Genomic DNA, 113221 nt, shown 5'->3' on the forward strand with positions numbered 1-113221 from the left:
CCCTCACCCTAACCCTCTCCCCAAAGGGGCGAGGGAACTGCTCCGTGCACACATTATCTCGCATGGAGGGGGCTCCAGATTACGACTGTAAATAGACTACCTGCGTCTGCAAATACTCATTCAGCCCGTGTTTGCCATCCGCCCCGCCGATCCCGGATTTCCGCCAGCCCGCATGGAAGCCCTGCATCGCTTCAAAGTTTTCACGGTTAATGTAGGTCTCGCCGAACTTAAGCCCTTTAATGGCTTTCATGGCGACATTCAGATCCTGCGTATATACAGACGAGGTTAAACCGTAGTCGCTGTCGTTGGCCATTTTCAGGGCCTCTTCCAGGGTGTCGAAAGCCACCACCGGCAACACCGGGCCAAAGGTCTCTTCGTGCATGATGGCCATGTCCTGATGTACGTCCAGCAGCAGCGTTGGGGGATAAAAATACCCTTTGCCCTCTGCCGCTTTACCGCCAAGGACCACTTTAGCCCCTTCCTGCACCGCGCGCGCCACCTTCTGCTCCACACGCTCCAGCGCGGCGGCGTTGATCAGTGGCCCCATGCCGATATCCGTTCGTTCAGCCGGATTGCCAAACTGGACGGCTTTCATTGCCTCGCCCAGACGATTCACAAAGCGGTCGTAGATCCCCTTCTGAACATAGACACGTTCCGCGCAGTTACACACCTGTCCGGTATTGATGACGCGTGAATCCACAATGGCCTTCACGGCCAGCTCGAGGTCGGCATCGTCCATCACGATGGCCGGGGCTTTACCACCCAGCTCCAGCCCCACTTTGGTGATGTTTTTCGCAGCCGCAGCCATGATCTTTTCACCCGCCCCGACGCTGCCGGTCATGCTGACCATCGCCACTTTCGGGTTCCCGGCCAGCTCCTGTCCGACGGTTTCACCGCGGCCCAGCACCAGGTTGAAGACGCCTTTCGGCAGGCCAATCTCGTCGACGATTTTGGCAAACGCAATGGCGTTGTTTGGGGTAAATTCGCTCGGTTTGATAACGATGGTGTTGCCGGTGATTAGCGCAGGAGCGAGCTTACGGGCAATCAGGAAGAAGGGAAAGTTCCACGGCAGAATGCCGGTGGTGACGCCAAGGGCGCGCTTAAACACCAGAATATTCTCGCCCGGACGGTCGCTCTGAATGATTTCCCCTTCATAACGGCGCGCCCACTCGGCCATATAGTCGATGTAGTCAGCTGTAAAGTTAACTTCCACTTCCGCCAGCTGCTGGATCTTGCCCCCTTCGGCCACAATCAGCGCGCTGATTTCGCTGACGCGCTCGCGGATCCCGGCGGAAATTTTGCGTAGCCAGCTGGCGCGTTCAATGGCAGGCAGCGCCTCCCAGCCAGCCTGCGCGCGCTCTGCCGCGTCAATGGCCTTGCGGGCGTCCTCGGCGGTGCCGTCGGGAATACGGGAAATGACCTCTTCCGTGGCCGGATTGATCACGTCAATCCAGGCATCACCCTGCCAGGCAACAAACTGTCCATCAATATACATAGGATGTTGTACGGGTACTGTCATAACCTGCTCCTGTAATCACACTGTTTTTAACAAGTAAACTTAATGTTAAAAACTATAATTACCGGGGCAATTGCCTACTCTATGAGTCTGTTTTTGTGAGATATCTCATAAAAGAAACGGGTCAGCCCGTTTCAAAAATCACAAATCGGCAACAAAGGCTGCCCGTTTGGGTAAAAGATGGCGCAAACGGGCAAGAGCATTACAGCAGAGAACGGCTCACCAGCGCGTCGGTGAGAATGACGTCGTTTCGCAGGATCTGCCACGCGGCGTCCACGTCGGCAGGGATATCGACATGGGCAATGAAATCACGTCCCGCCGGACCGTAGCCGTTGATGTCGTCCCTGAGTCGCGGAAATTCACCCAGCACCAGCGACAGGTAACGTTCTACCGGCCATAACCCCTCGACCGGGCCGCTGAACGCCAGACCGTCGTCACTGTTTTGCAGCACGGGCGTCAGGCCGGGATGACTCATCCATGCGGGCGATGCAGCCTCGTCGCGGCAAACGCGGGCAAACGTAGCCATTGTGCGACGCTGCATCGTCGGGTCCTGCACTACCAGCACCCGGGCGGCGTTCAGTCCGGACTGTTTCATCAACGCCCGGCTGAAGCGGGCGTTTTCGCCACAGTTGGTCGACTGATCCTCAACGTGAAGATGCTCAGCGGGAATGTTCCAGAATTCACGGGCGATGTCGGCCAGAATAGCCGCCTCAGCCCGCCCGGTGGTGGGTATCCTGTTATAGCGGGGGTGTTTCGCAATCGCGGCGTAGAGGAAGGTCGTCGAGTGACCGATCCCGCCGCTGATGATCAGAGGAACCCCCTGTTCAGCCGCGATTTTACAGGCAGCATCAATCGCGGGGATCACCGCGTTACCCGCCAGAATCACCAGATCAACGGGCTGGTTGTCCTGATAGTCGTCCTGAGCAAGCCACGCCCCAACGGTATTCACGGCGTCGAGGGTGGTGCCAGGCAGACAGGGGAAAAGTGCCATTGTCATCGTTACCTCCTTACAGCATTAATCTTTAGAGTACTTCACACAACGGGGATGAAAAGGAGATCACTCTGAAAGCCGAGGTGCTCATTACGCTGCATATTTGTCATTTTGATGAAATAACCAGAAACATCCAAAAACAATTGGGTTGCACCCTGAGTTTGTGCTTTTGATTATCTGCCCTTCAACACATCCTGCCACAACAGCGTGCTGAAAAAGCACCAGTTGCTGCTTAATCCATCGTGATCTGACCCGTTTTAGTTCTGGCTGACTTGCCAAACGTAACATCCAAACCTAAGTTGCTTAACAATTTCACAACCATTACACACCGACAGGTTGCACCTGAAGCGCGCCAGGTAACACCTCTATTATCATCCACGTGGCGGAGTTTTGAGTCATGACACAACATGAGAGCACGGCAACGGTATTGCGGAAAAACAAAAAGGTATTAATTGCCAGTCTTACGGGAAGTTCTATTGAATGGTTTGATTATTTTCTCTATGGCACCGCTGCCGCGCTGGTGTTTAACAAGATTTTCTTTCCGATGGTCGACCCGGTAATCGGGCTGATCCTCTCCTATCTCTCCTTCTCGTTGACCTTTTTTATTCGCCCCATTGGCGGCGTTCTCTTTGCACATATCGGGGATCGTATCGGTCGCAAAAAAACGCTTGTACTCACCCTTTCATTGATGGGAGGTGCAACCGTGATGATTGGCCTGTTGCCCACCTACGACATGATCGGGATGTGGGCGCCCGCGTTGCTGATCCTGATGCGTATTATTCAGGGGATGGGTATCGGCGGTGAATGGGGTGGCGCGCTGCTGCTGGCTTATGAGTATGCGCCAGAAAAACGCAAAGGCTTCTTCGGCAGTATTCCGCAGGCGGGCGTAACCATCGGCATGTTGATGGCGACATTTATCGTCTCGCTAATGACGCTGTTCAGCGAAGAGGATTTTCTCTCCTGGGGCTGGCGCATTCCGTTCCTGCTCAGTTCCGTGCTGGTAATATTGGGGCTTTGGATCCGGAAAGATATTGACGAAACGCCTGATTTCCAGAAAGTGAAAAAATCCGGCCAGGTTGCGAAAGCTCCGCTGCGCGACACCATAAAACACCACTGGCGTGAAGTGCTAATTGCCGCCGGGCTTAAGGTTGTGGAGACAGCACCGTTCTATATTTTCTCCACGTTTGTGGTGAGCTACGCCACTACCACCCTGACCTATCAGAAATCCCAGGCGCTGGAGGCAGTAACTCTTGGCGCACTGGTCGCCACTATCATGATCCCGCTGATGGGGCTGCTCTCCGACAGGGTTGGCCGCCAGCGTATGTACGCCGTCAGTGTCTTCGTGCTCGGCCTGTTTATCGTGCCCTGGTTTATGCTGCTGAATACCGGTACCACCTGGGGAATTGTGCTCGCGACCGTTATCGCTTTTGGCGTACTGTGGGCACCGGTAACGGCGGTTCTCGGCACGCTCTGCTCTGAAATTTTCAGTGCCAACGTTCGCTACACCGGTATCACGCTGGGTTATCAACTTGGGGCCGCGCTGGCGGGCGGAACGGCACCGCTAATAGCTACCGGACTGCTGGCGAAATACGACGGCGACTGGGTACCCGTGGCCTGGTATCTGGGCGTGACGGTCGCTATCTCCCTCATTGCAATTTTTTGTGCCAGCCGCATCAACCGTGAACGCCACCTTCAGGCGCAGCCGGAACAGCGATAATATTATTGCGGCTCCGTTCGCGAGCCGCACTTTTTCTTCATCATTCCCTCTACATTTGATTAACATACAATATTCGTATTCACTTGAATTATGATTTGCGTCAGCCGTAGAATCATTAGCCCGCTCACAATTCAACATTTTGAAAGGTAAACCCCGTTATGCGCCTGCCCCAACGCGATCCTTATGCTCCTCGCGAGTGGCAGCCACATGAGAAACCCGCTCTGCTGGGTTCCCCTTCCACCCCGGAACATCCGACGTCGAAACGGATCGCCTATGGCGTGGTCGGCCTGCTGGTGTGTCTGACCGGGGCGCTGGGTAACGCGGTCGTCACCGCCAATCTGCAAAATCTGCAAGGCACCTTCGGCGCCTGGTCGACTGAAATCGCCTGGCTGCCTGCCGTCTATGTCATGACCAACGTCTCAATCAACCTGCTGCTGGTGAAGTTTCGCCAGCAGTACGGTTTGCGCGCGTTTACGGAAGGCTTCCTGGTGCTGTATGTGCTGGTCACCTTTTTCCACCTGTTTGTGAACGATCTCAGCTCGGCGCTGATGGTAAGGGCGGCACACGGGATGGTCGCCGCCGCGCTCAGCTCGCTCGGCATTTATTACCAGATACAGGCCTGGCCCGCGAAGCACCGACTGAAGGCGCTGACCATCGGCATTACCGGTTCGTCGCTGGCGATACCGCTGGCGCGGCTGTTCTCCACCGAGCTGTTGCAGCTTGATGACTGGCGTGGGCTGTACTTCTTCGAGCTGGGTTTGGCCCTGATCTCACTGGCCTGCGTGATGGTGCTGAAACTGCCCCCGGGCGATCGACGCAAAGTTTTCGAGAAGAAAGATTTCATCACCTTCTTTTTGCTTGCGCCCGGTATGGCGCTGTTGTGCGCGGTTCTGTCGCTAGGGCGTCTGGAATGGTGGTTTGAAACACCGTGGATCGGCTGGGCGTTGGCTCTCTCGCTGGTGCTAATTGTCTGTGCAATCGTCTTTGAACATAACCGCAGCAACCCGCTGCTCAATACCCGCTGGCTGTCCAGCGGCAGCATCGTACGCCTGGGGTTGATTATGCTGCTGATCCGCATCGTACTGGCGGAACAGAACACCGGCGTCATCGGCTGGCTGCAATATGCGGGCCTACAGAATGAACAGATGACCCATCTGGCGTGGTCTATTTTCGCCGGAATCGTCTGCGGTATCGTCACCAGCTGTCTGACGATCAAACCCACTAAGCTGGCCTGGCCGATTATCACCTCGCTGGCGCTGATGATTGTTGCTTCGCTGCTGGACAGCCAATCCAACAACCTGACCCGGCCGGATCAACTGATGTTCAGCCAGTTCCTGCTTGGTTTCGGCAGCGCTTTCTTCCTCGCCCCTGCGATGCTGGCCGCCATTGGCGGGGTGATCGCCGATCCACGCAATCTGGTCAGCTTTTCCGTGATGTTTGGCATGAGTCAGAACCTTGGTGGCCTGCTGGGTTCTGCAATCCTTGGTACCTTCCAGACCTGGCGCGAGAAGTACCATTCCAGCCTGCTGGCTGACCAGCTCACCACCCTCAACCCGCTGGTGAACGAACGCATTCAGCTTTACACCCAGATGTATAAAAGCCTGGTTGGCGACAGTTCCCTGTTGGGAACCCAGGCCATTATTCAGCTACAGACGGTGACGACGCTTGAGGCAAACATTCTGGCTTACAACGATACTTATCTCCTGACGGCGAGCATTGCCACAGCCACGCTGGTCTGGATTTTATGGCGCTTGCTGCGCCTGCGCATCACCGCCCGTATGGCCCTTAAGAACGCCACTGGCAATAAGTAATGACTATTTTTCAGGAGAAGTTATGAGTCAGCAGGATGCCGCCAAAGAGCAGGCCAACACCCGCAAAAATGTACGCGTCGTTTCCATTTTCACCGCCGCGGCTATCGGCATTGTCGGGGTGCTGGTGATCCTTTATGCCTGGCAGTTGCCCCCGTTCACGCGTCATACCCAGTTTACTGATAACGCCTACGTGCGCGGCCAGACCACGTTCATCAGTCCGCAAGTCAACGGCTACATTACTGAGGTCCATGTTCAGGATTTTGTGCAGGTTAAAAAAGGCGACCTGCTGTTGCAGATTGATGACCGGATCTATCGCCAGCGCGTCCATCAGGCCGAGGCGCAGCTGGCAATGAAAATTGCTGCGCTGAACAACAACCTGCAACAGCGTAAAAGCGCGGAAGCGGTGATTGCCAAAAACGAAGCGGCACTGAAAAACGCCCGTGCCCAAAGTCTGAAAACCCAGGCGGATCTGAAACGCGTGAAGGATCTGACCGCAGACGGCTCCCTGTCCATTCGCGAGCGCGATGCGGCGCTGGCCAGTGCCGCCCAGGGGAGCGCCGATATCGACCAGGCGAAAGCAACGCTTGAGATGTCGCGCCAGGATCTACAAACGGTTATCGTCAATCGCGCTTCGCTGGAAGCGGACGTTCAAAATGCGAAAGCCGCGCTGGAGCTTGCGCAGATCGATCTGCAAAACACCCGCATTGTCGCGCCGCGTGACGGTCAGCTCGGGCAAATTGCGGTGCGTCTTGGAGCGTACGTCACCGCCGGGACGCACCTTACCACGCTGGTCCCGCCGCAGCACTGGGTGATCGCCAATATCAAAGAGACGCAGCTGGCGAATTTACGCGTCGGACAGCCAGTGAAATTCACCGTCGATGCCTTAAACGATAAAGCCTATCAGGGCCGCGTGGAGAGCATATCCCCGGCCACAGGCGTCGAGTTCAGCGCTATCACCCCGGATAACGCCACGGGCAACTTTGTTAAAATCGCCCAGCGCATCCCGGTACGCATTGAGGTACTCGGTGAGCCGGAGGCGTACCGGCTGCTGCGCCCTGGCATGTCGGTGCAGGTCACCATCGACACGCGGGAGGCGAAACAATGACGCTTCGCCCGATAGCCGGCCTGCTGATGATGGCTATCCTTGCGGGTTGCCAGTCGGTTGACGTTGAGCCCGCCAAATCGTCCCTGCACATCCCGGCCCAGTGGCGCGCGACGTCGGGGCCAACCAGCCCGACAGAGCAGCTCTGGTGGCGTAATTTCCACGACAGCAATCTGAATCACTATGTGGATCAGGCGCTGAAGAATAACAGCGACGTGCTGATTGCCCGCGAGCGGATTAACGAGTATCAGGCCCGGGTGTACGCTGCCGACGGCAGCCTGTTCCCGTCGCTTGACGCGGGCGTGACCGGGACGCGCGCGCGCTCGCAGTCCGCCGCAACAGGCCTTCCGGTATACGGTACGTTGTACAAAGGCAGCCTGACCGCCAGCTACGACGTGGATATCTGGGGGGTAAACCGCAGCACCTCCCGTGCCGCCGAAGCGTCGCTGGAGGCACAAAAGGCGGCGGCCGCGGCGGCAGATCTCACGGTCGCATCGTCGGTGGCCTCCGGGTACGTCACCCAGCTGTCGCTGGATGAACAGCTTCGCGTTACCCAGTCCACGCTGAAATCGCGTGAAGAGGCGTTCAATCTTGCTAAACGACAGTTTGAGACGGGATACAGCTCTCGCCTTGAGCTGATGCAATCGGATTCTGAGCTGCGCGCCACCCGCGCTCAGGTTCCACTGCTTCAGCACCAGATTGCGCAGCAGGAGAATGCGCTTAGCCTGCTGCTGGGCAGCAACCCGGGTAACGTTGCGCGCGGTGAAAGCTTTGATGCCCTGACGCCGCTGAAACTGCCCTCCCAGCTGCCGTCGACGTTACTGAACCGGCGTCCGGATATCGTCCAGGCTGAACGTCAGCTGATTGCGGCGGACGCGACGCTGGCGGCATCGCGCGCCAGCCTGCTGCCGTCGATCAACCTCACGGCCACAGGATCGGTGCAGGATCGCACGCTGTCGGGATTGCTGGATAACCCCCTCCAGCTCTGGAGCGTGGGCGGCAGTATTCTTGCGCCGCTGCTGAACCGACAGGCGCTGAATGCACAGGTGGATATCTCTCAGTCTCAGCGTAATCAGGCGTTGTACAGCTACGAAAAAACCGTACGTAATGCGTTTGCTGAGGTGAATGACAGCCTTGATGCCATCACCCGTTATCAGGAACAGCTTACCGAGCTGCTCGCTCAGCAGGCGGTCGCGCAGGAGACGCTGCGGATAGCGCAAAACCGCTACCGCAACGGGTACTCTTCTTATCTGGATGTGCTCGATGCACAGCGCACGCTGTTCTCGGTGCAGACCAGCGTGGTACAGGTGAAAAACAACCTGCTGCTGGCGCAAATTGATTTGTATAAAGCGCTGGGCGGCGGTTGGGTCAGTGCGTGAAAACATGCCGGGTGGCGGCTACGCTTTACCCGGCCTACATTTCGCCTCTGGCGATACCCCCAAGGAGTCAATCTATGCAACAGCAGTGGTGTTCAGTAGATAATTACATGATTTCGTCGCTTATTCCTGAAGATGAAATTCTCCAGAACGTCCTTGAAAACAACAAACGCGCCGGTTTACCCGAGCACGACGTTGCTGCAAATCAGGGGCAACTGCTGGCGCTGTTTGTCCGCATGACGCAGGCGCGTCGAATACTGGAAATCGGTACGCTGGGCGCGTATAGCTCAATCTGGATGGCGCGCGCCCTGCCGCCGGATGGAAAGCTGATTACGCTTGAAGCGGACCCGAAACATGCCGCTGTTGCACGCCAGAACATTCACCTTGCGGGACTCAGCGATCGTATCGAACTGATTACAGGCCCGGCGCTAAAGTCGCTCGAGAATTTCGGTGACGTCCCGCCCTTTGACCTGATCTTTATTGATGCCGATAAGCCAAACAATCCCGGCTACCTGGAGTGGGCGCTGCACTACTCTCGTCCCGGCACGGTAATAATCGGCGATAACGTGGTGCGCGACGGCGAGGTGGTTAACGGGCAAAGCGACGATGCACGCGTGCATGGGGTACGGAAATTTATCGAGATGACTGGAGATAACCCACGCTTAACCGCCACCGCGCTGCAAACGGTGGGTGTTAAGGGGTGGGATGGGTTTACGCTAGCGATGGTGGAACGATAAAAAAGCCGGGTGGCGGCTACGCCTTACCCGGCCTGCATGTTCTCCCGTAGGCCCGGTAAGCGCAGCGCCACCGGGCAATGGTTTTAGCCGGAGATCTGCTCCATCGCCTGCAAGATACGCTTATCCGAAATGGGATACGGCGTACCGAGCTGCTGGGCGAAGAAGCTGACGCGCAGCTCCTCGATCATCCAGCGGATCTCCCGCACATCGTCATCATCGCGACGCGCTGGCGGCAGTTTGTTGAGCCACTGCTGCCACGCCTGCTGCACGTTTTCGACTTTCAGCATCTGCGCTCGATCGCGATGCGGATCGACCGCCATTTTCTCCAGACGCTTCTCAATCGCCTGCAAATAACGCAGCGTATCACCCAGACGCTTAAAGCCGTTGCCGGTGACAAAGCCGCGATACACCAGCCCCGCCATCTGCGCCTTCACGTCCGACAGACCCAGGGCCATGGTCATATCCACCCGCCCCTTCAGGCGCTTGTTGATATTGAACACGGCGGTGAGGATCTGCTCGACCTGTTTGGCAATCTCCACCACGGTGTCGTTCAGCTCCGCGCGCACCTTTTCATGAAGCTGAGCAAAGCCCTCTTCCGTCCAGACCGGACCGCCCGCCTCGTGGATCAGTTTGTCCACACCGCAGGAGATGCAGTCGTCGATCAGATCCAGCACCTTACCGTACGGGTTAAAGTAGAGCCCCAGCTTGGCTTTGTTCGGCAGCTTCTCGTGCAGATACTTAATCGGCGACGGGATGTTAAGCAGCAGCAGGCGACGCAGCCCGCGCCACATCATCTGCTGTTGCTCCTGCGGATTGTCAAAGAGCTTAATCGCCACGCTGTCGCGCTCATCCACCAGCGCGGGCCAGGCTTTCACCTTGTAGTTCCCGCGCTTCTGCTCATAGCTTTCCGGAAGCTGACCAAAGCTCCAGATGTGCAGCCCGCTCTGCTCAATACCGTCATCGGCCACCGCAGAGAGCGTCTCCTGGACTTTACCTTTCAGCGCTTCTTTCAGCTCCGTCAGAGAACGGCCTTCGCGCAGCTTTTTGTTTTTATCGTCCACTACGCGGAATGTGATTTTCAGGTGATCGGGCACCTGATCCCAGTTCCAGTCGTCGCGGTCAATGGTGGTCCCGGTCATGCGTCGGAACTCACGCTCCAGTGCGTCCAGCAGCGGCAGTTCCAGCGGCGTGACGCGGCCTAAAAACGCTTCGGCGTAGTTCGGCGCCGGTACAAAGTTGCGCCGCACTGGTTTAGGCAGGGATTTGATTAATGCAATGACCAGTTCGCGGCGCAGGCCGGGAATTTGCCACTCAAACCCGCTCTCATCCACCTGGTTTAACAGCGGCAGCGGAATGTGCACCGTCACGCCATCGGCATCCGCGCCCGGCTCAAACTGATAGGTCAGACGCAGCTTCAGGTTGCCCTGATGCCAGAAGTTCGGGTAGTCGAGCTTGCTGACCGACTCCGCGCCCTCTTTGATCAGCATGCTCTTTTCAAAGTTGAGCAGGTCCGGGGTCTCTTTGCTGGCTTTCTTCCACCAGCTGTCGAAATGGCGCGCCGAGATCACATCGTGGCTGATGCGCTGGTCGTAAAACTCAAACAGCGTCTCGTCGTCCACCAGAATGTCGCGGCGGCGGGACTTGTGTTCAAGCTCTTCCACCTCGGCGCGCAGCTTCAGGTTTTCGCGGAAGAACGCATGGCGCGTCTGCCAGTCGCCTTCCACCAGCGCATGGCGGATAAACAGCTCGCGACTCAGCGCCGGGTCAATCTGGCTGTAGTTAACCTTACGCGCTGCAACCACCGGCAGGCCGTAAACGGTGACTTTTTCCGTCGCCATCACTGCGCCCTGCCCGCGCTCCCAGTGCGGCTCGCTGTACGAGCGTTTCAGCAGGTGCTGCGCCACCGGCTCAACCCACTCTGGATCGATACGCGCGGCGATACGCCCCCACAGACGGCTGGTTTCCACCAGCTCGGCGACCATGGTCCACTTCGGCGGCTTCTTGAACAAACCGGAGCCCGGGAAGATGGAGAAACGCGCGTTGCGTGCGCCGGTAAATTCCTGTTTATCCGCATCCTTCATCCCGATATGGGACAGCAGGCCGGTCAACAGGGCAATATGAATTTCGCGGTACTCCGCCGGTTCACTGTTCACCGGGATGCCCAGCTCTTTCACCACCTGGCGCAGTTGGGTGTAGATATCCTGCCATTCGCGCACGCGCAGGTAGTTGAGGAAATCCACCCGGCACTGACGGCGGAACTGATTCGAAGAGAGCGCTTTTTGCTGCTCGCCGAGGTAGTTCCACAGGTTGACGAATGCGAGGAAATCGGACTCTTTATCGTGGAAGCGACGGTGTTTTTCATCCGACGCCTGCTGTTTGTCCATCGGACGCTCGCGCGGATCCTGAATTGAGAGCGCCGAGGTGATGATCATCGCCTCGCGCACGCAGCCGTGTTTTTGCGCCTCCAGCACCATGCGCGCCAGCCGCGGGTCGACCGGCAGCTGGCTAAGCTGGCGGCCCAACGGCGTTAGCTTGTAGGCCGTCGCCTGCTCGTCGGTAGTAATGGCCCCCAGCTCTTCCAGCAGCCGCACCCCGTCCTGAATATTGCGCTTATCCGGCGCTTCCACAAACGGGAAGGCGGCGATATCGCCCAGCCCCAGCGCGGTCATTTGCAGGATAACGGATGCCAGGTTGGTTCGCAGGATCTCCGGATCGGTAAACTCCGGGCGCGAAAGGAAATCGTCTTCCGAATAGAGACGAATACAGATCCCTTCCGACACGCGGCCGCAGCGGCCCTTACGCTGATTAGCTGACGCCTGCGAAACCGGCTCGATCGGCAGACGCTGAACTTTGGTTCTGTAGCTGTAGCGGCTGATGCGCGCCGTACCCGGGTCGATCACGTATTTAATGCCCGGTACGGTCAGCGAGGTTTCGGCCACGTTGGTCGCCAGCACGATGCGGCGCCCGCTGTGCGGCTGGAACACGCGGTTCTGCTCGCTGTTGGACAGGCGCGCGTACAGCGGCAGGATCTCGGTATGGCGCAGATCGCGCTTGCTGAGCGCATCGGCGGTATCGCGGATCTCACGCTCGCCGCTCATGAAGATCAGAATGTCGCCAGAACTCTCGTTGCCCAGCTCGTCGACGGCATCGAAGATGGCCTGAAGCTGGTCGCGCTCGGTATCGTCCGCCTCTTCAACAATCGGGCGATAGCGCACTTCAACCGGGTAGGTTCGGCCTGAGACTTCAATGATCGGCGCATTGTTGAAATGTTTTGAGAAACGCTCCGGGTCGATGGTCGCGGAGGTGATGATGATTTTCAGATCCGGACGCCGGGGCAGCAGCTCTTTCAGGTAGCCGAGCAGGAAGTCGATGTTCAGGCTGCGCTCGTGCGCTTCATCGATGATGATGGTGTCGTACTGCATCAGCAGACGATCCTGCTGGATTTCCGCCAGCAGGATACCGTCGGTCATCAGCTTAACCATGGTGTTATCGCTGACGTGGTCGCTGAATCGCACCTTGTAGCCGATGCAACCGCCCGGCTCCGTTTGCAGCTCGTCGGCAATACGGTTCGCCACGGTGCGCGCCGCCAGACGACGCGGCTGGGTGTGACCGATCAACCCTTTCACCCCGCGGCCTAATTCCATGCAGATCTTCGGCAGCTGAGTGGTTTTACCTGAACCGGTTTCCCCCGCGACGATCACCACCTGGTGGTCGCGCACGGCCTCAAGAATGTCCTGTTTTTTCTGGCTGACGGGCAGGTTTTCCGGATAGGTAATCTCCGGGCGTGCGGCTTCACGCAGCACAACTTTCCCTGCCGCCTGTTCAATCTCTTTGGCCATCTCCTGGTAAATGGCCTGTTGTGCATCAGGATTTTTAACCTTCTTAACGCCGTGCAGACGGCGCGCAAACCGCTGTTTATCGCGCAGCATCAGCGAATCAAGCTGTTGCATCAGCACCGGGAAGGATAATTTCTGTTGTTCTGTCATAGCGTTAACGGGCAGTGCACTGCCGGATAAAATCTCTTTTTAATGATTGCTATAGAGTACCACATCAGTGCTTTTCGCGCCTTATTCAAAAAATTCGAACATAGGCTTCGATATATTGCGCTATCCCTGTGGCAGGATTGTGAATAAAGTGTCAACAAGCAACGGGGCAACCCCCTCAATCAAATACAAAACAGGAAATTCCCATGAGCAAAGTATTAGTGTTGAAATCCAGTATTCTGGCAGGGTATTCACAGTCTGGTCAGCTGGCAGACTATTTCGTTGAACAGTGGCGTGAACAGCACAGCGCGGATGAAATCACCGTGCGTGACCTGGCAGCAAACCCGATTCCTGTGCTGGACGGCGAGCTGGTTGGCGCGCTGCGTCCGAGCGATGCGCCTCTCACCCCACGTCAGCAGGAAGCCCTGGCGCTCTCCGACGAGCTGATTGCTGAGTTGCAGGCCCACGACGTTATCGTGATCAACGCCCCAATGTATAACTTCAACATTCCTACGCAGTTGAAGAACTACTTCGACCTGGTGGCGCGCGCTGGCGTAACCTTCCGTTACACCGAGAACGGCCCGGAAGGTCTGGTGAAAGGTAAACGCGCTATCGTCCTGACCAGCCGCGGCGGTATTCACAAAGATACCCCTACCGATCTGGTCGCACCGTACATGACGTTGTTCCTGGGCTTCATCGGCATTACCGACGTGAACTTCGTGTTCGCTGAAGGTATCGCTTACGGCCCGGAAGTGGCCACCAAAGCGCAGACCGACGCGAAAGCCGCTATCGACAGCCTGGTCGCAGCCTAAATTTTCCCCCTCTCACCGCCCGGTGGGAGGGTTTTTCTTTCCCCCGTATTTCGTTATCATCCGCACCCACTCTCCAGCCCGGCGGCCTGATGTCTGTCATAATCGATACGTTTATTGCACCACCCTGTCACGACTACATTGAGATCCTCTGGCAGGACGAGCATCTGCTGCTGATCAACAAACCCTCTGGTCTGCTCAGCCTGTCCGGGAAAAATCCGCAAAACCGCGATTCCGTCCACCACCGTCTGGTGCAAACCTTTCCCGGCTGCACGCTGGTGCATCGTCTTGATTTTGGCACTTCGGGCCTGATGGTGATTGCACGTAACAAAGCGATTAACGCCGCGCTTTGCCACCAGTTCAGCCAGCGCGCCGTGACCAAGGTTTACACCGCCCTGTTGTGCGGACATGTGGAACAGGACGAAGGGACCGTGGATGCCCCGATTGCCAAAGATCCGGCGCTGTTTCCGCTGATGACGATCTGTGCCCGCACCGGTAAGCCCGCTCGCTCCCGCTATCGGGTGATGGAACGTATTTACCAGGATACGACAATGCCGTTGACGCGGGTTGAGCTTACCCCGGAGACCGGGCGCACCCACCAGCTGCGCATTCACTGCCAGCAGTTAGGCCACCCTATTTTGGGGTGCGATCTGTATGGGGGTCTGGAATGGCCGGGGGCGGAAGAAACGCCCCGGCTGATGCTGCATGCAAGCGTTCTGAGTTTTATTCATCCGCTGAGCGGCGAGACCATGAATGCCCGTCACGCCGCGCCATTCTGAACGAGGTTTACCACATTAAATCGTCAGGGATTTTGAAGTCTGCGTACGGATCGTCTTCGTCCTGCTCTTCCTGACTCAGCGCGCTGTTTAGCACAATGCTGTCCGCATCGCGCTGGGCAATTTTATCCGCCACCACCGCCGGGATAATCGCGTAATCACAGTCGCCATTCGCGTTAATCACCAGTCGGGCAATCGCCAGACGACCGTTGATCAGCTGGGTTTGCGTCTGCTTATCGACGTCGATTTTTTTGATCAGGCTGCCATCGGTAAAGTTAAAGGTAATGTTGCCCTTCGCCACGGTGATGCGGTTCATCTCAATCAGCTGCTTCACCTGCGCTCTGAACTCTTTTGCCAGCACCGCCTGTTTTTGCTGTTCGCTCAGCTGCTTATCACGCTCCAGCTGGGCTTTCTTGTTCTCTTCAACAGCCTCTCTCGCCTCGCGAGCCTGTACGCGGGATTTTTTCGCCGTGCGCTGAACCTTCGCCATCTTTTTACTGCTGACTAAGCCCGCTTTCAGCATCTGCTCTTGTAGGGTGAGTTTTGTCATGATCGTTTAAACCGGTTGGAAATGTCGGGGGATTATACCTGAATCGCGCAGTTCATGAAGAACCCTCATGACGCAGTGAAATTAAGTCACTTCCCCTGCGCCAGTGGCTCAGGCATAAATTATGCATTGATAACGTTTAGGCAACATGAACTTAGGATGCATAACCAAATGAGTCAGGCTTTCATATTTACCCTTAAGCGCAGTTGCTTTGATGAAAATTATAACCCGTCAGAAAACACGCGTACCACCACCAACTTCGCCAACCTGGCGCGTGGCGAGAAGCGTCAGGAGAACCTGCGCAATACGCTGGTGATGATCAACAACCGCTTTAACGCGCTGGCGAGCTGGGATAACCCGAAAGCCGACCGCTATGCCGTCGAGCTGGAGATTATTTCAGTCGATATGAATATCGGCGGCGATTTTACTTTCCCGGCCATCGAAATTCTGCAAACGACGATCGTGGATAAAAAGACCCACGAGCGCATCGAAGGCATCGTCGGGAATAACTTCTCATCCTATGTTCGTGACTATGATTTCAGCGTCCTGCTGCTGGAGCATAATAAAGATCAGCCCCGTTTTACCCTCCCCGAGAATTTTGGCGAGCTGCACGGCAATATCTTTAAAAGCTTCATTCATTCTGCGGAATATCAGGCGAACTTTAAAAAAGCGCCGGTGATCTGCCTGAGCGTCTCCAGCAAAGACACCTATCGTTGTACCGGTAACCACCACCCGGTGCTGGGGTATGAGTACCAGCCGGACGGCGAGTCGCTAACGGAACAGTACTTCGCGAAGATGGGCCTCAAGGTTCGCTATTTCATGCCGGAAAACAGCGTCGCGCCATTTGCCTTCTTCTTCACCGGCGATTTACTGCGTGATTACACCAATCTGGAACTGATCGGCACCATCAGCACCATGGAGACGTTCCAGAAGATCTATCGACCAGAAATTTACAATGCCAATTCCGCTGCGGGACAGTGCTATCAGCCCGACCTGAATCAGCAGGATCACTCATTAACAAAAATCGTCTATGACCGTGAAGAGCGCAGCCGGCTGGCCATTGAACAGGGTAAATATACCGAAGAGCGGTTCATCAAACCCTATAAAACCCTTCTTGAGCAGTGGTCTCATCACTTCACGCTTTAATTTAATACGAATAAAAGGTTCTTCTTATGAAAACATTGCTCCCGACATCGACGGCTGGCAGCCTGCCGAAACCCACCTGGCTTGCGCAGCCGGAAACGCTCTGGTCGCCGTGGAAACTCCAGGACGAGGAATTACTGGCAGGGAAACAGGATGCGCTGCGTTTGTCTCTGGATGAACAGATTTGCGCCGGGATTGATATCGTCAGCGACGGGGAACAAACCCGCCAGCATTTCGTCACCACCTTTATTGAACATCTCAGCGGCGTGGATTTTGAAAATCGTCAGACGGTGCGGATCCGTAACCGTTACGATGCGAGCGTGCCGACCGTGGTAGACGCGGTGGCGCGCCAGAAACCGGTGTTTGTAGACGATGCGAAATACCTGCGCCAGCTGACGGACAAGCCGATCAAGTGGGCGCTGCCCGGCCCGATGACCATGATCGACACGCTATACGATGCTCACTATAAAAGCCGCGAAAAGCTGGCCTGGGAGTTCGCTAAAATTCTCAATCAGGAAGCCCGCGAGCTGGAAGCGGCCGGCGTTGACATTATTCAGTTCGACGAACCTGCTTTTAACGTCTTTTTCGACGAAGTGAATGACTGGGGCATCGCCGCGCTGGAGCGCGCCATTGAAGGGCTGAAATGCGAAACCGCAGTACATATCTGCTACGGGTACGGCATCAAAGCCAATACGGACTGGAAAAAAACGCTCGGCTCCGAGTGGCGCCAGTATGAAGAGGCGTTTCCAAAGTTGCAGACCTCAAAGATCGATATCATCTCGCTGGAGTGCCACAACTCGCGCGTGCCGATGGATCTGCTGGAGCTGATCCGCGGTAAAAAAGTGATGGTCGGGGCAATTGATGTTGCCACCCAGACCATCGAAACGCCGGAAGAGGTCGCCGATACGCTACGCAAGGCGTTGCAGTTTGTGGATGCAGACAAGCTCTATCCGTCCACCAACTGCGGCATGGCTCCCCTTTCCCGCCAGGTCGCCAACGGTAAGCTGAAGGCATTAAGCGCCGGGGCTAACATTATCCGTCGCGAGCTTGCCCGCTAACCTTCAGGTTTGCCAGTACAGCGGCGTACCGAACCGCTCAATATAGTAGTCAATCACCGCCCTGACGTTCAGGGGCGGATGACGCGCGTTCGGGTAAATCGCCGCAATCGTCAGTGGCTCCGTATTAATTGAACACTCCATTTCCGGCAGCAGTGCCACCAGCTCACCGCTTTTGAGCCGTTCGCTCACCATCCAGTCCGGGAAAAGCACAACGCCCATGCCGCCCAGCGCCGCAATCAGGAGCGTTTCCGCGTTATTGGAAGTCATCAGCGGTACGATGGGATAGTGAACCCACGCCTCGCCCGGCTGCCGGATCAGCCAGCGGTTAGGCCCGGACGAGCCGCGGTAAACCAGACAGTGGTGACGACTGAGATCGTCCGGCCCCTCGGGCGCGCCATGTTTTTGCAGATAGTCCGGCGAGGCCGCCAGATGGTAGAACTGCTGACCGAACACCCGGGCGTGAAACGAGGAGTCCGTCAGCGCGCCGATGCGGAAGATAACGTCCGCGGCGTCGCGGTGCGGATCGATAAAATCGTCGGTGAGGGTCAGTTCAATGGAGAGACGAGGATAACGCTCCAGAAGCCCCGGCAGGCCCGGCGCGATGTGCCGTTGTCCGAAAAAGACCGGGCCATTGATACGCAGCGTGCCCGACGGCTCGCGGGCGCGTTCATCCAGCTCGCGTCGCGCATCCTCCAGATTTCCGGCCATCGCCCGGGCATAGCGCACAAAAAGATGCCCGCTCTCTGTGGGCATAATCGCCCGCGTGTTGCGGTAGAAAAGCTGTTGCCCGAGGGCGTCCTCAAGCTGGTGGATCACGCGGGAAACCTGCGACGCAGAAATCCCTTCCCGCCTCGCCACCACGGAAAAATTCTGCGTTTCATAAACGTCGATGAAGATCAGCAGCGCGCGAACGCTGATATGTCCGGCATCCATCATTAATGCATTTCCTGCACAGGTGTTTCCTGCATTATGGCATTTTTCTCAATGATGTTCAGACGTAATCTTCTCCGCCTGGAAAAAGGAGAAAAAGCGTTATGCACATTATTTTAATTTTACTGGTGATTGCCGGCGGCATGGGGTTGTCCGTGGAAGCCGGGCTGCTGGGGCCGCTGGGCGCGGAGGTGGGCGACCTGTGGGCGGCGTTCAGCATATTTAGCGTGGGAACCGGGCTGACGTTTCTGCTGATGCTGTTTTTCAGCCCCCGCAACAGTCCCTCATTTTTTGCGCAGCCGTCATGGCACCTGCTGGGCGGCGTGCTCGGCCCGGTCTACGTCATCATTCTCACCATTGCCACGCCAGCGATCGGTATTGCTATGACGATGATCGGCATTCTGGCAGGCCAGGTCTTTAAAAGCCTGATTATTGACCACTATGGCCTGCTGGGTACGCCGCACCGCAGGATTGATACAAAACGCATTATTGCGCTGGGATTTATCATCGCCGCGCTCATTCTCGTGGCGCAGGGGTAACGTTATGACAGTGATTATGATTATTCTGGCGGTGATTGGCGGCGCGACGCTGAGCATTCAGGCTGCCATTAACGGGCAATTAGGCAGCAGCGTGGGGGTATTCAAAAGCGCGTTTCTGACCTTTTCCGTCGGCGCGCTGGTAACCGCCCTGCTCATTTTCTTTTTTGAGCCGAAACAGGCGGTCAGCCTGATGGATGTGCCCAAGTGGCAGCTTCTGGGCGCCCTGTGCGGCGTGCCCTATATAGTGATTATGGTGCTCGCGGTGCAGCGTATCGGCACCGCCGTTGCCACGGTAGCGGTGATCCTGGGTCAGCTGGCCATGAGCATGCTGATTGATAACTTTGGCTGGCTGAACAATGAAGCCATTCCGTTTTCAGCGAGCCGTTTCGGGGCCGTGGTCTGCCTGAGTATCGCGCTCTTCTTCATCTACTCAAGCAGTAAACCTCAGCCCGAAGAGGATTAACCGCCCTCTTTGCGGGTAAAGAACAGCGTCACCGTGGCGACGGTGACGCCAAATTTCTTCATCTCGGTTTTATTGAATAGGCGGGTGCTGTCCTGCAAATACATCCAGTCATCAAAGTGCAGCAGCCAGGTTTTACCGTCCGCCTTCACGTTCATGCTGTAGCGCCAGTTAAGGGCGTTGCCCGAAACCTGACCTGTCGCGACACCTTCTATGTCACCCGCCGTGCCTTCGTAACGATCGTGGCCAATGCGGCGGATATGCCAGACGCGCTTTTGCTTCTCGCCGTCGTCATAGACAAAATGCTCGTTCAGCGTCAGCGTATCGCCGATAACATCTCCGGCGATCTCGACGTGAAAACGGCGGATCTGCTTACCGCTGCGGTCCTGCACCATCCCCCACGCCTCGGTTTTGCCCTGGAAGTAGTGGAAAATATCAAGCCTTGGCTGCTGCTGACGATACTCGGTCACTTCTGTGCTGCACCCGGCCACCAGCATTGTCAGTGTAAGCGCCATTAACAGGAATCGTTTCATTGTGGTCCTCCGATTAACTGCTGACGCAGTTCAGGATACTCGGTGCGGGGATCGAGCCAGATCGCCAGAAAGCGCGAGCTAAACGCTGCCGACTGGCGCGGCCCGAGGGGCGTAAATTTTTTCTGCGACGCCGTGGGGCGATACCAGAATTGCCCCTGACCGTTATTAACCACAAACGCGAGCTGCGTGCCGGGCGTGACGTCGGGCCAGAGCGCTTTTAGCATCCGCAGCCAGGCTTCACTCTGCGGCTCCTGCTGCAAAATGCCCTGCGCCTGCCACTGGTCACGGGTCGCCTCGACCAGGTCGTCGCCATCGATGTCGCGGGCATAAGTGATAATCAGCGCGTTATCGCTGTCTGTTCCTGTATAGCTGCCGTCGGGCGTCAGCAGCTGAGAGGTATAAACGGTAAACGGCCCCCAGGTGAGGGTGGCATCGCCTACCTTGCGCCAGCTCAGCCAGTCAGTCGCCTGCGCGTTACAGGCCATAACGGTTAGCGCGAGCGCGAGTAACAGATGTCTCATTGTTGTCTCCCCATCAGCAGGTGGAAAAACAGCATCAGCACCAGCCAGCCCGGGATCATCCAGCTGACGACGATAAAAGTCGGCTCCAGGAACGTGATGGCCCCCAGATGCTCGCCAAACAGGTAGGCCAGCGGCCCGCCCAGGGTCGCCAGCGCCGTCAGCAGCCAGCCCGGCAAGGTGGTCGTGCGGGTCAGTTGCGTCCAGACGGTGGCAAACATCAGCCACAGCGCCACCATCCATAGCGGCATCAGAGACGTGCCAGTGAATGAAATCAGCCCCGTCAGCGCCCAGAGGGCGTCCAGCATCGCGCCCGACGCCGCCAGCACAAGGGCGTATACCCGGTGTGATGGCGGTAACAACAGCCAGGCAATCAGCGCCAGCGCGATCCAGATGACCAGCCCCTGCTCGCGAAACAGCACCACCAGCGTCCAGTAGAGATCAAACCCGATGGCCAGCAGAAAGACCTGCCCGTAGCGCTTCATACGCGTTCCGCAGTCAGTTGCACTACGCTGATGGTGCGGGCGTTAAACCCGGCTTCACAGTAGCCGAGGTAGTACAGCCACATCCTACGGAAACGGTCATCAAATCCGAGCTTTTCAATCTCCTGCCAGGCGTGAACGAAGCGCTGACGCCAGTGCGCCAGCGTGCGGGCGTAGTCCGGCCCCATATCGAAGAGGTTACGCACGACAAAATCGGTATGGCGGGTCATCAGTTCATTCATGGCGGTGATGCTGGGCAAAAAGCCGCCGGGGAAGATGTAGCGCTGAATAAAATCGACGCTTTTGCTGTAGTCGCGATAGCGCTGATCCTGAATGGTGATGGCCTGAATCGCCATCCGCCCGCCCGGACGCAGACGCGCCTGGCAGGTGCGGAAAAACGTTGGCAGGTAGCGTTGGCCGACGGCTTCAATCATCTCAACCGACACCAGCTTATCGTACACTCCGGTCAGATCGCGGTAGTCGCAGAGCAGCACCTCAACGCGATCATGTAAACCTGCCCGCGCGATCCGCGCGGTGGCCCACTGGTACTGCTCCTGCGATAGCGTGGTAGTTGTTACCCGGCAGCCATAATGACGGGCGGCATATTCCGCCATCGCCCCCCAGCCGGTACCAATCTCAAGCAGATGATCGTTTGCGGTGAGCGCCAGTTGGTCGCACAGCCTGGCCATTTTTGCCTGCTGAGCCGCTGCCAGATCCTGCTCTTCCCCGGTAAACAGCGCGCTGGAGTAAAGGAGTTGTTCATCAAGGAAATGGGCGTAAAAGGCGTTGCCCAAATCGTAATGGGCGGCAATATTTTCCCGTGCCTGCGCGCGGGAGTTGCGCCGCATCCAGTGCCGTAGCCGCTCTACCGGTTTCCCGAGCAGGCGAAACCCTTTTTCCAGTTGCCCGAGGATCTGGCTATTGCGCGCTATCAGCTCCAGCAGCGGCGTCAGGTGGGCCGTCTCCCAGTCGCCATCCATCCACGCTTGTGCCGCGGCGAGGCTGCCCCCGGTTAGAATGCGCCAGTAGACGCCCGGCGCGAGTACCTGCACCTCAGCGTGAAGCGCGGTGGAGGCGTCGCCGAACTGGAATGTCTGCGCGCCTTCACGCAGCGTCAGCGAGCCGCCGCGCAGCCCGTTCAGCAGGCGAAAAAGCAGCCATCGCGCGACGCGGACGTTGCGCGGGATATCGGGTTCAAGCGCAAAGACGGGATCGGTCATGAGCGTTCACTCCTGCTTAGGGGATGGTTATGCAGCGGCACGCGCTTCAGCCACAGCCTGAGCGCCTGCCAGTAAATGGCGAAAACGGTTTTGAGGGTCATCAACGGGATCCGCGCCAGCAGCGACCGCAGCGCTGCGCGCGTCAGCGGCTCCCGGCGCAGCGTCAGAGTGGCATCAAACACCTTCGTCTCCTGATGGTTTTCGATATGCATGCGCAGCGTGCTGGCCGGACTGTTGAAGCGCCAGTGGTAGACCATGTCCATCGGATTAAAGGGCGAGACGTGAAACGCTTTTTCCGTCGGCGGGGCGTCCCGCCCCGCTACCGCGTAGTAGTGTCGTTCATTCCACGGCGTGTTGCGGACTTCGGCGAGAACCCAGCGCAGGGTGTCTTCCCCGTCATAGCAGTAGTAAAAATTGACTGGGTTAAAATGAAAGCCGAAATAACGCAGTTGGGTTAGAAGCATGACCCGCCCCGCCGGGCGTTCGCCGGTCAGATTTTCCAGACGCTCAAGGACGCACTCTTTGAGCGGCGTGCCCAGCGGGTAGTCCGCATCATAAAATGCCGCGGGCGCAACGCGGTTACGGCGCACACCGACGGAGGGCAGCGCGTCCAGCTCATCGAGATCGAGCCAGGCCATAAAGACGCTGTAGGTAAAGTGGTGCGCTTTTGGCGAAAGACGGCGATGGCGCAATGTGCCGTGGTAAAGGCAGCTGTTCATCTCAGTTGCCCTCCCCGGCCGCGATAGCGTTTACCACATCCAGCGCACTGCGTACCCCATCTTCGTGGAAGCCGTTGTACCAGTACGCGCCGCAGAACCAGCTCCGCTGGCGACCGTTTATTTCGCCACGCCGGGCCTGGGCTTGCCAGCTTTGCGGGTTAAAAAGCGGATGCTCATAGACAAAGCGGCGCAGCACATAGCGTTCTTCCACCGGCGTTTCCGGGTTGAGGGTGACGCAAAACAGCGGGCTACCCGGCGGCAGTCCCTGCAAGATATTCATGTTGTAGGTGACGCAGGCGCTGGCCCGATCCTGCTCGCTGAGGCGGTAGTTCCAGCTCGCCCACGCGCGCTTGCGCACCGGCAGCCAGCGCGGATCGCTGTGAAGCACCACCTCGTTACGCTGCCAGCCGATATCACCCAGCACCTCACGTTCAGCCTGCGTTGGGCTGGCGAGCATCGCCAGCGCCTGAGCGGAGTGGCAGGCGAAGATCACCTGATCAAAGTTGTCTGTTACGCCCTCACGCGTTATATCAACCCCGCGATCGTGGCGAATAATCTGCTGCACCGGCGCATTGAGGTGCAGCGTCAGGCGATCGCCAAGCTTGTCCAGCATCGCGCGGATGTACTCCCGGGAGCCGCCCGGCACCACGTACCACTGCGGACGATGGGTAATGTCCAGCAGACCGTGGTTTTCAAAAAAGCGTAAAAAGAGCGGCAGCGGGAAGCGTTTCATCTCCTGTAGCGAGGATGACCAGATAGCCGCCCCCATTGGCAGAATGTAGTGACGCGCAAAAAAAGGCGTGAAGCGGTGCTGGTGCAGGAACGTCTCCAGCGTGGCGGACTCGCTGACGTCACCCCGGAGCGTCTGTTTCGCCAGCCGGTTAAAGCGCACGATCTCCTTCAGCAGCGTCCAGAAGGCAGGGTTTAACAGATTACGACGCTGGGCGAACAGCGACGTCAGCGTGTGGCCGTTGTACTCCAGCCCGCTCTGCGGGTTATGCACCGAAAAACTCATCTGCGTTTTTTGCCCGCTGATGCCCAGTTCGCTCAGCAGCCCCATGAAGCGCGGATAGGTGCGGTCGTTGTAGACAATAAAACCGGTGTCGATGGCAAAGTTGCCCTGCGGCGTGTCGACATCCACCGTTGCGGTATGACCGCCCGGCGTGGCCTGCGCTTCAAACAGCGTGACCTGATGATGTCCGGCGAGCCGCCAGGCACAGGTTAACCCGGCGATACCGCTGCCGATAATCGCGATCTTCATGGTCGCACCATCCTGCGCAGCAGTGCGCGCTGAAGTATATCGGGCAGACCGGAGAGCAGGCGCAGCGCCAGGCTAAACCCGGCGGGAAACGCGATATGATCCTTCCCTTTTGCCAGACCGCGACGAATGGCATGGACGGCGTCCTCCACGCTGACCCGGCCCGGCATCGGGAAATCATTTTTTCGGGTCAGCGGCGTGTCGACAAAACCAGGTGAAACGACCGTGACGGCGATCCCTTTCGGCTCCCAGTCGAGGCGCAGCGTCTCAGCAAACCAGGTTAACGCCGCTTTAGAGGCGCCATAGGCTTCGGCTCGCGGGAAGTGAAGCCAGTGCGCCATCGAACTGACCAGCACCACGCGGTTGCCGGATATCAGCTGCGGCTGCAACGCCGCAAGGCAGTTTACCGGCCCCATGAAATTGGTGGTCATGACCCGCGCCACCAACGCGGCATCCACCTCGCCGCGATCGAGATACTCGCAGGTTCCGGCGCAAAGAATCACCGTGTCGGCAGCACAGTCCGCCAGCGCCTGGCGACAGGCGTCCCTGTCTGTCATATCGAACAGGCGCACCGTAATGTTGGGGCTGTGCTGATGCACGGCTGCCAGACGTTGCGCATCGCGCCCGCAGGCAATCACCCGGTAGCCATCGTCGGCAAAAGATTTCGCCAGCCCGGCCCCTATGCCCGAGCTTGCGCCGGTGATCAGAACCGTTTTCATGATTTCACTCTCCGCTTCACGCCGCGTACGGCCCAGCCGAGCACCGGAAGATGTTCGTAAATCAGCTCTCCGGCATCGTAGTAATCCCGCTGGCGAACAATGCGATCGTCGCGCATGTCTACCACAGAGCAGCCCGGCAGCTGGCGCATTGCCCCCCGGGCAATACGCGGGTGCGACCAGTGCATCATCCAGGTAACAACAAAGCGATCGCCCTGCTGCAACGGTGCATCGACGGTAAAGCGGCACCGCTGGACGTTAGCCAGCAGGTGAGTGAAATAGCGCTGAATCGCGAACAACCCGCTGTGTTCGCCAAAGGGATCGATAAGCGTGGCATCGGCGCGATAAATCTTTGCCAGCGCCGAAGGTGGCTGGGTATCCAGCGTGGCGTAATAATCAACGAATCGACTGATGACGGACGGCAACGTGCTCATGGGTCACATCCTGGCTGTAAACAACGTAGCGAAATCGCATAATTAAAACTTACACAATTAGCGTTATTTGTCTAAGTTTTTGCAGATATATTTTTTATACCTCTTTTAATTCAGTATTTTAAAAACTTTCCCTGAGGTGCCAATTTGAGTCAAAAGCAGATTCTCACCGCCGTGCCGTTATTTTTTAGGGATAACCTTAAGGCAAAGGTGCCATTTATCTTCCAGACTTATCCTTTTAATTCATAAGGATGTCACGCGATGAAAAATTTACTGATGGCGCTCTTTTCCAGCCCGGAATCCTTGTTGCAGGTTATGAGTCACCAGGAAATTATCGAAGCCGTAGAGGATGGCGACCGCATCATCATCGATCAGGATGGAAACGCCTCGGTTAACTACAAAAGTAACGAGGTTCGGCAGGACTTTCTGCGCCATGTCAACGCGCTGAAGAGGGCCTGAAATGGGAACGGCAATATTCATGGTATTGATGGTATGCGGCTACTGGTACACCAGCCGCGATCTCTCAACCCGGTTCAAAATTAAGCGTTCATTCGGCTGGGATGTCTATTTCCTTGTGGCGCTGTATGGCTGCATTTTCGTTTTACAGGGCGTGATCGCCACCGGCCTGCTCTGGCTGCTGTTGTTCGCCCTCTCCGCCGCCGACAACACGTTCCATTTCACGTCCGCAAAATACGCCGACTGGCAAATTGATTTTATGAACTGGAGCTTTTTAGGGATTCAGGCTCCGGTCGTGGTGATGCTGGCCTTTGCGATCCTGTTTTGTCTCTATCGTTCTAACTGGGCCGGCAGCGCGCGGCTGGACGGCGAAGGCCGGAAAAAGCTCTACAAGCGGCTGGCGCAATCGAGCGGGATTGAACAACTGCTCTATCAGTGCATGGAGGAAGGTGAACTTGCGCACGTCACGCTGAAGTCGCGGCGAATTTATATTGGCATGATCCATACCGCCACGCTGGAGTATGAAAAAACCGCCAATATCGTGCTTATCCCGATGCTGAGCGGCTATCGCGACGGGGAGAACATGCAGCTGTGTATTGAGCACAACTACAGCAAATGGTACGCCGAGCATGAGGTTACGCTCGACTCAGAGCCAAAAAGCGCTATGGATTTCCGTAAGGTGATCATGCTTGATCAGATCGAGAGTATTTCGCTGTTCGATCCGGCAAGTGCCAGCGCGCTGGCGATGCGTGAATAAAAAAATGGCGCCTTATTTCTAAGGCGCCAGGATTATGTGGATGAAACCTGAACTTATGGCGTTACGATATTGAACCAGAAGTCAAATTTGTCCATGTAGCTCAGCATCTCTTCCAGCTTCGCCCCGTTTCCACTCACCTTCACGTCACCTTTATCCATCGCCTGCTTCAGCGTCTCTTTCTTAAGGATGATGTTGTTCAGCGTGGTGCGATCAAGCGCGATAGTTGCGTCGGCATCCTTCGCCTGCGCGTTGGCGGTATGGTTCAGCACGCCGTTTTCCAGCTCCAGCTTGTATTTGCCGCCATCCTTACCGAGATCGACATTGAAGACCGCCTTCGCGTTACCGGCACGCACCCCGTTGATGTGCACACCCAGGTAGTCGAAGAACATTTCCGGGGTCATCGCCCGCACGGTATCCGGGCTGGCGGTGTTCGGCGTCGGCAGCTTCTTCACGCCATTACGCAGTTCTTGCGCGCCGGTCAGGTAGAAGTTACGCCAGGTGCCCGCCTCCGCCTGGTAACCTAACTGCTCAAGCGCGTCGGCTTCCAGATTACGGGCAGCCTGGTTGTTAGGATCGGCAAAGACCACTTTGCTGACCACCTGAGCAACCCAACGGTAATTACCCTGCTGATAATCCGCTTTGGCTTTCTGCATGATGGCATCAGCGCCGCCCATGTACTGCACGAACTTCTTCGCAGCCTGTTCAGGCGGCAGCTCGTCGAGGGTTGCCGGGTTGCCGTCGAACCAGCCGAGATAAAACACGTAAGTGGCTTTGACGTCGTGGCTAACGGAGCCGTAGTAACCGCGGCTTGCCCACTGTTTCTCGAGCGATTCCGGCAGCTTAAATTCTGCGGCGATCTCATCGCGAGTCAGGCCTTTGTTGGCCATACGCAGGGTCTGGTCGTTGATGTAGCGGTACATATCGCGCTGGCCTTTCATCAGCTTGACGATATTCTCGTTACCCCAGGTCGGCCAGTGGTGCTGCGCAATAATCACTTCCGCGTCCGCGCCCCAGCGCTCAATGGCGGCGTTAATGTACTTAGACCAGGCCAGCGGGTCGCGGATTTTGGCGCCGCGCAGGGAGTAGGTGTTGTGCAGAGTATGCGTCACGTCCTCTGCGGCCTCGATCATTTTCTTCTCTTTGACGTACCACAGCATCTCCGACGGAGCTTCTGAACCCGGCGCCATCATAAAGTCGTAGGTCAAACCGTCGATCACTTCTTCCTGACCGGTATGGGTAATGTAGTCGGTCGGCGGGATGAGGGTGACAGTACCCGCAGAGGTGGTGGTGCCAAGGCCTGCACCCACCTGGCCTTTTGCATCCGGCTTCAGCAGGTTGCCGTACATATAGCTCGCACGGCGGCTCATCGCGTTTCCGGCCATAATGTTTTCGGAAACCGCCTCTTTCATAAAGCCATCCGGCGCGTAGATTTTCACTTTGCCAGACTTGACGTCAGCTTCGTCAACCACGCCGCGCAGGCCGCCATAGTGGTCAACGTGGCTGTGGGTGATCACCACAGCGACGACCGGTTTCTTGCCGCGGTTTGCATAGTAGAGATCCAGCGCTTCTTTCGCCGGTTCAGCGCTTAACAGCGGGTCGATAACGGTAATGCCCTTCTCGCCCTCAATGATGGTCATGTTGGAGAGATCGAGATTACGGATCTGATACACGCCGTCGGTGACCTTAAACAGCCCGCCAATGTTGATCAACTGTGACTGACGCCACAGACTCGGGTTTACCGTATCCGGGGCTTTTTCACCCTCTTTGACGAAATCATATTTCGCCGGGTTCCAGATAACGTTCCCCTGCTCGCCTTTGATCATGTTTTGCGGCAGCGGGGCGATAAAGCCTTTATGGGCATTTTCAAAGTCGGTTTTATCGGCAAACGGTAATTTGTTATGCAGGGCGTTATTAGCCTGCTGGGTTGTAGGAGTGGCATCCTGCGGCTGTACTTCCGCAAACGCGGAAAGCGACAGCGACGTCAACACACCGGCCAGCGCCAGATGTTTAGCGATTATCGTTAATTTCATTAAATGGCCTCATAGATTAATTGCGCCGCCAGCGATATTTAATTGTGGCGGATAATTTTAATGCGAACTCATTGAGGACCATTCTAACCAGAATACCTTCCCTTCATAGTCCCATATGGGACTGGTTATTTATCGATTCGTAATCCGTGGGCTATTGCTGCTATACTCGCTACCATAGCAGACGTTGCGGGGAGAGGCTTAGCGTGAATTTTCAGGATATCCATACCTATTATCAGCAACTCAATATTGGGCAATTTTTTCCGCAAATGCTTTGTGAAGGCGAGGTCTTAACCGTTGCCGCAAATAAAAAACTCACCGTTGAACCTGGCTATATTTATTTCTGTACTGAAGGGTCGCTGACGATATTAATGCCTGATGATGGGCTGAATATTGGCAATACTATTGAGTATATGCCGATCGGGTTAATGGAAAGGTATTGTCCACTGGCGAAGTATGAATATCGCAGCAGTGCCAGGGTGAAACTGGTGAGAATATCCTGGGCCGACTTCGACCAGATATTTTTCCAGGGTGGGCCTGAGCGTATGCAGGCGCTGGCCACCATACTGACCTACATGTCGATATTCACCATCGACCTGCACAACGAACGCAGGCAGGTCACCAGCTACCAGACCATTAAACCCATGCTCTATCGCTATCTTTATCGGCAGGAAACCCACACGGGAGAGAATGAGGGTCTGGCGCTGTTTATCATCAAGCGCACTAACCTGTCGCGAACGCATGTCTTTCGCGTGCTGGCGGATCTTAAAGCCGGGGGCTATATCACCATGAAGCGCGGAAAGCTGGTGTCGATAGACCGTCCGCTGCCGGAGGCGTATTAAATTACGCCCCTGAAGCGAATGCTTCAGGGGCTGGCTGATTAACGCACCAGGTGCAGGAAGTGCAGATGTTTTTCATACTGGTCCAGGATATCGTTAATTAACTGCTCCTGGTTCCAGCCCATCACATCGTAATTTTGCCCACCTTCCTTGAGGTAGATTTCTGCCCGATAGTATCGGTGCTGTTCTGCCTGATTCTCATCATTCTCCATGGCCGCTAGCGCGAAGGTCGGCGAGTTATAGCCACGCAGCCTGACTTCATAAATGAAATTCAGCTCATTGCCTAAATCCACCTCAAGGCGAATACGATCGTCCGACGCGTCGCTGATATGGCTCTGCGTTCCCTGCTTATTGAGTTCATCCTGCACCAGCACCATGGCCGGTTTGATCACCTCTTCCATAAAGCGTTTCACCAGGGAGCGTTTAGGTAAGTAGGCGATGTTACGCAGTCTGCGCTGCCACGGAATGGGGTTACGGGCCGCTGTCGGCGCGATCGTGGCCATACTCAGGCTCTCGCGTTTGGTCAAATCGCGTCGGAGCGCCTTCAGCAGGCCATAGATCGACACCAGCAGGATCATCGAGAACGGTAGCGCGCTGGCGATAGTCACGGTTTGCAGCGCACTCAGTCCGCCCGCGAGCAGCAGCGCGATAGCGACTACGCCCATCAGCGCGGCCCAGAAGATGCGCTGCCAGACGGGTGTATTGGCCTCGCCGCCGGACGCGAGGGTATCCACCACCATCGCCCCGGAGTCAGCGGAGGTTACAAAGAAGACAATAACCATCGCCATGGCGATAAATGACAGCACGGAAGAGAACGGGAAATGCTCAAGGAAATTAAACAGCGCCAGCGCCACGTCCTGCTGGACGGTATTCGCCAGATCGGACGCTCCCTTGTTCATGATGAGGTAAATGGCGCTATTGCCGAACACCGTCATCCACATCAGGGTAAAGCCCGCCGGGACAAACAGCACGCCAGTCACGAACTCGCGGATGGTTCTGCCGCGGGACACACGGGCAATGAACATCCCGACAAACGGCGACCAGGACAGCCACCAGCCCCAGTACAGCAGCGTCCAGCCTCCCAGCCAGTTGCTGGATTTCGGTTCATAAGCGTACAGGTTAAACGTCTTGCTCACCAGCTCGGACAGGTATCCGCCGGTATTTTCCACAAAGGATTTCAGCAGGAGTACGGTTGGCCCCAGGCACAACACCAGCACCAGCAGCAGTACCGCCAGCCCCAGATTGAGCTCTGATAAAATGCGAATGCCTTTATCCAGACCGGACACCACAGAAATGGTCGCCAGCCCGGTAATCAGGACGATAAGGATCACCTGCACGGTATCGTTGATGGGCACGCCAAAAAGGTGGTTCAGCCCGGCATTGACCTGTAAAACGCCGTAACCTAACGAGGTCGCCACGCCAAATACGGTGCCGATTACCGCGAAGATATCCACCGCATGACCTATCGGGCCGTAAATACGGTCGCCGATAATCGGATAAAGCGCCGAACGAAGCGTCAAAGGCAGGCCGTGGCGGTAGCTGAAGAACGCCAGAATCAACGCAACGATGGCGTAGATAGCCCAGGCGTGCAGCCCCCAGTGGAAGAATGTCAGCCGCATGGCCTCTTTGGCCGCAGCGACCGTTTCAGGTGTCCCCACCGGCGGGGAAAGGTAGTGCATGACCGGCTCCGCCACGCCGAAGAACATCAGGCCGATCCCCATCCCCGCCGAGAACAGCATGGCGAACCAGGAGTGGTAGCTGAAGTCAGGCTGGGAGTGGTCGGGCCCGAGTTTAATATCGCCGTAGCGGGACAAGCCGAGGAACGTCACACTCATTAAAATCAGCGCGACGGCAAGAATGTAAAACCAGCTGGCGTTGGTGAATATTTGCTGTTGCAGTAGCTTAAAGTTTTTATCGGCAACGTCAGGGAAAATCGCGGCAAAGGCGACAAGAAGGAAAATTAACAAAGCAGATGTGTAAAATACCGCTTTGTTAATCTGGCTTTTGGACTGCTTTGGGATAGTGTCGTTTTCACTCATATAGTGTCTTCCATAAACGCATTGACCGCTCTGAATGAGAGGCGTGATCTGCGTCAGGGTAACAAAATCCCTTTATGGATGCAGGTCTGAAACGTTCAATTATACACTATCCCCAAAGGGTATTTGTTGCGCGTTAACGCATCCCTATGCCATTGCATTATTTCGCAGGCAAGAAATGGTTAATTATCCCGGCCAGCCGACTTGGGCCGTAAGTTCTCATCGAATACCAGCCGTTTGCGGCCGGGCTCTTCTTCCCGCAGCGGCTCTACCTGATGCAGCGTCTGCTTACAGCGATCCACCAGCACCTGATACTCCCGCGTGCCCTGCTTTTTCCACTCTATTTCCTGCGCGCTTAGCTCACGAATCGCTTTCGCCGGACTGCCAAGAATTAAGTGATTCGCAGGCATTTCCGCTTTAGCCTTCACAAACGCCGCCGCCCCGACGATGCTGTTTTCGCCGATCGTCGCTCCGTCCATCACCACCGCATTCATCCCCACCAGCGCATTACGGCGGATAATGCAGCCGTGCAGGATCGCGCTGTGGCCGATATGCCCGTCCTCTTCCACCACCGTGTCCTGCTCCGGAAAACCGTGCATCACGCAGTTATCCTGAATGTTCGCGCCGTCTTTCACCACGATCCGGCCAAAATCACCGCGCAGGCTGGCGTTGGGGCCTACGTAAACACCTTTGCCGAGGATCACGTCGCCAATCAGCACCGCGGTCGGGTGAACATAGCTCTCTTCAGGCACGACCGGCGTCAGACCATCAATTTGATAAACAGGCATACCCTCTCCTTATGTGATATTCAGACCACCAAAACGCTGGTGATAAAGCGTGCCGGGCGCGGGCAGCTCGCCGACGGAGGTTTCCCCCTTCTCACTGACAAACGCCAGGGCTCCCGCTGCCACGCGCTGGTAGATGTTAATGCACAGCTGTCGCGCGCTCTGTCCCGCCCAGTGCGCCGGGAGTAACTCCTCCGGCAACAGCGGATCTTTCAGCACCACGCGACGATAAAAATGAATGAGTAACAGCTGGATCTGGAAGCAGCGTTCCGGGGTTAAATCCTCGGGCGACGCCTCTTTCAGCAGCGGCAGCAGCGGACGGAACGAGTTGATAAACGTTTCGTACATCGCGTTTTGTTCGGTCAGCTGCCAGCACTCTTCCACGCGGGATCGTAACGCCGCGCGTGACAAAGCCAGCGGCGAATGAGCTTCAAAGAAAATGACGTTTTCCGCCACGCCCGCGTCATGCAACAGAGACTGCACGTCCGCGAGGTTCTGCGACGGCGAGGCCATCAGGCTCGGCGCCAGCGTGCCGAACCCTTGCCAGATGAGCTGTTTTTTCACGTCCGCGAGCGTGGTTTTATCCAGCCCCTCGGAAAGCAGTAGCAGCCATTTACCATCCCATGCCGGCAGTTCTGCACGGTAGATTTTATTTTCCGCGCGTCGGGTCAAACGCAGCCCCTTGTCGCTGAGACGGTAAAAGCTGCGGCGGCCAATGCGGGACACGTCCAGCCAGCCCTCTTTGTTGAGGCGAAACAGCGCGGTGCGCACAAAGCGCTCCCCGAATCCCATCCCTTCCAGCAGGGCCGCCAGGCTGCCGAGCCAGATCTCTCCGCCGCGATGGGAAAGCGCGTCGCCATACAGCGAGGAGATAAGCGACGTTCCGCTGACGGGAACAGAGCTGACTGCGTGCTGGATAAAGGCATCAAGTTTATTCATGTGATTCATTCTGTTGTTATTTTTTTCCTGGATGAATCATAGCATACGAATCTGGGGTTTCCCCCTCACCCCAGCCCTCTCCCTCAAGGGAGAGGGGGCCGTCGATGCAGACATTATTTTGTGTAGATCCCTCATCCGTTAGCCGCAACCTTACGCAAATCAAACACCCGGCAGGCTTTACCCTCGGATCGCGGTATGCTTCCGCAGTTAACGATCATCACATCGGTTGAAATCCCCACCATCGATTTAATCCGATGACGCAGCTGATGGCAGACCTGACAACGCTGTTCATGCGTCAGCGTTAAGCTACTCTGTTTCAGCTCGACCTTCACCGAAAGTGAATCAAGATGCCCGCGGCGGTTCACCTCCAGCTGATAGTGCGGCGAAAGATGTTCGAACTTGACGATCTCCTCTTCCAGCTGTGACGGGAAGACGTTAACGCCGCGAATGATGAGCATGTCGTCGCTGCGCCCGCTGATGCGATCCATCCGGCGCATAGTGCGTGCGGTGCCCGGCAGCAGGCGCGTCAGGTCGCGGGTGCGGTAGCGGATCACCGGCAGCGCCTCTTTGGTCAGCGTGGTGAACAGCAGTTCGCCCTGCTCGCCGTCGGCCAGCGGTGAGCCGTCATTCGGGTTGACGATCTCCGGGTAGAAGTGATCTTCCCAGATGGTCGGACCGTCAGCGGTTTCAAGACACTCCATCGCCACGCCCGGCCCCATCACTTCGGAGAGACCATAGATATCCAGCGCGGTAATGCCCAGCCGTTTTTCAATTTCGCGGCGCATCGCCTGCGTCCACGGCTCGGCGCCAAACACGCCGACGCGCAGGGAACAGGCGCTGGCATCGCCGCCCATCTGACGCTCCAGCTCTTCAATGAGGTTCAGGCAGTAAGAGGGCGTCACCATGATCATATCCGGCTGGAAATCGCGGATCAGCTGCGCCTGCTTCTCCGTCTGGCCGCCGGACATCGGGATCACCGTCGCCCCCAGACGCTCTGCACCGTAGTGCGCCCCCAGCCCGCCGGTGAAGAGCCCGTAACCGTAGGCGACGTGAATTTTATCCTTCGCGCTGCCCCCGGCGGCGCGCAGGGAACGGGCGACGATATTGGCCCAGTTGTCGATATCATTCTGGGTATACCCCACCACGGTCGGCTTTCCGGTGGTGCCCGACGAGGCGTGAATACGCACCACCTGCTCCATCGGCACCGCAAAGGTATCGAACGGGTAGTTGTCGCGCAGATCCTGCTTGGTGGTGCACGGGAATTTTTGCAGGTCCGCCAGCTCGTTGAAATCGTCAGGGTGAACGCCCGCGGCATCAAACTTGCGTTTGTACATCGGAACGTTGTTGTAGGCGTGGTTCAGCGTCCACTTCAGGCGCGCGGTCTGCAACGCCTGCAATTCATCAATGGACGCGGTTTCGATCGGATCAAGCTTTTTTGTATTTATCATCGTAGGGTACTCACATTATTGTTCGCTCAAACACGCTCAAGGATCATGGCAATGCCCTGACCCACACCGATGCACATCGTACACAGCGCGTAGCGCCCGCCGCGTCGGTGCAATTCATTGCTCGCGGCCAGCGCCAGTCTGGCACCGCTCATTCCCAGCGGATGACCTAGCGCGATCGCTCCGCCGTTCGGGTTGACATGCTCCGCGTCATCCGGCAAGCCCAGCTGACGCAGCACCCCCAGCGCCTGTGCGGCGAAGGCTTCGTTAAGCTCAATGACGTCCATATCGGTGATACTGAGTCCGGCACGTTCCAGCACCTTACGGGTGGCGGGAACCGGGCCTAATCCCATCAGACGCGGCTCGACGCCCGCGGTCGACATGGCCACAATGCGGGTGCGCGGGGTTAACCCCTGGGCAAGCGCCATCGGCTCGCTGGCGATAATCAGCGCCGCCGCCCCGTCGTTGACGCCAGAGGCGTTCCCCGCCGTCACCACACCGTTCTTGCGAAACGGGGCTTTCAGCGCGGCAAGCTGTTCAAGGGTGGTTTCGGCGCGCGGATGCTCGTCTACGCTCACTTCCGTTACCGCGCCTTTTTTCCCCGTTACCTGTACCGGGATTATCTCATGCGCCAGAACGCCATTATGCTGCGCCAGCGCGGTGCGCTGCTGGCTGCGCAAGGCAAATGCGTCCTGATCGGCACGGCTTATATTTAACAATTCCGCTACATTCTCTGCCGTTTCCGGCATGCTGTCAGTTCCGTATTGCTGATGCATGAGCGGATTCACAAATCGCCAGCCGATGGTGGTGTCGAAGATCTCCGCCTGACGCTGAAACGCCGCGGTGGCTTTGCCCATCACGAACGGCGCACGGGACATGGATTCGACGCCACCGGCGATCAGCAGATCGCCATCCCCGGCCTTAATGGCGCGTGCCGCAAAGCCAAGGGCATCCAGACCGGAGCCGCACAGGCGGTTAATGGTGGTACCGGAAACGGTCTGAGGCAGCCCGGCCAGCAGCGACGACATGCGCGCTACGTTGCGGTTATCCTCTCCCGCCTGATTTGCGCAGCCGAAGATCACATCATCTATGCGCTCCAGATCGAGCTGCGGGTAACGCGCCAGCAGCGCACGCAGCGGAACGGCCCCTAAGTCATCGGCACGCAGGCTGGATAATCCTCCACCGTAGCGACCGACCGGGGTACGCACACCCTCACAAATAAATGCGTTACGCATCAGGCTTCTCCTGTCACACTGCCGCCGGTGCGGTGGGATTTCCCGCGAAAAAGAGCGACGGTTTTATGTTGTTGATTCTGAATTTCGATGTCGTAGACGCCGGTCAGTTTGCCCTGATGCTTCACCCGCGCGGTAGCGGTCAGCTTATCGCCAGCAAAGCCCGGACGCAGAAAATCGATGGCGCAGCCTGAGGCCACCGCCGCCAGCCCCTGACTGTTGCAGGCGTAGGCAAAGGCGGTATCGGCCAGCGAGAATAGCTGTCCGCCGTGGCAGGTTTTATGCCCGTTAAGCATCTGCGGGGTGATGGTCATGGTCACCACCGCGTAGCCCTCGCCCATCTCGATAATGTCCATCCCCATCGCCTGCGCGCAGGCGTCCCGTTCGTACATCGCGCGGGCGTTATGCCAGGCGTTATGACTCATAACTACTCTCCAGAAGCGCACGCTGGCGCAGCAGTGAACAGGGGCGATAACGTTCCTCGCCGTAGTGACGTTGCAGGTTCTCCAGCAGCGTTAACAGACGCTGCCAGCCAAGGCGCTCGCCCCAGGCGATGGGGCCGCAGGGATAGTTGACCCCTAAGCGCATGGCGGTATCGATGTCTTGCTCACTGGCGACCCCTTTTTGCAGGGCATCCAGCGCTTCGTTGGCAATCATCGCCACCGTGCGCCAGATCAGCAGGCCGGGGTAATCCGCAATCTGGACCACCCGTTTCTCCTGGTGCTGCAACCAGTAAATGGCTTTCTGCGTGGCGGCGTGCGGGTTGCCGGGCGCGGCGGCTATAACGGCCACATCCCGCTCGATGCGGTCGACCACCACCACCGGACAGCCGTGGCGCAGCGCCAGCGACTGCGCGGTTTCACCCTGCGTTTCGATCAACAACAGATCGTCAATTTCCGTGACACCGTCACTTCTTCGCTGTGCGCGCATCGGGCTGAAGCTGTGGCTGACCGGGGCGAGCCAGCTGACGGCGGGTTTGTCCTCCTGCCAGCGGTAAACGCCCTGCCCGCTTTTCTTACCCAGACGCCCCGCCAGCACCAGCTCCTGCTGCACCAGCGACGGCAAAAAACGACGCTCCTGCCAGAAGGCGTTAAATACGGAGCAGGTCACGGCAAAGTTGACGTCCTGACCAATCATGTCCGTCAGCTCAAGCGGCCCCATCGGGAAACCCCCGCCGTCTCGCAGGGCGGCGTCGATCACCTCGGGCGCTGCCACCTGCTCTTCCAGCGCGCGCCAGGCTTCCGAGTAGAAAGGACGCGCTACGCGGTTGACGATAAACCCCGGTGTGGACTGGCAGCGTACCGGCTGCTTTCCCCAGCTCAGCGCCAGCTCGCACAGCGCATCGGCCACTTCGGGTGAGGTCGCCAGCCCGCTGACCACCTCCACCAGCTTCATCACCGGGGCAGGATTGAAGAAGTGCAGCCCGGCGACGCGTTCAGGGTGGTTTATCTCCGCCGCAATCGCGGTAACGGAAATGGACGAGGTATTGCTGGCGAGTAGCGTCTGCGGCGGGCAAACCTCTGCCAGCTGGGTAAACAGCGCCTTTTTCACTTCAAGCCGCTCGGAGGCCGCCTCGATCACCAGATCGGCTTTCGCCAGAGCACCGATATTCGTCACCGGCGTCAGGCGGGCGAGGATCTGTTCCCCGGCGTCGGCAGAGAGTTTTCCGCGCGCAACGCGAGAGGACAGCCGCTGGCGAATGCCGTCGACGGCGCGGGAAATCGCCGCAGCGTCAATGTCGTACACCAGAACCGGATGACCGTGGCTGGCTGCCACTTCGGCAATCCCGGCGCCCATGGTGCCGCTGCCAATGACGGCGACCGTATGGATATTCACCATCTTATTTCCCCGTAAAGTTCGGCGCGCGTTTTGCCAGGAACGCGCTGACGCCTTCCCGGTAGTCGTCGCTGCGTCCGGCCAGACGTTGATAGTCGCGCTCCAGATCAAGCTGGGCGTCGAGGGTGTTGGTTTCGGCGGCGTTGATTGCCTGCTTGATCAAGCCCAGGCCATAGGTCGGCTGCGAGGCAAAATGCAGCGCCATCTGCTGTGCGGTGGCGGAGAGCTGCTCGTCGTCCACCACCTGCCAGATCATTCCCCAGGCCTGTGCCTGCTCGGCGCTGAGCTTGTCGCCCAGCAATGCCAGCCCCATGGCGCGGGCGCGTCCGGTCACGCGCGGCAGCAGCCAGGTTCCGCCGCAGTCCGGTACCAGCCCGAGCTTGCTGAAGGCCATCACAAAGCTGGCTGAACGGGCCGCAATCACCATGTCACAGCCGAGGGCCAGCGTGGCTCCTGCCCCCGCCGCCACGCCGTTAACCGCGCAAATCACCGGCTTCGGCAGTTTTGCCAGGCGGCGCACCAGCGGGTTGTAAAAAGTCTCAACGGACATGCCCAGATCCGGCGCAGGGCCGTTCGGGTCCACGTTACGGTCGTTGAGATCCTGCCCGGCGCAGAAACCGCGTCCTGCCCCGGTGATCAGCAGGCAGCGGATGGCGTCATCGCGCTCGGCCTGCTTCAGGCATTCGGAAAGCTGCTGGTGCATGACGTCGTTAAAGCTGTTCAGGCGCTCCGGGCGGTTCAGCGTAATGGTCATTACGCCCTGCTCAACATGGCTCAGAATAAATTCCACAATTAGCGTCCTTTAAAGTCTGGGGTGCGTTTTTGTAAAAAGGCGTAGATACCTTCCCGGCGATCGTCTGTGGCCGCGAGCAGCGCAAACAGCTGACGCTCCTGCGCCAGCCCGGCCTGAAGCGGCACTTCCTGCGACTGGCGAAGCGCCTGCTTCGCCGCCTGTAACGCCAGCGGCGAGTGGCGCGCCATCAGCCCCGCCTGCTTCAGGGCGTACTCCAGCGTCAGCGAGGCCGGGTAGACGTCGCTGACCAGCCCGGCGCTGTGCGCCTGAACCGCCGTGATGCTTTCGCCCGTCAGCACCATTTTGCTGGCCAGCGATTTGCCCACGCTACGGATCAGCCGCTGTGTGCCGCCTGCGCCCGGCATGATCCCGAGGGTGATTTCCGGCAGGCCAAAGCGGGCGTTATCACCGGCAATCACCACGTCGCAGAGCAGCGCCAGCTCACAGCCTGCCCCCAGCGCGTAGCCGTTCACGGCGGCAATCAGCGGTTTGGTGAAGGCGTTTATTCGCGCCCACAGCTGCGGGCGGATATCGTTCAGGGTTGCGGGCAGGTCTTTCTCCGCCATTTCGTTGAGATCGGCCCCGGCGGCAAAGCAGCGTTCGTTGCCGTAAATCACACAGACGGCGATCTCCGCATCCGCGGCGGCGGCTTCAAGCTGCTCCGCAATTTGCGTGAGCAGGGCATTGTTGAGCGCGTTGCGCGCCGCCGGACGGTTAAGCGTCAGCTGCAACACGCGGCCATGACGGGTGACAATCAGTTCGCTCATGCCATCCCCTTCGCATCAAAATCGACGATAACGTCAGCGGTTAACGGCAGCGCCTGACAGCTCAGCACATAGCCTGCGGCCAGCTCGTCCGGCTCCAGGCTGTAGTTGGTCGCCATGTCCACCTCCCCGCGAAGCACTTTGCATTTGCAGGTGGCGCACACGCCGCCCTTGCAGGCGTAAGGCAGATCCGCCCCCTGACGCAGGGCCGCGTCAAGAATGCTCTCGTCGTCCGCCGTCAGGGTGATCTCCCTGTCGCGCCCGTCCTGACGGACGGTGACCTTCTGCCCGTCGGCCTGCACGCTGACTGTCCGTTTAACGGGGGTTCCCGGCGTGTTAAAGCGTTCAAGATGGATCGCTTTTTCCGGCATACCCAGCGCTTTCAGCGCCGCCTCAGCCTCGTCCATCATCGCCGACGGGCCGCAGATGAAGGCTTCATCGTACTGGCGGAAATTCACCAGCGTTTTTGCCAGCGCCTGGAGCTTTTCCCCGTCAATACGGCCATGGAGCAGATCGCTGTCGAGCGTCTCCTGGCTGAAGATGGAGATCAGCTGCAAACGCTGCGGGTATTTATCTTTCAGGTCCGCCAGCGCCCGGCGGAACATCATGCTCTGGCTGCTGCGGTTACCGTAAATCAGGGTGAAGTGGCTGTGGGCTTCAGTGGCCAGCGTAGCGGACATAATCGCCAGCATCGGGGTGATCCCGGACCCGGCGGCAATCGCCAGATAGTGACCTTCGCGTTCGGCCTGCGGCTGGTAGCCAAAATGCCCCTGGGGAACCATCACCTCCAGCGCCATGCCCGGTTTGATTTCGTCCCGGGCATAGCGGGAAAAACGTCCGCCCTCGATGGCTTTGACCGCCACGCTGATCTCACCGCACGCGGTGCTCCGGCAGATGGAGTAGCAGCGGCGCAGTTCATCCCCGCCAGGACTGGCTTTCAGGGTCAAATGCTGACCGGGACGGAAGCGGTACGCCTCCTGTAACGCCTGCGGCACCGCGAAGGTAATGGTCACCGCGTCGCGGGTTTCAGGTTCCACTTTTGCCACTGTTAATGAATGAAACGTTGTCATGGCAGCCTCAAATACATTTGAAATAGTCGAAGGGCTCACGGCAGGTATTGCAGCGGTAGAGCGCTTTGCAGGCCGTGGAACCAAATTCACTGATGAGCGAGGTATCGGTGCTTGCACAGCGCGGGCAGCTCACCTCCGCGGGAACGTGGGCATGGCAGCTATGGCCGACAGGCGGGCTGATACCATATTCCCGCAGGCGCCTGCGGGCATCGTCGGTCATCCAGTCGGTGGTCCAGGCGGGCTCCAGTTGCAGCACAATATGTACCGGGGAAAAGCCGTTCCCGGTCAGAGTTTCGCGGATCGCCCCCAGCAGATGCTCCGTTGCCGGACAGCCCGAATAGGTTGGCGTGAAGCCTATAACCCAGCCTTCCCCCTGCGCCTTCACGCTGCGCACCATGCCTAAGTCGGTGATGGTCAGCACCGGCACTTCCGGGTCGGGGATCTGGCTTAACAGCGCCCAAATCTGCGGGATTTGGGCAGGCGCAATGTCGACGAGGCGTTGCATAGCGTTCTCCTTTACCACTGCTGGTCGGGGTAAACGCGCTGGAGATACTGCATCTCAGCCAGCATCGGTCCGAGGTGTTCAGTATGTAGCCCCTTCTTGCCGCCCGAGCGATACGCCGCTTCCTCGGGCACGCGGAGGGTAGCTTCCGCCAGCCCGGCAAACACTTCGCGCTCCCACGGTTCCCGCAGGGCGCGCGGATCAACCGCCACGTCGGTGTCAACCAGCGCCAGCTCGACGTCGTCGGCGTCGAACAATTCAGCCGTAAAGCGCCACAGGCTATCCACCGCCTGCTGCATTTTCTGTGAGGAGGTTTCTGTCCCGTCCCCCAGCCGCACCAGCCAGCCGCGGCTGAAGCGCAGGTGATAGCGCGCCTCTTTAATGGCTTTTGCCGCGATGGCGGCAAGCTGACTGTCGCTGCTGTGGATCAACCGTTCGTACAGCGCTACGTTCCACGCATCCATCAGATACTGACGGGCAATGGTGTCGGCGAAGCTGCCGTTTGGCTGTTCCACCAGCAGCAGATTGCGGAACTGACGCTCATCGCGGCCATAGGCCAGGGTGTCTTCATCACCCTTACCCTCCCGTTCAGCGGCGTAGGTCAGGAAATTGCGCGCCTGCCCGAGCAGATCAAGGCCGATATTGGCGAGCGCCAGGTCAATTTCCAGCTCCGGCGCATGGCCGCACCAGGCGCCCAGACGCTGTGAGAGCACCAGACCGTTGTCGCCCAGACGCAGGGCATAAGCAGATACGTTGTTCATCCCCAACCTCACATATGCTCAATGCCATCAGGGATGGTGTAAAACGTCGGATGGCGGTAGACCTTGCTTTCCGCCGGATCGAAAAACTCCCCGCTCTCTTCCGGCTGGGAAGCGACGATTTCACTCGCCTTCACCACCCAGATGGAACAGCCTTCGCTGCGGCGGGTATAGGCATCGCGCGCGTTTTCCAGCGCCATGCGGTCGTCGGCAGCGTGAAGGCTGCCCACATGGCGGTGCGACAGCCCCTGCTTCGAACGGACAAAAACTTCGTATAACGGCCAGTAAACATTGCTCATGGTTGATTCCTCTTATGCGGCCTGGCGGGCGCGTTGTTTTTCCGCGTGGGCCAGAGCGGCTTCACGCACCCATGCGCCGTCGTCCCAGGCTTTACGTTTTGCGGCCAGACGTTCGTGGTTGCAGATCCCGCGCCCGTTGATCACCTCGTCAAATTCGTGCCAGTCGATTTCGCCGAAGCGGTAGTGGCCGCTCTCTTCATCGAAACGCAGGTCGGGATCCGGCACGGTCATGCCGAGCATCTCCACCTGAGGCACCGTGTTGTCCACGAAGCGCTGGCGAAGCTCATCGTTGCCAAAGCGTTTGATCTTCCAGGCGAGACTGCGGGCGCTGTTTGGGGAGTTGTCGTCGTTGGGTCCGAACATCATCAGCGCGGGCCACCAGAAACGGTTGATGGCGTCCTGCAACATCTGCCGCTGTGCTTCGCTGCCCTGCGCCAGCGCCATACAGGCTTCAAAACCCTGACGCTGGTGGAAGCTCTCTTCTTTACAGATTTTCACCATCGCCCGGGCGTACGGGCCGTAAGACGTACGGCACAGCGCCACCTGGTTCACGATGGCCGCCCCGTCCACCAGCCAGCCAATGACGCCGATATCGGCCCAACTCAGGGTCGGATAGTTGAAGATGGAGGAGTATTTCATCTTGCCGTCGAGCATCTTTTGATAGATGTCCTCCCGGGCGCAGCCCAGCGTTTCCGCCGCGCTGTAGAGATACAGGCCGTGTCCGGCTTCGTCCTGAACCTTCGCCAGCAGAATGGCTTTCCGGCGCAGCGTCGGCGCGCGGGTGATCCAGTTTCCTTCCGGCAGCATGCCGACGATCTCAGAGTGGGCGTGCTGTCCAATCTGGCGGATCAGCGTCTTGCGATAGGCATCCGGCATCCAGTCCTGCGGCTCGATGGCCGTCTCCTGTCCGATGCGTTGCTCAAAGCGTTGTTCTTGCGTCACATAACCACCTTTGTGATTCGTTAAATCACCACAAACAGCAAAATGGTGAATCATTTGGTTTCTTAAAAGTTACACAAAGGTTAAATATAACCCCAAGAAGCGTTTGTTTATTTTGTGACGATGCTCGCAAGCCTTTTCATGAAAGGCCGATTATACAAGGCTTTCGGGTGGTCAGGCTAAGCAATAGAGATCACAACGTTAACAATTCATTAAAACTCAGCTTGCTTTTTATGATTCGCGATCAAACTATTTATAGTGAAATCACGAAACACCTGGAGAGAAGAAATGCAGCAGTTAGCCAGCTTCTTGTCCGGCACCTGGCAATCAGGCCGGGGCCGCGAGCGCACCATCACCCACGCCATCAGCGGGGAAACGCTATTTGAAGTCACCAGCGAAGGTCTGGATATGGCGGCCGCGCGCCGTTACGCCATTGAACACGGCGGAGAAGCGCTCCGCGCAATGAGCTTTATCGAGCGCGCCGCCATGCTGAAGGCGGTGGCCAAACATCTGCTGAGCCAGAAGGATCGGTTTTATGCCCTGTCAGCCCAGACCGGCGCGACGAAGGCCGACAGCTGGGTGGATATTGAAGGCGGTATCGGCACCCTCTTCACCTTCGCAAGTCTCGGCAGCCGTGAGCTGCCGGACGATACCCTGTGGCCGGAGGATGAGCTGATCCCGCTGTCGAAGGAAGGCGGCTTTGCGGCACGTCACGTGTTAACGTCGAAATCCGGCGTGGCGGTGCATATTAACGCGTTCAACTTCCCGTGCTGGGGGATGCTGGAAAAGCTCGCGCCCACCTGGCTTGCCGGGATGCCCGCCATCATCAAGCCCGCCACCGCCACCGCGCAGGTGACTCAGGCAATGGTGAAAGCGATCGTCGAGAGCGGACTGGTGCCGGACGGCGCCATCAGCCTGATCTGTGGTGGCGCGGGCGATCTGCTGAACCAGCTCGACAGCCAGGACGTGGTGACGTTTACCGGGTCGGCCAGCACCGGGCAGAGCCTGCGCGTACACCCGAATATCGTCGCGCATTCCATTCCGTTTACCATGGAAGCAGATTCCCTTAACTGCTGCGTGCTGGGTGAGGACGTGACGCCGGAGCAGCCGGAGTTTGCGCTGTTTATTCGCGAAGTGGTGCGCGAGATGACCGCCAAAGCCGGGCAAAAATGTACCGCCATCCGCCGCATCATCGTGCCGGAAGCGCAGGTTGAAGCCGTCAGCCAGGCGCTGATTGCGCGGCTGGAGAACGTGGTCGTCGGCGATCCGGCCCAGGAAGGGGTGAAGATGGGGGCTCTCGTCAACAGTGAGCAACGTGCTGACGTGCAGGAAAAAGTCGATCATCTGCTTGCCTCGGGCTGCCAGATCCGTCTGGGTGGTAAAGCCGATATGCAGGCGGCTGGCGCATTCTTCCCGCCCACCCTGCTGTTCTGCCCGCAGCCGGACGAAACTCCGGCCGTTCACGCCACCGAAGCCTTTGGCCCCGTCGCCACCCTGATGCCGTACCGCAACAGTGAACACGCCATGCAGCTGGCGCGGGCGGGCGGCGGCAGCCTGGCGGGAACGCTGGTCACGGCAGATTCAAACGTGGCGCGGCAATTTATTGCCGGTGCCGCGCGCGCCCACGGACGCATTCAGATCCTCAACCAGGAATCCTCGAAAGAATCCACCGGCCACGGTTCACCGCTGCCGCAGCTGGTGCACGGCGGCCCGGGACGTGCGGGCGGCGGCGAGGAGCTGGGCGGCCTGCGTGCGGTGAAGCACTATCTCCAGCGCACGGCCATTCAGGGCAGCCCGTCCATGCTCGCCGCCATCGGCAAACAGTGGGTCCGTGGCGCGGAGGTGCTGGAAGATCGCGTTCATCCGTTCCGTAAATACTTCGAGGAGTTACAGCCGGGCGACAGCCTGCTGACCCCGCGTCGTACCCTGACGGAAGCGGATATCGTGAATTTTGCCTGCCTGAGCGGGGATCATTTCTATGCCCATATGGACAAAATTGGCGCGGCGGAGTCGATTTTTGGCGAGCGCGTGGTACACGGTTATTTCCTGATTTCCGCCGCGGCGGGGCTGTTTGTCGATGCCGGGGTTGGGCCGGTCATTGCCAACTACGGCATGGAAAACCTGCGCTTTATCGAGCCGGTCAAGCCGGGCGATACCATTCAGGTGCGCCTGACCTGTAAACGTAAAACGCTGAAGAAACAGCGCACTGCCGAGGAAAAACCGACGGGCGTGGTGGAATGGGCGGTGGAGATCTTCAACCAGCATCAGCAGGCCGTGGCGCTTTACTCCATTCTGACGCTGGTGGCGCGCCAGCAGGGTGACTTTTAATCAAAGCAATGGCATTAACCTTGCTGCCTCGAGTGTTTGAGCGCATCAAAATAAACGGAAGGTAATACAGGGACTGGTTGGCTTTGATTAATCGAACCATCCAGTCTGCCTGGTTTGGATAAGTTACAACCGGAAACACTAAGCAAATTGACCGTATAGTTAGCATAGTTATTATTTATCTCCGGGAATATTCCCGCGTTAAATTACATGGATGATTAACAGACTATGGCAATTCCTGTTTACCTTTTCTTGACTGACGATGGTGGTACAAAAATTACAGGCTCGGTGGATGTTTGTTACCGTGAGGGAAGCATTGAAGTCACTGGCTTTACACACAATCTTCGCCTCCCAACCGATCCATTGACCGGGAAAATTACCAGTAAACGTAACCATGCCCCAGTCGTATTTCAAAAAGAAATCGATTCCTCCTCCCCTTACCTGATGAAAGCGGTTGCGACTGGCCAAACCCTTAAAACGGCCGAGTTCAGGTGGTATCGCATTAATGACGCCGGACAGGAAGTAGAATATTACAATATGCGTCTCGATAATATTCGCGTCGTTTCCGTTACGCCATTGATGCATGACATTAAAGACCCGACGAAAGAAAAACATAATCATCTTGAAGTCGTGGAACTACGCTATGATAAAATAACATGGACATATTGCGATGGTAATATACAGTTTGCAGACTGTTGGGCTGAGCGTTAAATATGCGAACTCCTTCCTATTCAACACCCTATAATATTGCATCCTTTGCACCACCTGGCGTGGACGTCGTTAGCCACATGATAATAGCGCGATTTCATGGTGGCCCCTCATTAATGACCTACATATGGTTTTATCAAATGGTCAGAAACCATGGTCCCTGGGATTATAAACAAGGCCGTGCAGAGTATGCCAATTTTGGCAATTTTCATTACGGTGCCGTTGGTGCGGCAGCAGGCATTCCTGAGGGAATTCTGCTCCGGGGGGCAGGCACTGCACAGATTCTTGCCGGGACAAGCGATCCTGCCGAATTTGCAAAATTCCAGAACAATAATAATTACGGTGATGATCCAGTCGATCAGTTATGGATAAGGGCAGGAATAGATTATGCGCGACGTTCGGGTTTTTAACTGGCGAGCTGGAATTATTATCTTTATTTTTCTCATATTCATTGCATACCCTTTCCGCGATCTTTTTACCGTGTATGAAAATTTGCAGGAAAAAATCAAGGTTAACGATCGTTTAACTCTTTACATCACCCAGGTTGAGACGGGCTCACTGTCTAAAAACAGGTATCATATTTATCTCTTTGATGCGAAAAAAAGTCCGGAAGAATTCATGTCTAATATTAAGAATATCAATCCAGTCATGATCACCGATGATGATAAAGCTTCAGTGGCAATTAAAAATGGAGACATTTATCTTCGCGTTCGCGGTACGGTTTATTCGTTCACAACGGTAGGTTTCGATGTCCGCATTCATCTCGACAGTTCACCTTACTGAAGCATACTTTCACTTTCACGGGGTGTGATGCACCCCCGGTCTTTTTTTAACCTGGCAAGACTGACAAACAACCTGGCAGATGCAGGCAAACGCTTTTCGCGCGCGCCTGTCAGGATAAGGCTGACACAACACAATAAACACAACAAGATGAGGTCTGCGATGGGAAGCAATTCTTCTTTTTCTGCCCGTAGAACGGCACTGGCCATGGCCGTTGCGCTCTGTTGCGCCTGGCAATCCCCTGTTTACGCTCACGGCAGCGAGGCGCATATGGTCCCGATGGACAAAACGCTTCAGGCGTTTGGCGCGGACGTGCAGTGGGATGATTACGCCCAGATGTTCACCATCGTTAAAGACGGTGCCTTTGTGAAGGTCAAACCCGGCGCCAACACCGCCATCGTTAACGGCAAACCGCTGACTCTCCAGGTGCCCGTGGTGATGAAGAACAATAAGGCCTATATCCCGGAGACTTTTATCAACGATGTCTTTCAGTCCGGTCTTGATCAGACATTCCAGGTTGAAAAACGCCCCCATCCGTTAAACGCGCTGACGGCTGATGAAATCAACCAGGCCGTAGCCATTGTGAAAGCCTCTGCGGATTTTAAACCCAATACCCGCTTTACCCAGATTGCGCTGGCGGAGCCAGAAAAAGCCAAAGTCTGGGACTTCGTGCTTAACGGCACGGCGGTGGATGCGCCCCGCCAGGCCAATATCATTATGCTTGACGGCAAACGCATCATCGAAAGCCGGGTGGATCTGAAGGACAAAAAGATCCTCCGCTGGGAGCCGATCAAAGACGCGCACGGCATGGTGCTGCTGGATGACTTCAATACCGTGCAGCAGATCATCAATGAAAGCCCGGAGTTTGCCGCCGTGCTGAAAAAGCGCGGCATTACCGATCCGAAGAAAGTGATCACCACCCCGCTTACCGTCGGCTTTTTTGACGGCAAGGATGGGCTGAAACAGGAAGACCGCCTGCTGAAAGTGATCAGCTATCTCGACGTGGGCGACGGTAACTACTGGGCGCACCCGATCGAAAACCTGGTTGCGGTGGTGGATCTCGAGCAGAAGAAAATCCAGAAGATTGAGGAGGGCCCGGTCGTGCCGGTGCCGCTCACCCCGCGTCCTTATGATGGCCGTGACCGCGTTGAAACGGTGGAAAAACCGCTGGAGATTATCGAGCCGGAAGGCAAGAACTACACCATTACCGGGGATATGGTGCACTGGCAGAACTGGGATTTTCATCTGAGCCTGGACTCGCGCGTCGGCCCGATGATCTCCACCGTGACCTATAACGACAACGGCAAAAAGCGACAGGTGATGTATCAGGGATCGCTCGGGGGCATGATTGTGCCGTACGGCGACCCGGATATCGGCTGGTACTTTAAGGCCTACCTGGACTCCGGTGATTACGGCATGGGTACCCTGACCTCCCCGCTGGTGCGCGGCAAGGATGTTCCGTCTAACGCCGTGATGCTCAACGAAACCATCCCGGACTATACCGGTGCGCCAATGGAGATCCCCCGGGCGATCGCCATTTTCGAGCGTTACGCCGGGCCGGAGTATAAGCATCAGGAGTTAGGTAAACCCAACGTCAGCACCGAGCGCCGCGAGCTGGTGGTGCGCTGGGTCAGCACCGTGGGTAACTACGATTATATCTTCGACTGGGTATTCCACGAAAACGGCACCATCGGCATTGATGCAGGGGCCACGGGCATTGAAGCGGTGAAAGGCGTGCAGACGAAAACCATGCATGATGCCACCGCGAAGGATGACACCCGATACGGTACGCTGATCGACCATAATATTGTCGGCACCACCCACCAGCACATCTACAACTTCCGTCTGGATATGGACGTGGACGGCATCAACAACAAGCTGGTGGCCATGGATCCGGACGTCAAACCGAACACCGCTGGCGGACCGCGCACCAGCACCATGCAGGTGAATCAGTATGATATTGATACTGAACAGCAGGCGGCGCAGAAGTTTGATCCGGGCACCATCCGCCTGCTGAGCAACACCAGCAAAGAGAACCGCATGGGCAACCCGGTCTCGTATCAGATCATCCCTTACGCGGGGGGCACACACCCGGTGGCGACGGGCGCGAAGTTTGCCCCGGACGAGTGGATTTATCACCGCCTGAGCTTTATGGATAAACAGCTGTGGGTGACGCGTTACCATCCCGACGAGATGTACCCGGAGGGAAAATACCCGAACCGTTCCACGCACGATACGGGCCTCGGCCAGTACAGCAAAGATAACGAGTCGCTGAACGACCAGGATAACGTCATCTGGATGACCACCGGCACCACCCATGTCGCCCGCGCCGAGGAGTGGCCGATAATGCCGACGGAATGGGTGCACACGTTACTCAAGCCGTGGAACTTCTTTGACGAGACGCCAACGCTCGGCAAGAAAAAAGAGCAGAAATAACACGTTGACCGGGCGCGATGCCCGGTTTTTCATTCGCTTTCTTGCTGAATACCACTCCCCGATTATAGTTAATGTTACTTCGCTTAATGCTTTTGCAACATCTGAAACATTTTGTAGATATCGAAGTGTCCATGAACAACGCTATACATAACCGAGAGGTTTTAGGATGAAAGTCAATGAGATAGCAAGAAGCCTTGCGCTGGCCGGTTTTTTCATTTCCGCCAGTTCAGCCTGGGCCGCAGAAGCCCCTAAGGATGCAACCGCAGCAACTCAGCAGGCCAACAACGCACTCTTCAACCAGCTTCCTTTCTCTGATAACACCGATTTTACCAATGCCCACAAAGGGTTTATCGCCCCGCTACCTCAGGAAATTATCAAAGGGGAGCAAGGCAACACCGTCTGGGATCCACAGCAGTACGCCTTTATCAAGGAAGGCGATAAAGCGCCCGATTCGGTTAACCCGAGCTTATGGCGTCAGTCCCAGCTGATTAACATCAGCGGCCTGTTTGAAGTCACCGAGGGCGTGTACCAGATCCGTAACCTCGACCTGTCAAACATGACCATTATTGAAGGCAAAGAAGGTATTACCGTGGTCGACCCGCTGGTGTCGGCGGAGACGGCCAAAGTCGGGATGGATCTTTACTATAAAAATCGCGGCAAGAAACCTGTCGTCGCTGTTATTTACACCCACAGCCACGTTGACCACTATGGCGGCGTGCGCGGCGTGGTGGACGAAGCCGACGTGAAGTCCGGCAAGGTTAAAGTCTACGCGCCAGCCGGATTTATGGAGGCCGCCGTCGCGGAAAATATCATGGCGGGTAACGTCATGAGCCGCCGCGCCAGCTATATGTACGGCAACCTGCTGAAGCCGGATGCGAAAGGCCAGGTGGGTGCGGGTCTCGGCACCACCACCTCCGCCGGGACGGTGACCCTGATTGCCCCGACCAATATCATCGAGAAAGATGGTCAGAAAGAGGTGATCGATGGCCTGACCTATGATTTTATGCTCGCGCCGGGCTCCGAAGCGCCTTCTGAGATGCTCTGGTATATCGAAGAGAAAAAGCTGATCGAATCTGCGGAAGATGTTACCCATACCCTGCACAACACCTACTCCCTGCGCGGTGCGAAAATTCGTGAACCGCTGCCATGGTCGAAATACATCAACCAGGCAATTGTACGCTGGGGTGATAAGGCCGAAGTTATCATGGCGCAGCACCACTGGCCGACCTGGGGCAACGAGAATGTGGTTAACCTGCTGAAAAGCCAGCGCGACCTCTACCGCTACATCAACGACCAGACCCTGCGCATGGCGAATGAAGGGCTGACGCGTGACGAGATCGCCGCCAACTTCAAGCTGCCGAACTCCCTGGCCAATACCTGGGCCAACCGAGGCTATTACGGTTCAGTCAGTCATGACGTCAAAGCCACCTACGTGCTCTATTTAGGCTGGTTTGACGGCAACCCCGCGACCCTGGATGAACTGCCGCCTGAAGAAGCCGCGAAGAAATTTGTGGAGTATATGGGAGGCGCGGATGCCATCCTGAGTAAAGCTAAAACCGATTTTGACCAGGGCAACTATCGCTGGGTGGCTCAGGTGGTCAGCAAAGTGGTATTCGCCGATCCAAACAACCAGGCCGCACGTAACCTTGAAGCGGATGCCCTGGAGCAGTTGGGTTATCAGGCTGAATCCGGCCCATGGCGTAACTTCTACCTGACCGGCGCGCAGGAGTTGCGTAACGGCGTGGTGAAAGGTCCGACCCCGAATACCGCCAGCCCGGATACCGTGCGCGCAATGACGCCAGAAATGTTCTTTGACTATCTGGCGGTGCATATCAACGGTGAAAAAGCAGCGGATGCAAAATCGGTGTTTAACATCGACCTCGGCAGCGACGGCGGCAAATACAAGCTGGAGCTGGAAAATGGCGTGCTGAACCACACGGCGAACGCCGAAGCGAAGGATGCTGACGCGACCGTGACCCTCAACCGCGATACGCTGAATAAAATCATCCTGAAAGAAGTGACGCTTAAACAGGCTCAGGATAATGGCGATATCAAAGTGACGGGCGATGCCGCAAAACTCGATGCCATGCTCGGTTACATGGATAAATTTGAATTCTGGTTTAACATTGTGACCCCGTAAAGGCATGCACTCGCGGGCGGTCTTTCCGCCCGCCACAGGGACATTCTCTCTCATGGAAAAAAGACACAACGCCACTCCGGAGCCCGCGACCTGGCCGACCCGTAACGCCATGGTTGTTCACGGGCTGGCCATGAACCTGCCGTGGCTCGCCTTCGTCAACGCGAGCTTTGCGCTAATGATCCTGCTGCGCAATTCCCTGTTCGGCCAAATTGATACCCTCTTACACGTCAGCCCACCTCTCACACAGATGATTGACGCTTCCATGCTGGGGGTAGTCATCCTTTCCGTGGCGTTGGTAATAATGGCCTGGCGCCACATCCGCGGCGTCAGCGCCGTGCTGTTAATGTGTAGCCTGCTATGGTCGATAAGTTGTTACTGGTTTATCAACGTGATACAGCTTCCTCATCCCTGGCCGATATTTGTTACCCTGCTGATGGCCGGTATGACCGCGCTCTATTTTCATCCGGTGGGACTGGTGTGCTTTATCGCGCCGCTGTGGATCACCATGCCCGTTGCCAGCATGCTGCTGAATCAGGAGATGAACCTTCGCTTTGCCGGGCTGTGGGTGGTGTTCACGTTCATTCTCGTTTGCGGACGCTACATCCTCTTAAGCTGGTTTGAAGAGGCCTGGCGTCGCAACCAGCAGAATCAGCGTTTAATTTCGCGGCTGGATGCGCTGGCCCATCAGGATCCGCTGACGAAAACGGCCAACCGCAGGGCGATGGAGCTGGTGCTGGAAAACGCGGTGGAGCAAGGCAAACGCTTCACGGTCCTGATGCTGGATGTGGACTACTTCAAACTGTATAACGACACCTATGGTCACCAGGCGGGAGACGCGTGTCTCGCGCGGGTCGCGGAGGTGCTGAACACCTCGGTGCGCACGCCAGAGGATGTGGTTTCGCGCTACGGTGGTGAGGAGTTCGTCGTGATCCTCTTTGACTGTGAAGAAAGCGTTGCGGAGAAAGTCGCCGCGCGGATCCAGGCTGGCCTTCGCACCGCAGCCATTGCGCACAGCGCGTCGAAGGTGAGTGAATGTGTGACGGTGAGTATGGGCATTGCCGGCTATACCCCAGGACTGGCCGGCCCGGAAATCATCGCCCGCGCCGATGCGGCGTTGTATCGGGCGAAGGAGTCCGGGCGGGATAGGTGGTCGCGTTAAATAATGCCGGGTGGCGGCTATGCCTTACCCGGCGTTTTATTAATACCGCACACACACCGACTTGGTTTCACACCAGCCATCCAGCCAGTCGGGGCCGAAATCGCGCCCGGTGCCAGACTGCTTCATGCCGCCGAACGGCAGGTTGGCATCTATCAGCGTGTGGCTGTTCACCCACACGGTTCCGGCCTGTAGCCTGTCGGTGTACTCCAGCGCTTTACTGATGTTCTGCGTCCAGACGCTGGCCGTTAAGCCGTATTCAGTGTCGTTCGCCAGCTGAAGCGCCTCTTCCCCGTCAGCTACACGGACCAGATTCACCACCGGCCCGAAGACCTCTTCACGCGTCAGTCGCAGATGATTATCCGGGTTGACCACCAGCGTTGGCGAAACGTAATAGCCTTTGCCGTCTGGCCCCCGGTTCCCGGCGATCAGCTCCGCATTGTGCGCCTTCGCCTCATCCAGAAACGCCTGGACCTTATCGCAGTGGGCGCGCGACACCAGCGGGTTGATAAACGCATCCGGCGACATGCCCGGCCCGACGCTCAGGGATTTCACGGCCTGTTCAAAGCCGCTGACCAGCGTGTCGAACAGCGGAGCTTCAATATATATACGTGAACTGGCCGCGCAGACCTGCCCCTGATTCAGGAAGCTGCCGGTCATCAGCCCTTCAATCACCCACGCCGGATCGGCATCTTTCAGCACGATGGCCGGGTTTTTGCCGCCCAGTTCCAGCGTCACGCCCGTTAGCGTATCCGCCGCCGCGCGGGCAATCTGCTTGCCCGTCGCCGTCGAACCGGTAAAGCTCACTTTGGCAATGCGCGGGTGCGAGGTCAGTGCCGCGCCACAGACGGCGCCACTGCCGGTCACCACGTTGAATACGCCATCCGGGATCCCCGCCTCGCTCGCCAGTTCCGCCACCCGTAACAGGGTGAGCGGCGTGGTTTCCGAGGGTTTGATCACGATGGAGCAACCTGCCGCCAGCGCGGGCATCACTTTCCACATGCCAATCATCAGCGGGAAGTTCCATGGCACAATCCCCGCCACGACCCCAACCGGCTCTTTACGCGTCCACGCCTGATAACGCGCGCCCTGCGGCAGTGGAATCGAGAGATCGAGGGTTTTACCGGCAATTTTGGTGGTCAGCCCTGCCGTGTAGCGCATCCAGTTCAGGGTGCAGCCCACCTCGAAGGCGCGGGAAATGTTAATCGATTTCCCCTGCTCCAGGGTTTCGAGCTGTGCCAGTTCTTCGCCATGCTGTTCCACCAGATCCGCAAACCGCAGCAGGATGCGTTCCCGCTCTGCCGGAAGCCGCCCGGCCCAGCTTCGGGCGACAAAGGCGCGCCAGCCAGACATCACCGCACGATCGACATCATCAACGCTGGCATCGGCGGTGGAGGCAATGACCTCTCCGGTCGCCGGGTTGTAGACGTTCAGACGCTTTTCGCTATCGGATGCCGCCTGACGCCCTTCGATCCACAGGCCGTGCTGGCGATCTAAAAACTGCTGCACGCCAGGCAGGACGGCGACGTGTGATTCGGACATAGGATACTCCTTCGTTATGCTTCGCAGGGTGTGTATGCAGTCTAAGAGGGGATTCGCATTCCTGCTTTTGTCTGTGTGACATTCGCTTTGCCAGCTGTGACAGGCTCCGCAAATCGTGATAATTCCCGCTTATATCGCTGTAACCGTTGAGTGTTCTTTCCTATAGTCAGCCTCGTAGCCCTGACAATATGCAACATAAATGCAACAATGCGAAAACAGTGACGGTGCAGCGAGAAAATCAATGGCATGTGCAAGCGAACAGGACAATTTTCAGCAGTGGCTGGCGCAAATTAACCAGGTTTGTGGGCGCTTTGCGGCACGTCCGTTAGAGGGGGCGTTTCTCGGCGAACTGGAAACCAGCTACACCCAAAGTCTGAAGCTGAGCACGGTGACCGCCGCAGGCGTTAACCTGTTTCGCACCCGTCAGGAGATCAAAAACGGCAACGATGCCTGGTTCTACACCGTGTTTCAGCTGGAAGGCAGCGCCGGAATCGAACAGGACGACCAGCGCGCGCTGCTGAAAGCCGGGGATATCACGCTGATTGATGCCTCCCGCCCGTGCTCCATTTACTGGCAGGAGCGTTCCCGCCAGATTTCTCTGTTGCTCCCGCGACAAATCATTGAGCAACACGCGCGTTTTCAGGAAGTGAGGTGCGCGTTGCCCCTCTCCCGCAGTCTGCCTACCGTACAGCTGAGCTACCGACTGTTACAGGAGAGCATGGGCAATGCCGATCTCAGCGCCAGTGAAAGCGAAGCGGCGCTGGAGGCGATGGTGTGTCTGCTGCGTCCGGCCTTCCAGCAGCATGACGAGGTGCTGCCGCGCAAGGAGCGTCAGTTCCGCCACGTTCTGTCCCTGATTGACGATCATATTCAGTCGGAGGCGTTAAGACCGGAGTGGATAGCCTCAGAGAGCGGCATGTCCGTGCGTAGCTTGTACCGCATGTTTGCCGGGAAAGGGCTGGTGGTGGCGCAGTATATTAAGAACCGTCGCCTCGATTTATGCGCTCAGGCGCTGCGTTCCATCGGCGATGACGAAAAGCTGGCGGGCATTGGCTACAGCTGGGGCTTTACCGACCATAGCCATTTTTCCACCGCCTTTAAGCAGCGTTTCGGGGTTTCGCCGGGCGAATACCGTAAGCGTTACCGCTAGTTACTTTTTCAGCCATTTGCCGTTAATCCCCTTCACGTACTCACCCGGCTGCGCGCGGGCCACCAGCTTTTGCCCCGCCATTTTCGCCACCTCGTCGACGGGCAAATTATTGCTGTCAGCAAGCTGCTGGTAACTTTCCGTGCGTGCGGCGTTGATACGGTTCACCAGCGCCAGGGTTTCAGCGTCGTGCTGAACGGGCGCAAGATAGCCGCTCAGGGTTTCCCCTACGCGCCCCTGGGTGCGCGCATCGTTGAGCGTAAGCGTGGCGGCGTGAACGTTCATCCCCAGCGCCAGTAACATCAGAGCTAATCGTTTCATGGCATCCTCAGAACAGATCGCTGCGGGATTTCAGCAGGGCTTCGACGTCTTTATCCACCTTGATATGGATTTCATGCTCGATTTTCACGTTCATGTTGATGGTGATCGGCTCTTTGGGCGCCGCCACTTCAATGCGCGGCGTGCAGCCTGACAGCAGCGCGACGACGGCCACGGTGAGTACACCAGCCCTCTTTTTCATTGTTGTTCCTCACTTTCCTTGCCTGTCGAACCGCGGAGAAGGGGTATCGCCGCATGTTGCTCAAACCATGTTTGCAGATTGTCCCCAAAGCGCAGGCTGCGCCAGAGGGTAAAAATGTTCTCTTCATGGGTGTAATTCAGGTTAACGAAACTGCTTTTGCCCTCGACGCGGCTGGTGCCTTTAATGGCCGCCTGCATGGTTAACACACCCAGATTATCCACATTGAGTTTTGTCCACGACTGCGAAATTTCCATATAGCGGAGCCAGTTGATCGCCGCCCCGGCAACCACGTTGTCTTTCACAATGGCATCCGCCGTGTCCTGGTCGATGCGCAGCGTCATCGGCCCCGGGTTGGTCAGCCAGCCATCTTTAATGATCCATTTCTCATTGTCCAGCCAGAACGGCAGCGCGCCGCTCACCGGGCCGGACATGGCAAACTGCTTCGGATTTACCGCGCTTATCAGTTCGCTGGAGGAAATATTATCCACGCGCAGTAAAGCCGGATCGTGCTGCGGCATTCTCAACTGCTGCATGGTGATTTTCCCGCCGAGCGCTTCCACCTTCACGTTGGTGAGCAGGAGCGGGTTCGCTTCGGTCCAGGGATAATCGCCCTGAAGATCCGCGGTGAGATTTCGGGCTGTGACCAGGTTTTTCACCTCGTCGATTCGTAACGTTACCGGTCCGCGCGTGCCCAGTGACCAGGTGCCCTGGCTTAAGCGGAACGGCAGAACAAAATCAACGCCGTTGATTTCGTTATCCGGCATCCACGCGCTGCCCGCTTTCAGCACGCCGTGCCCCCCGGCCTCAAACCCCTGGTCGGGGGCCGCCGAGAAAGCCACCTGCGCGTACATTTCGCCGCCGCGCAGGGTCATTTTCCAGTCTGGCGGGATCAGCGGCTGGAACACCGTAAGAGACTGTTTTGGCCACCAGGCCTGACCGCGGAGGCGTTCGCCGTCCCAGCGTCCATTCACCTGGACCGGGCCGATGTCATCCGCATGAAGGTTCCCTTTAAACTGGAACACCGTCGGGTCTGTCCCGTCAACGCTGAAGGTCAAAACGGACGGCGGCAGCACGCTTCCGCCTGAAAAGCTTGTTTGCCCGGCATTGAGCGCGAGCGCGCCGCTAAAGGTGGGGTTATCCGGGTCCCGCGACCAGCGCACCGGGTGATCCAGCACCAGGCGCGGTTTGCTGACCAGCATCGTGCCGTACTGCAATTTGTCGAACCCCGTGGAAAGATCGGTCAGTTCGATAACGTTGTCGCGCCACTCCCCGGTTCCCCGGACATCCCAGCGCGCGTTCATCGGCGTGAAGTTCCCTTTACCCCAGTAGCGCCACTGCCACAAACCGTTGTCCGGTAAAAAGTCGTTAGCCTGGCCGTCCAGATGCAGCTCAAAATTGCCCATCTCGTTTTCATGCGCCCGCAGAATGGCTTGCAGGCGGCCGTCCACGCCCTTTTGCGTGAGCTTCACGCCCGCCAGCGGCCAGCGGATCTCATCGATATCCAGCGAGTCAATGATGCGTCCGCGCGAGCGCAATAGTGCGCCGGGTTCAAACGTAAGCTGCGGATCGTAAAGGCTGCCGGTCAGCTTCGCCGGGAGTCTGGCATACAGGATCAGATCGTTTTGCTTGGCTTCCCCGCTCAGGTGCAGCGGCATAGCGCTGTTTTCCATACTGAGCGAGCCGGGACCGATATTCAGCACCGCGTTGCCCTTACCCGCATCTCCCTGGGTCAGCACGTTGAGCCGCCCCGTGAAGGTGGCTTTTTCCAGCCCCTGCTGCCAGTTATCCACCTTCAGGCCGATGCGACCGCTCATCGGCATACCGGAGGCTGACCAGTTCCAGCGCCCGTCGCTGATGGTCAACTGCTGAGCGGTGATCTGCCACGGTAAATCGAGCAGCGGATCGGGGTTGTCCCGCGCCATAACCACCAGCTGGCCCTGATTATCCTCCCAGTCCAGATCGGCATCGACCAACGAGGATAACTGTGGCACGTTAAAGGTCGCGACCGTATGCCCTTTCACCGGTACGCCGTCCGGCATCAGCGGCAGGGTAAATTCACCGACCAGCTTCACGGGCTGCGACTGGTCCGGCAGCTGCACATCGAACTGGCTGAAGGAGAGCGTCTGGCCGCGCAACTGCCCCTTAATGCTCACCTGCTCGCCTTTATAGGTGATGTCCTGGCGGGCTGGCGTGAGTGAGGCATGCAGCTCACCCTCCCACTGCTGCCAGGGAGAAAGGGTAAAACGGTGGATGGTCAGCCAGGTGTTGGGCAGGATGGCCTGCCACTGCGCCAGCGTTTTCGGCGCCACCGTAGACGGCGCCGATTGCGGTAATTTGCTCAGGCAGACAGAGTTAAGTTCAAGTGCGCCAATATCCAGATCCCAGCGGCTGGGGTGTGACAGGGTCACGTTTTCCACGCGGGCAATTTCGCACTCTTCTACCAGATAACGGAGATCGGGGATGATCAGGGCGTGGCGCGTGAGCCGTGGGCTTTTTTCAAACGCGATGCGTGTTCCAACGGGAAGCCAGATCCCGGCGAGCGTGGGCACCCACTGGGCGAGCGTCATCAGCAGCGTCAGCGGCACAAGAAATAGCAGCAGTAATAGCGCGATTGCGGCTTTGTATTTACCCTTCATGGGCAGTTAATATCCTGATTTTGCGAAATAAATAAGCCGTTCTTGCCGCTCATTGTCGCATGTTTAGCCAGTCAGTTGAAGGTAATGCCATTTTTAAGAGTAGATGCTCTACAATAATTCATAGAACTTATTGATTTCAATGAATTTTGAAAAATTGTAAGATAATTTTAAACATGCTAACGTGGTTCCAAAATCACTGGAGAAAGTCTTATGAAACTCGCGGTATATAGCACAAAGCAGTACGACAAAAAGTATCTGCAACATGTTAACGAGACGTACGGTTTCGATCTTGAATTTTTCGACTTTCTGCTGACTGAAAAGACGGCTAAAACCGCCCACGGCTGCGAAGGCGTGTGTATCTTCGTTAACGATGACGGTAGCCGACCGGTACTGGAAGAGTTGAAAAAACAGGGCGTGAAATACATTGCCCTGCGCTGCGCGGGCTTTAACAACGTCGATCTCGATGCCGCCAAAGAGCTGGGTCTGAAGGTTGTTCGCGTTCCGGCCTATTCTCCGGAAGCCGTGGCAGAACATGCCGTCGGGATGATGATGTCGCTCAACCGTCGTATTCACCGTGCCTATCAGCGTACCCGTGATGCCAATTTCTCTCTGGAAGGGCTGACTGGCTTTACCATGTACGGTAAAACCGCAGGCGTGATCGGTACCGGCAAAATTGGTGTGGCCGCCCTACGCATCCTGAAAGGATTTGGCATGCGCCTGCTGGCGTTTGATCCGTATCCAAGCGCCGCTGCGCTGGAGCTGGGCGTGGAGTATGTCGATCTGAAAACGCTCTTCTCGCAGTCTGATGTTATCTCCCTGCACTGTCCGTTGACCCCGGAAAACTATCACCTGCTTAACCAGTCGGCGTTCGACCAGATGAAAGACGGCGTGATGATCATTAATACCAGCCGCGGCGGACTGATCGACTCTCAGGCCGCTATCGAAGCGTTGAAAACGCAAAAAATCGGCGCGTTGGGTATGGACGTGTATGAGAACGAACGCGATCTGTTCTTTGAGGATAAATCTAACGACGTGATTCAGGACGACGTGTTCCGTCGCCTGTCGGCCTGCCACAACGTGTTGTTCACCGGCCACCAGGCGTTTCTGACCGCCGAAGCGCTGATCAGTATTTCGGAAACCACGCTGGGGAATTTACAGCAGCTTGAAAAGGGCGAAGCGTGCCCTAACGCGATCGTTTAAGACCGTCAGGCCGGGTGGCGGTAACCTCTGCCCGGCCAATAATAAGCCCATCAGAAAAATAAGCACAGGTTAACTATTACGATGGGTAACGTTCATCGTAAATATAACAATCAAGGATATGACTGTTCCGGTGTGACCATATCAGAATGAGGCTCTGCTGAAGGCTGCGTGATTTGCTGCACTATCGTAACCAGTTGTTCAAAAACAGCTCTCATTTGCGTCGGGTAGGTTAAAGACAACCAGGTTGCCAGCACTGCTCCAGCCAAAAAGCCCAACTTCATACACCATCCCTAATAAATTCAGCGAGATACAAGCTTTAACGTATGTGTGGTGCCGGGTGCCTCCCGGTGAGTCGTTGGTCAGCCACCTTGACCCGCTACTGATTGCCTAAGCTACACGTGCTGTTTAGCCCCTCCGCACAGGGGGATTCACCACGCGAGAAAAATAACACAGTGCCCCGGCTGGTTTAGGGGATATTTCGTTTAAAAATAAATAATGACCATACAAAATTAATCTATAACTGTTTTCAGGAACCCTTCTACACTTTAAGCGGATATATCAGTAATAAGATTAATATAAGTCAGTTTTATTACGTCCCTAAATGCTGGGCTATTTACTTAGCCTTCACACATGTTGCCATTAGCAGAGGAGTCTGAAATATGGCATTCGTAACAACGAAAGATGGTGTCAGTATTTATTACAAAGACTGGGGTCCGAAGGATGCGCAGCCGATCGTTTTCCATCACGGCTGGCCGCTGAGCGCCGATGACTGGGATAACCAGATGCTCTTTTTCCTTGCAGAAGGTTTCCGCGTCATCGCCCTCGACCGTCGTGGTCATGGTCGTTCCGATCAGGTAAGTGAAGGTCATGATATGGATCATTATGCCTCCGACGCATCAGCCGTGGTCGAAAGCCTTGATTTGCGTAATGCCGTGCACGTCGGCCACTCCACCGGCGGAGGCCAGGTCGCCAGATACGTTGCGAAGTACGGCCAGCCTCAGGGGCGGGTGGCCAAAGCGGTACTGGTCAGCGCCGTTCCTCCGCTGATGGTAAAATCAGACACGAACCCCGGCGGTACGCCCATTGAGGTGTTCGACGGCTTCCGCCAGGCGCTGGCCGCTAACCGCGCCCAGTTTTACCTCGACGTCGCCAGCGGTCCTTTCTATGGATTTAACCGAGACGGAGCAGAGGTTTCGCAGGGAACAATCCAGAACTGGTGGCGTCAGGGTATGATCGGTAGCGCCAAAGCCCACTATGATGGCATTAAGGCATTTTCAGAAACCGACCAGACGGACGATCTCAAAGCCATCACGGTTCCCGTCCTGGTGTTGCAGGGTGATGACGATCAGGTCGTCCCGTATAAAAATGCCTCCCTTCTTCAGGATAAGCTGCTCGCAAACAGCGAGCTAAAAATCTATCCAGGCTTCCCGCATGGGATGCATACCACGCATGCAGATACCATAAATGCCGATATCCTGACGTTTATTCGCTCATAAAGACGTTGATTATCCATAAAACAACCGGGCACCACGCCCGGTTCTCTTTTGCGGCAACAATTGAGCGACCATTTCAGGAAGAAACGCTTACAGGAGTTTGATTTTTACTTCATACCCCTCCAGGCCTGTCATGGCCTCACGAGCGATAAACTCAATTTCAGATACTTCCTGCCCTGTTTTTTTTCGTAATTCTGCAATTTTTTTGGCTATAAGCGCTGAAATTTCTTCCTCTGCCTTTTGCGTCATTGCGTCAACTTTCATATTTACCTCTTGCGGCCGTTTACTGTTTCCAGTATCTAACTGGTTTTAACCATAACCCTATGTAAAGCGTAGACTATCTGCGTTACGTATGCTGCCTTCACCTTGAGATGAGGGGCAGATGAGGCCATTGCATTTAAATATGCATTTAGATTGCATTATTTGAATAAGCTGTTATTGTGCCAACGCCTTAGAGCACATAAACATAAGAAAAGATTTGACTCAAACTCGCCCCGCACCAGGGGCATTTTTTTTGCTCCCTATAAGCAAAAAACCCGCCATGAGCGGGTTTCTGCGTTATTCGGAAAGATTATTTGAAGACTTCTGCTACGGCCTGGAAGTTAGGGCCATGCTCTCGAGCAGCGATGATGACATAGTATTTCCCGCCCTTCTCATCTGCCAGTTTCGAGAGTTTTTGATGAAGATCTGAAGGTGAAGAAATTTGTCCACCTGAAGCCCCTACAGATACATTGCCCAGGTATTCAAGTTTGAAGTGGTGCGCTTCATCTTTGGAAATCATATCTGCCGCAGATGCGCCAAAGCTTGCAACTGTTAAAGCCAATACACTCCCTAATAGTGCTTTTTTCATATCATTCCTCCTGTTAATAAATCTATCTATTTAACATTAGCATCAAATATGGGAATGATCCGTGCCAATGTCGTAGAGAGACTGAGCGATAAGCGTCGCCTGTTGAGCATTATTACCTGCCCTCTCTGACGCAACCTGCGATTACAGCAGGTTCATCTACTATACTGACCTGTGCAGTTAGCATTTATCTGCCCGGTTGCGCGTAAGGTAACCGAAACTTACCTGTACCATGACCATCAGGAGAACAATATGCACACGAGTAAAACCCTGAAAAGGCTGCTAGCCGTATCAGCAGTTGCAGCAATGTTCAGCACCGTTGGCGTACAAGCCCAGACGACAAGCGCCGCGCAAACTAACGCTGCGGGCCAGGCTCAACCGGACGCCAGACTCAGCTCCGGCGACGAGAAAGCGTTAAAGGACATGGCGCAGGCCAATATCAACGAAGTCGCCGCCGCCAGGCTCGCCCTGGACAAGGCCCAGACCAGTGAAGTGAAAACATTCGCCCAGAAAATGGTCGACGACCACGGCGCCGCCCTGACCAAAGTGCAGGCCGTTGCCCAGAAAAAGGGCGTAGAGCTGCCGACCGAGCCAGACGCCGCCCATAAAGCCCTGAACTCAAGGCTTGAAAACCAGCGCGGTGACGCTTTTGACAAAATGTATATGGAATATGCTGGCGTGAAGGACCACGAGAAGGTGCTGTCGAAGCTTAAGAGCGACGCCAGTAAAATCGACGATCCGGATGTGAAGGCTCTGGCCAACGAGCACACGCCAGTCGTTGAGCAGCATCTGAAGTCCGCCGAGCAGATGTCAACGCGTGCTGGCGCATCAGCCGATAAATAAGTGCGTCGGTGAAACGACTACTGCAAAATAAAGTGGGGCCCGCAGGCCCCACGCTTATTTCACCTTCCTGATGAATTATTCCGGCAACGCGTAGACAACCACCTGATCGCCTACCTGATCCTTCAGGATCGTGTTCCCGCCAGCCACGAAGGCCACATACTGCCGCCCCTTATATTCATACACGGACGGGTTCGCTACCGCTGGAGCTTCTGCCTGATCGGACCACAGCTCCTCACCGCTCTCTACCGAGTAGGCACGCACTTTGGCATCCATTGAAGCACCGATGAAGATCACGCCACCCGCCGTCACGGCCGGGCCACCAATGGTAGGCGAACCCCAGCTTTCCGGCATGAAGAAGCCATACTGCTGTGAGGCGCCAACCGGACGACGCCATTTCACATCGCCCGTGTGCATGTCTATCGCCACGATTTCACCAAACGGCGGTTGCCAGCACGGCATGCCCAGCCAGTTGCTCGCCACCAGCAGACGCATACCGTACGGGGCGCCTTCCTGTGGGGCAAAGCCGCTTTCGTTGCCGGAGTCTTTGTCCGCGTTATCGTAATCCTCACGGCTGTAGAGCTTCACGTACTGAACGATATGCGAGGTGTTGACGATGGCGATCTGTTTTTGCGGATCGAACGCCACCCCGCCCCACTGCACGCCGCCGGCGCTATCGGGATAGGTGAGCGTGCCTTCGCCTTTGGTGGTAGGCGGAGTATACATTCCCTCATAGGTCAGGTTATCCCACAGGCGAGAGCACTGGCCGCCACCGACGATATCCGCCAGCTTCCAGATTTCCGGCTTTTTCGACTGGTCGAGCAGCGGCGCAGGTTTGGTCGGGAACGGCTGTGTAGGCGAGAGAACTTCGCCCTGGACCGAACCATCACCCTGCGGAACCGGACGCTCTTCGATTGGCCATACGTCCTCCCCGGTCAGGCGGTTAACCACAAACAGGAAGCCCTGCTTGGTGGCCTGAACCAGCGCCGGGATCTGCTTGCCGTCTACGGTGATATCCATCAGCGTCGGGGCAGAGTTGATGTCGTAATCCCAGACGTCGTGGTGTACCCACTGACGGGACCAGACCACTTTACCGGTGTTGATGTCCAGCGCGGTGGTGGAGGTGCCAAGCGGAATTGCGTCGACGCGGTTGCCGCCCCAATAGTTGGGAGACGGCGATGAGACCGGGAGATAGACCAGCCCATTGGCCTCATCGGCGGACATGTGCGTCCAGACGTTGGCGGTACCGGTACGCTTGCGGATCTCTGCCGGTATCGCCTCAAAGGTCCATTCAAGCTTGCCGGTCTGGGCGTTGACAGAAAATACGGTACCCGGAGGCGCTTCGGCATAGGCCCAGTCTTTCCCGGCCCAACCCACCAGCAGATGGTTGCCGACGACGGTTGGCGGTTGCAGGACAGAGAGCGGATACTTGGCGTTAACGGTGTTCCACTGGTTCAGATCCAGCACCCCGTTGTCCGCAAAGCCGCTGCACGGTTTGCCTGAATCGGCGTCCAGCGCAAAGAGCTTGCCGTCAACGGTGCCCATATAGACCATCTTCTGGCACGCCTCTCCCTTCACCGGATTTTTGGTCTGCCAGTAGGAAACGCCGCGGTTTTTCAGCACCGGCTGGGTCAGTGCCTTGCGCGACGATTTGGTGTCATAGTGCCACTTCTCTTTACCCGTGCCCGGATCCAGCGCAATCAGGCGATCGAAAGGGGTGCCGATGTAGAGCGTGTCGTTAGCGAAAATGGGCGTTGCGGACCACACGGTCGCTGGCGTATCACCTTTACCATCCGAGACGTCGCCGGTATGGAACTCCCAGACTTTCGTTAATTTACTGACGTTATCCGCCGTGATCTGGGTAAGCGGGCTGTATTTCTGCGCGTTAAGCTGGCCGTGGAAGCTGTCCCAGGTTGGCGTGCCGGGCACCAGCGGCGTCGCTGGCTGGCTGGCCGAGGCGACTTTCTTTCCGTCACCGCTACCGGTTGAGGCATCGTCTGTGGTTTTTGTGGTTCCAGGCGCCTGCTGATCGGCCGCATCAATATTCAGTGATTCCTGGGTCCCCTGAGAGGCCTCAGCGGCTTTATCCTGCGCCTGCAGCGCGAACGGGGTGACCAGCAGCGCCAGCGCCGTCATGCTGACTTTTATGAAGGGATAATGCTTATCGTTATGCACGGGCGGCTCCTCAGGTTCTGACGGAATGGTTGTAACGGGCGGAATGGCTGCTCAGCATAATCAGACCAATCAGGCCGACCACCATGGCTGCCGTTATGATGTACTGGTGCAGCAGCGCGGCGGCAAAACCAATACCCGCCAACACCACCAGGGTGACAATAATCAGGAAAACACGCGCCCCGCGCCCCGATGCCGCACGTAACACAAAGATCAGTATCGCCAGCACCGCGCTGGCAATGGCCACGCCCAGTGCGCCAATGGTGCCTGTGACGCCGGTAAGCGGCGTCCACCAGGCGTATAGCGCCACCGCGAAGCCTATAACCGCGGCCAACAGCAGCAAAATAGTGCCGACGCGCGAAGATTGAGAATGCAACATACCAGGAATCCCCCTCTAAAAAATGCAAAATGGACCAACATTAAGGCGTTTTCGTGGATATATGTCCCTGCTGTTCGCGCGTGCAATGGCTATTAAAACAACGCGACGTGAAAAACGGCGGCATATTTCCCTAAACGTAACTGAGTATAGAAGAGGATTTTTTAAAGGGGCGTTTATCCGGCGAGTACCCTTCCTCACGTTGAGCCCATAAGGCAGTGTGTTTCGCTAAAAACGCTCGGGCGAGGTTTATTGTCTGCTTTGAGCGAGGGACAAACGCTGAGGTGTAAAAAAAATCGCCAGATGGGGTAGTAAAGGCTAGATTTAATTCAGGCATAACTGGTATGACCACATAAATAAGGCTCTATGAATGCGTTCAGTCATAATACCCGTCAATGAAGGTGGATTTCTGGCAGCCACAATTTGGGAAAGAAGCGATGCCAAAGCGATAGTGCTCCTTCATCCGGCAACGGCGGTTGTACAGGGGTTTTATAAGGGATTCGCAGAATATCTTTTTAACAGAGGATTCAACGTCCTCACATACGATTATCGCGGCACCGGCCTCTCTAAATCCGGGCTGGTCCGTACTTACCGCGTTTCTATGTCTGACTGGATCGACCAGGACGTCGGATGTATAACCGCCTGGGCTAAAGCACATTTTCCAGGGCTTAGCCTGTTGGCGGTAGGACACAGTGTGGGCGGGCATGCCGTTCTGCTTTCAACAGCCACCCACGCCCTGCAAGCTGCGGTCATTGTAGCCTCACATGCCGGGGTGACGAGCACCATCAAACGCACTACAGAAAAGGTGCGTGTCTGGTGCGTATTACGTGTTCTGGCTCCGATTCTGTGCCGTATCTTCGGTTACATGCCTGCCAGGCGCCTGGGGCTGGGTGAAGATTTACCGGCACCAGTCATGCTTCAATGGGGGCGCTGGAGCGCAATGCCTGGATATTTCTACGATGATCCACACTGGAATGCACGCCAACGGGCAAGTGAGATCACCCTACCCGTGCTGGTAATGGGATTTGATGACGATCCCTGGGCTAACCGTGAAGCTATTGCGCGGCTGATGGAGCCGGTGCAACAAGCAAAAATAGAACGCTGCGAGATACGGCACGCAGAGTTTGGTCTTTCGTCCATTGGGCATATGGGATTTTTTCGTACGCGATGTGCGGAGAAATTATGGCCCGTCGTCGGTCAATGGCTGGAGAGTCAGTGCCCGGATTGAACGACGCGTGAACATGACCTTTCTGAGTATTCAACATATTAAAACCTGCCGGCATAAAAATTTGGAAATTTAACGGAAATGGTTAAGCTTCTTAGACACATGCTTAAGGGATAGTCAGGAAATGATTGTTAACTGTATGGTCTACCGTTCAGGCCACCCCGCCGAAACCGTAGATATTGAGGATATCAGTGAAGTCATCCAGGATACCGATGCGTTTATCTGGCTGGGGCTTTGGCAGCCTGAACCTGCGTTTATGTACAAAGTCCAGGAGGAGTTCGGTCTGCACGATCTGGCCGTTGAGGATGCGCTTAATGCACATCAGCGGCCTAAAATAGAGCGTTATGGCAGCTCGGCATTTATCGTTGTAAAAACCGTCAGTGGCCAGGACGACAATATTGAGTTTGGCGAAACGCATTTGTTTGTGGGCCAAAACTTCCTTATTACGGTGCGCCATGGTGCTTCAGTGAGCTATGCACCTATACGCGCCCGTGCTGCTGAGGCCCCGGACATGCTTTCGTACGGTCCGGCTTATCCTCTTTACTGTATTCTGGATTTTATTGTTGACAGTTATGCAGAGCTGACTGCGCGCCTCAACACCAAAATTGGTGATATAGAAGCGACACTTTTTCACAGTGAATTTGACCGTGAAGCTATTCAGGACGTGTATTCCCTCCGCCGTAATCTACTCGGGCTTCGCAACGCCGCTCAGCCAGTAGAAGAAATCTGTACAGAGCTTATCCGCATTCATGAAGAACTTATTCCAAAACCCCTCAGGGCGTATTTCAGAGATATTCAGGATCACGCAAGCCATGTAGTAACGGATGTAAATGACATGCGTGAGCTGCTAAGCAGCGCGATGCACGTTAACCTGGCACTGGTTTCAGTGCAGCAAAACGAAGTCGTGAAGAAACTGGCCGGTTGGGGGGCCATCCTCGTGATCCCGACGGTAGTCTTTAGCATGTATGGTATGAACTTCGAACATATGCCGGAACTGAAGACGCTCTTTGGCTATCCGGCTACGGTCGCTGTCACGCTGGGAGCCTGTGTATTACTGTGGCTTCGGCTCAAACGCTCTCGCTGGCTTTGATTGATAAGCGATCTGATAGTTTTTGGTGTCGTGAAGTACAGTAAAGCTTCACGCTTATGTCGATTATGCCACGACACCATACCCTATCCGTTATTTCCCCTGCATATGTCGGTACATTCCTGTTCACCGGGACCCGGTTGCTCAATCCGGGATCGCCCGCTCCACCGTTTATAAAATCCTGAAAAACGAGGCTATCACAGGGCAAGGTCACTCGTTATTCTAAATTATCAAACCACATCGATAATTATTATATTTGTTTATGATTCATTGAGCTCAGATGTGAATTTATATTGACGGACGTAAACATTATTTTTTCACACAAGGATGGTTAATATGAAAAGGGTTTTTATGACGGCTGCATTAACGGGTTTATTTGTCAGTAATAATCCGTATGCAGGAGAAAGCTATCTGGTCTATAACCCACATAATATTGCGGTATTTGAAGTGCGTTTCTTTAATGTTGGCGACGGCCCCTTTATGCCGGACTGGCCGAATGCGTCTGAGTCAACCTGGGATCTTGGCCAGCAACAAAAAGAAAAAATACTCGATGCTATGCGTTACTGGGCTGAGGTTATTACCCCCAGCCCGGGGCAACTGCCTGCCATTATCAATGTGGGGACGTTTAACGACGAGAATGCCGCAGGTTCCAGCGATTCAGTTACCGACGGCATTATAAGTCTGACGCAGTTGCAAGGCGCATTGAACGGCATTGATACCGGAGAGCTGACCTTTGGTTCCCACGCCCAGTTCATCATGGGCAAACTGGATTTTGATAACGTTCCCTATGTGCCCGCGCAATTGCCGCGCACTGGAAAGGCCGATCTGGTCAGCGTCGCTGTTCATGAGCTGGCACATGGACTGGGAATATCCAATATGGTTACCGATCTGCAAGGAAGTGACACATTCACGCCTGCTTTTGATACCGTGCCTTTTGGCTCCTGGACCAGCCATCTGCGCGATGACCGTGGCAATCCTGCCCGGCCAGGGCAAGTAATATTGTGTAATGGATGCAATAACAGATGGGATCCACAAGGCTTTGATGTACGGCTTGATAAAGGCTATTTCACCGGCAGGCATGTGGATGAAGTCCTTGCAGGCGCCATGCCTGGCGTGCCGGTGAAAATGTTAGCAGACGACGGCTCGGTCGATGATAACTACATGAGCCATATCGAGCTGAAAAACAGCATGATGAGCCATCAGAACTACCGCAATTACACCACGTTTATGGAAGCGGAACTGGCGTTGCTGCAGGATATGGGATATCAGATTGACCGGCGTAACTTTTTCGGTTTTTCGCTATATGGCAACGGGCAAACGCTCGTTAACCGCAATGGCTATTTTCAGCGTAATCAGCAGGCGGATGGCTATCTGGCTGGTCAATACAATACCGCTAATCTGGGAGTTGGCCTGCATGTGTATGGCAGTAATAACCATATCTTTCAACAAGCGGACCTGTTGACGTCAGGGGCTGGCGGCGCGGGCATCCGTATAGATGGGCAAAATAACACCCTGAGCATCGATCCCGGTGTACGGATATACGCCGATGGCGTTAATGGCCGTGGGGTGATGTTTGCCTACGGTAAACAGCACAGCCTTATTCAACGTGGCGACGTTCAGGCACTGGGAGCCAGTGGCGTCGGTATCAGTTTTGATTTTGGCAATAACCTCCTGGGTAACGAGGTGGACTATCGCGGATCCTGGCTTCATATCGTGGACGGCTATTACGATGCGTTATTACCCGAGTTGCAGGGAGCGCTGGTAGACAATGCCGACATCAGCGGACGGGTTGCCGGTAAAGGCGCGGCGATATATATATCACCGAACGCGCTGGTCGGTAATATAAATATATTAATGGGTGCCCGGCTGGAGGGTGATATTTATTCGGACTACGCCCAGCGGGATGACTATGGCCAACAGCGGTTAACGCTGCTTACCTTCGGTCGGAAGGCCAATGCGTACGGGCAAGCGACGGAAGCTGCCGATGCTGATTTCAGCTTTACGTACCGCGGAAACATTGAAGGTATCAATAATCTGGCACTGGACGCGCACGGAGGGAAAACCTCGCTTAACGGCGATTTTCAGATTTACAGCATGACTATCGCGCCAGGTGCCAGCCTGTCCGGCAACGCCAGCTATACGCTTAATGAGGAAGGCCGCTTTGTAAATAACGGGATCCTTGCGCCGGGTAATTCACTTGGGCAAATCAATATATCCGGTGCTTATCAACAGGGGAATACCGGGCAGTTGTTGTTGGAAGTCGACGGGCGCGGCAGGCATGATACTCTGCGAGTGGACGGTCACGCACAATTTGACGGTCAACTGACGTTTGCGCCGCAGCCGGACTGGTACGCAACAAACTGGCGTCTGAATACGCAAGATTTGCTAAAAACGGACGCTTCCGACGGCAATTTCAGTGCGGTGAACAGCGTGCTCCGTTCACCCACGCTAACGCTGCAAACAACGCCACAGGGAAAGAATGGCTGGCAGCTCTCAATGCTGCGCGCTTCAAACGCATACAGCCGGTATGCGCAGGACGCTAATGCGCGTCAGGTAGGGCAAGCGCTGGATAAAATTGTGGCGGAAGCTAAGTCGGATATACAACCGCTGTACCGTACTCTGGATTTCTCAGCCACTGATGGCGGGAGTATCAGCAATGCCTTGCCGCAACTTTCTGCGGGCGCCTACAGCGCCATGTTCGCAAGTTCCCTGCAGCGTGAACAGCAGATAGCGCGGATCGTTGGCGGGCCAAATCCTGTGGTTATGCCGAAGCAACTGACGGAAGGCGAATGGCGCAGCTTTGCCATACCCTTTGGCGGCGGCTTCTGGCAACAGCGTCAGGGTGACAGTGTAGGGTACGACGCCAGCAGTTATGGCATTGTATTCGGTGCTGAAAAACAAAACGATGAGAATCACAACTGGATGTATGGCTTTCATGGTGCGGTCAGCGGTCAGTCGGTGACGGTGAAATCACCAGAAACCGCAACCGGGAAAACCACTGCTTTCGATCTGGGTGTTCATGCTCGTTACGGCGCTGAAAGGTCCGAAGGAATGTATTTATTCGGCACTGGCCGATTGGGTATTGAAGACAGCTGGCTGGACAGAAACATTAATGTAGAAACTTACGGAGCAAGCCACCATGCCACCTGGACCGGATTGTCAGGTTCTGTTACGGCCGGCGGAGGCTATCGATGGGCGCTGAATAATAATGTGAACGCCGGACCGGTAACGTCATTGAATTACACCACATTACATCGTCCCGGCGTGAAGGAAAGCGGCAATGACGGCAGCCGACTGATGCTGGGTTCGCAGACCTTCGATTCTCTGAGATCAAGTATCGGGGTGAATGGTAACTGGAATGTACCCCTCGCTTCAGGGGCATCGTTCGCAGCTGAGCTGCAGCTCACCTGGGATCATGAACTGCTTGATGGCAACGTAGTGCAACAAGCCTCTTTCGCCAACTATCGAAGCACAGGGTTTAGTTCCAGGAATCAGGTGACTGGTCGTGACACTCTGGGTGTTAAGGCAGGTATGAGCTATAAAATCAACGCTGATGTCGAATTGGGCATCGGGGTTGAAAGCGAAATGTTTCGTTCTGGCTATGACTCGATTGCAGGTAATCTTTCAGCCACATGGCGTTTCTGATGCCTGAGGACGAGAAAATAATAGGACTGGCCCTATCCCCGGCGTTGCCGGGGTATTCCTGAAGGCTTTTGATATCAAAAATGGCTTGTGTCTCCCTGGCCATGCTCACCTGAACCTTTAACCCGCTTAAGCTGGATCTCTTCACCACGTTGCCAGGCATCCGCTCCCTTAGCAACTGGGTGCGCCACAATATCCTTACGTTCTTCTTTGATGGCTTGCGTGCTCACGTCAAAGCGTCGATCTCTGTCCGCCAGAAGTTTAGGGTCTAACTGCCCTTCCCCGGTAAAGCCCATCATCAGTGCCGGAATGCCGAGCGGCAGCTTTTTATCGCGGTCGGTGTGCCAGGTATGCCAGGTCTTGCCGTAGGTATTCACAATTTTGCTCATCAATGCTTTGTCAGCCACTGCAGGTAAACCTGGAGCAATCAGGCTGCCGGATTTCACTTCATATTGATGGCTGTGCCACAATTTTTTTTCTTCCGGCGGCAGTGTGTTAAACAAACGCTCACTAATGATGTACTCAACGCCCATTAAACGGGCATCTTTGGTGTTACCGTCGTAGATCACCGCCTGCATCACGTCTTCATTCAACACGGTTACATAATGATGGGCTTCCATCTGGCCATTTTTATCCCCGCTATAAAAATGGAAGCCGTCAAGGTAGGCACTCATTGCATCAATGGGCGGACGGGACTGGATAAGCTGAGCACCGGCTTCAAGCGTGCTCGTCCCGACGGAGGTTTTTACACCCGGAACAGGCGTATTTGAAGGGGTATTGTTCGCGCCACAACCCACTAACGTCAGGCTCGACAATAATAAAAGCGATAATGGTTTCATTGACCCTCCCTGTAAAAGTCACTTTACTGAAAGTAGTACATTCGCGCAGACACGCCAGGAGAGTTTTTATTAAACCATCCGGCAAACTGGCGTACGTTCCGTTTAAGAACACCATTTAAATACTGGCAGAAAGAGCATCAGAGATTTTTCAGCCGCGAAGGCCATTTTTCTGAAGATATGGAGTTGATCGCAGAAGAGTTTGAAGTGGTTGAGATCCTGTAGGACAAAGTAAAGGGGCTGGCGTTTGATCAATTGCCATTTATATCAATGTCCGCTTCTGGCACAAAACAGCCATTAACATTCATCGAATTCTCAGTAAATCTGAATACCGGGTCGTATACCGCGGCGAAAGCATTTCACGCTTCATCTGCCATTGCTGCTGTATGCCCTGCCCGGCAAAATAAAGCGTACCCTTTCCATCTTTCGAGTTCAGACGATCCAGCACTTCCATCAGCTTTTCACTTCCGGCACGCGGCGCGCTATTGTCAAACAAATTGAGCTGGGCAACGCCCTGGCTGAAGAAGTCCCCGAGCATAATGCCGGCTTTCTGGTAGCGGTGGCCCTCCTTCCAGATTTTGTCGAGGCACTTTACCGCGGCGTTGATAATGTCGCGGGAGTCCTGAGTGGGTGTGAGAAGCGTCATTGAGGCACTGTTGCCGTAATAGGGTTCGTTCAGAGCGAACGGAGAGGTCTTTACGAACGCCGAGATAAAGCGGCAATACTGGTGCTCGCCACGTAACTTCTCAGCGCCACGGGCCGCATAGCTGCATATAGCCTGGCGCACCTGCTCGTATTCTGTCACGCGCTCACCGAATGACCGACTACAGACGATCTCCTGCTTTGTCGGTGCAAACTCTTCCAGATCGAGGCACGGCTCGCCGCGCAGCTCCCGGACCGTTCGCTCCAGCACTACATTGAAGTGCTTGCGGATAATCCACGTGCTCTGCTCTGAGAGATCCAGCGCCGTTTTGATACCCATCGCATTGAGCTTCTTGCTGATGCGCCTGCCCACGCCCCATACGTCCTCTACAGGCACGATAGCCAACAACCGGCGCTGGCGGTCGATATTGGATAAATCAACCACCCCACCAGTCTGCTGCTGCCATTTCTTCGCCGCGTGATTTGCCAGCTTCGCCAGCGTCTTCGTCTGGGCTATGCCAACGCCGACCCTCAGGTGCGTACGCTTCAAAACCGTTTCGCGGATCTCCTTGCCAAAATCAGTCAGGTCCCGGCAATTACGAACCCCGGTGAGATCACAAAAGGCCTCATCAATGGAATATATTTCGACGCGAGGGCTTATTTCTTCCAGCGTGGTCATTACCCGGCTGGACATGTCAGCGTAAAGTTCGTAGTTACTGCTGAAGCAAACCACGCCGGCGCGCCGGAACAGGTCTTTCTGCTTAAAGTATGGCGCCCCCATGGTAACGCCAGCGGCTTTGGCCTCTGCGCTGCGCGCTATCACGCAACCGTCGTTATTTGAGAGGACAACCACCGGTCGGCCTCTCAAATCTGGCCTGAATACCGTCTCGCATGATGCATAGAATGAATTCACATCACAGAGCGCAAACATATCAGCTGGCCGATTTAACAATAAAAGTGACCACACCAAAAACGTCCAGCGTGTCTTCACTGCCAACGATAATCGGTGAATAAGCGCTGTTCATCGGATTGAGTTGAACATTAGGCCGCAGTTGCAGGCGCTTAACGGTGAATTCCCCTTCCACCGCGGCGATGACGATATCGCCGTGCTCAGCCGTTCGGGAACTATCGACCACCAGTAAATCGCCGTCGCTTATTCCCCCTTCAATCATTGAATCACCCGCGGCTTTAACGAAATACGTCGAGCTGGGGTGGGCAACCAGAAGTTCATTAAGATCAATGCGCTGCTCCACATAATCAGCAGCCGGGCTTGGGAATCCGCACTGAACTAAATCGCTGAAAAGTGGAAGCGCGATAATCTCACGCAGTTCTGTAGGTCTGATAAATTCCATTACGCATACCTCTAACACTGTTTTTATATACAGTAGTTTTGTTTTAAAGCACGCGCAAGGCAGCTGAACCGTAGCGACTGTTTAAACCTTCACCGTTTCGTTTGTAAGTTTCTCTCTGGCTTCAAATTATGGTTTTTGTAAATTTTACGATTAAACGCTTCGACTGCTCGTTTTAAAGGCTAAATGAATAGATTGTCATCAACATAAACAAGGTGAAGAGCGGCATGGCATTTCTTTAGCCGGAATGCCGTTTGACTGTACCCATATACAGTAGTATTTTTACGTGCAGACAGAATCGCACAATTAATATTCATAGGGAAAAAATAATGTTTGTTGAACTGGTTTATGACAAGCGAAACGTACAGGGGCTGGAGGGAGCCAGGGAGATAATTCTGGCTGAACTGACAAAACGTGTGCACCGGATTTTTCCTGATGCCAGCGTGACGGTTAAGCCAATGCAGGCGAATGGCCTGAATAGCGATGCCAGCAAAAGCGACCGGGAAAAGCTGAACCGTATGCTTGAGGAAATGTTTGAAGAGTCGGACATGTGGCTGACGCAAGAGTAACAAGGTTAACAAATACCAGCCCACCGGGGAAAAACCGGGCGCAATGCCCGGTTCTGTTTTCAGCCAGTAATGCCTTTAATCACTCACCCGCGGTTCTCCAGCATCGGTTCATTTCTCGGATCGTGCCCGCAAGATAAAAACGCCTCCCGGAATTTCTGCCCATTTTCTCGCGTTATCTTGTACAAGATACAGCTTTTGCATGTCGATCAAGTCTTCTTATCCCTGCCCTATACTTTGAGTATGACATCCGACTGGAGGTTTCTATGTGTGGACGCTTTGCACAAGCCCAAACCCGTGAAGAATACCTGGCCTACCTTGCCGACGAAGGCGATCGCGACATCGCGTATGACCCGGCCCCCATTGGCCGGTACAACGTCGCGCCCGGTACCAAAGTCCTGCTGCTGAGCGAACGCGACGAACTACTGCACCTCGATCCGGTGTTCTGGGGCTACGCACCTGGATGGTGGGACAAAGCACCACTGATTAACGCACGTGTAGAAACCGCGGCCACCAGCAGAATGTTTAAACCTCTGTGGCAACATGGCCGGGCGATCTGTTTTGCCGATGGATGGTTCGAATGGAAGAAGTCAGGTGACAAGAAACAACCCTACTTCATCCACCGGGCCGACGGTCAGCCAATCTTTATGGCGGCGATCGGAAGCACAACGTTTGAGCGCGGCGATGAAGCCGAGGGATTTCTGATTGTGACGTCTGCGGCTGATAAAGGCCTCGTCGACATTCATGACCGCAGGCCATTAGTTTTGTCACCAGAAGCGGCACGCGAGTGGATGCGACAGCATGTTGGCGGGAAAGAAGCTGAAGAGATAGCTTCAGATGGTGCAGTGCCCACCGATAAGTTCGTCTGGCATGCGGTAACGCGTACAGTAGGAAATGTAAAAAACCAGGGGAGGGATTTGATAGAGCAAATAGAAATCAAATCTGATCTTAGTTAGACCTGCACTTTTTAGATGGGATAATAAAACCCTTCCCTCTATTGAAGTCAAAACCTTTGACAACTCCTGTCATTTTACGAGACAAATTATTTCCTTGCTATAAATCAAATTTGACGACACAGGAAAAATTTGGATTGGCTAATCTAATCTGTATGGCCTCCCAGATGGCTAAAATAAGATTTGCTTAAAAGATCTACACGTGCCTTAATGATGTGGTTGGTTCGATGCAATGTGAATCTGACTTTTCCAAAGTAGTCCTCATAACCAGGTGCTATCTCTGATATCCCCTCCTCTTGAGTCCATACGTATGCCATCATGCGTTTCTTTTCATGAACTTGTAACTTTTAAGTGTTCAAGTGGAGTTTTTATGTCATCAAAAATGATAGGTCTTGTTAAGTGGTTTAACGATGATAAGGGCTTTGGCTTCATCTCCCCACTCGATGGAAGTAAAGATATCCTTGTTCACTCTTCTTCTCTACAGGGAGAGACATTCAAAACTCTTTTTGAAGGCCAAAAAGTTAAATTTGCTGTCATTGCCGGTACCAAAGGTCCGACAGCTGCAAATGTTACGCTTTGCGATAAATAACCCCCCTCAATGACCGCTTAAGCTTCTGTGAATTAAATAATCAGAAGCGTCATTTATCGTTTGCGAATATCATTACAACAGGCCAGCATATTTACAGCACCGTCAAATTTGCTGACCGATGTGATGAAATGCAGGACTGCTGCATGAATAGTCTCAAAGCAGAAACTAACTGCTTATAAAATATTAAAGTGCGTAAGAGGTTAGGCAGCCTCCAAAAGCATCACTTCTTAGTTATTATATGAGATTTTTTAGTAATGTTGAGGGGATTTGAACAACGCGTTGCAGTAAGGGCAAACCAGTTGAGCTCCCTTTTGTACACGATTGTAACTATGCTCCGAGTCTCTTGTGCAGTTTGGACAAGGGCATTTGACTAAATAATTTCGGCGGAATTGCGTGTTTTTACGTGCAGACATAAGCTTCTCCAGTACAAATGGACTGCTACAGTACACGTTAAGGCAGAATATTGCTTGTTTTAATTTCGAAAGAGGTAACTAAACGTCAATAAATCAACCCCTTTCGAACAACCCCGGGCCATAAAACCCCCTGAAATACATGGTGATACATGAAAAAAGTAATTATTTTCTTTAATGGTAAACCAGGTAAAGTAATCACCGTACTTAAGGGCGTGACATCAATACGCGAACAATACCCTAATGGAGAAGGGATAAACCTTCCGATAATGTCAGCCGGTTTTCCCTCTTTAACAGGTGACCATGAAGTTATCTATGTTGCATCAGATCGAGAGCTTACATCTCAGGAAATATTAGATGCAGCCAGGAAGTATCTATAAGCTTCAATATCTTCTACCAACACTGCAGATAACCTTTAGTAACAAGCATTATTAAAACAATTAGGAATTATCAGTATTGCCTACCTGGCGTAGGCTTTTTTTTCATTTAGCAGACGATACATTCCTGTCTAATGTCATATATTTTTTAGGACTCGGAACATTTTTTGATTCAAACAGTCTAAAAGATATACTCACAAAGGGGGCCTTTATGACAACGCTTATCATCTCTACTATCGTGGCAATGGTACTGGCATTGATGATTTTAAGTCTGATCAAGATCGGGATCAGCGTATCGAACAATCCTGATGAACTGTAATGTATTCAAGTTTCCATAACCTCTTTATTTACTGGGCAGCCTATTCACCTTTCCTCGCAGGCAGCGCCACTCCAGCCCCGGGTACGTGCCACAATTAATTCCCTCTCCATTGGCGCAGCAGGAAGCTGCCCAGTCGTTCGCCCTGATATATAGGGTCAGCCATAAGAAAGTTATCCTGCAAATTTCGCAGAATTTAAGGATTCATTTTGGGGAGGAATTTGGAGGAGTTTCGGGGAAGAAAAAATCGAACAAAAAACCGGGCATCGCGCCCGGTTCTGTTTCCACACTAAAAAGCCCTTAAACACTCAATCCACGATTCTCCAGCATCGGTTCGATCCTCGGATCGTGCCCGCGCCAGTTCCGGTAAAGTTCAGCTAAATCAGTGCTGTTGCCGCGCGACAAAATCGCCTCGCGGAATGTCTGTCCGTTTTCGCGCGTCAAACCACCCTGCTCGACAAACCACTGGTAGCCATCGTCCGCCAGCATCTGCGTCCAGAGATAGGCGTAATAGCCCGCCGCGTAGCCGCCGCCGAAGATATGGGCAAAATAGCTGCTGCGATAGCGCGGCGGTACGGCTGGAAGATCCAGCCCTTCTTTTTTCAACGCGGCGGCTTCAAAGGCTTCCACGTCTTCAATGGGCTCATGAATGCCGTGCCAGTTCATATCCAGCAGCGCGGCGCTCAGCAGTTCCGTCATGTCATAACCCTTATTAAACTGGGTCGCATTGAGCATTTTTTCCCGCAGCGCATCCGGCATCGGCTCGCCGGTTTGATAATGGCGGGCAAAGTGCGCAAACACCTGCGGATGGCTGGCCCAGTGTTCATTGATCTGCGACGGGAATTCAACGAAATCACGTGGCGTGTTGGTGCCTGAAAGCGTGGCATAGCGCTGGCTGGCAAACAGGCCATGTAGCGTATGGCCAAACTCGTGGAACAGGGTAATCACATCATCCCAGGAGATCAGCGCGGTCTGCCCGTTCGCTGGTTTTTGATAGTTGCAGACGTTATAAATCACCGGACGCGCGGCAAACTCGTAAGACTGCTCAACAAAATTCCCCATCCACGCCCCGCCCGCTTTGGAATCACGCGCGAAAAAGTCGCCGTAGAACAACGCCATGCCTTCACCCGTGTGGTCGAAAATCTCCCACACGCGAACGTCCGGGTGATAAACCGGAATATCGAAACGCTCGACAAAGCGGATACCGAACAACTGCGTGGCGGTCCAGAATACGCCATCTTCCAGCACGGTATTGAGCGCGAAATAGGGTTTGATCTGCGACTCATCCAGCGCGTATTTCGCTGAACGCACGCGTTCGGCATAAAACGCCCAGTCCCAGGCCTGTACCGTAAAACCGCCCTGCTCGTCGTCAATGACCTTCTGAATATCCGCCTGCTCCAGCGCGGCCCTGCTGCGCGCCGCAGGAACTATCCCGCGCATGAATTCGAGCGCGGCATCCGGCGTTTTCGCCATTTGATCGGCAATGCTCCAGCTGGCATAGTTGTCAAAGCCGAGCAGCTGCGCCTGTCTTGCCCGCAACGCGGTAAGCCGACGGATCAGGTCGCGCGTATCGTTTTCGTCGCCTTTTTGAGTGCGTTCCCAGCCCGCGCTAAACAGCTTTTTACGGGTCTCGCGCAAAGACAGCGCCGCCAGCGCGGGCTGTTGCGTGGTATTCAGAAGCGGGATCAGCCAGCGATCCGTCAGCCCTTTTTCTGCGGCAGCATGAGCCGCGGCAGCAATCTCCTCCGCACTGAGTCCGTCAAGCTGGTGAACATCATCCACCACCAGCCCTCCCGCCTTGTTCGCAGCCAGCAGGCGCTGGTTGAACTGGCTGGTCAGGGTGGCGGCTTCGGTATTCAGGGCTTTCAGCTCGGCTTTTTCATCGGCGTTCAGACGCGCGCCCGCAAGAACAAAGTGCTGATACGTCTCCTCCGTCAGTCGGCGGGATTCGGCATCCAGCGTGTCGCGATCCTGCCAGACGGCTTCCACGCGGGCGAAAAGCGTATCGTTTAGCCAGATATCGTTCGCCAGCCCGGCCAGTTCGGTGGAGAACTGCTCGTCCAGTGCCTGAAGATAATCGTTGGTGTGTGCGGACGTCATGGCGAAGAACACGCTGCTGACGCGCGACAGCATGGCCCCGCTCTTTTCCAGCGCCAGCACGGTGTTGTTGAAGTCCGGCACGGCGCTCTGCGCGATAATCGCGTCAATATCTGCACGCTTGAGGCGCATTGCTTCATCAAACGCCGGGCGATAGTGGCTGTCTTCTATCACATCAAAACGCGGAGCCTGATAAGGCAGCAGGCTAACGTCAAAGAAAGGGTTGTTGACCGACATCGTTTACTCCTGAGCACGGTATTTCTCACCAGAGTAGGCCAGCCTGCTCCGGCCTGCAATGGCGTCATACAAATGTTGCCTTAACGATGTGCCCGAGTGCGTGCTATGGTAGTACAACACAAAAAGCGTTGAGGAACAGTGAGATGATTATATTAGTTACCGGGGCGACAGCAGGTTTTGGTGAAAGCATCACGCGTCGCTTCGTCGCCAACGGACATAAGGTGATTGCAACGGGTCGTCGTCAGGAGCGTCTCCAGGAGCTGAAAGACGAGCTGGGCGACAGCATCCTGACCGCACAGCTGGACGTGCGCAACCGCGCCGCCATTGAAGAGATGATTGCTAACCTGCCTGCCGAATGGCGTGAAATCGACGTGCTGGTCAATAACGCTGGCCTGGCGCTGGGCATGGAGCCTGCCCACAAAGCCAGCGTGGAAGACTGGGAGAACATGATCGACACCAACAACAAAGGCCTGGTGTACATGACCCGCGCCGTGCTGCCGGGTATGGTTGAACGTAACCGTGGTCATATCATTAATATCGGTTCCACCGCAGGCAGCTGGCCTTACGCGGGCGGCAACGTCTATGGCGCAACCAAGGCCTTTGTACGCCAGTTCAGCCTGAACCTGCGCACCGACCTGCACGGTACCGCGATCCGCGTGACCGATGTTGAGCCGGGTCTGGTCGGTGGAACGGAATTCTCCAACGTGCGTTTCAAAGGCGATGACGCGAAAGCGGATAAAACCTATGAAAATGCGAATGCGCTGACGCCGGAAGATATCACCGAAACCGTCTGGTGGGTCGCGACGCTGCCGAAGCATGTCAACATCAACACGGTTGAGATGATGCCCGTCAGCCAGACCTATGCCGGACTCAGCGTGCATCGCGGGTAATTCACCCTTCCCGGCCTGCGGGCCGGGTATGTGATGACGGTTAAAAGAATGGTAGTATGTTCAGGTTAACTCTCTGAGAAATCACAACCCATGGCCGCTGAATCGCAACTTAATCCTACCCAGCCCGTTAATCAGCAAATTTATCGCATCTTACGCCGTGATATTGTTCGCTGCCTGATCCCACCGGGAACGCCACTCTCAGAAAAAGAGGTTTCGGTACGTTTTGACGTTTCCCGTCAGCCCGTGCGCGAGGCGTTTATTAAGCTTGCGGAAAACGGCCTTATCCAGATCCGCCCTCAGCGCGGAAGCTATGTCAATAAAATTTCGCTTTCGCAGGTACGCAATGGCTGTTTTGTTCGCCAGGCTATCGAGTGCGCCGTGGTGCGTCGCGCCGCGTCGCTCATCAACGATAACCAGTGTTACCTGCTGGAGCAAAACCTGCATCAGCAACGAATCGCCATCGACCGCAAACAGCTAAACGACTTTTTCCAGCTGGACGACGAGTTCCACCAGAAACTGGCGCAGATCGCCGAGTGCCAGCTCGCGTGGGATACCGTCGAAAACATCAAAGCTACCATCGACCGCGTGCGCTACATGAGCCTCGACCATGTTTCTCCGCCAGAGATGTTGCTGCGCCAGCATCACGATATTTTCAGCGCACTGGAAAAACGCGACGTGGAAGCCGTAGATAAAGCGATGACGCTTCACCTCCAGGAAATTAGCGAGTCAGTTCAGTTAATTCGTCAGGAAAACCGCGAGTGGTTCAGCGAAGAATAAAACCTCGCCGCCCCCTTTCGGTTGCGGCGAAGTGATTAGCGGACCACTAACACCGGAATAGTGGCGTAGCGCAGGATAGTTTCAGCATTCGAGCCCAGCAGATGTGTTGTCATGCTCGGGTTTCTTGATCCAATAACAATAACGTCATATTTCCCCTCTTTGCTGAGCTGGATGATTTCATCGCGTACGTTGCCGAAACGTACTTCACAATCAATATTTTCTGGGGACATATCAAAGAGCCGTTTCAGTGCCTTCATCTTCTTATCCGACTCGGCGGTCATATACTCTTCGAACTTCTTAATATCGGCATTGAACCCCCGCAGTAACGAACGGCTGCTGTTAGGGAGAATATTGACCAGGGTGATCGTTGCGCCTTCCGATTTCGCGAGGTTGACCGCGTGGCGTACCGCTTTATCGCTTAGATCCATTTCAAACACGTCAACAGGCATCAAAATTTTCTTATACATAAGCCTGACTCCTTTTCCGATGAAGGGTTATTTTCTGCCTCCAGAATGGCATTGTGGATATAAACAAAGCCTAAACAATTGCGTCTGGAAACTATCAATTAAGGAAAATAACTGTCCGCTTTGTAAAGCGGTGTCCTGAACCGTCAACGCCATCAGGAAATAAGAAAAAAGTGTGAGCTTGATCAAAAGCAAATAATTTCGTTTAAGAGAGGCGTATTAATAGTGCCCCGTGAACGGCAGCCGTCGAATTAGCGCCGTAACGGATAAGTGCGAGAGGAGAAAATACCATGATGACATACGACCGTAACCGAAATGCAATCACCACTGGCAGCCGCGTCATGATTAGCGGCACAGGTCAGTTTGGCGTGATTAAAGCGATCCACAGCGACGGCCTTAATGCCGAGCAGGTGCGTCGTGGTAAAACGGTTGAAGTGGAAGGATGCGAAGGTAAGTTCGAACCGATTGAGCTGATTCGCCTGGGGATGCACTAAGCTGTGCCCCGACATGCCGCCGCGAACGGCGGCATGTCAAAGCGTTAAAGCCGGGCTGCGTACTCAGCAACCGTGGCCTTCGCGCCTTTTTGCAGCAACGTTTGATAGGCCTGCATGACGGCAGCCACGAATACCGTGTCCTTCGGCAGCTCGTTACCGAAAATAGCCTCAATGCCCAACAGCGCGCTAACGCGGCTTTCACCTTCAGCGCTACCGTTTACCGCCGCCTGAATCACCGCCAGCTGCGGATCGCTCACCTCAATCGCGTTACCCTGCTCATCCACACCGCCGACATAACGCATCCAGCCCGCCACGCCGAGGGCCAGCAGCGGGAAGGGTTTCTGGTGGACAAGGTGCCAGCGCACGGAATCGAGCATGCGCTGCGGCAATTTCTGGCTACCGTCCATGGCGATTTGCCAGGTGCGGTGACGCAGGGCCGGATTGCTGTAACGCGCAATCAGCTGGTCGGCATAACGACCCAAATCCACGCCCCGCACTTTCAACGTCGGCGCCTGCTCTATCAGCATCAGCGCATGCGCGGCTGCGCGATAATGTTCATCTTCCATGCAGTCGTTAATGTGCTGATAACCGGCCAGATAGCCGAGATAGGCCAGGAACGAGTGGCTGCCGTTAAGCATTCGCAGCTTCATCTCTTCAAACGGAATGACATCAGAAACCAGCTCCGCACCGGCCTTTTCCCACTGGGGACGTCCGGCAACAAAATTATCTTCCACCACCCACTGGCGGAACGGCTCGCAGGCGACACCTGCCGGATCGCGTACGCCAGTCAGCTGTTCGATTTTATCCAGCGTATCAGCCGTGACGGCGGGCACAATGCGGTCCACCATCGTTGACGGGAAGGTGACGTTCGCTTCGATCCAGTCCGCCAGATCGCCGTCTACGGCGCGCGCGTAGGCACAGGTCACATTGTGCATCACGTGGCCGTTCTCCGGCATGTTATCGCATGACATCACGCTGAATGCCGGTAGCCCCGCCGCCTTGCGACGCGCCAGCGCCTCAACCACCACGCCCGGCGCAGATTTAGGCTGATGCGGGTTTTGCAGGTCTGCAACGATTAACGGATGATCGAACATCAGTTGTCCGGTTGCCGGGGAGTGGCAATATCCTTTCTCGGTGATGGTCAGGGAAACAATGGCGACCTGCGGCTCACACAGCGCCGCCAGCACGGTTTCCAGCCCGTCGATCTGCGCATGCAGCGCGTTTTTGACGACGCCGACCACGCGCGCCGTCCACGCATCGGCAGACATCTCTGCCACGGTATAAAGGTTATCCTGTGCCTTCAGATCGGCGATCTGCTGTTCGCCGCCAATCAGGTTAACTTCGCAGTAACCCCAGTCGCTGCCCTGTTCTGCGGCGAGTATATCGGTGTACACCGCCTGGTGCGCACGGTGAAACGCGCCAAACCCTAAATGAACAATGCGTGCCTTGAGGCTGTCGCGATCGTATTGAGGATGCGTTGCCTTCGCCTGTAATAACCGGTTTTCCATGATTGAGACTCGTTAATTAATGAAAGCTGTGATCCACTGCCGCTTCCTTTTAAGAGCGGCAGCGCCTGCTGACTACACCAACTAGAATGGCAGTCGGAGTCAAAAAACGCTGCCATTAACCATACTGATACATCGTTTTCAGATCTTGATTTACATTAACTTTTCGCCATGTGGTGTGACATCAGTAAAAAGTTGTGTGACAGGTAACGCAAGATGTAAACCACTAGCGGCGTGAAGAGAGCGCGCCGTAGGCTACCGATTCCTTATGAGGAGCCTCCGCAGCATCTTCGGCTTCACTCAAATCGCGGTCGCGCACTTCCGGCATCAGCAACGCGGAGACCAGCCCAATCAGCGAATACGCTACCAGCATCACCACAATCGGCCACCAGGACCCGGTCATGTTGCAGAAGATCCCCGCCAGCACCGGACCAAAGCCTACAGCTACCAGCCCGCCCGCCTCTTTCGAAATGGCCATGCGGGTAAAGCGGTTCCGCGAACCAAACATCTCTGCCATGGTGATATTTTCCAGCGCGAACAGCCCGAGCACCGCAAAGTTATGAATAACGATGATAGAGAGCATAATCACGCCCGGCGCGTAACTCTTATCGACGATAATCGACAGCATCGGGTAAGCCAGAATAATGGCTGAAATGTTAAGGAGGATATACGGCAGACGGCGCCCCACTTTATCGGACAGCCAGCCCAGCAGCGGGATGGAGAGGAAGCCGAGAATCGAACTGATCATCAGCGCATCGGTTGGGATCGCCTTATCAAACAACAGCGTCTGCACCAGATATCCGGCAAGGAAAGTCTGAATCAAACCTGAGTTGCCGGCCTGACCAAAGCGCAGCCCCGTCGCCAGCCAGAACGATTTGCTCTTAAACATCGCACCTAATGAGGTATCCTGCGCAGCAACCGGCGCAATGGTTTCAGCGTCGTTAACCTTCTCAAACACCGGGCTCTCTTTAAGGTTCATACGCAGCCAGATGGCGAAGATCATCACCACCACGCTGGCGAGGAACGGCACGCGCCAGCCCCAGGCAATAAGTTCTTCACGATCGAGGGCAAAGAACATCACGGCCCAGATCGCCGTGGCGCTCAGCGTCCCGCAGTTGGTTCCCATGGCCACCAGCGAGGAGATGATGCCGCGTTTACCCTTCGGCGCGTACTCCGCCAGCATGGTACCTGCGCCGGAGATTTCTGCCCCCGCGCCCAGCCCCTGAATAATACGCAGCGTCACCAGCAGCACCGGTGCGAAAATCCCGATCTGCGCGTAGGTTGGCAGGACGCCGATTAAGGTGGTGCAGATCCCCATCATGGTGATGGTGATAAACAGCACCTTTTTGCGGCCAATTCTGTCGCCCATTCTGCCGAAGATAAATGCCCCGACGATACGCGCGATGTAGCCTGCCCCATAGGTCCCCATCGCCAGGATCAGCGCCATGGCCGCGGATTGTTCAGGGAAGAAAATTTCATGGAATACCAGCGCGGCGCCAAGGGAGTAAAGCTGAAAATCCATAAACTCCAGGGCGGTGCCCAGCCAGCCGGATACGGCGGCTTTCACCAGGTCTGACGTACTTCTTTGAGGTTGTGCTTGAGTCATAATGGCTATCTCTGCAAGGTAAGATGCGTACCACTGAGAGCCTGTCTTCGCAGGCTCTTAACCGCGTGAATTATTATTGGTCGAACGTGAGCAAGACTTTGCAGCACTGCCGCTGGTCTTTTTCAAACAGTTCGATGGCGTCTGTAACGTGGTGATAGTCAAATGTATGGGTGACCAGTTTTTCAGGGTCGATCAGCCCTTTTTCCAGCCAGTCAATGACCACCGGGAATTTGTTGGCATTCAGGCGCGAAGAGAAGATCGACAGCTCTTTGCCGGTGATCCCCTGCTGCACGATCTGACTCGGGTCGCTGGAGAAGCCCATCAGCACGATGCGCGCCGCCGGAGACGCCAGCGTAATCGCTTCCTGCAAAATGGACGGATGACAGGCAGCATCGATGATTAACGTCGGCTTGATGCCTTTTTCATCCAGCGCGGCCTGTAATGAGTGCTCGCTGTTGTTGAAGACCCAGTCTGCGCCGCTGCGTTGCGCCATCCCCAGCCGCTCATCAATGCGATCCACCACGATGACCTGCTTCACCTTGTAAACGCCCTTCAGCGCCTGCACGGTGACCAGCCCCATCGGGCCTGCGCCGTAGATCAGCGCCACGTCCTGTTCGGTGGGTTTCGCCTGCCCCGTCACGTTGGCGGCAATGGTGAAGGGCTCAACCATCACCGCGTGTTTGTCAGGGATCGCATCCGGAATGTGCCAGGCATTTTTCGCCGGCACGACGGCGTATTCGCTGAAGCCGCCGTCACGGTGGACGCCCAGCACCACCAGCGAGGTGCAAACGTTCGGTTTTCCGACGGAACACGGGTAGCAGTGTCCGCAGTTGATCACCGGATCCACAGACACGCGCTGGCCCAGTCGGGTGCTCTCCACGCCTTCGCCAACCGCGTCTATTTCGCCAAAGAACTCGTGACCGATTACCCGCGGGTATTTCGCAAACGGGTTATGCCCGCGATAGATATGGCTGTCTGAACCGCAGATACCGGCGAGCTTAATTCTGACGCGGACGTCGCCTGCGCCCGGCAACGGGAGAGGACGCTCCTCAATCACCAGCGCATTCGGCTGTTGGATCACAACGCTTTTCATTATTCGCTCCTCGTTTACCAGTTCCAGAGGGTGCCGTCTTCCAGACGGGCCACCGGCAGACAGGCCGGTTCGTACGGGTATTTCGCTGCCAGCTTCTCATCAAACTCAATGCCCAGCCCTGGCTTGTCGCCCGGGTGCATATAGCCGTTATCGAAGCGCCAGCTGTGCGGGAACACTTCCAGCATCTGCTCTGAATACCCCATATACTCCTGCACGCCAAAGTTCGGTACCCACAGGTCAAAATGCAGCGCCGCGGCGTGGCAAATCGGCGACAGATCCGACGGGCCGTGTGAGCCGGTACGCACCTGGTAGAGTGAGGCAAAGTCAGCAATGCGACGCATCCCGGTGATGCCGCCCGCATGGGTTATGGTGGCGCGGATATAGTCAATGAGCTGCTCTTCAATCAGCTGCTTGCAGTCCCAGATGCTGTTGAACACTTCCCCCACCGCAATGGGCGTGACGGTGTGCTGGCGGATCAGGCGGAAACACTCCTGGTTTTCAGCGGGAGTCGGGTCTTCCATCCAGAACAGGCGGTACTCTTCAATGCTTTTGCCGAATCGCGCCGCTTCGATGGGCGTCAGACGGTGGTGCATGTCGTGAAGGAGATGTTCGTTGAAGCCGAACTGACTGCGCACTGCGTCGAACAGTTTCGGCGTAAAGTCGAGGTATTTCTCGGTGGACCAAAGCTGCTCGTCCGGCCAGTCGCCCTTGGTTGCAGGCTCATACGCCAGCCCTTTTCCTTTAGACATACCATAGGTGGTTTTCATCCCCGGCACGCCGCACTGCACGCGAATAGCCTTGAAGCCCATCTCTTTATGACGGGCATAATCTTCCAGTACGTCGTCAATGGTGTGCCCGGTGGTATGACAATAAACCATCACCCCTTCCCGGGAGGCTCCGCCAAGAAGTTGATAGAGCGGCATGTTCGCGGCTTTCGCTTTGATGTCCCACAGCGCCATATCCACGGCAGAAATCGCTGACATGGTGACCGGGCCACGACGCCAGTACGCGCCTTTATAGAAGAATTGCCAGATATCTTCGATGCGGTGCGCATCGCGGCCAATCAGCTGAGGGCACAGGTGATCTTTCAGGTAGGAGGCAACGGAAAGTTCACGTCCGTTAAGCGTGGCATCACCCAGGCCGACAATGCCCTCATCGGTGGTGATTTTAAGGGTGACAAAGTTACGCCCCGGGCAGGTGACAAATACTTCAGCCCCGACAATCTTCATAATCCATTTCCTTACATCGCTCGTTGTGATGCAGGAAATTTACGCAACTACACTACTACCATACAAGTATAACGATCGAAAAATCAGCGGGCGATCACACTATGAGGACGACTATGCGCGTCCCCAGCCGGCCACGATGATCAACATGCCGCACAGGGCAACCAGCGCGCCTGCCCAGTCATACAGGCTTAGCCTGATGCCATCGACAAAGCGCAGCCACAGCAGCGCAGTACAGACGTACACCCCTCCGTAGGCCGCATAAACCCGCCCGCTAGCGGCCGGATGCAGGGTGAGCAGCCAGACGAAAAGGACCAGGGACACACCCGCCGGGATCAGCAGCAGCGCGGAAGCGCCCCGCTTTAGCCAGAGCCACGGCAAAAAGCATCCGATGATTTCACACAGCGCGGTCGCGAAAAAAAGCAGCGTCGTTTTGAACATTTTTCTCGTTTCGTGAGGATTGATTTAGACATCATACGCGATAATGCTCTCATCGTTCCCATACCTGCCGCGCGGGTATGACACCCTTTCGGATTGGTGTAGAATCCAACGGGGTAATCCGATTGTCTGCACCCGTTTAAAGGAAACGCTATGACTACATTAAGCAAACGCCTTTGTCTGACAGCCGCACTGGCGCTGTCCTCGTTCGCCTTCACCGCAACGGCATCAGCCGAAACCAGCAAACTCATCATTGAGTCTGGTGACAGCGTGCAAAGCCGCCAGAACGCCGCCATGGACAAAGAACAATGGAATGACACCCGCAGCCTGCGTCAGAAAGTGAATAAGCGCGTGGAAAAAGAGTGGGATAAAGAAGACGTCGCGTTTGATGCCCGCGACAAATGCCAGCAAAGTGCCAACGTCAACGCTTACTGGGAGCCTAACACCCTGCGCTGTCTGGATCGTCGCACTGGCCGCACGGTAGCACCGTAATGTCGATGCCGTGTGACGTAAAGCTCCGTCCGCTGGAGCGCGAAGATTTACGCTTTGTCCACCAGCTCGACAACAATGCCAGCGTGATGCGCTACTGGTTTGAAGAGCCTTACGAGGCCTTCGTCGAGCTGTCCGATCTCTACGATAAGCATATCCACGATCAGAGTGAACGCCGGTTTGTGGTGGAGTGCGAAGGTGAGAAAGCCGGGCTGGTTGAGCTGGTTGAGATCAACCATGTTCACCGTCGGGCGGAATTTCAGATCATTATTTCACCGGAGCACCAGGGGAAAGGTCTTGCGTCGCGGGCGGCAAAGCTGGCGATGGATTATGGGTTTAACGTCCTGAATCTCTACAAGCTTTACCTTATCGTCGACAAAGAGAACGAAAAAGCGATTCATATCTACCGTAAGCTCGGCTTTATGGTGGAAGGTGAACTGATCCATGAGTTCTTTATTAATGGCGAATACCGTAACACCATCCGCATGTGCATTTTCCAGCATCAGCATCTGGCCGGGCATAAATCCTCCTCCGCCAACCTGCTTAAACCCACCGCGCAGTAACCTGCGCGGTTTTATTCTTAATAATATTCAATGCTGTTTTTGATGGTGTACTTGCGCTCAATGGCAGGTTTAACGCTGTCATCGACGATAACCAGCTCACAGCTCACCGGGTTGTTGTGGCGATCGTAATCGCAACTCTGCTTTACATTGCCCATCGGTTTATCGTTCAACAGGCTTACCGCCGTATAATCCATGCGCTTACGCAGATCTTTCGACGGCATCGCTTTGACCGATAATCGCTGGTCGCCGGAGACCGTGGTTTTACCCAGCGGGTAGCCGTCGGCGTCATACTGGTACTTCACTTCCATCTCTTTGCTGTGCGCGGCAACCACAAACCCGTTATCGTCGGTGTCCCACGTCAGGCCGGCAGACGGCAGTTCCGCCAGCTGACATTTTCCCTGCAACTTCACCTTCTGCTGCTGGGTTTCCGCATCGACGTAGTAGTTAGCATCCAGCACCAGCGCAACGCCCGTGTTAGCCTCCAGATCGTGCAGTTCAAGGGTATCGAAACACCCCTCCGACGACATCGTTCCGGTCACGCGTTTAGAGACTTCACCCTTATCGTTCAACAGCGTCTGGGTAAAATCTTTCACCGGCCCGCGCAGAGGGTCAAAGTCAAACTCGTTCGAAAAGCTCGCCATCTCCGGCGTAAATGACAGCGGCGCGGTGTTGTTGTCACATCCCACCAGTCCCGTTGCCAGTAGCGTTATCGCTGCGTATTTATTCACATCATTTACCGTTCAGAGAGAGATACAATCATATTAGCAAATACAGCAACTTACATAACAGCACTTCATTTGACTCTTTACGCTGTATAAATCCGTCATTTGCATTGACGAGACCTGCCAAAGTGGCTACTTTGGGCGCGGAAAATTCCACATTATTATAAAATTAGATTCTTAAATTTTCGGGTTAACATCATGATTTACGACTGTTTTTTGTACTATGACGAAGATATGTTGCTCGACATCAGATTACATACGCTCGCTGATGTCGTTGACCGTTTTGTCATTGTAGAAGCAACACACTCTTTTACGGGCATACCGCGAGAATTACATTTCGATATTACGAAGTTTGCCAAATTCAGAGACAAAATTATTTACGTGCCTTTTGACGCGCAGCCTATTTTAAACAGTGCTGACAATAACCAGGTTGATGCCTGGGCAAATGAAGCAGCGCTTCGCAACTCCATTATGAATGGGTTAAAAGACGCGGCAGACGACGATCTGATTCTGGTGTCAGACGTTGATGAAATTTTCTCTCCCGAGACGGTCAGGGCCATTAATCCACGCGCGCTCTGCACGACTATTCATCAAAACGTGTTCAACTATCAGTTTAATCTTCAGGTTCACAACATGGATGGTACGCCGAGAAAATGTACCTTGCCCCGCGCGACGTCCTATTACAACCTTAAGCATTTCTTCCACGGTGAGCCTGAATCTTTCAGAAACTGGAAGCGGGCACGCAAAGATAAAAACTGGTCATGGTTTAAATGGAACTGGCTAAAAATCAATAATAAGGTTGTGAAAGATGGCGGCTGGCATTTCTCCTGGGTAATGACCCCAGAAAGAATTTCCGAAAAAATGTCTACCATTTCTCATACCGAATACGATCTGCCGGAATTTAATAACCCGGAACATATTATGAAGGTTATCACCAACGCCGAAGATATCTGGGGACGAGACCGAAAACTGGTCAGGCAAGAGGTATCAAAACGCACCCTGCCTTCTTATCTGGTAGACAATCAGCACCATTATTCGCAATTTATTTTATGACGCAGGCGGGGCTCCAGGACAATTCAGAAAGAGAGACACAAAAACAAAAGCTTACCCTAACCCTGCTATGCTTACAGTCTACACAGTGAAAAGGAGCTACAGATGAAACGGTTACCCTGGATTACCGCCCTGCTGTTAATGAGTGCTTCACCTGCTATTCTTGCGGCCCCGGACTCCTGCGAGCGCGTGAAAAGCGACATTCAGCAGAAAATTATCAACAACGGCGTACCGGAGTCTGGCTTTACCCTGAACATCGTGCCGAACGATCAGGCCGACCAGCCGGATGCGCAGGTCGTTGGGCATTGCGCCAACGATACTTTCAAAATTTTGTACACTCGCACCAGTAGCGGAAACTACCCGGTAAGCGGTGCAGGTACGCAGGAGAATGCACCCGCTGAGCCGCAATGATTTTCCCACTCAATTCCCCTGAGTTGACGAGGATTAATATTTAATACCTCTAAATAAGTAACACTCCCCCCATCATTAGCCCGGTTGTAGTCACGGGTGAAAATAATTATTAACAATGATGGGGTGAGTTATGTCCGAAGTTGAACATCACGACGGGATAAGCCGTCGAACTCTGGTTAAATCTACTGCCATAGGATCTCTGGCGCTTGCCGCCGGTGGGATCGCATTGCCTTTTGGTCTGAAAAGCGCCGCCGCCGCAGTGCAGACCGCTATTCAGCCAGCGGAAGATAAAGTCGTCTGGGGCGCCTGCTCGGTAAACTGCGGTAGCCGCTGCGCGCTACGTCTGCACGTTCGCGATGACGAAGTCTATTGGGTTGAAACGGATAATACCGGCGAGGATGTTTACGGCAACCATCAGGTTCGCGCCTGCCTGCGAGGCCGTTCAATTCGCCGTCGCATTAATCATCCAGACCGTCTGAACTATCCGATGAAACGCGTGGGCAAACGCGGAGAAGGCAAGTTTGAACGTATCACCTGGGAAGAAGCGCTGGACACCATCGCCGCGAGCCTGAAAAGCGTGGTCGAAAAATACGGCAACGAAGCGGTCTACATTAACTACTCCTCCGGAATTGTCGGCGGCAATATCACCCGCTCCTCCCCTTACGCCTCGCTGGTGGCACGCCTGATGAACTGCTACGGCGGCTTCCTCAGCCACTACGGCACCTACAGCACCGCGCAGATCGCCTGCGCAATGCCCTACACCTACGGCAGCAACGACGGCAACAGTACATCGGATATCGAAAACACCAAACTGGTGGTGATGTTCGGCAATAATCCGGCAGAAACGCGCATGAGCGGCGGCGGGATCACTTACTACCTTGAACAGGCACGTGAACGGTCTAACGCACGAATGATCGTTATCGATCCGCGCTACACCGACACCGCCGCAGGCCGCGAAGACGAGTGGATCCCGATTCGTCCGGGCACCGATGCCGCACTGGTGGCAGGTATTGCGTGGGTGCTGATTAATGAAAACCTCGTCGATCAGCCCTTCCTCGATAAATACTGCGTAGGTTATGACGAAAAAACCCTGCCGGAAGGCGCACCTGTTAACGGTCATTACAAAGCCTATATTCTCGGCCAGGGTGATGACAAAACCGCGAAAACCCCGGAATGGGCGTCGCGCATTACAGGCATTCCTGCCGATCGCATCATTAAGCTGGCCCGTGAAATCGGTTCGGCAAAACCGGCCTACATTTGCCAGGGCTGGGGCCCGCAGCGTCAGGCCAACGGCGAGCAGAGATCCCGCGCCATCGCCATGCTGCCGATCCTGACCGGCAACGTCGGCATTAACGGCGGCAACAGCGGCGCGCGCGAATCGACCTACACCATCACCATCGAACGTATGCCGCTGCCGGAAAATCCTGTGAAAACGCAAATCTCCTGCTTCAGCTGGACGGATGCCATCGTGCGTGGACCGGAGATGACCGCCCTGCGCGACGGCGTACGCGGCAAGGATAAGCTGGATGTGCCGATCAAGTTCATCTGGAACTATGCGGGTAATACCATCATCAACCAGCACTCTGATATCAACAAAACTCACGACATTTTGCAGGATGAGAGTAAGTGCGAAACGATCGTCGTTATCGACAACTTCATGACCTCGTCCGCGAAGTATGCCGATATTGTCCTGCCGGACCTGATGACCGTTGAGCAGGAAGATATCATCCCCAACGATTACGCTGGCAACATGGGATACCTGATTTTCCTCCAGCCGGTAACCGCCCCGAAGTTCGAGCGCAAGCCCATCTACTGGATCATGAGCGAAGTGGCGAAACGTCTCGGACCGGATGTCTATCAGAAATTCACCGAAGGCCGTACGCAGGAGCAGTGGCTGCGCTACCTTTACGCCAAAATGGTTGCCAAAGATCCGCTGCTGCCGTCCTACGACGCGCTGAAAAAAATGGGTATTTATAAGCGCAAAGATCCAAATGGACATTTTGTGGCCTATAAAAAATTCCGTGACGATCCGGATGCCAATCCGCTGAAAACCCCGTCGGGGAAAATCGAGATCTACTCCAGCAAGCTGGCGGATATTGCGGCAACCTGGGAACTGCAAAAAGACGAAACCATCACCCCGCTACCGGTCTATACCTCAACCTTTGAAGGCTGGGACGCGCCCGAGCGCAGCAAATTCCCGCTGCAACTGTTCGGTTTCCACTTTAAAGCCCGTACCCACTCCAGCTACGGCAACGTGGATGTGCTCCAGGCCGCCTGTCGCCAGGAGGTGTGGCTTAACCCTGTAGACGCCGAGAAGCGCGGCATTAAAAACGGTGACACGGTGCGCGTGTTTAACGATCGCGGCGAAGTGCGCATTGCCGCCAAAGTCACCCCGCGCATCATGCCTGGTGTGAGCGCGATGGGCCAGGGCGCCTGGCATGACGCCAACATGAACGGCGATCGTGTCGATCACGGCTCCTGCATCAATACCCTGACCACACACCGCCCGTCACCGCTGGCGAAAGGCAATCCGCAGCACACGAACCTGGTGCAGATCGAGAAGGCATAAGGATTAACCGATGACAACCCAGTATGGATTTTTTATTGATTCCAGCCGCTGCACCGGGTGTAAAACCTGCGAGCTGGCCTGCAAGGATTACAAAGATCTGACCCCGGACGTCAGCTTCCGTCGTATTTATGAATACGCAGGCGGCGACTGGCAGGAGGATAACGGCGTCTGGCATCAGAACGTCTTCGCCTATTACCTGTCGATTGCCTGCAACCACTGCGAAGATCCGGCCTGCACTAAGGTCTGCCCGAGCGGGGCAATGCACAAGCGAGACGACGGTTTTGTGGTGGTGAACGAGGATGTCTGCATCGGCTGTCGCTACTGCCACATGGCCTGCCCGTACGGTGCGCCGCAGTATAACGCGGCTAAAGGCCACATGACCAAGTGCGACGGCTGCCACAGCCGCGTGGCGGACGGCAAAAAGCCCATCTGCGTCGAGTCCTGCCCGCTGCGCGCGCTGGACTTTGGCCCGATTGAAGAGCTGCGCAAAAAACACGGCCAGCTTGCTGCGGTCGCGCCGCTGCCGTCTGCGCACTTCACGAAGCCGAGTATTGTGATTAAACCTAACGCCAACAGCCGTCCGACGGGTGACACCACCGGCTACCTGGCAAACCCGAAGGAGGTGTGAGATGGGAAGTGGATGGCATGAATGGCCGCTGGTGATCTTCACCGTTTTCGGGCAGTGCGTGGCTGGCGCATTAATCGTGATGGGCTTCGCCTGGCTGAATGAACGTGATGACAAGGCCAGAATACGCATCGTGCGCAGCCTGTTTTTTCTCTGGCTGGTAATGGGTATTGGGTTTATGGCCTCGGTACTGCATCTTGGCTCCCCGCTGCGCGCCTTCAACTCGCTTAACCGCGTGGGAACGTCAGCGCTGAGTAATGAGATCGCGGCGGGTTCGATCTTCTTTGCCGTGGGCGGTTTCTGGTGGCTGGTGTCGGTTATCGGTAAAATGCCCCCAGCTTTAGGCAAAATCTGGCTGGTTGTCAGCCAGCTCCTGGGTGTCGTTTTTGTCTGGGCGATGACCCGGGTCTATCAGATCGATACCGTACCGACCTGGTATACGGGCTACACCACGTTGGCCTTCTTCCTGACGATGGCTCTTACTGGCCCGCTGCTGGCCGCGCTGCTGCTGCGGGTCGCAAACGTGACATACAAAGGTACCCTTGCCGCGTCTGTCAGCGTACTGGCACTCATCGCCTGCGTGGCGGTCGTCGTGTTGCAAAGCAATACGCTGGGGACGATCCAGAATTCTATCCAGCAGGCTAACGCCCTGCTGCCGGATTATGGTTCGCTTCAGGTATGGCGCATCGCGCTGCTGGCGGCGGGTTTAGGCTGCTGGATCTGTCCGCTTATTCGTCGTCAGGAACCGAAAACGCTCGGCCTGTTTGCAGGTTTCGTGCTGGTGGCGGTGGGTGAACTGATTGGCCGTGGGCTATTTTATGGTTTGCATATGACCGCAGGGTTAGCAATTGCAGGTTAACACAGGTGCGCGGGCTACCCCCGCGCACAAGTAAGGAAAGTTGTAATGAATGACGTCTCACACCGCGAATCGTTCGCGTTCAGCGCCCGGGTACTGGGCGCGCTGTTTTATTTTGCCCCTGACAGCGAGCAGACCGCACCGCTGGTGAGTGCCCTGACCGCAAGTGACTGGATGCAGGACTGGCCGCTGGCGCAGGAAAGCCTGCAGCCCGTGGCCAGTATGTTTAAGAACCCGTCGGACGAAGCGTTGAAAGACGCCTGGCAGCGTCTGTTTATTGGCCCGTATGCCCTGCCCGCCCCCCCGTGGGGCTCCGTCTGGCTCGATCGCGAGTCCGTGCTGTTTGGCGATTCGACCCTTGCATTGCGCCAGTGGATGCGTGAAAACCATATCGCCTTTGAGATGCAGCAGAATGAGCCGGAAGATCACTTCGGAACGTTGCTGATGCTGGCGGCATGGCTTGCCGAGAACGGTCGCGACACAGAACGCGACCAGCTTATGGCCTGGCATCTGCTGCCGTGGAGCACGCGTTTCCTTAGCGTATTCGTTGAAAACGCGGCCCATCCGTTCTACACGGCGCTGGGTAAACTTGCCCAGCTGACGCTGGCAGAATGGCAGTCCACTTTGCTGATCCCGATTGCAGAAAAAACGCTGTACCGATAACAGCTCCTGGCTTGTACATCCGTTGTGTAAGCCAGGTTCGGACATTTTTGCTGCAACGCAGATCCGGAGCTGCTATACTGTATATAATTACAGTACTGGAGGTGCAAAATGGCTGTTGAAACAAAATTCGTGGTCGTAAGAAAAGGTGAAGAGAAAATGACTTTTGCCAGTAAGAAAGAGGCTGACGCTCACGACAAACTGCTCGACATGGCAGAAGCGTTCACCGACTGGCTGCTGCAAAGCGGAATGCAGATGGATGAAACGCAGGCGGAAAACCTTGGTCTGTATCTTGCCGAGCAGAAAGAGTCCGTGCAGCATATCCTGCGTACCAGCAAGCTTCCCGAGCTCAATGCTGCAACGGATAAAACAGCGCCAGAGGAGGCGGATAGCAGCAAAAAAATCCGGGCCGTCAAAGCCGCCTGATCGTCAGAACGACTCATCACCTGTCCTGCTGCCGCGGGCCGGAAACGGCTCGCGGCTTAATAGTGCGGTAAATTATCACACAACTCTTGCAACTCGTTGATTAGTCTGGCCACATGGAAACCATCACAGACAGAATGATGAACCTGAACGGCGAAAGGCAACAAGACTTTTCCATCCTGGTTAAAGTATTTTCCAAACGTGAACATGGGCGCAAAAAAGTTCTGCATGTTAGCCACGTTGATATTAAAACTGGTAAAACTGACCCACGGAATATCCGATATGAAGAATATATTTTCCCGGTACTCTTCTTTGGGCCAGTAAGCAAGATTATCACCATAGCGAGAAACGTCTTCTGCATAAACGTTCTGAAAGTGATGAATATTCCCGTCGAAGTGACTCCATAATGATGAAAACGTCTCCGTCTCTTTATGGAAAAGGGTATAGCTGGGATGCACCTCATTCCATATTACAAGCTCATTATCCTTCATAGCCATACGGAACTCAGAATGGCGGTTAACGACTGTCGAAATAAGGGAAATAATCGAAGGATAAAATTTCCAGCCAACCTGTTTGATATGTTTCAGCAGCGCAGTGATATCCAGCTGAACCGTTTGGTTAATCGTGCATTGAGCAAAGCTCTGAAAGACTTCAAAATGTTCTTTCCTTGCCCAACTCGATAAGTCTACAGCCGTATATTCTGGCGTAATTTTTGTCATTTCTTTGCCTTAATTAAGCAGCGCTATATAAAATAGTAGCGTACCATAAACCCAGGAGCTGTATAGACCATCGAGCAGAGGCTGCCTTAAATTTTCAACGTATCAATAACCGCTCTCAGCGCCGGGGACACGTTGCGGTGCGGGTAATAGAGGTAAAGCCCGTCCATCCGCAGGCTGTAGCGCTGTAAGACGCGTATAAGCGTGCCACGCTCCAGATCGTCAGCCACCAGCTCAACCGGGACATAGGCCAGCCCGAGTTCCAGCCGGGCCGCTTCAGCCTCCATGTAGCTGTCGGAAAAGGCCCATTGCCCCTCAGGCCGGTGCGTAACTCGCTTCCCGTCCTGAACAAGCTCCCATTGATAGTGGTTACCGTCGGCAAACTGGTAGGCAATGCAGGGATGAGCATCCAGATCGGCGGGCCTCTGCGGGAAACCATAGCGCCGAAAATGCGCCGGGGCGGCAACCACAGCCATCTCCATATCGGGCGTGATGCGCACCGCAATCATTCCTTGTCCCACCTCCGGCCCCAGCCGGACGCCCGCGTCGAATCGCTCGGCAATGATATCCACGAACCGGCTCTCATTCATCAATTCCAGACGGATATCCGGGTAACGCTGTTTGAAGATAGCGAGCTTTGGCAGCAGACATTTCTCGATGGCGTGCTGGCTGGCATTAATGCGCACCGTGCCGGACGGCGTCTGGCGGTAATGCGCCAGTCTGGTCAACCCGGTATCAAGCGCATCAAAGGCGGAACCGGCGGTCTGGTAAAGCTGTTCCCCGGCGTGTGTCAGCGACAGCTTACGCGTAGTACGCACCAGAAGCTGAACGCCCAGCCGCTCTTCCAGCTCGCGAACCGATCGGCTGATCCCGGATTGCGCCAGCCCGAGCCGCTGTGCGGCTGCCGTAAAGCTTCCCTCCCGCACCACCTGGATAAAGAGATACAGTTCATTATAGTTTTCCCGCTTCGCCATCATGCCTCGTCAATTCATATCAAAATGATATTAATCCTAGCAGCTTTTGGCCTCTAATCAGCACTATTTCTGCTAACTATAATGGCCTCATTACAACAACACACGGTACCTCTTATGAAAACATTCACCCAAAAACTGTCCGTTGCGCTGCTGTTATGCGCATCATTAAGTGGAGTGACAACAATGAGTTATGCAGAAACGCTAAATCCTAACGCCCCCGTTTCGATGGTGACAACCTGGGATAAAACCTTCGCCGAGAGCAATAAAGTCAACCACCGCAAAGTGACGTTCCAGAACCGGTACGGGATCACTCTGGTGGGCGATCTGTACATTCCCAGGAACCACGGCGACCAGAAACTGGCGGCGATAGCCGTCAGTGGGCCGTTCGGTGCGGTTAAAGAACAATCCAGCGGTCTGTACGCCCAGACTCTGGCTGAGCAGGGGTTCGTGGCCCTGGCCTTCGACCCATCCTACACGGGGGAAAGTGGCGGCCAGCCGCGTAACGTTGCCTCCCCTGACATCAACACCGAAGACTTTAGCGCCGCTGTGGATTTCCTGGGGTTACAGAAAGAAGTCGACCGTAACCGTATCGGCATTCTTGGTATCTGCGGCTGGGGCGGTGTGGCGCTGAACGCGGCATCCATGGATACCCGCGTGAAGGCGGTCGCCACCAGCGTAATGTATGATATGAGCCGCGCGATGGGTCACGGCGTGGGCAACGGGAAAGATCGCTATTCAGCGGCCGATCGTCGGGCCGTGTTGCAGTATCTGAACGCGCAGCGCTGGAAAGATGCTGAAAGCGGCACTTTCGCCCATGGCGGCCACGATATTAATGTCGATGAGAATGGCAAGGTGACGGCGGCCGAGCGCATTCTGCCGGAAGCACTGCCCACCGATCCGCATCCGGTACTGAAAGAGTTCTATGATTACTACCGTATGCCGCGCGGTTTCCATGCCCGTTCCGTAAACTCCACCGGCGCGTGGACTGCGACCATGCCGTTATCCTTTATGAATATGCCGCTGCTGAGCTATGCCGGGGAGATCACTATCCCAACGCTGATTGTGACCGGTGAAAACGCACACTCTCGTTATTTTGCGGAGGATGCGTTCAAGGCCGTCGGCAGCAAAGAGAAAGAGCTGGTGATTGTTCCCGGTGCAAACCATGTTGATCTCTACGATAACGTCGCAGGAAAAATCCCGTTCGCGCAGTTTGAGCAGTTCTTCAAAACCAGTCTGAAATAACACTCTAAGCCCCCGGAAATCACGGGGGCATCTCTTCTCATCGTCGTGAATGACACCTATGTCTACACTGAATCAAATCCCATCCCGCTACAGCGAGCATGCACACTGGGACAGTATTTTTGCCCGTAAGTCTGCTCGTGGCATCTGCAATAAGGCATTATATTAACAGGGTTATTTTATTTAATTACAAAACCTCGAATACCTCCCGTTGAAATAATAATTAAGCAATATCCTGGTCAGTCGGCGACATCGCTTTGTTAGCTTGAGAAGTCAGGCAAAGCTCAAACTGGAGGTATTCTTTGCTGATTAAATTAAAGAAAGAACGAACGCATCAGGAGGATCGTCGTCTTGCACTCTGGCTGGCGACCTCCGCGGGACTGCTGAATGCCATTGCGCTGGGCGCGTTCGGCTTTTTCCCCTCTCATATGACGGGTAATACATCGCAGTTATCCAGCGAAGTTTCCTCCACCGATCTCAGTGATATTCTTTTTTTTGGCGCCATTATTCTGTCGTTTGTCACTGGCGCCATTGTTGCGCGGATTATTGTTATCTGGGGAATTATCCATAACGTCAGGCTGATATTCAGCCAGGTTTTATTTGTTGAAGGGCTATTACTTGCCGGGGTATCCCTTTATGAAATGTATTTTCACTCCTTCGCCACGAATCAGGAGATTATTCTTTTCCTGTGCGGTTTGATGGGAATTCATAACTCCACCTCAACTCAGCTTTCCGGCGGTCGGGTGAGATCCACGCACATTACCGGCACGCTGACCGATGCCGGCATTTCGCTGGCCTCCGTTATGGTCGCCATGCTGCGCCGGGATTATTCCAAAGACACGGCCGCGCAAAAGAGCCAGCTCAAAACCCATTTAACCACCCTTTTCTCGTTTATTACCGGCGGGATTGCGGGGCTGATCCTCTTCAGAGAGTTTGGATTCCACGCGATGCTGGCACTGGGCCTGATGCTGGTGTTTATCGCTGCCTTTTCAATCGTTCGTATCTCGTGGCGCGTTCGAAAGGTACGCGCCGCGCTTAGTCGATAGGGTGATCAGCACGCCTCAAGTGACGTTGTCACTTGAGGCGTGCTTCTTTAAGACTATTCTGCCTTCCCGCTGACAGCCCTTACGCCATAAGGCTTAACTCAGGTTGTCACTAATTTCATAGGGTTACTGTTTTACCCCCTTTGCTGGAACCCTTCCGTTTCGCTTGCTATAGGTGAAGTACCCCTGCCGAAACATGGCATAACAACAGGCAACCGCAACAGGTGGTTGCTATAACGCATGCGCACAGGGAGACACACCGCAATGCACCCATTACTTAAACGTTCGCTGCTTTTTGTAGGCGCGATTATCGTGGTCCTCGCTCTCCTCACCTGGGGAATTGGACTGGAGACGATTAAGGCGCGCCAGGTTGACCTGCTCTACCTCGGTCAACAGCACCTGATTCTGGTCTTTTCATCAATGTTCTTTGCCCTGCTGGTGGGCATTCCAAGCGGTATTCTGCTGAGCCGTCCGGCGGCACGGGGTATCGCCGAATACGTGATGCAAATCTTTAACGTGGGCAACACCCTGCCGCCGCTGGCCGTTCTGGCGCTGGCGATGGTGGGGATTGGCATCGGTGATAAACCGGCCATTATCGCCCTCTTTCTCGCTTCTTTGCTGCCAATTGTGCGTAACACCTATGCCGGGCTGTGCTCTGTTCCCGCGTCGTTGCTGGAAGCGGCAAACGGCATCGGCATGACCAAATGGCAGCGCCTGCATCAGGTCGAAATTCCTAACGCCTGGCCGGTGATGCTTTCCGGTATTCGCATTGCCACTGCGATTAACGTCGGTACCGCACCGCTGGCATTCCTGATTGGCGCCAGCAGCTACGGCGAGCTGATTTTCCCGGGGATCTATCTGAATGACTTCCCGACGCTGATCCTGGGCGCGGCGGCCACCGCCCTGTTCGCCCTGATTCTGGATACGCTGCTGGCGGCACTGGGTCGACTACTGAGCCCGCATCTCGCGCGATAATTATAACAAGGAGCTTCTATGAGACTGTTTTCCGGCCTGACGGCGCTGTGCGCCGCCGCGCTCTTCACCAGCCAGGCGCTCGCCGCGCCGCTGATCCTGGCAACAAAGAGCTTTACCGAGCAGCACATTCTCTCGGCCATGACCGTACAGTATCTGCAAAAGAAAGGATTTCAGGTGCAGCCGCAGACTAATATTGCGACGGTGATTTCCCGTAACGCGATGATTAACAAGCAGATTGATATGACCTGGGAGTACACCGGCACGTCGCTGATCATCTTCAACCATATCAACAAACGCATGTCGCCGCAGGAGTCATACGAGACGGTGAAACGCCTCGACGCAAAGCACGGTCTGGTGTGGCTTAAACCTGCCGATATGAACAATACCTATGCCTTTGCCATGCAGCGCAAGCGCGCCGAGGCTGAACATATCAATACCATGTCTGAGATGGTGGCAAAGATTGAGCAGATCCGTAAAACCGATCCAGATAACAACTGGCTGCTGGGCCTTGACCTGGAATTTGCCGGGCGTAGCGACGGGATGAAACCGTTGCAGGCGGCCTACAACATGGAGCTGGACCGCCCGCAGATCCGCCAGATGGATCCGGGGCTGGTCTATAACGCGGTGCGCGACGGGTTTGTCGATGCCGGGCTGATCTACACCACCGACGGGCGCGTGAAGGGCTTCGATCTTAAAGTGCTGGAAGACGATAAAGGCTTCTTCCCGAGTTACGCCGTGACGCCAGTTGTTCGAAAAGACACGCTGGAGGCTAACCCGGGGCTGGAGGAGGCGCTGAACACCCTCTCAGCCCAGCTCAATAACGACGTTATCACCGAACTGAATAAGAAGGTGGATATCGACCATCAGTCACCGCAGCAGGTCGCCCGTGATTTCCTGCGTAGCAAACAGTTGCTGTAGGAGGCGCTATGGAGACGATTCACTATATTCTCGACAACTGGGACTATCTCTTAACCCTGACGCTGCAACACCTCTGGCTGGTGGCACTCGCCGTGGGCATGGCGATTGTTATTGGCGTGCCGCTGGGTATTTTAATTGTCCGCCATAAATGGCTGGCAACGCCGGTGCTGGGGATTGCCACCATTGTGCTCACCATCCCGTCAATTGCGCTTTTCGGCCTGATGATCCCGCTCTTTTCGCTGATCGGTCAGGGCATTGGCGCCCTGCCCGCGATTACGGCGGTGTTCCTCTATTCACTGCTGCCGATTGTGCGCAACACCCACACGGCGCTCGACAGCCTGCCACCCGGCCTGCGCGAAGCGGGACGCGGCATCGGCATGACCTTCTGGCAGCGTCTGCGCTGGGTGGAAATCCCAATGGCGCTGCCGGTGATTTTTGGCGGCATCCGCACCGCCGTGGTGATGAACATCGGCGTCATGGCGATTGCTGCCGTGATTGGCGCGGGCGGTCTGGGCCTGCTGCTGCTTAACGGTATTGGCGGGAGTGATATTCGTATGTTAATTGCGGGCGCGCTGATGATTTGTCTTTTAGCGATTGTGCTCGACTGGTTGCTGCACCGTTTGCAGGTGGTACTGACTCCGAAGGGGATTCGATAATGATAAAACTGGAAAACCTCACCAAACAATTTTCACAGAAGCACGTCCAGACGTTTAAGGCCGTCGACAACGTCAACCTGAACGTGCCTGAAGGGGAAATGTGCGTGCTGCTCGGCCCGTCCGGCTGCGGGAAAACCACTACCCTGAAGATGATTAACCGTCTCATTACGCCAAGCAGCGGGACGATCCTGATTAACGGCGAAGACACCAGCGGGATGGACACCGTGACCCTGCGCCGCAACATTGGCTACGTGATCCAGCAGATTGGCCTGTTCCCGAACATGACTATCGAAGAGAACATTACCGTCGTGCCGCGCATGCTGGGCTGGGACAAAGCGCGCTGTAAATCCCGTGCCGAGGAGCTGATGGATATGGTGGCAATGGATCCACATAAATTCCTTCACCGCTATCCGCGCGAAATGTCCGGCGGTCAGCAGCAGCGTATCGGCGTCATCCGCGCGCTGGCAGCGGATCCTCCAGTCCTGCTGATGGATGAACCATTCGGCGCGGTTGACCCGATTAACCGTGAGGTGATCCAGAACCAGTTCCTGGAGATGCAGCGCAAGCTGAAAAAGACCGTGATGCTGGTGAGCCACGATATTGACGAAGCGCTGAAGCTGGGCGACCGTATTGCCGTCTTCCGTCAGGGGCGTATTGTTCAGTGCGCCAGCCCGGACGAGCTGCTGGCGAAACCCGCCAATGAGTTTGTCGGCTCGTTTGTTGGTCAGGACCGGACGTTGAAACGCCTGCTGCTGGTATCCGCGGGCGACGTCACCGACCAGCAGCCGACGATTACGGTACGCGAATCGACGCCGCTGCCAGAGGCCTTCGCCACCATGGATGACAACGATATTCGCGCCATTACCGTGGTTGATGATCTCGGCAAACCGCTGGGCTTTGTGAAGCGCCGCGAAGCGCGTAATGCCAGCGGCAGCTGCGGTGATATTCTGCATCCGTTCCGCATGACAGGTAAGGCCGAGGATAACCTGCGCGTGGTGCTTTCTCGCCTGTATGAGAGCAACACCAGCTGGATGCCGATTGTGGACGAGGACGGACGCTATAACGGCGAGATATCCCAGGATTATATTGCGGAGTATTTGAGTTCCGGGCGTACGCGCCGGGCATTGAATATTCATAGCGAGAGTTAAGCATTCAGGCCGGGTACTGCCCGGCCTTTTTCCGCACGCATACCTTTTGCTAACCTCACGTTTTCCCGCCACAATATCGTATCGTCCCCGTTAATCACGACTTCATGCAACGTCTTCACGCTTACCCCGACATCCGCGCGATGTTTCGCCGTCTCCTGATTGCTACTGTCACCGGCGTGCTGGCAGCGCTGGCCGTTGCGGTGTTCCGCCACAGCATGTATCTGCTGGAGTGGTTGTTTCTCAGCAACGAAAGCGGAAGCCTGGTGAACGCCGCTGCCGCGTTATCGCCCTGGCGGCGGGCGCTGACGCCTGCGCTGGGTGGTCTGGCCGCGGGGGTGCTACTGTGGGGATGGCAGCGCATGACGGCACAACGTCCCCACGCCCCGACCGATTATATGGAGGCGCTGGAGACGGGTGATGGCCAGTTTGATTACGGCGCCAGCCTGGTGAAATCCCTCGCCTCGTTGCTGGTGGTCGCCAGCGGCAGCGCCATCGGCCGGGAAGGCGCCATGATCCTGCTTGCCGCCCTCGCTGCCTCCTTTTTTGCACAACGTTGTACGCCGAAATCCGAATGGAAACTGTGGATCGCCTGCGGTGCCGCCGCCGGGATGGCCAGCGCCTATCATGCGCCGCTGGCGGGCAGCCTGTTTATCGCAGAGATCCTGTTTGGCACGCTGATGCTGGCCTCCCTCGGCCCGGTGGTGATTGCCGCTGTGGTGGCCCTGCTAACCACGCGCCTGTTAAGTCCCGGCGCGAATACACTTTATGATGTCCATCTCAGCGAGATGCTTACGGCGGTGGATTATTTCCTGATCGTTGGCGTGGGTCTGCTGGCTGGCGTTTGCGGCCCGCTGCTGATGTGGCTGATGGCGGCCAGCCACAGGCTGTTTCTGCGTCTCAAACTTTCACCGCCGTGGCAGCTGGCGCTGGGGGGGCTGATCGTCGGGCTGCTGTCGCTGCTGACGCCGAAGGTATGGGGGAATGGCTACAGCGTGGTTCAGGCGTTTTTGCAGTCGCCGCCGCTGCTGTCGGTAATTGCCGGCGTCTTTATCTGCAAGCTCCTGGCGGTGCTGGCAAGCAGCGGGTCCGGCGCACCGGGAGGCGTGTTTACGCCAACCTTGTTCGTTGGTATGGCAACGGGAATGCTGTTTGCGCAGATCTTTGCGCTGTGGTTTCCTGGCTCTGAGACGGCGATCCTGCTTGGGCTGGCGGGTATGGCGACGCTGCTTGCCGCCACAACGCATGCGCCAATCATGTCGGCCTTGATGGTATGTGAGATGACCGGGCAGTATTTTTTACTTCCCGGTTTGCTGGTTGCCTGTGTTGTGGCGTCGGTATTGTCGAGAACGCTACGCCACGACTCGATCTACGGCCAGCATACCGCCGAAAGCCGAGAGATCGATATAGTGCGCTAATTCGCGCTGCTCGGCGCGGGGCAGATAAGGCAGTTCGCCTACCAACGGGCCAGGCAGCTTTTTGCTCAGCACGTCGATGATTTCTGCGTAGTGCGCAAGGCCCGGGTTAATACGGTTCGCCACCCAACCAATCAGTGGCAGGCCGTCATTAGCGATAGCCTGCGCCGTCAGCAAGGCATGGTTGATGCACCCTTCCTGAATGCCCACGACCATAATCACCGGCAGCTGCTCCTGCACCACCCACTCGGAAAGGGGACGTAAATCGTTCATCAGGCTGCGCCAGCCACCGGTCCCTTCAACGACAACGTGGTCAACCTTTTCACTCAGATTTGCCAGGCCATCAGAGAGCAGACTGTAGTTGATAAGCCCACTGTGAGCGACGCTGCTTTCCTCTTCGCTTAACGCGATGGGATTGACGGCATCATAAGGCAGTTCCAGAGACGAGACGCTTTGCAGAACCAGGGCGTCCTTATTGCGCAGCCCTTCTGGCGTCTCTTTACTGCCTTTTGCTACCGGCTTGTATCCTGCAACGCGTTTACCGCTTGCCGCCAGGGCCTGAAGTAACGCGCGGGATACGACGGTCTTCCCGACAGACGTATCCGTACCAGTAATAAAGAAACGCTTAAGCATGACTCATTCCACCTCTTGGGTATGCTTCAAAAAATATAAACCAGGTAAATAATTCAGTGGGGAAAGTCTACGGGAAGCGTGCGCTACCCGGCTTGAGATAGCGCAATTTTTCGTACATCTATGGAAAAGAGTTAGCCCTGAAGCAAACGAATCAGTAACGAGCCGTTGTACATCGCATCTTTTACCAGCGCGGCGCCAGCCATCGTACCCTGGTTGGAAAATTGCGTACTTTCGACCACGATGTTTTTACTGTACGCGGGAAGCGCCTGCTGGTTGATGCAGGCGGAAATTGCCGGAAAGAGGATATCCGCCGCCTGGCTGAGCGGGGAGCCGATCAGTATTTTTTGCGGGTTAAACAGGTTCACCATAATGGCCAGAATGCGCCCGACATTATTGCCCACGCCGGTAATGATGTCCTTCGCCAGCAGATCGCCCTGCCTTGCCGCAGTGCACAATGCCTCGACGCTCAACGGTTGACCGTGCAGCGTGGAGCTCATTGACTGGCTGAGCCGCACCTGCGCCAGCTCCAGCACGCTTTCGACGCTGGCAATTGTCTCCAGACAGCCATGGTTACCGCAGTAGCAGCGTTTTCCGTACGGATCGACCTGCGTATGGCCAATCTCCACCAGGCTACTGCTGCCAGCATGCAACAGACGCCCGTCGGTGATCACACCTGCGCCAACGTTGTGATCAATCACCACCTGAATCACGTCGCGCGCGCCCCGGGAAGCGCCAAATAACGCCTCCGCCATCGTCCAGGCGCTGATATCATGCTGAATGTAGACCGGCACACCGGTGTGGTTTTCCAGCACGTCGCCCAGCGGCATCTCTTTGACGTTTTCATAAAACGGCATGCGGTGCACAATGCCATTTTCGGTATCAATAATTCCCGGCAGGGTGATCGCAATCGCCGTTAAACGTTCAAGGCGCTGCTGGTGACGAATAAAGAACTGGTCGATATGGGTCAGAATGGCATCGAGGAGTGGTTGCTCTGCATCGAGCGGGAGTTCCAGCCGGTCTTCCACCACCAGCTTGCTGCTGAGGTCGCGCAGCGCGAGGAAGATTTCCCCGCGGCTAATTCGCAGCGACAGGTAGTGCCAGGCTTCCGTTTCCACCACCAGCCCTACCGCCGGACGGCCACGGCTGCCCGGCTCCTGAATTTCTGTCTCCTGAACCAGATGGGCTTCCAGCATTTCGCGGACAATCTTGGTAATACTGGCGGGTGCCAGTTGTGCCAGGCGCGAAAGATCGATACGCGAAACCGGACCAAGCTGATCAATCAGGCGATAAACGGCGCCCGCGTTGGTCTGCTTGATCTGATCGATATGCCCTGGCTGACTATCAGCAACCACCTCGTACTCCCTTATTTTCGAGCTTCGAAATAAACTGAGGGCTATGGTGAAGCACTTCAATGGCTGACGTCAAATTTTTACTTAGCCATGTGATTTACTGCACATTTTCGCCCGCTTTTCCCTATAAATAACGCCCGTGAGAAGCGGTAATTAATTGTTCTTTGAAACGCTGTGCCGCATGGCTCTGTTCATGATGTTTAGACCACACCAGCCACATCTCCGAGACCGCATCCTGCTCGGCAATATTCACCCAGCGCATTTCCGGCAGTTGTACCCGTTTAAACGAGGCCGGAAGAATCGACACGCCAAGCCCTGCGGCAACGAGACCAATGATCGTCATGGCTTCCCCCACTTCCTGCGCGATAGTCGGGACAAGGCCATATCGCCGCATCAGACCAAGAATATCGTCATACAATCCGGTACCCACCTGTGGGTCAAAAAAGACAAAGGGTTCTTTCGCCAGTTCAGCCAGCGTGACGCTATGCTGCGCGGCGAGCGGGTGATCCCGGGGGATCATCGCCATCAGCGGTTCGCGGAGGATCACCTGCCACGCCAGGGTATCAGGCAACTGCGTGTTACGCATTAGCCCCAGGTCGAGCGATCCTTCATTAAGCGGCGATATTTGCTCCCGGGTATTTATTTCGCGCGTCTGAATATGCACATCCGGAAAGTTACTGCGAAACGAGGATAGCGTTTGTGAAACAGCGCTGATGAAGGGGGCCGACGAGGTAAACCCGATGCGCAGCTCTCCCGTCTCCCCGAGATGAAGCCGTTCCGCTCTGGCGGCGGCGTCCACCACCATACTCAGGATCTGTCGGCTATCGGCGAGAAACTGTTTTCCCGCCGCCGTCAGGCTCACGCTGCGGTTGGTTCGCGCCAGCAGACGCGCCCCAACCTGCTGCTCAAGGATCTGGATCTGTTGGCTCAGCGGTGGCTGGGAGATATTCAGCCTTGCCGCAGCACGACCAAAATGGAGCTCTTCAGCGACGGCGACAAAATAGCGCAGATGGCGCAGCTCGATATTCATATTTTTAAAGTATCATTTGAGATTATTAATATATTAGACAGAATATTTACATTTTCCTACCCTAATCTTGTGGTCATACCCGTCACCAGAAACCACGGGGAAGTTTAAGCAAGGATTATGTGTGAGCCGTACAACGACCGTTGATATCGCGCCGGCCAGCGACATTGATGATTTACCCGCAGTACCGCAGCCGGTTCAGTTTATAAAACGTGGTACCCCCCAGTTTATGCGCGTCACGCTGGCGCTCTTTTCAGCGGGTCTCGCCACTTTCGCCCTGCTCTACTGCGTTCAGCCGATCCTGCCGGTCCTGTCGCATGAATTTGGCGTGTCGCCAGCCAGCAGCAGTATTTCGCTCTCCATTTCAACCGGGATGCTGGCGATCGGTCTGCTGTTCACCGGGCCACTTTCAGATGCCATCGGGCGTAAGCAGGTCATGGTAACGGCGTTAATGCTGGCCTCCGTGTGTACCTTGCTGTCCACCATGATGACCAGCTGGCACGGCATTCTGGTCATGCGCGCGCTGATTGGGTTATCCCTCAGCGGCGTGGCGGCGGTCGGGATGACCTATCTCAGCGAGGAGATCCACCCAAGCTTCGTGGCCTTCTCCATGGGGCTGTACATTAGCGGGAACTCTATCGGCGGGATGAGCGGACGCCTGCTCAGCGGTGTGTTTACCGATTTCTTTAACTGGCGCATTGCGCTGGCCGTAATCGGCTGCTTCGCCCTCGCTTCGGCGCTAATGTTCTGGAAAATCCTGCCGGAATCGCGCCATTTCCGCCCGACTTCCCTGCGTCCGAAAACACTGTTTATCAACTTCCGTCTGCACTGGCGCGACAAAGGTTTGCCGCGATTGTTTCTGATGGGATTCCTGCTGATGGGGTCATTTGTCACGCTGTTTAACTATATTGGCTACCGGCTGATGCTCTCGCCGTGGCATCTTAGCCAGGCATTGGTGGGTTTGCTCTCTGTGGCGTATCTCACCGGGACGTGGAGTTCACCAAAAGCGGGCGCCATGACCGCGCGCTTCGGCCGTGGTCCGGTGATGCTGGTGTCCACCGCTGTGATGTTGTTCGGACTGCTGATGACGCTTGTCTCTTCCCTGTGGCTGATTTTTGCCGGAATGCTGCTCTTCTCTGCGGGATTCTTTGCCGCGCATTCTGTTGCCAGCAGCTGGATTGGCCCACGCGCGCGCCGCGCCAAAGGTCAGGCTTCGTCTCTGTATCTGTTCAGTTACTATCTTGGTTCCAGCATAGCCGGTACGCTCGGCGGGGTGTTCTGGCATAACTACGGCTGGAACGGCGTGGGCGGATTTATCGCGCTGATGCTGTGCGCGGCACTGCTGGTGGGCGCGAGCCTGCATAAACGACTGCATTAACATTCAGCCATCTTCGTGTTTAAATCGAGCCGATGCTAATTTTTGTCATCGGCTGATTCAGACACGAGGACTTCATGAAAAACAATAACTATCAACAACTCACCCGCACCTTCCAGCGTCTCTCCCGCTTCTCCCACCTATCCTCCATCGCCAGCTGGGACATGTTTACCATGATGCCGCCCGGCGGCAGCGCCGCGCGCGGTGAAGCGCTGGCGGAGATGAGCGTCCTGCAACATCAGATCCTGACCGATAAAAAAGTGGGTGAATGGCTGGCGGCGGCGGCAGAAGAAGATCTGAACGACGTTGAGCAGGCCAACCTGCGTGAAATGACGCGCCACTACCAGCAGGCCACTTTACTGCCGGAATCGCTGGTAGAGGCCAAATCGCTGGCGGGCAGCAGGTGTGAACACGCCTGGCGTACTCAGCGTCCGGCCAACGACTGGCAGGGCTTTTCAGCCAACCTGAAAGAGGTGGTGAAACTCAGTCGTGAAGAAGCCCGCCTGCGCGCTGAGGCTAAAGACTGCACGCCTTACGACGCGCTGCTGGATATCTTTGAACCCGACATGACCAGCGCTCGCCTGGATGTGCTGTTCGGCGATCTGAAGTCCTGGCTGCCGGAGCTGCTGGCAAAGGTTGTGGAAAAACAGGCTCAACGATCGTTCGTTCCGCCACAGGGGCCCTTCCCCACCGCCACCCAGCGCGAGCTGGGCCTGGAAGCGATGAAAATGCTTGGCTTCGATTTTAACGGCGGTCGTCTGGACGTTAGCGCCCACCCGTTCTGCGGCGGCGTTCCGGAAGATGTGCGTATCACCACGCGTTACGATGAAGATGAACTGCTCAGCGCGCTTTTCGGTGTGATCCACGAAACCGGACATGCCCGCTACGAGCAAAACCTTCCGCGAGCGTGGGCCGGCCAGCCCGTTGCGTTGGCGCGCTCTACGGCGATCCATGAATCCCAAAGTCTGTTCTTTGAAATGCAGCTGGGCCGCAGTGAGGCTTTCCTGAAGCATCTGCTTCCGGCGGTTCATGCCCGTTTCGGCAGCCAGGCGGCATTCAGTGAAGAGAATTTTATTGCCTGGAATCAGCGCGTGAAGCCGGGCTACATCCGCGTTGATGCAGATGAAGTGAGCTATCCGGCGCATGTGGTATTGCGCTATGAGATTGAGCGCGCGCTGATCAATGGCGAAATCGAAGTGGATGATATCCCCGCGTTATGGGATGAGAAAATGCAGGCCTGGCTTGGATTATCCACCAAAGATAACTACCGCAACGGCTGTATGCAGGACATCCACTGGACCGACGGCGGTTTTGGCTACTTCCCGTCTTACACGCTGGGGGCAATGTATGCGGCACAGCTGTTCCATGCCGCCAAAACTGCGCTGCCCGGGTTGCAGGCATCCATTGCCGGGGGCGACTTCTCGGCGCTGTTTGACTGGCTGCGTCAGAATATCTGGCAGCACGGCAGCCGTTTCAGCACGTCGCAGCTCATCACCCAGGCCACGGGTGAAGATCTGAATATCCGCTACTTCCGCGAACACCTGACGTCCCGCTACCTGTAAACGAACGCGCCGGGGGCCACCCCGGCGTTGTACATATGGTTACACGCCGATACCAATCACTCACGGAAACCCCGAATTTACAGGGATATAGTTATTTCAACGGCCCCGCAGTGGGGTTAAATGAAAAACCAAATTCGAGGGTATGAAAATGAAAAAAGTATTAGCTCTGGTTGTTGCCGCTGCTATGGGTCTTTCTTCCGCTGCATTCGCGGCTGAAACTACCGCCACCGCAGCGCCTGCGGCATCCACTGCTGCTCCGGCCAAAACGGTTCACCATAAAAAACATCACAAAGCGGCTAAACCAGCGGCAGCACAGAAAGCGCAGGCCGCGAAAAAGCACCACAAAAAAGCGGCAAAACCTGCGGTAGAGCAGAAAGCCCAGGCGGCTAAAAAGCATCACAAAAAAGCGGCAAAACACGAAGCGGCTAAACCTGCTGCACAGCCAGCAGCGTAAGAGTACAAGCTTAACCGTGCCCTTCGGGGCACGTTGGTAAACCGGCGCTGAACGGGATTGCGGTCAGCGCCGTTTTTTTATCCGGAGGGCGTATGCTGCGGCGCTATCGGTTTGAGTTCATTCTTATCCTGCTAATTTTATGCGCGCTCATCGCCAGCCACTTTTATCTTTCCTGAATGTAGCACGCTGATTTTACTCCCACTTTCTCGCCGTCGCGTCTATAGTATTTTCATAGGGTTCACTTTTAATAATCATAATTACCCCCACCAGAGTGTGATATGCGTAAATCTGTTGTGTTGTTACTGGGAACGTTTAGCCTTTTTGCAGGCTTTTCACATGCGGATGAGGGCGACGATGACGCCATCAGCGCCAAAGAGGTAAAGACGCTGTTTTTTGGTCATGACGATCGTACGCGTGTCACCGATCCTACCGAAGCGCCCTGGGATGCCATCGGGCAACTGGAAACCGCCAGCGGCAATCTATGTACCGCAACTCTCATAACGCCACGCCTTGCGCTGACGGCGGGTCATTGCCTGTTAATGCCGCCCGAAGGCAAACCGGATAAAGCGATCGCCCTGCGCTTTGTCTCGCAGAAAGGGATTTGGCGCTACGAAATTCACGGTATTGAGGGGCGGGTGGATCCGTCGCTCGGGAAACGCCTGAAACCGGATGGCGATGGATGGATTGTGCCGCCCGGGGCGGCATCCTGGGATTTCGGTCTGATCGTTTTACGTTATCCGCCGTCCGGGATCGCTCCGCTACCGCTCTTTGATGGTGACAAAGACGCGCTCACCGCCGCCCTGAAAGCCGCCGATCGAAAAGTGACGCAGTCAGGCTACCCTGTTGATCACCTCGATTCGCTGTACACCCATACGGACTGCGTGGTGACGGGCTGGGCGCAAAACAGCGTGCTTTCGCATCAGTGCGATACGCTACCGGGTGATAGCGGATCGCCCCTGATGTTAAAAACCGTTAACGGCTGGCAACTGATTGGCGTTCAGAGTTCTGCTCCGGCAGCGAAAGACCGCTGGCGCGCCGATAACCGAGCGTTAGCGGTGACCGGTTTTCGCGACCGGCTGGAAGCCCTGGCGCAGCAGTAGGTCACTCAGGCCAGTTTAATCATGATCATGCCAGCGAGCAGTAATACCAGCCCTATCCAGCCTTTATGGTTTAAACGCTGCCCGAACATAATCCAGCCTGCCGCCAGGGTGGCGGCAATACCGAAGCCGCCCCACAGCGCGTAGGCCACGGACAGATCGATGCCTTTCACCGCCTGCGACAGGGCGCTAAACGCCCCCAGAACCGCGGCAATCGATAACAGGCCGTAGGCTTTGCGACGAAAACCGTCGGAGAACTTCAGAAAGACGTTCGCAATAATTTCCAGAA

At 55.6% G+C, this 113221-nt stretch carries 111 protein-coding genes and 1 pseudogene (1 of these 112 only partly in view); 58 read left to right on the plus strand and 54 right to left on the minus strand.

Features of this window, described 5'->3' with window-relative positions; translation table 11 throughout:
• Positions 1-79 precede the first annotated feature (79 nt).
• Positions 80-1519 (minus strand): aldehyde dehydrogenase, encoded by a 1440-nt coding sequence (aldA, locus tag INF86_RS05460; protein WP_022648058.1) that lies wholly within the window; start codon positions 1517-1519, stop codon positions 80-82.
• A 199-nt stretch (positions 1520-1718) separates the two neighbouring features.
• On the minus strand, positions 1719-2513 hold the full coding sequence (locus tag INF86_RS05465; RefSeq protein ID WP_022648057.1) for a YdcF family protein: 795 nt from the start codon (positions 2511-2513) through the stop codon (positions 1719-1721).
• Positions 2514-2904: 391 nt separating this feature from the next.
• Here INF86_RS05465 and INF86_RS05470 point away from each other — a divergent pair, with 391 nt between their 5' ends.
• From INF86_RS05470 to INF86_RS05490, 5 genes are all read left to right on the plus strand, one after another.
• A complete protein-coding gene (locus tag INF86_RS05470) occupies positions 2905-4224 on the plus strand; it encodes an MFS transporter (protein WP_023300056.1) in 1320 nt (439 codons plus the stop codon).
• A gap of 158 nt (positions 4225-4382) precedes the next feature.
• On the plus strand, positions 4383-6035 hold the full coding sequence (locus tag INF86_RS05475) for an MFS transporter (RefSeq protein WP_370552854.1): 1653 nt from the start codon (positions 4383-4385) through the stop codon (positions 6033-6035).
• A gap of 22 nt (positions 6036-6057) precedes the next feature.
• Positions 6058-7140 (plus strand): HlyD family secretion protein, encoded by a 1083-nt coding sequence (locus INF86_RS05480; protein WP_022648054.1) that lies wholly within the window; start codon positions 6058-6060, stop codon positions 7138-7140.
• On the plus strand, positions 7137-8516 hold the full coding sequence (locus tag INF86_RS05485) for an efflux transporter outer membrane subunit (RefSeq protein WP_193543298.1): 1380 nt from the start codon (positions 7137-7139) through the stop codon (positions 8514-8516). The genes INF86_RS05480 and INF86_RS05485 overlap by 4 nt, the downstream gene beginning before the upstream one ends.
• Before the next feature lie 74 nt (positions 8517-8590).
• Positions 8591-9250, plus strand: a complete 660-nt coding sequence (locus tag INF86_RS05490) for an O-methyltransferase (RefSeq protein WP_193543299.1) — start codon at positions 8591-8593, stop codon at positions 9248-9250.
• Positions 9251-9333: 83 nt separating this feature from the next.
• On the opposite strand, the gene hrpA is transcribed toward INF86_RS05490, so the two are convergent.
• Entirely contained in the window at positions 9334-13236 is a 3903-nt protein-coding gene (hrpA, locus tag INF86_RS05495; protein ID WP_193543300.1) for an ATP-dependent RNA helicase HrpA, read from the minus strand.
• 203 nt (positions 13237-13439) lie between these two features.
• Between hrpA and azoR the strand changes: the two genes are divergently transcribed.
• Positions 13440-14045, plus strand: a complete 606-nt coding sequence (gene azoR / locus INF86_RS05500; protein WP_022648050.1) for an FMN-dependent NADH-azoreductase — start codon at positions 13440-13442, stop codon at positions 14043-14045.
• Positions 14046-14134: 89 nt separating this feature from the next.
• The gene (locus INF86_RS05505; RefSeq protein ID WP_193543301.1) at positions 14135-14821 is read left to right on the plus strand and encodes an RluA family pseudouridine synthase; all 687 of its coding nucleotides are present in this window, start codon (positions 14135-14137) and stop codon (positions 14819-14821) included.
• A 7-nt stretch (positions 14822-14828) separates the two neighbouring features.
• Here the strand turns inward: INF86_RS05505 and INF86_RS05510 are convergent, their stop codons facing one another.
• Positions 14829-15368 carry a DUF2058 domain-containing protein gene (locus INF86_RS05510; RefSeq protein WP_022648048.1) on the minus strand — a complete coding sequence of 180 codons (540 nt, stop codon included), beginning with the start codon at positions 15366-15368 and terminating at the stop codon, positions 14829-14831.
• A 168-nt stretch (positions 15369-15536) separates the two neighbouring features.
• On the opposite strand from INF86_RS05510, the gene INF86_RS05515 reads away from it, so the two are divergent.
• Both INF86_RS05515 and INF86_RS05520 read left to right on the plus strand, forming a co-directional pair.
• Positions 15537-16511 (plus strand): DUF1852 domain-containing protein, encoded by a 975-nt coding sequence (locus tag INF86_RS05515; protein ID WP_193543302.1) that lies wholly within the window; start codon positions 15537-15539, stop codon positions 16509-16511.
• Positions 16512-16537: 26 nt separating this feature from the next.
• Complete coding sequence (locus INF86_RS05520) at positions 16538-17566, plus strand: methionine synthase (protein WP_193543303.1); 1029 nt, start codon at positions 16538-16540, stop codon at positions 17564-17566.
• A 3-nt stretch (positions 17567-17569) separates the two neighbouring features.
• Here INF86_RS05520 and INF86_RS05525 read toward each other — a convergent pair whose 3' ends face one another.
• Positions 17570-18502 (minus strand): LysR family transcriptional regulator, encoded by a 933-nt coding sequence (locus INF86_RS05525; RefSeq protein WP_193543304.1) that lies wholly within the window; start codon positions 18500-18502, stop codon positions 17570-17572.
• Between the two features lie 98 nt (positions 18503-18600).
• Here INF86_RS05525 and INF86_RS05530 point away from each other — a divergent pair, with 98 nt between their 5' ends.
• On the plus strand, positions 18601-19035 hold the full coding sequence (locus INF86_RS05530; RefSeq protein ID WP_003857304.1) for a DMT family transporter: 435 nt from the start codon (positions 18601-18603) through the stop codon (positions 19033-19035).
• A gap of 4 nt (positions 19036-19039) precedes the next feature.
• Positions 19040-19498 (plus strand): DMT family transporter, encoded by a 459-nt coding sequence (locus INF86_RS05535; protein ID WP_022648044.1) that lies wholly within the window; start codon positions 19040-19042, stop codon positions 19496-19498.
• Here the strand turns inward: INF86_RS05535 and INF86_RS05540 are convergent.
• Genes INF86_RS05540 through INF86_RS05575 form a run of 8 tightly spaced genes read right to left on the minus strand, consistent with a single transcriptional unit; the run spans position 19495 to position 25375 of the window.
• Positions 19495-20028, minus strand: coding sequence for a DUF3833 domain-containing protein (locus INF86_RS05540; RefSeq protein ID WP_023300045.1), 534 nt, complete (start codon positions 20026-20028; stop codon positions 19495-19497). The genes INF86_RS05535 and INF86_RS05540 overlap by 4 nt on opposite strands.
• Positions 20025-20549 carry a hypothetical protein gene (locus tag INF86_RS05545; protein ID WP_032624304.1) on the minus strand — a complete coding sequence of 175 codons (525 nt, stop codon included), beginning with the start codon at positions 20547-20549 and terminating at the stop codon, positions 20025-20027. Before INF86_RS05545 ends, INF86_RS05540 begins: the two co-directional genes overlap by 4 nt.
• Positions 20546-21031, minus strand: a complete 486-nt coding sequence (locus tag INF86_RS05550) for a DUF2878 domain-containing protein (RefSeq protein ID WP_154051232.1) — start codon at positions 21029-21031, stop codon at positions 20546-20548. The genes INF86_RS05545 and INF86_RS05550 overlap by 4 nt, the downstream gene beginning before the upstream one ends.
• Positions 21028-22248, minus strand: coding sequence for a cyclopropane-fatty-acyl-phospholipid synthase family protein (locus INF86_RS05555; RefSeq protein WP_193543305.1), 1221 nt, complete (start codon positions 22246-22248; stop codon positions 21028-21030). Before INF86_RS05555 ends, INF86_RS05550 begins: the two co-directional genes overlap by 4 nt.
• Complete coding sequence (locus tag INF86_RS05560) at positions 22245-22967, minus strand: DUF1365 domain-containing protein (protein ID WP_023306144.1); 723 nt, start codon at positions 22965-22967, stop codon at positions 22245-22247. Before INF86_RS05560 ends, INF86_RS05555 begins: the two co-directional genes overlap by 4 nt.
• A gap of 1 nt (position 22968) precedes the next feature.
• The gene (locus INF86_RS05565; RefSeq protein ID WP_023306143.1) at positions 22969-24228 is read right to left on the minus strand and encodes an NAD(P)/FAD-dependent oxidoreductase; all 1260 of its coding nucleotides are present in this window, start codon (positions 24226-24228) and stop codon (positions 22969-22971) included.
• Positions 24225-24944 (minus strand): SDR family NAD(P)-dependent oxidoreductase, encoded by a 720-nt coding sequence (locus INF86_RS05570; RefSeq protein ID WP_048965991.1) that lies wholly within the window; start codon positions 24942-24944, stop codon positions 24225-24227. Before INF86_RS05570 ends, INF86_RS05565 begins: the two co-directional genes overlap by 4 nt.
• Positions 24941-25375 (minus strand): nuclear transport factor 2 family protein, encoded by a 435-nt coding sequence (locus INF86_RS05575; protein ID WP_193543306.1) that lies wholly within the window; start codon positions 25373-25375, stop codon positions 24941-24943. Before INF86_RS05575 ends, INF86_RS05570 begins: the two co-directional genes overlap by 4 nt.
• 258 nt (positions 25376-25633) lie before the next feature.
• Here INF86_RS05575 and INF86_RS05580 point away from each other — a divergent pair, with 258 nt between their 5' ends.
• A complete protein-coding gene (locus INF86_RS05580; protein WP_022648035.1) occupies positions 25634-25831 on the plus strand; it encodes a hypothetical protein in 198 nt (65 codons plus the stop codon).
• Position 25832: 1 nt separating this feature from the next.
• Entirely contained in the window at positions 25833-26585 is a 753-nt protein-coding gene (locus INF86_RS05585; RefSeq protein ID WP_022648034.1) for a hypothetical protein, read from the plus strand.
• Positions 26586-26638: 53 nt separating this feature from the next.
• Here INF86_RS05585 and INF86_RS05590 read toward each other — a convergent pair whose 3' ends face one another.
• Positions 26639-28615, minus strand: a complete 1977-nt coding sequence (locus tag INF86_RS05590) for an alkyl/aryl-sulfatase (protein WP_163346475.1) — start codon at positions 28613-28615, stop codon at positions 26639-26641.
• A gap of 203 nt (positions 28616-28818) precedes the next feature.
• On the opposite strand from INF86_RS05590, the gene INF86_RS05595 reads away from it, so the two are divergent.
• Positions 28819-29454, plus strand: coding sequence for a helix-turn-helix domain-containing protein (locus INF86_RS05595; protein WP_032624309.1), 636 nt, complete (start codon positions 28819-28821; stop codon positions 29452-29454).
• Between the two features lie 38 nt (positions 29455-29492).
• Here INF86_RS05595 and INF86_RS05600 read toward each other — a convergent pair whose 3' ends face one another.
• From INF86_RS05600 to paaA, 14 genes are all read right to left on the minus strand, one after another.
• Positions 29493-31490 carry a choline BCCT transporter BetT gene (locus tag INF86_RS05600; RefSeq protein WP_023306141.1) on the minus strand — a complete coding sequence of 666 codons (1998 nt, stop codon included), beginning with the start codon at positions 31488-31490 and terminating at the stop codon, positions 29493-29495.
• Between the two features lie 179 nt (positions 31491-31669).
• Positions 31670-32275: a phenylacetic acid degradation protein PaaY gene (paaY, locus tag INF86_RS05605; protein WP_023300036.1), complete on the minus strand. Its 606-nt coding sequence runs from the start codon at positions 32273-32275 to the stop codon at positions 31670-31672.
• 9 nt (positions 32276-32284) lie between these two features.
• On the minus strand, positions 32285-33220 hold the full coding sequence (gene paaX / locus INF86_RS05610; RefSeq protein WP_032622213.1) for a phenylacetic acid degradation operon negative regulatory protein PaaX: 936 nt from the start codon (positions 33218-33220) through the stop codon (positions 32285-32287).
• A gap of 122 nt (positions 33221-33342) precedes the next feature.
• On the minus strand, positions 33343-34659 hold the full coding sequence (gene paaK / locus INF86_RS05615; protein WP_193543307.1) for a phenylacetate--CoA ligase PaaK: 1317 nt from the start codon (positions 34657-34659) through the stop codon (positions 33343-33345).
• A 26-nt stretch (positions 34660-34685) separates the two neighbouring features.
• Positions 34686-35891: a 3-oxoadipyl-CoA thiolase gene (gene pcaF / locus INF86_RS05620; RefSeq protein WP_193543308.1), complete on the minus strand. Its 1206-nt coding sequence runs from the start codon at positions 35889-35891 to the stop codon at positions 34686-34688.
• Positions 35891-36313: a hydroxyphenylacetyl-CoA thioesterase PaaI gene (paaI, locus tag INF86_RS05625; RefSeq protein WP_022648026.1), complete on the minus strand. Its 423-nt coding sequence runs from the start codon at positions 36311-36313 to the stop codon at positions 35891-35893. The genes pcaF and paaI overlap by 1 nt, the downstream gene beginning before the upstream one ends.
• Positions 36303-37727: a 3-hydroxyacyl-CoA dehydrogenase PaaH gene (gene paaH, locus INF86_RS05630; protein ID WP_048965986.1), complete on the minus strand. Its 1425-nt coding sequence runs from the start codon at positions 37725-37727 to the stop codon at positions 36303-36305. Before paaH ends, paaI begins: the two co-directional genes overlap by 11 nt.
• Position 37728: 1 nt before the next feature.
• Positions 37729-38517 (minus strand): 2-(1,2-epoxy-1,2-dihydrophenyl)acetyl-CoA isomerase PaaG, encoded by a 789-nt coding sequence (gene paaG, locus INF86_RS05635; protein ID WP_120773519.1) that lies wholly within the window; start codon positions 38515-38517, stop codon positions 37729-37731.
• Positions 38517-39284 (minus strand): 2,3-dehydroadipyl-CoA hydratase PaaF, encoded by a 768-nt coding sequence (paaF, locus tag INF86_RS05640; protein ID WP_193543309.1) that lies wholly within the window; start codon positions 39282-39284, stop codon positions 38517-38519. The genes paaG and paaF overlap by 1 nt, the downstream gene beginning before the upstream one ends.
• Positions 39281-40351, minus strand: a complete 1071-nt coding sequence (gene paaE, locus INF86_RS05645) for a 1,2-phenylacetyl-CoA epoxidase subunit PaaE (RefSeq protein ID WP_063149991.1) — start codon at positions 40349-40351, stop codon at positions 39281-39283. The genes paaF and paaE overlap by 4 nt, the downstream gene beginning before the upstream one ends.
• A 7-nt stretch (positions 40352-40358) precedes the next feature.
• The gene (gene paaD / locus INF86_RS05650) at positions 40359-40856 is read right to left on the minus strand and encodes a 1,2-phenylacetyl-CoA epoxidase subunit PaaD (protein WP_003857347.1); all 498 of its coding nucleotides are present in this window, start codon (positions 40854-40856) and stop codon (positions 40359-40361) included.
• Between the two features lie 11 nt (positions 40857-40867).
• A complete protein-coding gene (gene paaC, locus INF86_RS05655) occupies positions 40868-41614 on the minus strand; it encodes a 1,2-phenylacetyl-CoA epoxidase subunit PaaC (protein ID WP_193543310.1) in 747 nt (248 codons plus the stop codon).
• Between the two features lie 8 nt (positions 41615-41622).
• Positions 41623-41910 carry a 1,2-phenylacetyl-CoA epoxidase subunit PaaB gene (paaB, locus tag INF86_RS05660; RefSeq protein ID WP_003857353.1) on the minus strand — a complete coding sequence of 96 codons (288 nt, stop codon included), beginning with the start codon at positions 41908-41910 and terminating at the stop codon, positions 41623-41625.
• Positions 41911-41922: 12 nt separating this feature from the next.
• Positions 41923-42852, minus strand: coding sequence for a 1,2-phenylacetyl-CoA epoxidase subunit PaaA (paaA, locus tag INF86_RS05665; protein ID WP_193543311.1), 930 nt, complete (start codon positions 42850-42852; stop codon positions 41923-41925).
• 285 nt (positions 42853-43137) lie between these two features.
• Here paaA and paaZ point away from each other — a divergent pair, with 285 nt between their 5' ends.
• The 7 genes from paaZ to INF86_RS05700 all read left to right on the plus strand — a co-directional run bounded on the left by paaZ (position 43138) and on the right by INF86_RS05700 (position 52397).
• Positions 43138-45177: a phenylacetic acid degradation bifunctional protein PaaZ gene (gene paaZ, locus INF86_RS05670; protein ID WP_193543312.1), complete on the plus strand. Its 2040-nt coding sequence runs from the start codon at positions 43138-43140 to the stop codon at positions 45175-45177.
• A 225-nt stretch (positions 45178-45402) separates the two neighbouring features.
• Positions 45403-45885 carry an Hcp family type VI secretion system effector gene (locus INF86_RS05675; RefSeq protein WP_022648017.1) on the plus strand — a complete coding sequence of 161 codons (483 nt, stop codon included), beginning with the start codon at positions 45403-45405 and terminating at the stop codon, positions 45883-45885.
• 113 nt (positions 45886-45998) lie between these two features.
• A complete protein-coding gene (locus tag INF86_RS05680) occupies positions 45999-46292 on the plus strand; it encodes a polymorphic toxin type 44 domain-containing protein (RefSeq protein ID WP_223825170.1) in 294 nt (97 codons plus the stop codon).
• Positions 46270-46665 (plus strand): hypothetical protein, encoded by a 396-nt coding sequence (locus INF86_RS05685; RefSeq protein ID WP_126291041.1) that lies wholly within the window; start codon positions 46270-46272, stop codon positions 46663-46665. Before INF86_RS05680 ends, INF86_RS05685 begins: the two co-directional genes overlap by 23 nt.
• A 159-nt stretch (positions 46666-46824) precedes the next feature.
• Complete coding sequence (tynA, locus tag INF86_RS05690) at positions 46825-49098, plus strand: primary-amine oxidase (RefSeq protein WP_126291043.1); 2274 nt, start codon at positions 46825-46827, stop codon at positions 49096-49098.
• A gap of 166 nt (positions 49099-49264) precedes the next feature.
• Positions 49265-51238 (plus strand): alkyl/aryl-sulfatase, encoded by a 1974-nt coding sequence (locus tag INF86_RS05695; protein ID WP_048966596.1) that lies wholly within the window; start codon positions 49265-49267, stop codon positions 51236-51238.
• Between the two features lie 52 nt (positions 51239-51290).
• Positions 51291-52397, plus strand: a complete 1107-nt coding sequence (locus INF86_RS05700; protein ID WP_023300025.1) for a GGDEF domain-containing protein — start codon at positions 51291-51293, stop codon at positions 52395-52397.
• A gap of 39 nt (positions 52398-52436) precedes the next feature.
• On the opposite strand, the gene INF86_RS05705 is transcribed toward INF86_RS05700, so the two are convergent.
• Complete coding sequence (locus tag INF86_RS05705) at positions 52437-53936, minus strand: aldehyde dehydrogenase family protein (RefSeq protein ID WP_022648012.1); 1500 nt, start codon at positions 53934-53936, stop codon at positions 52437-52439.
• 241 nt (positions 53937-54177) lie between these two features.
• On the opposite strand from INF86_RS05705, the gene feaR reads away from it, so the two are divergent.
• Positions 54178-55086: a transcriptional regulator FeaR gene (feaR, locus tag INF86_RS05710; protein WP_023300024.1), complete on the plus strand. Its 909-nt coding sequence runs from the start codon at positions 54178-54180 to the stop codon at positions 55084-55086.
• Here the strand turns inward: feaR and INF86_RS05715 are convergent, their stop codons facing one another.
• From INF86_RS05715 to INF86_RS05725, 3 genes are read right to left on the minus strand one after another with little or no spacing between them, the layout of a single operon-like run.
• On the minus strand, positions 55087-55404 hold the full coding sequence (locus tag INF86_RS05715; protein WP_022648010.1) for a YdbL family protein: 318 nt from the start codon (positions 55402-55404) through the stop codon (positions 55087-55089). It abuts the gene before it with no gap.
• Positions 55405-55411: 7 nt separating this feature from the next.
• Entirely contained in the window at positions 55412-55603 is a 192-nt protein-coding gene (locus INF86_RS05720) for a YnbE family lipoprotein (RefSeq protein WP_003857369.1), read from the minus strand.
• Positions 55600-58239 (minus strand): YdbH family protein, encoded by a 2640-nt coding sequence (locus tag INF86_RS05725; protein WP_193543313.1) that lies wholly within the window; start codon positions 58237-58239, stop codon positions 55600-55602. The genes INF86_RS05720 and INF86_RS05725 overlap by 4 nt, the downstream gene beginning before the upstream one ends.
• A 210-nt stretch (positions 58240-58449) precedes the next feature.
• Between INF86_RS05725 and INF86_RS05730 the strand changes: the two genes are divergently transcribed.
• Complete coding sequence (locus tag INF86_RS05730; RefSeq protein WP_022648008.1) at positions 58450-59439, plus strand: 2-hydroxyacid dehydrogenase; 990 nt, start codon at positions 58450-58452, stop codon at positions 59437-59439.
• Positions 59440-60098: 659 nt separating this feature from the next.
• Complete coding sequence (locus INF86_RS05735; RefSeq protein ID WP_022648007.1) at positions 60099-60935, plus strand: alpha/beta fold hydrolase; 837 nt, start codon at positions 60099-60101, stop codon at positions 60933-60935.
• Positions 60936-61022: 87 nt separating this feature from the next.
• Here the strand turns inward: INF86_RS05735 and INF86_RS05740 are convergent, their stop codons facing one another.
• The gene (locus INF86_RS05740; RefSeq protein WP_022648006.1) at positions 61023-61196 is read right to left on the minus strand and encodes a GnsA/GnsB family addiction module toxin; all 174 of its coding nucleotides are present in this window, start codon (positions 61194-61196) and stop codon (positions 61023-61025) included.
• A gap of 307 nt (positions 61197-61503) precedes the next feature.
• Positions 61504-61782: a DUF1471 domain-containing protein gene (locus tag INF86_RS05745; protein ID WP_003857380.1), complete on the minus strand. Its 279-nt coding sequence runs from the start codon at positions 61780-61782 to the stop codon at positions 61504-61506.
• 249 nt (positions 61783-62031) lie between these two features.
• On the opposite strand from INF86_RS05745, the gene INF86_RS05750 reads away from it, so the two are divergent.
• Positions 62032-62622: a DUF4142 domain-containing protein gene (locus tag INF86_RS05750; protein WP_022648005.1), complete on the plus strand. Its 591-nt coding sequence runs from the start codon at positions 62032-62034 to the stop codon at positions 62620-62622.
• A gap of 75 nt (positions 62623-62697) precedes the next feature.
• Here the strand turns inward: INF86_RS05750 and INF86_RS05755 are convergent, their stop codons facing one another.
• Both INF86_RS05755 and INF86_RS05760 read right to left on the minus strand, forming a co-directional pair.
• Entirely contained in the window at positions 62698-64794 is a 2097-nt protein-coding gene (locus INF86_RS05755; RefSeq protein ID WP_161177280.1) for a pyrroloquinoline quinone-dependent dehydrogenase, read from the minus strand.
• Between the two features lie 10 nt (positions 64795-64804).
• Entirely contained in the window at positions 64805-65170 is a 366-nt protein-coding gene (locus tag INF86_RS05760; protein WP_023300020.1) for a hypothetical protein, read from the minus strand.
• A 367-nt stretch (positions 65171-65537) separates the two neighbouring features.
• Between INF86_RS05760 and INF86_RS05765 the strand changes: the two genes are divergently transcribed.
• From INF86_RS05765 to INF86_RS05775, 3 genes are all read left to right on the plus strand, one after another.
• Entirely contained in the window at positions 65538-66395 is an 858-nt protein-coding gene (locus INF86_RS05765) for an alpha/beta fold hydrolase (protein WP_038415997.1), read from the plus strand.
• Positions 66396-66516: 121 nt separating this feature from the next.
• Positions 66517-67482, plus strand: coding sequence for a magnesium and cobalt transport protein CorA (locus INF86_RS05770; RefSeq protein WP_046620013.1), 966 nt, complete (start codon positions 66517-66519; stop codon positions 67480-67482).
• A 333-nt stretch (positions 67483-67815) separates the two neighbouring features.
• Positions 67816-71124 (plus strand): autotransporter domain-containing protein, encoded by a 3309-nt coding sequence (locus INF86_RS05775; protein WP_193543314.1) that lies wholly within the window; start codon positions 67816-67818, stop codon positions 71122-71124.
• Between the two features lie 74 nt (positions 71125-71198).
• Here the strand turns inward: INF86_RS05775 and INF86_RS05780 are convergent, their stop codons facing one another.
• Positions 71199-71960 carry an OBAP family protein gene (locus INF86_RS05780; protein ID WP_023300017.1) on the minus strand — a complete coding sequence of 254 codons (762 nt, stop codon included), beginning with the start codon at positions 71958-71960 and terminating at the stop codon, positions 71199-71201.
• A 117-nt stretch (positions 71961-72077) separates the two neighbouring features.
• Here INF86_RS05780 and INF86_RS05785 point away from each other — a divergent pair.
• A pseudogene (locus INF86_RS05785) lies at positions 72078-72182 on the plus strand (ASCH domain-containing protein); the annotation flags it as partial.
• A gap of 79 nt (positions 72183-72261) precedes the next feature.
• Here the strand turns inward: INF86_RS05785 and INF86_RS05790 are convergent.
• Entirely contained in the window at positions 72262-73530 is a 1269-nt protein-coding gene (locus tag INF86_RS05790) for a Y-family DNA polymerase (RefSeq protein WP_193543315.1), read from the minus strand.
• A gap of 1 nt (position 73531) precedes the next feature.
• A complete protein-coding gene (locus INF86_RS05795; RefSeq protein WP_022647996.1) occupies positions 73532-73951 on the minus strand; it encodes a translesion error-prone DNA polymerase V autoproteolytic subunit in 420 nt (139 codons plus the stop codon).
• Between the two features lie 326 nt (positions 73952-74277).
• Here INF86_RS05795 and INF86_RS05800 point away from each other — a divergent pair, with 326 nt between their 5' ends.
• The 3 genes from INF86_RS05800 to INF86_RS05810 all read left to right on the plus strand — a co-directional run bounded on the left by INF86_RS05800 (position 74278) and on the right by INF86_RS05810 (position 76056).
• A complete protein-coding gene (locus INF86_RS05800; RefSeq protein ID WP_006808847.1) occupies positions 74278-74517 on the plus strand; it encodes a DinI family protein in 240 nt (79 codons plus the stop codon).
• Between the two features lie 263 nt (positions 74518-74780).
• Positions 74781-75470, plus strand: coding sequence for an SOS response-associated peptidase (locus INF86_RS05805; RefSeq protein WP_193543316.1), 690 nt, complete (start codon positions 74781-74783; stop codon positions 75468-75470).
• A gap of 367 nt (positions 75471-75837) precedes the next feature.
• Positions 75838-76056 (plus strand): cold shock domain-containing protein, encoded by a 219-nt coding sequence (locus tag INF86_RS05810; RefSeq protein ID WP_022647994.1) that lies wholly within the window; start codon positions 75838-75840, stop codon positions 76054-76056.
• Between the two features lie 248 nt (positions 76057-76304).
• Here INF86_RS05810 and INF86_RS22365 read toward each other — a convergent pair whose 3' ends face one another.
• Entirely contained in the window at positions 76305-76469 is a 165-nt protein-coding gene (locus tag INF86_RS22365) for a YnfU family zinc-binding protein (RefSeq protein ID WP_213083702.1), read from the minus strand.
• 149 nt (positions 76470-76618) lie between these two features.
• On the opposite strand from INF86_RS22365, the gene INF86_RS05815 reads away from it, so the two are divergent.
• Both INF86_RS05815 and INF86_RS22600 read left to right on the plus strand, forming a co-directional pair.
• Positions 76619-76846 (plus strand): hypothetical protein, encoded by a 228-nt coding sequence (locus INF86_RS05815; protein WP_071881491.1) that lies wholly within the window; start codon positions 76619-76621, stop codon positions 76844-76846.
• Positions 76847-77054: 208 nt separating this feature from the next.
• A complete protein-coding gene (locus INF86_RS22600; RefSeq protein ID WP_022647993.1) occupies positions 77055-77162 on the plus strand; it encodes a YnaM/YnfT family protein in 108 nt (35 codons plus the stop codon).
• 297 nt (positions 77163-77459) lie between these two features.
• On the opposite strand, the gene dcp is transcribed toward INF86_RS22600, so the two are convergent.
• Positions 77460-79493 (minus strand): peptidyl-dipeptidase Dcp, encoded by a 2034-nt coding sequence (gene dcp / locus INF86_RS05820; RefSeq protein WP_023300014.1) that lies wholly within the window; start codon positions 79491-79493, stop codon positions 77460-77462.
• A gap of 143 nt (positions 79494-79636) precedes the next feature.
• Between dcp and ydfG the strand changes: the two genes are divergently transcribed.
• Both ydfG and INF86_RS05830 read left to right on the plus strand, forming a co-directional pair.
• The gene (gene ydfG, locus INF86_RS05825) at positions 79637-80383 is read left to right on the plus strand and encodes a bifunctional NADP-dependent 3-hydroxy acid dehydrogenase/3-hydroxypropionate dehydrogenase YdfG (RefSeq protein ID WP_022647991.1); all 747 of its coding nucleotides are present in this window, start codon (positions 79637-79639) and stop codon (positions 80381-80383) included.
• A gap of 90 nt (positions 80384-80473) precedes the next feature.
• Positions 80474-81160 carry a GntR family transcriptional regulator gene (locus INF86_RS05830; RefSeq protein ID WP_003857403.1) on the plus strand — a complete coding sequence of 229 codons (687 nt, stop codon included), beginning with the start codon at positions 80474-80476 and terminating at the stop codon, positions 81158-81160.
• A gap of 35 nt (positions 81161-81195) precedes the next feature.
• Here the strand turns inward: INF86_RS05830 and INF86_RS05835 are convergent, their stop codons facing one another.
• Complete coding sequence (locus INF86_RS05835; RefSeq protein WP_023300013.1) at positions 81196-81627, minus strand: universal stress protein; 432 nt, start codon at positions 81625-81627, stop codon at positions 81196-81198.
• A 287-nt stretch (positions 81628-81914) separates the two neighbouring features.
• Here INF86_RS05835 and ydfZ point away from each other — a divergent pair, with 287 nt between their 5' ends.
• Positions 81915-82118, plus strand: coding sequence for a putative selenium delivery protein YdfZ (gene ydfZ, locus INF86_RS05840; RefSeq protein ID WP_003857405.1), 204 nt, complete (start codon positions 81915-81917; stop codon positions 82116-82118).
• A gap of 44 nt (positions 82119-82162) precedes the next feature.
• Here the strand turns inward: ydfZ and INF86_RS05845 are convergent, their stop codons facing one another.
• The 5 genes from INF86_RS05845 to INF86_RS05865 form a co-directional block, all read right to left on the minus strand.
• A complete protein-coding gene (locus tag INF86_RS05845; protein ID WP_063150003.1) occupies positions 82163-83626 on the minus strand; it encodes a mannitol dehydrogenase family protein in 1464 nt (487 codons plus the stop codon).
• A 223-nt stretch (positions 83627-83849) separates the two neighbouring features.
• Positions 83850-85229, minus strand: a complete 1380-nt coding sequence (locus tag INF86_RS05850; RefSeq protein ID WP_023306118.1) for an MFS transporter — start codon at positions 85227-85229, stop codon at positions 83850-83852.
• A 73-nt stretch (positions 85230-85302) separates the two neighbouring features.
• On the minus strand, positions 85303-86322 hold the full coding sequence (locus INF86_RS05855; protein ID WP_108367509.1) for a Zn-dependent oxidoreductase: 1020 nt from the start codon (positions 86320-86322) through the stop codon (positions 85303-85305).
• 14 nt (positions 86323-86336) lie between these two features.
• Entirely contained in the window at positions 86337-87551 is a 1215-nt protein-coding gene (manD, locus tag INF86_RS05860) for a D-mannonate dehydratase ManD (protein WP_023300009.1), read from the minus strand.
• A gap of 111 nt (positions 87552-87662) precedes the next feature.
• Positions 87663-87989 (minus strand): YnfA family protein, encoded by a 327-nt coding sequence (locus INF86_RS05865; protein WP_023300008.1) that lies wholly within the window; start codon positions 87987-87989, stop codon positions 87663-87665.
• 150 nt (positions 87990-88139) lie between these two features.
• Between INF86_RS05865 and INF86_RS05870 the strand changes: the two genes are divergently transcribed.
• Entirely contained in the window at positions 88140-88478 is a 339-nt protein-coding gene (locus INF86_RS05870; RefSeq protein WP_193543317.1) for a DUF1283 family protein, read from the plus strand.
• Positions 88478-89038, plus strand: coding sequence for a spermidine N1-acetyltransferase (gene speG, locus INF86_RS05875; RefSeq protein ID WP_023300006.1), 561 nt, complete (start codon positions 88478-88480; stop codon positions 89036-89038). The genes INF86_RS05870 and speG overlap by 1 nt, the downstream gene beginning before the upstream one ends.
• 17 nt (positions 89039-89055) lie before the next feature.
• On the opposite strand, the gene INF86_RS05880 is transcribed toward speG, so the two are convergent.
• Positions 89056-89766: a YnfC family lipoprotein gene (locus tag INF86_RS05880; protein WP_193543318.1), complete on the minus strand. Its 711-nt coding sequence runs from the start codon at positions 89764-89766 to the stop codon at positions 89056-89058.
• Positions 89767-89958: 192 nt separating this feature from the next.
• On the opposite strand from INF86_RS05880, the gene INF86_RS05885 reads away from it, so the two are divergent.
• The 7 genes from INF86_RS05885 (at position 89959) to INF86_RS05915 (ending at position 96357) form a co-directional block, all read left to right on the plus strand.
• On the plus strand, positions 89959-90813 hold the full coding sequence (locus INF86_RS05885; RefSeq protein ID WP_023306114.1) for a beta-1,4-mannosyl-glycoprotein beta-1,4-N-acetylglucosaminyltransferase: 855 nt from the start codon (positions 89959-89961) through the stop codon (positions 90811-90813).
• 102 nt (positions 90814-90915) lie between these two features.
• Complete coding sequence (locus INF86_RS05890; protein ID WP_006808860.1) at positions 90916-91221, plus strand: DUF1161 domain-containing protein; 306 nt, start codon at positions 90916-90918, stop codon at positions 91219-91221.
• Between the two features lie 130 nt (positions 91222-91351).
• On the plus strand, positions 91352-93790 hold the full coding sequence (ynfE, locus tag INF86_RS05895) for a selenate/tellurate reductase subunit YnfE (RefSeq protein WP_193543319.1): 2439 nt from the start codon (positions 91352-91354) through the stop codon (positions 93788-93790).
• Positions 93791-93800: 10 nt separating this feature from the next.
• Positions 93801-94418 carry a DMSO/selenate family reductase complex B subunit gene (locus INF86_RS05900; RefSeq protein ID WP_022647979.1) on the plus strand — a complete coding sequence of 206 codons (618 nt, stop codon included), beginning with the start codon at positions 93801-93803 and terminating at the stop codon, positions 94416-94418.
• A 1-nt stretch (position 94419) separates the two neighbouring features.
• Positions 94420-95274: a dimethyl sulfoxide reductase anchor subunit family protein gene (locus INF86_RS05905; protein ID WP_193543320.1), complete on the plus strand. Its 855-nt coding sequence runs from the start codon at positions 94420-94422 to the stop codon at positions 95272-95274.
• Positions 95275-95319: 45 nt separating this feature from the next.
• Positions 95320-95934 (plus strand): Tat proofreading chaperone DmsD, encoded by a 615-nt coding sequence (gene dmsD / locus INF86_RS05910; protein WP_126291058.1) that lies wholly within the window; start codon positions 95320-95322, stop codon positions 95932-95934.
• 108 nt (positions 95935-96042) lie between these two features.
• Positions 96043-96357 carry a YebG family protein gene (locus INF86_RS05915; RefSeq protein ID WP_058678032.1) on the plus strand — a complete coding sequence of 105 codons (315 nt, stop codon included), beginning with the start codon at positions 96043-96045 and terminating at the stop codon, positions 96355-96357.
• A gap of 56 nt (positions 96358-96413) precedes the next feature.
• Here INF86_RS05915 and catA read toward each other — a convergent pair whose 3' ends face one another.
• Positions 96414-97073: a type A chloramphenicol O-acetyltransferase gene (catA, locus tag INF86_RS05920; protein ID WP_023300000.1), complete on the minus strand. Its 660-nt coding sequence runs from the start codon at positions 97071-97073 to the stop codon at positions 96414-96416.
• 86 nt (positions 97074-97159) lie between these two features.
• Positions 97160-98044 (minus strand): LysR family transcriptional regulator, encoded by an 885-nt coding sequence (locus INF86_RS05925; RefSeq protein ID WP_126291153.1) that lies wholly within the window; start codon positions 98042-98044, stop codon positions 97160-97162.
• 114 nt (positions 98045-98158) lie between these two features.
• Between INF86_RS05925 and INF86_RS05930 the strand changes: the two genes are divergently transcribed.
• The 7 genes from INF86_RS05930 to clcB all read left to right on the plus strand — a co-directional run bounded on the left by INF86_RS05930 (position 98159) and on the right by clcB (position 105438).
• The gene (locus INF86_RS05930) at positions 98159-99286 is read left to right on the plus strand and encodes an alpha/beta hydrolase (RefSeq protein ID WP_193543321.1); all 1128 of its coding nucleotides are present in this window, start codon (positions 98159-98161) and stop codon (positions 99284-99286) included.
• A 299-nt stretch (positions 99287-99585) separates the two neighbouring features.
• Positions 99586-100329, plus strand: a complete 744-nt coding sequence (locus INF86_RS05935) for a YoaK family protein (RefSeq protein ID WP_045621656.1) — start codon at positions 99586-99588, stop codon at positions 100327-100329.
• A 261-nt stretch (positions 100330-100590) separates the two neighbouring features.
• Positions 100591-101301 (plus strand): osmoprotectant ABC transporter permease OsmY, encoded by a 711-nt coding sequence (gene osmY, locus INF86_RS05940; protein WP_193543322.1) that lies wholly within the window; start codon positions 100591-100593, stop codon positions 101299-101301.
• Between the two features lie 18 nt (positions 101302-101319).
• Positions 101320-102219, plus strand: coding sequence for an osmoprotectant ABC transporter substrate-binding protein OsmX (osmX, locus tag INF86_RS05945; RefSeq protein WP_017694085.1), 900 nt, complete (start codon positions 101320-101322; stop codon positions 102217-102219).
• Positions 102220-102227: 8 nt separating this feature from the next.
• Entirely contained in the window at positions 102228-102875 is a 648-nt protein-coding gene (gene osmW / locus INF86_RS05950; protein ID WP_063148135.1) for an osmoprotectant ABC transporter permease OsmW, read from the plus strand.
• Entirely contained in the window at positions 102875-104023 is a 1149-nt protein-coding gene (osmV, locus tag INF86_RS05955) for an osmoprotectant ABC transporter ATP-binding protein OsmV (RefSeq protein ID WP_193543323.1), read from the plus strand. The genes osmW and osmV overlap by 1 nt, the downstream gene beginning before the upstream one ends.
• A gap of 104 nt (positions 104024-104127) precedes the next feature.
• Positions 104128-105438, plus strand: coding sequence for a voltage-gated ClC-type chloride channel ClcB (gene clcB, locus INF86_RS05960; protein ID WP_003857448.1), 1311 nt, complete (start codon positions 104128-104130; stop codon positions 105436-105438).
• On the opposite strand, the gene bioD is transcribed toward clcB, so the two are convergent.
• From bioD to INF86_RS05975, 3 genes are all read right to left on the minus strand, one after another.
• A complete protein-coding gene (bioD, locus tag INF86_RS05965) occupies positions 105373-106068 on the minus strand; it encodes a dethiobiotin synthase (RefSeq protein ID WP_015570628.1) in 696 nt (231 codons plus the stop codon). The genes clcB and bioD overlap by 66 nt on opposite strands.
• Positions 106069-106199: 131 nt before the next feature.
• Positions 106200-107420, minus strand: a complete 1221-nt coding sequence (gene mlc, locus INF86_RS05970; protein ID WP_022647966.1) for a sugar metabolism global transcriptional regulator Mlc — start codon at positions 107418-107420, stop codon at positions 106200-106202.
• A 121-nt stretch (positions 107421-107541) separates the two neighbouring features.
• The gene (locus tag INF86_RS05975; protein ID WP_022647965.1) at positions 107542-108447 is read right to left on the minus strand and encodes a LysR family transcriptional regulator; all 906 of its coding nucleotides are present in this window, start codon (positions 108445-108447) and stop codon (positions 107542-107544) included.
• Positions 108448-108568: 121 nt separating this feature from the next.
• Here INF86_RS05975 and INF86_RS05980 point away from each other — a divergent pair, with 121 nt between their 5' ends.
• The 5 genes from INF86_RS05980 to INF86_RS05995 all read left to right on the plus strand — a co-directional run bounded on the left by INF86_RS05980 (position 108569) and on the right by INF86_RS05995 (position 112935).
• Positions 108569-109822, plus strand: a complete 1254-nt coding sequence (locus INF86_RS05980) for an MFS transporter (RefSeq protein ID WP_022647964.1) — start codon at positions 108569-108571, stop codon at positions 109820-109822.
• A gap of 74 nt (positions 109823-109896) precedes the next feature.
• The gene (locus tag INF86_RS05985; RefSeq protein WP_045621647.1) at positions 109897-111381 is read left to right on the plus strand and encodes a carboxypeptidase M32; all 1485 of its coding nucleotides are present in this window, start codon (positions 109897-109899) and stop codon (positions 111379-111381) included.
• 148 nt (positions 111382-111529) lie between these two features.
• Positions 111530-111835, plus strand: coding sequence for an acid resistance repetitive basic protein Asr (gene asr / locus INF86_RS05990; protein WP_022647962.1), 306 nt, complete (start codon positions 111530-111532; stop codon positions 111833-111835).
• A 92-nt stretch (positions 111836-111927) separates the two neighbouring features.
• Complete coding sequence (locus INF86_RS22630; protein ID WP_057979992.1) at positions 111928-112011, plus strand: hypothetical protein; 84 nt, start codon at positions 111928-111930, stop codon at positions 112009-112011.
• A gap of 102 nt (positions 112012-112113) precedes the next feature.
• Complete coding sequence (locus INF86_RS05995) at positions 112114-112935, plus strand: serine protease (RefSeq protein ID WP_023299991.1); 822 nt, start codon at positions 112114-112116, stop codon at positions 112933-112935.
• Between the two features lie 5 nt (positions 112936-112940).
• Here INF86_RS05995 and mdtI read toward each other — a convergent pair whose 3' ends face one another.
• A protein-coding gene (gene mdtI, locus INF86_RS06000; RefSeq protein WP_022647960.1) for a multidrug/spermidine efflux SMR transporter subunit MdtI crosses the window boundary here: on the minus strand, positions 112941-113221 show its 3' portion. It continues 49 nt past the right edge of the window; only the last 281 of its 330 coding nucleotides appear in the window; its start codon lies off the right edge, out of view; the stop codon is at positions 112941-112943.

Origin of the sequence: Enterobacter cloacae complex sp. I1M, assembly GCF_014982425.1 — a bacterium.
GTDB classification, from domain to species: Bacteria; Pseudomonadota; Gammaproteobacteria; order Enterobacterales; family Enterobacteriaceae; genus Enterobacter; species Enterobacter intestinihominis.

Excerpts from the sequence above, each read along its gene's own strand:
- INF86_RS05890 (WP_006808860.1), top strand. The coding sequence starts at position 90,916 with ATGAAACGGTTACCCTGGATTACCGCCCTGCTGTTAATGAGTGCTTCA.
- INF86_RS05465 (WP_022648057.1), bottom strand. The coding sequence starts at position 2,513 with ATGACAATGGCACTTTTCCCCTGTCTGCCTGGCACCACCCTCGACGCC.
- INF86_RS05985 (WP_045621647.1), top strand. The coding sequence starts at position 109,897 with ATGAAAAACAATAACTATCAACAACTCACCCGCACCTTCCAGCGTCTC.
- paaH (WP_048965986.1), bottom strand. The coding sequence starts at position 37,727 with ATGGTGAATATCCATACGGTCGCCGTCATTGGCAGCGGCACCATGGGC.
- INF86_RS05745 (WP_003857380.1), bottom strand. The coding sequence starts at position 61,782 with ATGAAAAAAGCACTATTAGGGAGTGTATTGGCTTTAACAGTTGCAAGC.
- INF86_RS05805 (WP_193543316.1), top strand. The coding sequence starts at position 74,781 with ATGTGTGGACGCTTTGCACAAGCCCAAACCCGTGAAGAATACCTGGCC.
- pcaF (WP_193543308.1), bottom strand. The coding sequence starts at position 35,891 with ATGCGTAACGCATTTATTTGTGAGGGTGTGCGTACCCCGGTCGGTCGC.
- asr (WP_022647962.1), top strand. The coding sequence starts at position 111,530 with ATGAAAAAAGTATTAGCTCTGGTTGTTGCCGCTGCTATGGGTCTTTCT.
- INF86_RS05600 (WP_023306141.1), bottom strand. The coding sequence starts at position 31,490 with ATGAGTGAAAACGACACTATCCCAAAGCAGTCCAAAAGCCAGATTAAC.
- INF86_RS05590 (WP_163346475.1), bottom strand. The coding sequence starts at position 28,615 with ATGAAATTAACGATAATCGCTAAACATCTGGCGCTGGCCGGTGTGTTG.
- INF86_RS05480 (WP_022648054.1), top strand. The coding sequence starts at position 6,058 with ATGAGTCAGCAGGATGCCGCCAAAGAGCAGGCCAACACCCGCAAAAAT.
- INF86_RS05740 (WP_022648006.1), bottom strand. The coding sequence starts at position 61,196 with ATGAAAGTTGACGCAATGACGCAAAAGGCAGAGGAAGAAATTTCAGCG.
- INF86_RS05865 (WP_023300008.1), bottom strand. The coding sequence starts at position 87,989 with ATGTTCAAAACGACGCTGCTTTTTTTCGCGACCGCGCTGTGTGAAATC.
- INF86_RS05725 (WP_193543313.1), bottom strand. The coding sequence starts at position 58,239 with ATGAAGGGTAAATACAAAGCCGCAATCGCGCTATTACTGCTGCTATTT.
- INF86_RS05700 (WP_023300025.1), top strand. The coding sequence starts at position 51,291 with ATGGAAAAAAGACACAACGCCACTCCGGAGCCCGCGACCTGGCCGACC.
- INF86_RS05720 (WP_003857369.1), bottom strand. The coding sequence starts at position 55,603 with ATGAAAAAGAGGGCTGGTGTACTCACCGTGGCCGTCGTCGCGCTGCTG.
- INF86_RS05915 (WP_058678032.1), top strand. The coding sequence starts at position 96,043 with ATGGCTGTTGAAACAAAATTCGTGGTCGTAAGAAAAGGTGAAGAGAAA.
- paaE (WP_063149991.1), bottom strand. The coding sequence starts at position 40,351 with ATGACAACGTTTCATTCATTAACAGTGGCAAAAGTGGAACCTGAAACC.
- INF86_RS05575 (WP_193543306.1), bottom strand. The coding sequence starts at position 25,375 with ATGAGCACGTTGCCGTCCGTCATCAGTCGATTCGTTGATTATTACGCC.
- INF86_RS05790 (WP_193543315.1), bottom strand. The coding sequence starts at position 73,530 with ATGTTTGCGCTCTGTGATGTGAATTCATTCTATGCATCATGCGAGACG.
- INF86_RS05485 (WP_193543298.1), top strand. The coding sequence starts at position 7,137 with ATGACGCTTCGCCCGATAGCCGGCCTGCTGATGATGGCTATCCTTGCG.
- INF86_RS05760 (WP_023300020.1), bottom strand. The coding sequence starts at position 65,170 with ATGTTGCATTCTCAATCTTCGCGCGTCGGCACTATTTTGCTGCTGTTG.
- clcB (WP_003857448.1), top strand. The coding sequence starts at position 104,128 with ATGCAACGTCTTCACGCTTACCCCGACATCCGCGCGATGTTTCGCCGT.
- paaI (WP_022648026.1), bottom strand. The coding sequence starts at position 36,313 with ATGAGTCATAACGCCTGGCATAACGCCCGCGCGATGTACGAACGGGAC.
- INF86_RS05850 (WP_023306118.1), bottom strand. The coding sequence starts at position 85,229 with ATGACTCAAGCACAACCTCAAAGAAGTACGTCAGACCTGGTGAAAGCC.
- INF86_RS22600 (WP_022647993.1), top strand. The coding sequence starts at position 77,055 with ATGACAACGCTTATCATCTCTACTATCGTGGCAATGGTACTGGCATTG.
- INF86_RS22630 (WP_057979992.1), top strand. The coding sequence starts at position 111,928 with ATGCTGCGGCGCTATCGGTTTGAGTTCATTCTTATCCTGCTAATTTTA.
- INF86_RS05675 (WP_022648017.1), top strand. The coding sequence starts at position 45,403 with ATGGCAATTCCTGTTTACCTTTTCTTGACTGACGATGGTGGTACAAAA.
- INF86_RS22365 (WP_213083702.1), bottom strand. The coding sequence starts at position 76,469 with ATGTCTGCACGTAAAAACACGCAATTCCGCCGAAATTATTTAGTCAAA.
- paaB (WP_003857353.1), bottom strand. The coding sequence starts at position 41,910 with ATGAGCAATGTTTACTGGCCGTTATACGAAGTTTTTGTCCGTTCGAAG.
- INF86_RS05585 (WP_022648034.1), top strand. The coding sequence starts at position 25,833 with ATGGGAACGGCAATATTCATGGTATTGATGGTATGCGGCTACTGGTAC.
- INF86_RS05900 (WP_022647979.1), top strand. The coding sequence starts at position 93,801 with ATGACAACCCAGTATGGATTTTTTATTGATTCCAGCCGCTGCACCGGG.
- INF86_RS05530 (WP_003857304.1), top strand. The coding sequence starts at position 18,601 with ATGCACATTATTTTAATTTTACTGGTGATTGCCGGCGGCATGGGGTTG.
- INF86_RS05800 (WP_006808847.1), top strand. The coding sequence starts at position 74,278 with ATGTTTGTTGAACTGGTTTATGACAAGCGAAACGTACAGGGGCTGGAG.
- INF86_RS05565 (WP_023306143.1), bottom strand. The coding sequence starts at position 24,228 with ATGAAGATCGCGATTATCGGCAGCGGTATCGCCGGGTTAACCTGTGCC.
- paaF (WP_193543309.1), bottom strand. The coding sequence starts at position 39,284 with ATGAGCGAACTGATTGTCACCCGTCATGGCCGCGTGTTGCAGCTGACG.
- INF86_RS05470 (WP_023300056.1), top strand. The coding sequence starts at position 2,905 with ATGACACAACATGAGAGCACGGCAACGGTATTGCGGAAAAACAAAAAG.
- INF86_RS05845 (WP_063150003.1), bottom strand. The coding sequence starts at position 83,626 with ATGGAAAACCGGTTATTACAGGCGAAGGCAACGCATCCTCAATACGAT.
- INF86_RS05680 (WP_223825170.1), top strand. The coding sequence starts at position 45,999 with ATGACCTACATATGGTTTTATCAAATGGTCAGAAACCATGGTCCCTGG.
- INF86_RS05715 (WP_022648010.1), bottom strand. The coding sequence starts at position 55,404 with ATGAAACGATTAGCTCTGATGTTACTGGCGCTGGGGATGAACGTTCAC.
- INF86_RS05525 (WP_193543304.1), bottom strand. The coding sequence starts at position 18,502 with ATGATGGATGCCGGACATATCAGCGTTCGCGCGCTGCTGATCTTCATC.
- osmY (WP_193543322.1), top strand. The coding sequence starts at position 100,591 with ATGCACCCATTACTTAAACGTTCGCTGCTTTTTGTAGGCGCGATTATC.
- INF86_RS05780 (WP_023300017.1), bottom strand. The coding sequence starts at position 71,960 with ATGAAACCATTATCGCTTTTATTATTGTCGAGCCTGACGTTAGTGGGT.
- INF86_RS05835 (WP_023300013.1), bottom strand. The coding sequence starts at position 81,627 with ATGTATAAGAAAATTTTGATGCCTGTTGACGTGTTTGAAATGGATCTA.
- INF86_RS05545 (WP_032624304.1), bottom strand. The coding sequence starts at position 20,549 with ATGAGACATCTGTTACTCGCGCTCGCGCTAACCGTTATGGCCTGTAAC.
- INF86_RS05550 (WP_154051232.1), bottom strand. The coding sequence starts at position 21,031 with ATGAAGCGCTACGGGCAGGTCTTTCTGCTGGCCATCGGGTTTGATCTC.
- ydfG (WP_022647991.1), top strand. The coding sequence starts at position 79,637 with ATGATTATATTAGTTACCGGGGCGACAGCAGGTTTTGGTGAAAGCATC.
- INF86_RS05520 (WP_193543303.1), top strand. The coding sequence starts at position 16,538 with ATGAAAACATTGCTCCCGACATCGACGGCTGGCAGCCTGCCGAAACCC.
- INF86_RS05735 (WP_022648007.1), top strand. The coding sequence starts at position 60,099 with ATGGCATTCGTAACAACGAAAGATGGTGTCAGTATTTATTACAAAGAC.
- paaD (WP_003857347.1), bottom strand. The coding sequence starts at position 40,856 with ATGCAACGCCTCGTCGACATTGCGCCTGCCCAAATCCCGCAGATTTGG.
- hrpA (WP_193543300.1), bottom strand. The coding sequence starts at position 13,236 with ATGACAGAACAACAGAAATTATCCTTCCCGGTGCTGATGCAACAGCTT.
- INF86_RS05510 (WP_022648048.1), bottom strand. The coding sequence starts at position 15,368 with ATGACAAAACTCACCCTACAAGAGCAGATGCTGAAAGCGGGCTTAGTC.
- INF86_RS05540 (WP_023300045.1), bottom strand. The coding sequence starts at position 20,028 with ATGAAACGATTCCTGTTAATGGCGCTTACACTGACAATGCTGGTGGCC.
- ynfE (WP_193543319.1), top strand. The coding sequence starts at position 91,352 with ATGTCCGAAGTTGAACATCACGACGGGATAAGCCGTCGAACTCTGGTT.
- INF86_RS05515 (WP_193543302.1), top strand. The coding sequence starts at position 15,537 with ATGAGTCAGGCTTTCATATTTACCCTTAAGCGCAGTTGCTTTGATGAA.
- INF86_RS05770 (WP_046620013.1), top strand. The coding sequence starts at position 66,517 with ATGATTGTTAACTGTATGGTCTACCGTTCAGGCCACCCCGCCGAAACC.
- INF86_RS05905 (WP_193543320.1), top strand. The coding sequence starts at position 94,420 with ATGGGAAGTGGATGGCATGAATGGCCGCTGGTGATCTTCACCGTTTTC.
- catA (WP_023300000.1), bottom strand. The coding sequence starts at position 97,073 with ATGACAAAAATTACGCCAGAATATACGGCTGTAGACTTATCGAGTTGG.
- INF86_RS05810 (WP_022647994.1), top strand. The coding sequence starts at position 75,838 with ATGTCATCAAAAATGATAGGTCTTGTTAAGTGGTTTAACGATGATAAG.
- ydfZ (WP_003857405.1), top strand. The coding sequence starts at position 81,915 with ATGATGACATACGACCGTAACCGAAATGCAATCACCACTGGCAGCCGC.
- INF86_RS05560 (WP_023306144.1), bottom strand. The coding sequence starts at position 22,967 with ATGAACAGCTGCCTTTACCACGGCACATTGCGCCATCGCCGTCTTTCG.
- bioD (WP_015570628.1), bottom strand. The coding sequence starts at position 106,068 with ATGCTTAAGCGTTTCTTTATTACTGGTACGGATACGTCTGTCGGGAAG.
- INF86_RS05885 (WP_023306114.1), top strand. The coding sequence starts at position 89,959 with ATGATTTACGACTGTTTTTTGTACTATGACGAAGATATGTTGCTCGAC.
- manD (WP_023300009.1), bottom strand. The coding sequence starts at position 87,551 with ATGAAGATTGTCGGGGCTGAAGTATTTGTCACCTGCCCGGGGCGTAAC.
- INF86_RS05730 (WP_022648008.1), top strand. The coding sequence starts at position 58,450 with ATGAAACTCGCGGTATATAGCACAAAGCAGTACGACAAAAAGTATCTG.
- paaC (WP_193543310.1), bottom strand. The coding sequence starts at position 41,614 with ATGAACAACGTATCTGCTTATGCCCTGCGTCTGGGCGACAACGGTCTG.
- feaR (WP_023300024.1), top strand. The coding sequence starts at position 54,178 with ATGGCATGTGCAAGCGAACAGGACAATTTTCAGCAGTGGCTGGCGCAA.
- INF86_RS05580 (WP_022648035.1), top strand. The coding sequence starts at position 25,634 with ATGAAAAATTTACTGATGGCGCTCTTTTCCAGCCCGGAATCCTTGTTG.
- INF86_RS05995 (WP_023299991.1), top strand. The coding sequence starts at position 112,114 with ATGCGTAAATCTGTTGTGTTGTTACTGGGAACGTTTAGCCTTTTTGCA.
- dcp (WP_023300014.1), bottom strand. The coding sequence starts at position 79,493 with ATGTCGGTCAACAACCCTTTCTTTGACGTTAGCCTGCTGCCTTATCAG.
- azoR (WP_022648050.1), top strand. The coding sequence starts at position 13,440 with ATGAGCAAAGTATTAGTGTTGAAATCCAGTATTCTGGCAGGGTATTCA.
- osmW (WP_063148135.1), top strand. The coding sequence starts at position 102,228 with ATGGAGACGATTCACTATATTCTCGACAACTGGGACTATCTCTTAACC.
- speG (WP_023300006.1), top strand. The coding sequence starts at position 88,478 with ATGTCGATGCCGTGTGACGTAAAGCTCCGTCCGCTGGAGCGCGAAGAT.
- osmV (WP_193543323.1), top strand. The coding sequence starts at position 102,875 with ATGATAAAACTGGAAAACCTCACCAAACAATTTTCACAGAAGCACGTC.
- tynA (WP_126291043.1), top strand. The coding sequence starts at position 46,825 with ATGGGAAGCAATTCTTCTTTTTCTGCCCGTAGAACGGCACTGGCCATG.
- INF86_RS05855 (WP_108367509.1), bottom strand. The coding sequence starts at position 86,322 with ATGAAAAGCGTTGTGATCCAACAGCCGAATGCGCTGGTGATTGAGGAG.
- osmX (WP_017694085.1), top strand. The coding sequence starts at position 101,320 with ATGAGACTGTTTTCCGGCCTGACGGCGCTGTGCGCCGCCGCGCTCTTC.
- INF86_RS05750 (WP_022648005.1), top strand. The coding sequence starts at position 62,032 with ATGCACACGAGTAAAACCCTGAAAAGGCTGCTAGCCGTATCAGCAGTT.
- aldA (WP_022648058.1), bottom strand. The coding sequence starts at position 1,519 with ATGACAGTACCCGTACAACATCCTATGTATATTGATGGACAGTTTGTT.
- INF86_RS05555 (WP_193543305.1), bottom strand. The coding sequence starts at position 22,248 with ATGACCGATCCCGTCTTTGCGCTTGAACCCGATATCCCGCGCAACGTC.
- INF86_RS05830 (WP_003857403.1), top strand. The coding sequence starts at position 80,474 with ATGGCCGCTGAATCGCAACTTAATCCTACCCAGCCCGTTAATCAGCAA.
- INF86_RS05695 (WP_048966596.1), top strand. The coding sequence starts at position 49,265 with ATGAAAGTCAATGAGATAGCAAGAAGCCTTGCGCTGGCCGGTTTTTTC.
- INF86_RS05570 (WP_048965991.1), bottom strand. The coding sequence starts at position 24,944 with ATGAAAACGGTTCTGATCACCGGCGCAAGCTCGGGCATAGGGGCCGGG.
- INF86_RS05775 (WP_193543314.1), top strand. The coding sequence starts at position 67,816 with ATGAAAAGGGTTTTTATGACGGCTGCATTAACGGGTTTATTTGTCAGT.
- dmsD (WP_126291058.1), top strand. The coding sequence starts at position 95,320 with ATGAATGACGTCTCACACCGCGAATCGTTCGCGTTCAGCGCCCGGGTA.
- paaK (WP_193543307.1), bottom strand. The coding sequence starts at position 34,659 with ATGATAAATACAAAAAAGCTTGATCCGATCGAAACCGCGTCCATTGAT.
- INF86_RS05930 (WP_193543321.1), top strand. The coding sequence starts at position 98,159 with ATGAAAACATTCACCCAAAAACTGTCCGTTGCGCTGCTGTTATGCGCA.
- paaZ (WP_193543312.1), top strand. The coding sequence starts at position 43,138 with ATGCAGCAGTTAGCCAGCTTCTTGTCCGGCACCTGGCAATCAGGCCGG.
- INF86_RS05870 (WP_193543317.1), top strand. The coding sequence starts at position 88,140 with ATGACTACATTAAGCAAACGCCTTTGTCTGACAGCCGCACTGGCGCTG.
- INF86_RS05815 (WP_071881491.1), top strand. The coding sequence starts at position 76,619 with ATGAAAAAAGTAATTATTTTCTTTAATGGTAAACCAGGTAAAGTAATC.
- INF86_RS05490 (WP_193543299.1), top strand. The coding sequence starts at position 8,591 with ATGCAACAGCAGTGGTGTTCAGTAGATAATTACATGATTTCGTCGCTT.
- INF86_RS05765 (WP_038415997.1), top strand. The coding sequence starts at position 65,538 with ATGCGTTCAGTCATAATACCCGTCAATGAAGGTGGATTTCTGGCAGCC.
- INF86_RS05505 (WP_193543301.1), top strand. The coding sequence starts at position 14,135 with ATGTCTGTCATAATCGATACGTTTATTGCACCACCCTGTCACGACTAC.
- INF86_RS05705 (WP_022648012.1), bottom strand. The coding sequence starts at position 53,936 with ATGTCCGAATCACACGTCGCCGTCCTGCCTGGCGTGCAGCAGTTTTTA.
- INF86_RS05475 (WP_370552854.1), top strand. The coding sequence starts at position 4,383 with ATGCGCCTGCCCCAACGCGATCCTTATGCTCCTCGCGAGTGGCAGCCA.
- INF86_RS05975 (WP_022647965.1), bottom strand. The coding sequence starts at position 108,447 with ATGAATATCGAGCTGCGCCATCTGCGCTATTTTGTCGCCGTCGCTGAA.
- INF86_RS05535 (WP_022648044.1), top strand. The coding sequence starts at position 19,040 with ATGACAGTGATTATGATTATTCTGGCGGTGATTGGCGGCGCGACGCTG.
- paaX (WP_032622213.1), bottom strand. The coding sequence starts at position 33,220 with ATGAATCACATGAATAAACTTGATGCCTTTATCCAGCACGCAGTCAGC.
- INF86_RS05925 (WP_126291153.1), bottom strand. The coding sequence starts at position 98,044 with ATGGCGAAGCGGGAAAACTATAATGAACTGTATCTCTTTATCCAGGTG.
- paaY (WP_023300036.1), bottom strand. The coding sequence starts at position 32,275 with ATGCCTGTTTATCAAATTGATGGTCTGACGCCGGTCGTGCCTGAAGAG.
- INF86_RS05685 (WP_126291041.1), top strand. The coding sequence starts at position 46,270 with ATGCGCGACGTTCGGGTTTTTAACTGGCGAGCTGGAATTATTATCTTT.
- INF86_RS05795 (WP_022647996.1), bottom strand. The coding sequence starts at position 73,951 with ATGGAATTTATCAGACCTACAGAACTGCGTGAGATTATCGCGCTTCCA.